Source organism: Dysgonomonas mossii DSM 22836 (genome assembly GCF_000213575.1).
Lineage (GTDB): Bacteria > Bacteroidota > Bacteroidia > Bacteroidales > Dysgonomonadaceae > Dysgonomonas > Dysgonomonas mossii.
The window spans coordinates 1-82,202 of sequence record NZ_GL892006.1; the positions used below are offsets into that span (position 1 = coordinate 1).

Consider the following 82,202-nt stretch of genomic DNA (forward strand, 5'->3'; position numbering starts at 1 on the left):
GTGCGCCGGTCGCCATCAAAGTATTGCTACTCTATGCTGCCCCTCGACTTGCATGTGTTAGGCCTATCGCTAGCGTTCATCCTGAGCCAGGATCAAACTCTTCTTTGTATATTCTTTTTTTCTAAGTCTTTCGTGATCCTGTCCTGCTCTTTTTACTTATTAAGTAAATTGACGGTATAATATTTCTTAGCACCAAAGTGCTATTGTACTACACTCATATGTTGTCATTATTTCAAAGATCGTTTTCTAATCGCTTAGCGAAAATCTCCGGACTTAAACAAGTGGCCGAAACCCTCTTTTTATGCGCCGTGTTCTCTATCAAAGCGGGTGCAAAGATATGCATTTTATTTATACATCTCCAAATATTTTAATGCCTTTTTTTAAAAATATTTTAACCGAAATATACAAACACCTTAAACAAAATAACTTAATCAATTATTGTTTATTGGTGAAGTATTTACAAAATGGCGTTAATCCACATTCTTCACATTTTGGCTTGCGAGCCAAGCATACATATCTGCCATGTAATATTAGCCAATGATGTGCTTTCGATAAATATCGAGAAGGGATATATTTTATCAATTCCCTTTCTGTTTGAGCCGGTTTTTTTGAGTTATCTGTTAATCCTATCCTATTAGACACTCTGAACACATGCGTATCAACAGGCATAGCCGGCTTATTAAAGGCTACTATAAGCATTACATTTGCTGTTTTACGCCCAACTCCGGGTATAGACTCCAATTCCTCCAAAGTATCGGGGATTTGCCCGTTAAAATCAGCCATAACCTTCTTTGCCATCCCAACAAGATTCTTCGCCTTGTTATTGGGGTATGAAATGCTTTTGATATATTCATAAACATCATCAGGGGAAGACACAGCCAAAACCTCGGGGGTTGGAAATGCTTCAAAAAGCGCAGGAGTAACCATATTAACCCTCTTGTCGGTGCATTGAGCAGACAGAATTACCGCAATCAAAAGATGAAATGGGCTATCATAGTGGAGTTCGGTATCCACAACCGGCATATTTTTATCAAACCAGTCTATCACGCGTTCGTATCGTTCTTTCTTTGTCATATAATAATTAGATAAAAACACAAAATCCCCTATAGTCATAACTATAAGGGATTTTTTATAATTTAAGTTTTAATAATTACCAGAATGCAACCCTGTTGTCTTTTACATTCATTTTTTCTTTCAGAACCAACATTGCCTGAGACATCAATTGATACATGTTGCTTTGACGTATCATTTGTTTTGACTGTGCCGGGTCGAATGTAGCTGCATTTTCAGTCTTGCTTGTTACATCTATCACGTATACTCCCGATTTACCTTTCTTAGGAGCTTCCAGCTTGTTTACTTGTCCATGTTTTGCATATACGTTCAACAGCGGTTCGTAACCAACACCTGAGATATTATTCGTTTGGAAAGTAACAAAGTTTACAGTATCAACTCTACCAGCTATAGCCTGAGCATATCCATCTAGTGAAGTCAAGTTTTTAGCTTTTAGATCAGCAATTATTTTTTCTGCCTTTTTATCATTAATCAATTCAGCTTTCAACATTGCTGATACTTCAGATACCGGCATATAATCACCGCTAATTTCATTCTTAACTACAGCGATTATTCTTTTGTTGGTAAGATTATCAAATTTCTTCACAGACCCAACTTTATTGTTGAAAGCCCAAGATATAACCTGACGTGAACCTGCAACCTGCCCCAATAACATATCAGACGGAGAAACAACTGCATTTGATATAATATTATATCCCTTAGTCAATGCAGCATTATCGAAATTCTGAACATTTCCGTTTTCAGCAACAAATTGATTCAACTCGTTATCTACCGAGTTTTGAGTCTTATCACTAACAATCACCGGCATTTGGATAAGTGCAATCTTAACTTTTGCCACAGGATTTGTTTTATCTTCAACACGTACAATTTGTGTCTGACCATTTATAGATACATTGAAAACATCACCTTTAGCTGCTCCAAAGCACTTCTTGATCAAATCTCCACCGGCACCGGCCAAAGCCATTTCTGTAGCCCAACCGATATTACCGCCATTTGATCCCGGCATCAACTCATTTGCTAAAGCAGAAAAATCTTTGCCTCCTTTAATTACATTCAGCAAACTGTCAGAGATATGAGTTGCAGTAGCCTGATCCAAACCCTGAGGTAATGGAATCATCTGTAGTTTTACAGAGTCGGCAGCAGAAGTTCTGTCAACCAGCTTATACATTATATATGATTGCTCGTTGCGTTCAGGCCCGTTTACTTGACCAATAGTTGCTGCTTGAGCAAATTCTTTCATATCTGCAGGTAAAGTATTTACCGAGATAAATGCATCTACATACTGATTGTTTGAATATTCATTAACAAGTAATCCCGGATTATCTGTTGCTACAAATTTATCATGAATAGCATTGATTTCTTTTTCTACAGCAGCATAATCTTCATCACTCGGAACAACATCTTTTACAAAGTAAGAGATCTTACGTAATTCAGATTCAAGCTTAAAGTTGTTCTTACGTTGATCGTATAACGCTTTAATATCTTTATCTGTTACTTCTTTAGCAACTAGAGAGTCTGCGATAGAAGCATATTTTTGTACAACATACGATATGCTGGCTTGTGTTTTAGAGTCATCAAAAGCCGATTTAGCTTCTGTATCTGTAGGAATCACAATACCGGCAACTATAGCTGAATATTTTTCTTCGAGACGTTGATATTTCATCATATTCTGGATAAATGTCCAGATTTCTCTCCTAGCCTGTATTTCAGCTCTTTGATTCTCAGGCAAATTAGTATCATCCTGAGAGATAGTTTGTATAAACTGATTCAACGCCGCTCTTTCGAATTGACCTGTTTGAGGATTAACGAAGAATGGTATCTGATGTAGTATTGGAGCTACGTTAGGCCCTGTAACCATATCGTTCAATTCTTCTTTGGTCACATTTAAGCCAAGTTGAGCAGCCTGCTTGTCGAGAATAATCTCTTTCACCATCTGTTGGTAAACCATTTCGCGAATTTGCAATGTAGCATTTTCGTCCAATGAGTTTTGTCCAGACATTATTTTCTGAAAATGTTCCCACTGCGCAATTCTATCCTGATACTGCCTGGTTGTTACTACTTCACCATCTACAGTGAATGCTTTATCCTTACTTTTGTTTATAAAAGAAGATATTTCGCTCCAAGGGAGGACGAATGCCAATAGTCCGAGAGCGATAACTCCGATCAAGAGACTCGATTTGCTTCTAATTTTCTGTAAAGCAGCCATTTAAATAAATTATTATTTTATATTATTAGTTATTTTATTTACAATTTATAACTTTTTGCGCACGAAGATAATAAATTGAGATTGAATTTCATTCATAATTGAATAACTATTCTTTCTTTTCCTCATTGTTTTGATCATCTGCATTCGCTTCTTGATCTTCATTGTATGTTATTGGCGAGTCTTTCACATTCCAAAATCGATATTCTGTCATTTGTTGATTTGCCTCAAACCCTCCCATACCACGCAAAGTCATCTTGTCCGGTCTGAAAACTTCTACATATTTCTTTGAATACACTTTTTGCTGACGTTGATCCCAAAACAACTCTTCGCTGGAAAAGGTTTCTCCTAACTTATTGCGTATCACAACATGTCCTCTAAGTTGCCATAGCTTTTTACTTGTAAAGTTCCAAGCTGTATCAGCCTTTACAGTGGCAACTATGCTAAAGATAGTATCGAACTGCTCGACATAGAGACCGTCCGGGAAAAACCAGTGAGGATCTTTCGCCCTGTCGAATATTTCCCATGTTTTAGCAATCACTTTATACCGTATGAGCCCCGAATCGGATATTAGCATGGTTACACTATCCGTATTCAAAGAAGGAACCTTATCAGCATCATAATGGAGGTCGACAGTACTCTTTACTTCTTCTTTACAGGATATAAAAAAGAAAGCCATAACAGATAAAAGGACTGTTACAACCGATAGATTCTGTCGTGTCTTTAACTGTTGCATTTTAAAAACAAGTAGCCCCAATATATTATTGAGGCTGAATATAGAGTTATATTTTGTTAGTCAATTTTCTTACGGAAGAACCAGAACTCATTGATATTCACATTTAGAGAAACTCCAAAATATTCTTCGGCAATCATAGTTTTAATCTGCGGCTTAATCTTCTTATATTCGAAGTTTAAATTAATATAAGAAACCCTTCCTCCCAGATTATCTTTTATCGGGAACCCAAATCCAAGAGTCGCACCATATTCTTTATATCCTTCTACTTTTTTCGTAGAGGCTTCAGTTACATTCAAATAAGAATTACTATAGTTAAGTCCTCCTCTGAATTTTATTTTTTTGAAGAAACTTCTATCATACGGATCAATCATATACTCGGCACCTACATTGTACCTCCATCTATTATTGAAACGTTCACTGTCGGATAGTTCATCTCCCATAAGTGAAGAGTATTTCACTCCATCCCATTTCTGATATGTAATATCAGCTCCTACAACTAGCCTTTCGTTACGTTTCCATGTAAATCCGGCTCCATACGTTTCTGGAAGACCTGCATTGATTCCATTATGAGTAATGGTATCACCGCTGGCAATACCTCCGGCAACATTTAGTTCGTAATGATAATTTGTATAATCTGCTTTGGAATTTATCTTAGGAGAATATACAGCACCTACAGTCAATACATCTTTCTTCGAAACAGGAAATTCATATTGAACACCAATATCAAATTTTGCAGCCTTTATTGAGAGTTCGGTATAATCGGTAGATGTATAACTATTTGTACCACTAGAGCCTACCGCAGGAAGACTTCTTGTATGATTCATCGTACCAAAAAGAAAAGATGCATTTGCTCCTACAGAAAATCCTTTCAATGGAGTAGCATAACCAAGTCCACCATAAACCTGGCTTAGTCCGCCCGATCCGGTGAACGATTTTGTATAAGTTACAGTACTACCGCTAGCAGTTTCTGTTGATCCAAATTTATATCCTACAGATGAAAAAGGAATTACTCCAAAACTCATACCAAGTCCCTTTTTGAGTGGTACTAAGATTGTGATATAATCTAATCCTCCGCTGTAATGAGAATCTGAATTTGTGCCGTCACTTAACTTACCCTTATTAAATGACACTCCCATATCAAATAAAAATGTAAGAGAGTCTACTCTCGAATACGAAGCCGGATTGAGAGGGTTTGCACTTTGACTATTACGCAAACCATATCCGATGCCTCCCATCGCTTTAGATGCACCTACCGACTGATCTCTCAGAACTCCATAACCATACCTACTGTAAGGGGAATTTGTTTGTGCCTCTATTGAGCATACCATAATAGCCGAAACGGCAAATAAAAGAAGTACTTTTCTCTTCAACATTATAAAATATAATATACAATTTATCTTTACTCTATCGGGGGTATTATATCCCGATGAAAATTACATCTGTTCTTGTTAAACTATAATTCACCTTTCTATAACAAAAAAACGAACACTTTATTATTTATAGAGGATAAATTATCTTGGATTTTTTATGGTTCGAAAGAAAATATATTATGAAAGTTAAAACATAAATATAGTATATGCCATAATTCTATAATCCAGTCACAAAGTCTCTTCAGATCTTAATCAAATTTGTGCAAAGTAAATTAAAAAAACTTAGTTAATCGAGTTTTTAAATAAAATGTCATATTTTTTTTGCCTTAAAAAGGTTAATTATCCTTATTTTGATACCTTTGTGAGTGACTTGAAAAATAATGAGGATACGAGATAAAAACTTTATAAACAATAAGTATTATCAAAAACTAGAACCGTTTAGGGACATCATCTGGTTCTTGGCACTTTTCCTGATATTCGAATTCATATGGAAGCTTCTTGTCCATATAGGAGACGATGAAAAAATACTATTGGTATTGGGTAAAGATCTCACTAGATATACCGAAGGTTTTTGTTTATGGACAGCCGAAACAATCTTCTGGCTCATTCATGACGTTTTAGGCAATCATAATTTTTTCATTAATGGGACTGTACTTCAATTTGAAGACTCTATACCGATCGATATAGTTTGGGGCTGTACGGGTCTGAAACAGCTATTCATGTTTACATTTATTCTCACATTTTACTTTGGACCGATAAAGAAGAAATTGTGGTATTTGCCCATGGCATTGCTTATTCTGCTGGTTGTAAATATCCTTCGCCTTATCGTTATCTTCTATATTATAAAAGATCCATTTCCCGAGTGGTTTATATCAGTAAACGAATGGTACAATAACCGTACATGGAGTAACACGAGAGAAAATTATTACCAATTCTACAAAGACTGGTTCAATGTATTTCACCGCGATATATTCACTTGGATATATTATGATGGTGTGATATTTATCCTGTGGCTTATATGGGAAGAAAAGATAAACAAGCCCTTCTCCCGATTGAAAGCAAAAATATCAGATTAACATCTTTACGATACTACTTGAACCGTCGCCCTCTGAAGCGCATATTATACAACGGTTGAATTATATCCAGAAGTGGAAGAGAAAAATAGAATTTCCCGGAGAAAAAGTATTGAGAAGATTTGTTCAGAATAATTAGTTGAGTCGTTAATCTTAGCAAGAAAAAGAAAACTGAGAGTCCCAGCAAAGCCCAGTGGCTGAAAAATATGCTATACACCACTAAAGCAATAAACAAAAAATAAAAGGTGCTACGAGTAATTGCTTCAAGTGAAAGCAATCTTGTCACTCGCTTATTCAGATATGGACGTATAGAGCAGAACGACCTTTTTATTTGTCTCCAGAGTGATAAGCCTTCTATATCTGTTTCCATAAAGCTATCTTGCACTAGAGATACAGATGTATTTGCCTCGTTCATAACTCGACTAATAAAGAGATCTTCCCCACTCTCTATATTCAATAGTGAAGCATATCCTTTGTGATCAAAGAATAAATGCTTACGGAAAAGAAGGTTGCGATAATTGCCTATATATGGTTTATTATTGAATACTGAGCATATACAATACATATTAAATAATAAGTTATCGAATCGAGCTAAGCGATTGAAGAACTTCTTGTTCTCTTTGAAGTACGAATACCCCAACACAACATCTTTATCGGAAGACAATTCACTCACCATACAAGAAATCCAGCTCTTGGATACCGGCTTACAATACGGCTCGGTAAATAGCAAAAGATCTCCTGTTGCTGCTTTAGCGCCTATCGTCAAGGCCAATTTACGCCTATCCATCTTTTTATCATTCGAGTAAGGAAGATAAGTATGGTATAAATTAGGATAACGAAGCTCTAATGACCTTAACAACACATCACTTTCATCGGTAGACCCGTTATTAACTACAATCACCTCGTAATCAAAAAAATCTTGTTCTAATATAACAGGTAAGTTCTCTGACAAACTATCTACCTCATTCTCAGAAATAATAATGACCGAAACTTTCTGCATAAGCTGAGCTGCTTTACCTGTATCCTCAGTATCTTTTACAGCCCGTCTATATGGCTTTCTATAATACAGAAAGTAATAAAACAACTGTATTATAAATAAAACAACAAAGACAGACAACCCAACAATCTCAGTCAGATTAAATTCGAAAGATGATAGTATTTCAGTCATTCCTATAGTGTGTATTATGAGAGGCCTTTAAACGATACAAGAGTCATACCGTAGTACGACCCTTGAAACATTATATGATAACGTACATTATTAAATTTTATCAGAGAAATAAGATTTAGGGATATCTCTGCAATTGTATTGAGATGCCATTATTTCACCGTATGCTCCGGCAGAACGTAACACCAACAAATCTCCTCTTTTAGACTCGTTCAGTTCGTAGTCTTTTACAAACACATCCGATGATTCGCAAATAGGACCTACAACGTCATACTTCTGTATAGGTAAATCGGAAGATATATTTTCCACCTTATGGTACGCCTGATAAAGAGCCGGACGTATAAGGTCTGTCATACCTGCATCTACGATAACAAAAGTTTTGCTTTCGCCGTGTTTTACATAAGTAACTTTGGTCACCAACGAACCGCACTGAGCAACAATGGCTCTTCCCAATTCGAAGTGAACAACTTGGCCGTCTCTCAACTTTAGTCCTTTATGAAATAACTCAAAGTAGCGTTGAAAATCAGAAATCGGATTTGCGTCCGGATCTTCATAGTCTATACCAAAACCACCGCCTACATTTATATTTTCAAGCTTCATTCCTTTAGCTTCAAACAAGTCCTGTAGTTCGTTTATACGATCACACAAAGGATCGAATGTGTGCACATCTTCGATTTGTGAACCTATATGAAAGTGAATTCCGATAAGCTTAAGGTTCTTCAACGACTTAAGTACCTCAATAGCATTATCAAGGTGAGCCATGCTGAATCCAAACTTATTTTCATTTAGCCCTGTAGTGATATATTCGTGAGTATGCGCATCTACATTCGGATTGATACGAAGAGCTACTTGCGCTGTTTTACCTTTCTTGGCTGCCAACTCATTTAAAACAACGAGCTCAGGCATCGACTCTACATTAAAGCAGAAGATATTAAGGTCTAAAGCCAAATTTATTTCTTTATCGGTTTTCCCAACACCGGCAAAAACAATCTTCGACGCAGGAAACCCTGCTGTTATTGCTGCCTTCACTTCATTTCCGCTTACGCAATCGGCACCAAAGCCTTCTGAGGCAATCAATTCCAATATCCTGCGATTAGCGTTTGCTTTTATGGCATAGTGTTGAATAAATCCATATTTTTTAGTTTCTTCTTTTACGATTTTCAGCGTTCTTTTCAACAAGTCTGTATCGTAATAGTAAAAAGGTGTCTCTATACCTTTCAGTTTATCAACAGGAAAATTTCCTTTTGTCATTTGAAATTAGAAAAATTAATTAAACAATTTATCATTTAATATTTGAAGTGTTCTCTCTTTATCTTTTTTATATATAAGGAACGAGAAATTATATCTGCTACCCCCGTAAGACAACATTCTCACCGGAATTTCTTTCATAGCTCCCATAATATCTACTGATATCCCTGAGTCTTGCGACTCCAGATCGCCAATGACTGATACAATTACCATATCAGGGTCTACTGATACCGTTCCATATTTTTTCAGATCATCTACAATGGCCTGAAGGTTACGGTCGTCATCGATTGTCAATGATACTCCTACCTCCGAGGTTGCTAACATATCCAAAGATGTCTGATAGTTTTCGAAAACTTCTGCTATTTTACGTAAAAATCCATGGGCAAGCAACATTTTTCCCGATTTTATCTTTATCGCAGTAATATTATCTCTTGCACCTACGGCCTTTATTACATTTGCTTCTGTCTTGTTAGATATAAGCGTACCTGCCGCATCAGGATATTGAGTATTCTTTAAACGAACAGGAATATCTGCAAGCTTAGCCGGAAGAATACTTGATGGGTGGAGTATCTTAGTACCGAAGTATGCAAGTTCTGCCGCCTCATCGAAATTTAACTGACGGATAGGTGCCGTTGCCTTTACATAACGTGGATCGTTATTCTGCATGGTATCTACATCCGCCCATATTTCTATCTCTTCGGCATTTACAGCTACACCTATCAATGATGCGCTGAAATCACTTCCTCCTTTACGCAAGTCGTCTATTTCGCCATAAGCATTTTTGCAAATATAGCCTTGTGTGATATACAAGTCAGCATCTTTAGACTCTTCCAATAATGCTGATAGTTTATCTTTAATATATACAGGATCGGGAGCCGAGTTTTTATCTGTGCGCATAAACTCTAGCGCAGGAATCAACACAGCATTTACCTTCTTATCCAATAAATACAGATAGAATAGCTCGGAGCTTATCAATTCACCTTGAGCCAGTACCACACGCTCTTCGAAGAGTGTGAACAGGTCTTTGGTAAATGTACGGATATAATCAAACTTAGAAATTAAAAGCTCATGCGCCAGTTTTTTCGACTCTCCATTTTCGAAAAGAGAATCAACCAGTTCTATATATTGCTTTTCGAGCCCATTTATTATTTCTATCGCTCCTTCTTGGTTCTTTTTATATAGGTAATCGGATATTTCAGTCAAAGCTTCGGCCGTACCACGCATAGAAGATAACACAATAATATTGCCATTATCCTTCACTACAATATCAGCCACTTCTTTTATTTTGTCAACAGTAGCTATAGATGCACTTCCAAATTTTTGAACTTTCATATTAGTACCTTATTTATAAATATTAGCCGTAACCAAGATGCAAAAGTACAAAAATTTTTGAGCCTTCATTTCAGATTTATACATATATTTACAATCAAGCTCTATTTTTATCAAAAAAATACACAATAATATATTTTTATTTAAGGCGACATCTCAAAACAACAACATCCACACAGGAGCACAAACACAAAACACTAAATAACAATCGATTAACATTATAAAACATCAATTTTCATTTAATATATTTCTGTATTTAACAAAAAGGCTTTACCTTTGCAGCCGAAAATCAAAACAAGGATATGCTAAGCGTAGTATAATTTGTTTTGTATCCCAAAAATTGGGAGAGCCATATTCTATTTCTGTGAGGCATTGGGATAAGGCTTTAGTGGTAACCAAATAATTATTTTATGAAGTATGCGAAGTATTTCTTGTTTGTAGGTATTGCTCTAATCGGCTTATCATCTAATACAACAAGAACTTCTGGGCTTTCTTCGGAAGGTATTTATCCGGGAAACCTGTTCCCTGATATCAAAAATTTAGAGAACAAATCAGGGACAAAAATGAACCTGTCTGATCTGAAAGGTCAAAAAATATTGGTAAATTTCTGGGCTGCTTACGATGCCCCTTCACACAAGGACAATGTGCTTTTTGCAAATGTAATAGAGAACAAAAAGTATCCTGTGAGAATGGTGTCTGTATCTTTCGACAAGAACGAATCTGTCTTTGAAAGAACGCTGACAATGGATCGCATAGACGCGAAGTATCAGTTTATAGCAAAAAACGATGCTTATTCAAGTTTATACGATCATTACCAATTGAGGAAAGGATTTAAGAATTACTTAATCGATGAAAACGGAGTAATTATGGCAATGAATCTTTCGCCCAACGATTTAGATCAGTTATTGAAAAAGAATTAATTGATTTCATTTATTATAAAGCGTTTCATTTCCAGAAAATGAGACGCTTTATTCTTTTTATTTTTATCTTGCAGCGTAAATCACAACAAGAATGACAAAGCGACAAAATACACAAGTCAACAAAGGCATAATAGCAAAAACACTCGACTGGGCTTACTCTAAAGCCGTAAGCGGATTTACCGGAGTAGACTCGGCATACGATCTGGGCAATAGCTACCTCGCACAAAAAGGTTCACTCGAAGAACAGGTAGATTCTCTTATCAAATGGCAAGTAGCCAAAGCTGCAACAAGCGGCTTTGTCACAGGGCTGGGAGGTGTTATGATAATGCCGCTGACAGTGCCGGCCAATATAGCCAGTGTAATTTATGTTCAGATACGGATGATTGCAGCCATAGCATACATGGGAGGCCACGATATTCGCGAAGACAGGGTAAAATCGCTGATCTATATTTGTATGGTAGGCAACGGAGCCAAAGAATTATTGAAGGATATGAGCGTAAAAGCCGGAGAAAGGCTAGCAGCCAAAATTGCAGAGAAAGTGAGTACCAATATAGCAAGCAAAACAGGGCAAAAGAGTGTTACCTCCCTAGGTAAGGCCGTGCCGGTATTGGGTGGCGTGGTAGGCGGCTCATACGATGGTATAACAACAAGAGTAGTCGGAAAAGTGGCAAAAAAGATTTTTATAGACAAACAAGCTTCAGAAAAAGACTAAAGCGAAGATAAAGCATCAGCCAAAAACATATTCCGTTGATAATACGAATCTTACACCTTGATCCTTTGCTTTATCAAAAATAGCCTTGGCACTTTCATTACCCGGATTTATCCAAGACATACAATCTGTGAGAACAGTTACTTTATTTGCCAACTCATCGCATTCATCGAGGATATCATTCAAAGAGCTGGCAACACAATAATCTGCCGCCTCACCCATCAACAACACTTCGTCGAAAGTATTCAGTACCGACAGCAAGGTTCTATTCAAATGGGTTCCCACCTCATTCTCCCACTCTACCGCCGCTCTAAAAATACTATAATGTTCTGTTGATTGCGAATATCCTTTATAGAACAACTCATACGAATGGTCATTATCAATAGCCCATTGGGTCAGGCTGTCAGTCAACACCTTATTGATTGCCCATCCCTCTGTACCTAAAATACAATGCATAGGCCATATTGTGCAGACTCCCCCCTTGGCCTCCAGTTGCTCAAGATAAGGAAGAGCCTTTTCTTTGTTAAATTGAGGTATCCAAACACCTTTTCTTACATCAGAAGCCGTTATCGAAGAAAATAAAGCCGGACGGTTTCCAAGCTCCCCTTTCCAATAACATTGATGTGCAATATGAATCGGTTGATGAGAGTCTAAAGTAAGTGCGATATAAGAAATTAGCTCCTGATTCTTTAATATAAAGTCTGCCATACGCTTTACGTCGGCATCCGCACCCTTTACAAACAGTTCTCCTGTTGGCAAGGTAAAATCATTTTGGATATCAACACCCAGTATAGCTACTTTTTTCATAATCTCTTGTATTTGTTCAATGTTATATTAGCTCTTACAAAGATACGACAAAAGGTAACAAAAGTAACACATATTTCACAGTTTCTACCGTGTCACTTTGGGCAATTACATATCTGTTATACGAGCCTACTGATGATAGTAACACCTTTATCTAATTTAGATAAATATAGGCAGAAATGATAAAAAATGCCGTATCTTCAAGCAATAAAATGAGTCTTATGCAAATACATATAAACAAAGGTGTTTTCTATTCATTTAAGATAAAAGATAGAAAACGATTAGAGTCCGGCATTCTACTGGTTGAAGGAGAAGACTGGGTACTGCTGAGTAGTATTTTTTCTGATTATATTGTAGATGGTTATATGCTCATCAATAAAAAGTATATAACATCTATACACCGAACCGAAAAAGAGATATTTACCGAAAAGGTACTGAAAGCCTCTAATAAAACCGACATTGTCCCATATATAGATATACCTCACTTATCAACGGATTCTCTTTTCAAATGGATTGAAGACAAACATATTGTTTTTCAGATAGACAACAGAGATGAGCATCAATGCTGGATAGGTAAAATATTAGACTCGACCAAGAAATCCATATTTCTTACGCCGCTTACACCTAAAGGTGAATGGGACAAGTCTGTATATTACGCTTTTCGCAAGGCCAATATTCGGATCATTTCCTTCAATAGTGATTATATCAATTCACTAATGGCGTATAACAAAAAACATATTGAAGAGAATGAATAACAACCTAAAATAATAAAAGATGCAGCTTAACAAATAATACGCAGACTAAATATCTATTAAATAAAAAAATAAGATGAAATGGGGAAATTTAAGACTTTTTGTTCCCAATTTTTTTTTATATTTTTACACCGCATTTACTTAAAGAGTACCAAAAGATTGTATGGAAGAAGAAAAGATAGTACTACCCGAAATAAATTATTCTGACGATGATATAAAAACCCTCGACTGGCAGGAACATATCCGCCGTCGTCCGGGTATGTATATAGGAAAGTTAGGTGACGGCTCATCTGCCGATGATGGTATATATGTACTTCTCAAAGAGGTGCTGGATAACTCCATTGACGAATATATGATGGGGTTTGGCAAAAACATCGATGTTTCTATCACCGACGGTGTTGTCAAAGTACGCGACCACGGACGTGGCGTGCCATTGGGTAAAGTAAAAGACGTTTCTTCGAGAATGAATACCGGTGCTAAATACGATTCCAAAGCTTTTAAGAAGTCTGTGGGATTAAATGGTGTTGGTATAAAGGCGGTAAATGCATTGTCTTCTTTTTTCCTTATTCAGAGTTATCGTGAAGGTCAAACAACTTCTGTAGAATATTGCAGAGCCATTGTAGAAAAAGAAGAAGCAATACACCCTACAAATGAAGAGAATGGTACTCTGATCGAATTTATTCCCGATGCTACTATTTTCACAGGATATACCTTTAGGGATGACTACGTAGAAAGCCTTCTTAAAAATTACGTATTCCTGAACACAGGGCTAACAATCACATATAACGGAAAGAAATTCCACTCCAAAAATGGTCTTGTAGACTTGCTAAATGAGTACATGACTTCCGAACCTTTATATCCTATCATCCACATGAAGGAGGCTGACATAGAGGTCGTGATCACACACACCGATCAGTATGGTGAAGAATATTACTCATTTGTGAATGGACAGCATACAACACAAGGAGGAACACACCAATCGGCTTTTCGCGAATCATTATCTCGTGTAATAAAAGAATTCTATAACAAGAATTTCGATTACGCAGATATACGTAGCGGAATAGTTGCGGCAATCAGTGTAAAAGTAGAAGAACCTGTTTTCGAGTCGCAAACAAAGACTAAACTCGGATCTAAAGATATGGGGCCCGGAGGTCCTTCTGTTCAGAAGTTTATCGGTGACTTCTTAAAGAAAGAGCTGGATAACTATTTACATAAGCATGCGGATACTTCTGAAGCTTTATTGAAAAAAATCCTAGAATCGGAAAAAGAGCGTAAAGCTATTGCCGGTGTAACAAAACTGGCTCGCGAACGTGCCAAGAAAGCAAACCTGCACAATAAGAAGTTACGCGACTGCCGTATACATTACAATGATACCAAAGGAGACAATTTGGATGAAACAAGCATATTTATCACCGAGGGAGACTCTGCAAGCGGATCTATAACTAAAAGTCGTAATCCAAATCTACAAGCTGTATTTAGCCTGCGGGGTAAACCACTGAACAGCTTTGGACTAACAAAGAAAATCGTCTACGAAAATGAAGAGTTCAACCTTCTACAGGCAGCTTTAAATATCGAAGACGGATTGGATGGGTTACGCTACAACAAAATAATTATTGCAACCGATGCCGACACCGACGGGATGCATATACGCTTGTTGTTACTCACATTTTTCTTACAGTTCTTCCCCGATCTGATAAAGAAGAACCATGTATATATTCTTCAAACACCTCTCTTCCGTGTACGCAACAAGAAAGAGACAATCTATTGCTATACAGAAGAAGAGCGACTGAATGCCATCAAAAAACTGGGTTCGAATCCAGAGATAACACGATTTAAAGGGTTGGGGGAGATATCTCCCGATGAATTCGTTCATTTTATAGGAAAAGATATTCGCCTCGACCGTGTATCGATGAGAAAAGGAGACTCGGTAAGCAATATGCTCAATTTCTATATGGGCAAGAATACACCCGAAAGACAAGAGTTTATTATCGACAATCTTGTAATCGAAGAAGATTAACAGCATTATATGAATAACAACGCACACGCAATTATCCTTATTTCATCGCCTGATCGTCCGGGACTGGTAGCCGCAGTTACCGATTTTATCAATATAAACGGTGGAAATATCATCAATCTGGAGCAACATGTAGATAAACAAGACAATACGTTCTTCATGCGTATAGAATGGGATCTCGCAAACTTCATTATTCCAAAGGAGAAAATAAGCGATTACTTCCAAACCCTATATGTGAACAAGTATAACATGACATTCAGGTTATACTTTAACGACCATACACCGCGTATGGCCGTTTTTGTTTCCAAAATGTCGCATTGCCTTTTTGATATACTGGCACGCTACACTGCGGGTGAATGGAAAGTAGAGATACCTCTTATCATCAGCAATCACGAAGACCTACGCTGGGTGGCAGAACGGTTTGGAATTGAATATCATGTACTAAAGCTCGACAAAGACAATAAGGACGAAATAGAAGCAAAGCAATTAGTTCTCTTAGAAGAAAAGAAGATCGACTTTATAGTTTTAGCTCGTTATATGCAGATACTGACCGATAAATTTATTGAGTCATATCCAAACAGAATAATCAATATACACCATTCCTTTTTACCCGCCTTTGTAGGTGCAAGACCATATCATGCGGCTTACGAACGAGGAGTAAAAATAATAGGGGCCACAAGCCATTATGTAACAACCGAGCTTGATGCGGGACCGATTATAGAACAGGATATTACACGTATCACTCACCGTGATAGCGTTGAAAATCTAGTGAGAAAAGGTCAAGACTTAGAGAAGATAGTACTCTCTCATGCCATAGAAAGTCACCTGAAAAGGCGCATATTGGTATATAAAAATAAGACTATCTTATTTTCATAAAGTACAAATATTCTGGCGTTTTATGTTATTTAATATACTATGGCTAGAAGATTTTAAACTATGTTTGGTTATATTTGTACTGCTTAAATATAGTCCACTTAAAATCTAAAAAAATATAATAATATTAATCTTAAATACGATCGTATGTTTAAAAATCATCCTAAAGGTTTATTAGCAGCATCATTATCAAATATGGGAGAGCGTTTCGGCTTCTATATTATGATGGCTATATTAACTCTGTTCCTGATGTCGAAGTTCGGATTAAATGAAACAACCGCAACTGTAGTTTACTCTATATTCTATGGTTCTATCTATGGGCTAGCACTTGTTGGTGGTATAATTGCAGATAGAACAAAAAAATATAAAAGTACCATACAAATGGGGATCATCATTATGGCGATTGGCTATTTAATAATTGCCATACCAACTCCTACCCCTGTTTCGAATATGCCTCTATTTCTGGTTATAACGTGTTTGGGGCTCCTTGCTATTGCTTTTGGGAACGGTTTATTTAAAGGTAATTTACAAGCTCTAGTCGGTCAGATGTATGACAATCCGGAATATGGGAAAATGCGCGATTCCGGTTTTTCTCTATTTTATATGTTTATTAATGTTGGAGCCATTTTTGCTCCTGTTATAGCCGTAGGTATGAGAAACTGGTGGCTAAAAGCCCATGGATTCCTATATAATGGAGCTTTACCGGAACGTTGTCACGAATACTTAAATGGCAATATTGGATCAGATAAGATTGCAGATTTTGAAAAGCTAGTTACTAGTGCGACTGTAAATAATACTCTACCTACCGATTTAACAAGTTTTTCAAACGAGTACTTGAATGTTTTTACTACTGGATTTCACTATGCGTTTGGCGTAGCTATTTTAGCTATGTTAGTTTCTCTAACAGTATATATGATAAACAAAAAAAGATTTCCAGATCCGGCTCAGAAAAAAGAAGCTGCTAATACAGCTGAATCCATATCCGAAAAAGAAATGGATATAAAAGAAATTAAACAGCGCCTGTATGCTCTGTTCGCTGTATTTGCTGTAGTTGTTTTCTTTTGGCTTTCTTTTCATCAAAACGGAGCAACCCTCACTTACTTTGCGAAAGATTATATTAATTTAGAAAGTATCAGAATTGATCTTGGTATTTTCGTTCTTGAAGGGGCTGAATTATTTCAATCAATAAACCCTTTCTTTGTTGTATTCCTAACCCCAATTATACTTGCTGTATTTGGTTGGTTACGATCAAAAGGGAAGGAACCGTCAACCCCTAAAAAAATTGCGATAGGCATGGGTATTGCCGCTATAGCATACGCCGTTTTATTAATAGGGACTATAAGTATGCCCGAGGCCTCAGAAGTTAAAGCTATGGCTGGTGGACTACCTGCAACAATGAAAGTAACTCCATTGTTATTAATTGTTACATATCTTATTCTTACAATAGCTGAATTATTTATCAGTCCACTTGGGATATCATTCGTATCTAAAGTAGCACCTCCTAAATATCAGGGGCTTATGCAAGGATGTTGGCTGGGTGCGACAGCTCTTGCCAATTCATTCCTTTGGATTGGAGCTGTTTTATATACAAATACACCGTTATGGTCTACATGGGCTGTATTTATTGCAGCATGTTTTGTCTCAATGATTATTATGTTTGCAATGTTGAAATGGCTTGAGCGTATAACAAAATAAGAATTATTATAATTATATAAAAACAATAACCCCGATCATTTTTAGATAATCGGGGTTATTTTATAATATAGAATGTAGTTTATTCTATCTCTTTTCCATCAATCTCAGGAGTGGTCTCAATCAAGTCTTCCTTATTTTCTTTCTTACTACGAAAAACAACAACCAGATAAATTATCGACAAGATAGAAGCAGCACACAATAAATATACGCCACTACCCGCTCCCGGCAGTTTGTAGAACAAGTTCAGAGAAACAATAAAAGCAAATATGCTTGTTATTAGTAAAAGAACTCTTGCTGTTTTTTGTCTTAGCATAATCCAAAAACCGATTGTAATCACACTAAACAAAGGCACTAAATACACCACATGCGTGCTATATATCCACTCTTTATTCTTGGAAAAGATCTTAATAAAGTTGGTAGCCTTCGTTATCTTTTTTTGCAAATCGGGCACATCCCACCCTACAATTTTAACACCCCACTTATCGAGCCAGGGAAGAAAGAAAGCTATAATAAAAAGTAGAGCAAAAATAAGCTCAAACGACAAATACCTGTTTTTCTTTTCCATACGATTCTCTATAATTCAATTTCATCGGCTGAAATATAGCCATGTGTTATACAATAGAAGATAAGTCCCGAAACTGTTTTTATTCCCAGCTTAGCTGTTATATTTTTTCTGTGCGAAAGCACTGTATTCAGGCTTATATTCAATTTATCTGCCACCTCTTTATTTAAAAGCCCTAATGCTATGAGACGAAGGACATCCAGTTCCCGTTCAGACAGAGGCTGCCTCTTGTTATCACGGCTAATACGACCGCTAACAAAGAGTTCTTGCAGATCTTCAATTCCAGATTCAGACAATTCGTCAATCATTGGTTTCAGCACCTTTTCTCTTATGCGATTATGCTTCTCCAGATCCTTCTGAAAGCTGTCTATTGTAAATATAACAGCGTAACACATGTTTTCATTAAAGTTGCCTGATATATGCTTTATTATAATGCTCTTGAGATCGGTCAACAAGGCAAGGGGAGCATCTCCTTTTACCATTCCTTGCTCTATCTGAACCATTAGTTCCTCTTTAAATTCGGAGAACAGCCGACTGATGAGCTTCATTTGAGCATTGTTGGGGTCGCTCATACCGACGAAAGCTTTCAAATGCTTCTCAAAGTTGTATAACTGCCCATGAATCAGATATGTGTCTGTCTGCTTCAAATACTTAATGACAAGCTGGATATCAAATTTCTGAAGTTTCTTTTGAGGAAAATAATCTTCATTAAGAAAAGTATTCAGTATTACAAGAAAAAATTCAGTATTTACTCCAACCGAATCGCATATCTCGCCTATACTTTTATCGCCAAGCCCGAGCTTGATCCCAAAGCGATTTACAACAGGTATCAGCTGATGATTATCCTCTATTACCTCCGATAAAATGGATGATGATTCTAAAAAAAGCATAACTTTAAGTTTTCATTTTTTCCGTAAACAAAAGTACAGATTAATTCTGAAAACATATTTCTATTTTATAGCAGTAATTTTATATTAAACCTATTATTACTCAATGCTTATAGATTTTAACAATAATCTGTTAAAAACAATCGATAGCAAATCTAGAGCTCTGTAATAAACAAATACGGAGGTCAATTGTTTAAATATTATATACAACGATAAAGAACACTATATATGAAAAAGATTTTATTCACGTGTATAATGCTCTCAGGACTGATATTCAGCCCTGTAAACGCACAAAATATAAATAATAACAATCAAAAAACAAGAACTATGAAATTTGAATTACCAAAGTTGCCGTATGCAACAAATGCTCTAGAACCTGTAATTGGTCAACAAACAATTGAATTACATTATGGTAAACACCTTCAGACTTATATTACAAATCTGAACAATCTGATTCAAGGTACTAAGTTTGAAAATGCAGACCTAGAAACAATCGTAAAAGAAAGCGATGGAGCTATCTTTAACAATGCCGGCCAGACATTGAACCACAACATATATTTCCTTTCATTCAGCCCTAACGGTGGCGGAGAACCTAAAGGTAAACTTGCCGAAGCGATCAATGCTGAGTGGGGATCTTTCGAAAACTTCAAGAAAGAATTTGTTACAGCCGGTACAGGTGTATTTGGTTCTGGATGGGTATGGCTTGCAAAAGATAATGCAGGAAAACTACAAATAACAAAAGAACCAAATGCTGGAAATCCTATTACAAAAGGATTAACTCCACTATTGGGCTTTGACGTGTGGGAACATGCATATTATCTAGACTACCAAAACCGTCGTGCAGACCATCTTGCCGAGCTTTGGAAGATTATCGACTGGAATGCAGTAGAAGCTCGCTATTAATAAAAAACAGCATTTAGAGATCATAGAAAAGCTCCTTAGTAATAGGGAGCTTTTTTTATATTCCATATCTTCATGTATCAATTGATATACTTTATTTCCTTCACAAACTCAAGAGCAACACTAATTTTTTAGTGCAACCCATTTGTATTGTTCCATTTTAAGGAAAGGCTCGAAATTAAAACTTAAATCTCCGTATTCTAATAGGTAAATAGAAGAATACGGAGTCAAATTGAAAAGGTTGGAAAGTCTGACTATTATAGATATTCTTCTCAATTCCCACTTTGAATAATTAATTTTTGAATAAATTATTTTGATGAGTAAGGGTACTACTGCGATCAGTTAATACATAGTATAGAATACCTGGAATTTCATTCTCCAATTTTTTAATTATGCATAATATACACAATATCTAAGAATGAAATAGATAAATAGATTTATATCATTGTTTTGTTTTTTTACTCGTATAAGTTTCAGTTATTCTTTAAGCTCTAACAAGAAATAAAAGAACGGAAAATAATTCTCATTTTGGTATTTTTTCTTCTAGAACAAAGTTCCCGAACGAGTCATAATAAATACAAGTTTTATTTGCTGTATCTATCTCCCATTTATAAATACCTGTTTCTGCCGAATTTTCACAAAAAGTAAAGTAATTAGTCCGACCCTGTTGATGTGCTTTCAGATACTCTCTAAACTTATTAATATCAGCATCTGATATTACATGTAATTTTTCATATTCAGCCTCCGAGAAAACTGTGTGACCTTCATTGCCGATATATTCTGCATGACCATCATTCACATAAATAGAATACCTTGATATCCCCATGGCAATAAGATCGCGGATATACTGAGGAAAATCAACACCACTCTTAACTTTAGAATGAGCGTCTTCTATTTCACGGAGTGTAAACATATTCACTATTTGATTCGATATTATAAACAAAATAATCAGATCAAATGTTCATTCAACCTAATATTTACGAATAGTTATAAGTATCTGAATATTTACACATTTTAGACAAATTGAATATTTTGATAAAATATTCAATAGATTGATAGAAAATTGAAAATATAATTTCAATTTTAAGATAAATAAAATATATACAAGACTACAAATTCTCTTTTCAATAAGACTAATTCTTCAGGTTTATTAAAAATAAAATGGATGCCATTTATATAATGACATCCATTTTATCTATGTTATATCTATACAATATTAATACACGTGTCCATCGTCTTTGAAATCTTTGACATCGAATTTTTTCTTTTCTAAGGAGTTCCAAGCATAGATAATATATCCTAATACAAATGGAACAAATAAAGAAACTACACTCATCACGGTAAGAGTAAACTCACTCGATGAAGAATTTTCGATAGTCAGAGAACTCTGAAGATCGGTAGAAGATGGATAATAAGCAGTATTGTTGAACCCTGTAATAAGTAACAACATACATACTGTAAGTACTGTACCCACTCCAGTAAACCAAATACCGGAATGATATTCCTTACTTAATAATGTTTTACCAATACCAAACAATACCAGCAAAACCCCAACAAGGAATACAATTCCTACGATCGGCATTTCTAACATGTTTAAGAAGTATTTGTATTGTACAAGTTCCACTACTTTTGTCACAGGATCTACAGCATAACCTTTTGCTAAGAACGTCCATATAACAAATGCAAGGAAGAATACAACAAAAGGAATAGCATTAAGTAGTAAATATTTTCTGGAACGACTTACTAATGTCGCATCTTGAAGACGGTTGATGAAGAACAAGCACGCCAATGTGCGGGCAAGAAAAAATACTGTTAATCCAAGCAACCAACAACGAGGATCAGCAAGAGCTTCTAGTCCGTGCCATTCACTCCCCCAACGGCTGATAACAGGATTCAAAACGTCTGTCATATTTCCTTTATTGACAGTAAAGTCTGATCCTGTAAAGAATGTAGCTAATGCCGCACCTACAAGAAAAGTACCTAATAGTCCGTTGCAAAACAAGAACCATCTGTAAGTATTACGCCCAAACACATTGCCTGGTTTCGACTGAAATTCGTATGATACAGCCTGCAGTACGAAGCAAAACAAAATAGCCATCCATACCCAATATGCACCACCAAAGCTGGTAGAGTAAAACAATGGAAAGGACGCAAATAATGCACCTCCAAATGTCACAAGGGTAGTAAAGGTATATTCCCATTTACGGCCTAATGCATTTACCAATATCATGCGTTCCTTTTCGTCTTTAGCTAATGAGAAAAGCATCGACTGTCCACCCTGAACAAATAAGAGGAATGCGAATATCCCCCCGATCAGGCATATAAGGAACCACCAATAATGTTGTAAAAATGAATAATCCATAGTTATATCTTTTTTTAGTTAAAAAATCAAGTTTTAGTGTGAGTCTGCCGGTCCTTTTTTAATCTGGTTCAGCATAATACGTATCTCTGCAATAAGTAGTGCCGTAAACAATGCCAAGAACAAACAGAAGGTTATCACTACAGATTGAGTAGATACCGCAGATACTGCAGCTTGCAGAGGAAGCACATCTTGTATAGCCCAAGGCTGACGACCCACTTCGGCAACGAGCCATCCGGCCTGACTTGCGACATATACTAATGGTATAGTCCAAACGCAGATCCACAAAAGCCACTTTTTCTGATCAAGATCTTTTCTTCGATAAGCAAAGAATGTCATAACCATGAACAATAGAATGAAATATCCACCCAGGTAAACCATAATATGGAAACTCCAATACACGGTTTTAGATAAGTTAGGAACTAACTGCTCGGGGCTATTAAGATAGCCATATCCGAAATAGGCAAAGTTAGCTTTCAATGTTTCTTTATATTGTGCTGCCGAAGCATCATCTCCATCTTTCTTGGCCTTCTTATAGTCTGCCAATGCCTGTATGGCAGCTTTACCTTTAGATTGCATTTCGGCAAAAGACAAGGCTGTTGTTCCATCCGGTTTTGGATAACCTCCATCTATGATATCTTTGATACCCGGCACAAATGCTTCCGTATCATAGAATGCAATTAGAGAGAGTGCACCCGGAAGTTTAATTGGAGGGAATAAGAACGCATCTTCGCCATCATTGAATGATTTTTTAGAAGGATTCGGAATACCAAAAAGGACAAGCCCTTCGTTTGTCCCCCCTTCATAGAGTCCTTCCATTACAGCCAATTTCATCGGTTGTTTCTCTGCCACTTGTACAGCCGAACCGTGACCTGTGTAAATAGTAAGTAAAGATGCTATAAGTCCGAAAACAGTAGCAACCTTCATACTTTGTTGAGCAAATTCTGTATCTCTTTTCTTAAGCATATACCATGCAGCTATACCCATCACAAATACAGCCCCCAAAATCCAACTGGAAAGTACTGTATGGAGGAACTTGTTTATAGCTACGGGTGACAATGCCACAGCCCAAAAGTCAATCATTTCGTTACGAGTTGTATCCGGATTAAATTCCATACCAATAGGGAATTGCATCCATGCATTAGCCACTAATATCCACACAGCCGAAAGGGTTGCACCTGTAACAGTTAACCAAGTAGCTGCCAAGTGAGCTTTTTTGCTAACACGTTTCCATCCAAAAAACATGATGGAAATAAATGTTGCTTCCATAAAGAATGCAACGATCGCTTCAATTGCCAATGGTGCGCCAAAAATATCTCCTACAAACCAGCTGTAGTTTGACCAATTGGTACCAAACTGAAACTCCATGATAATTCCTGTAGCAACTCCGATTGCAAAGTTGATACCAAAAATAACCATCCAAAATTTCGCAGTTTTTTTCCACTGTTCATTGCCTGTACGTACATACATTGTCTCCATGATTGCCATAATGACCCCCAGACCCAATGTCAAAGGAACAAACAACCAGTGATACATTGCTGTCATAGCAAACTGGCCTCTAGACCAATCTATTAACGATGCATTTAGTAGTTCCATAAATAATAATTTTATATTAGTAAATATATGAGGATTTTATTTTACTCGTTCATTGTGGATATCTTACTCAACTCTCTACTTACAGAATCAGCCTTCCTTTGGTTATTATCAAATTGAGACCTCTAAAAAGTTAGGAAAATTTGAATTTAGACATCCGCTCTATCATGTCTGTTTATTTTATTAAAATTGAAACTCTTTATATTCTAGTCCGAAGTTTTGCGCAACGGCCTTATATACAACGTCTCCTTTTACAATATTCAATCCTTTGCGTAAATCTTTATGCTCGCGGCATGCTCCCTCCCAACCCATATTAGCCAGATTTAATGCATACGGCAAAGTAGCATTCGTCAAAGCTAACGTAGAAGTCATCGGAACAGCTCCCGGTATATTGGCAACACAGTAATGCACTACATCATCAATAACAAACACAGGATCTAAATGCGTTGTTGGTTTTGATGTCTCAAAACAGCCACCTTGGTCGATAGCCACATCCACCATAACGGTTCCCGGCTGCATATCTTTGAGCATTGCCCTCGATATTACCTGAGGAGCCTTATCGCCTGCAATAAGCACAGCACCCACTATAAGGTCGGCATCTTTTATCAGCTCTTTTATTGTATGCGTATCAGAATATCTTGTTGTAACGTTGGCCGGCATAATATCGCTCAAGTAGCGAAGACGCGGAAGGCTCTTATCCAAAATGGTTACTTTTGCACCTATTCCGGCAGCTATCTTAGCCGACTGAGCACCTACAATACCACCACCGATTACAATTACATGCGCAGGTTTCACACCCGGAACACCTCCAAGCAAGACTCCTTTTCCCAAATGCGGTTTTTCGAGGAAGCGAGCTCCTTCTTGAATCGCCATACGTCCGGCCACTTCACTCATTGGTATAAGTAACGGCAACGAGCGATCGGGCAACTCAACGGTTTCGTATGCTATACAGATAGCTTTGCTCTTTATCATAGCTTCTGTTAGCTCAAGACTCGATGCAAAATGGAAATACGTAAACACTATTTGATTTTCGCGAATAAGATGATACTCTTGCGGGATAGGTTCCTTAACCTTCACAATCATATCCGAAATGGCATAAATTTCTTCTGCCGTAGTTAATATTTTAGCGCCGGAAGCTGTGTAATCAGTATCATTGATTCCGCTGCCAAGTCCGGCTCCGGTTTCTATACATACTTCATGTCCACAGACAACCAACTCATGCACACCTGCCGGGGTAATGGCAACGCGATTTTCAAATGCTTTCAGCTCTTTAGGAATACCAATTTTCATTTCTCTTGCTTTTTGTATTTATTTATAAAATACCTGATTTAAGCTTCTCCAATAGGACCGTTTATCGGTGGCAAAAAACCTGCCGAATTATCAACTTGTATGGATCCATTTTGAGATTCAAATCGGTTAATGTTTTCATTCAGAGCATACAACAAGCGTTTCGCATGTTCAGGGGTAATTACTATTCTCGATTGTACTTTGGCTTTGGGCATACCGGGCAAAATACGTACAAAATCGATAACAAATTCTGATGACGAATGGGCTATAATAGCCAGATTAGAATATATGCCTTGTGCAATATCATCCGGCAGTTCTATTTGAATTTGATTGTTCTGATCGTTGTTCTCCATAATTTAATTAGATTGTTTTTTTAGTCTATAACCCTTCATATACAAAGGAAATTAAATATCATAAAATAACAAAATATAACATCAACATTTTTATAATATAAATACTCTCTTTTGTGCCCATTTAAGAGGCCTTGAGATTATTATTATCTTTTTCTTCGTTATCAAGTGTTAACAGAACCTTCTCTTTCTTTTTTTTCTTGCTTAAAACCACTATTTGAGAAACAGTACCGATAAAACCTAACCCCAACATCACGAATTGCATTGTCTGATTATTTTTAAATACAACTAATGTAGTAAGAATTATCATAGTCCACATAATACCGATGGATATAAGCAAACCTTTTGTACTAAAGCCATTATTAACACGCCTGATATATGGTCCTGTTATCTTATGATCTAGCAATTTCTGATGAAGACGAGGCGAGCTCTTAGCAAATAAGACGCCGGTAAGGAGGATAAATGGTGTGGTTGGAAGTCCCGGAGTTACTATTCCCAATAGTCCAAGGCCTAATGAGATTAAGCCTAATATTATAAATAAATATTTTTTCATTTCCTATTATTGCGTATCGGTTCAGATAATGTATCCAAGCCAAAAACAAAGAAAGGAAAAAAGTATGAATAAATAAAATATAATTACCCTTATTAGTCTAGTGGTAATCGTTTAACAGGACAGAAATACTCTGAGCCTATCAAAAATGATCAAAGATAAAATGCACTTCTTGCTGACTCTTAGTATTATCAAAAAAAAGAATAAAATTAAAATGAGAACTTCTGTATAACTTAAATTTACTACTTTTGCATTTCAAAAAAATAAGTAATGCAAAAACATGATCTTTGTTGCATTGGGCATATTACTCTAGATAAAGTAGTTACACCCAAAAGCACAGTACATATGCCCGGCGGTACGGCTTTTTATTTTTCACACGCTATTCGTCATTTTACCGATATAAATTATACATTGGTAGCATCGTTGGCTCAGTCAGAAATGTCTGTAGTGGACGATTTACGTTCAAAAGACGTAGATGTGCATGTAGTACCGAGTAAGCACTCTGTCTATTTCGAAAACATCTATGAAGAGAATCAGAACAATAGAACTCAACGAGTGTTGGCAAAAGCTGATCCTTTTTCTGTTGACGCACTAAAAGATATAGATGCCAACATATTCCTTTTAGGTGCTTTACTTGCCGATGATTTCTCATTGGAACTGGTAGAATACCTTTCTAAAAAAGGCTTGATAGCGATAGACTCTCAAGGGTATTTAAGAGAGGTCAGAGACCAAAATGTCTATCCGATAGACTGGGCTAATAAAGAAGAGATACTAAAACATGTTCATGTTCTGAAAGTGAATGATCTGGAAATGGAAGTTCTTACAGGCATGAAAGACATTAAAGAGGCATCGAAACAACTTCATGCTTGGGGAGTAAAAGAAGTTTTGGTTACTTTAGGCAGTCTGGGTTCTGTAATCTATGACGGAAACAACTTCTACAAAATACCGGCTTATAAGCCAAAAGATGTAGTGGACGCAACAGGGTGTGGCGATACTTACGTTACAGGCTACTTATATCAGAGAGCTAAAGGAGCGACAATAGAAGATGCAGGAAAGTTTGCAGCAGCTATGGCCACGATAAAAATAGAAGGATCGGGCCCTTTCAACGGCACAAAAGAAGATGTTGAAGATCGGATTAAGAATGCCGAACAGATTATACCGGAATTTTAATTATCCGGAATTTATAATAATAAAAAAGGCTTTTAGACAACAACTAAAAGCCTTTTTCTATTTATAAGATAGAATATTTATTTTCTTAAATTCTTCACGAACGATACTGCAGCTATTATCAGTAATCCGACTACACTCATAATAAGATATGCCCATTTGGGTCCGTAAGCATCGGACACAGAACCGACAAGTAATGGGGAGATAAACGGACCAACGAAACTAATACTCGACATGATAGTTAACGCCGTTCCCACCGGAGTTTTAGCCTTATCTCCTACAATACTGTAGATAGTAGGCACAACGCAAGAAATCCCTAAACCGATGAGCATAAAGCCTATAGATGTGATAATTACTTTGGTGATTAAAGCGTCGGAATACCCGATAAAAAGGGACGAAATTATAAATCCTGCAAAAATAAGTGCCCCTGCTATTTGCAACACAGTCTTTTTCTGCCAAATAGTATATGCAAAGTTAGTAAGCATACGCCCCGCAAACATCATCACCATAAATACAAGAAATCCAACCTGCAATGATTCCGGTGCCTTGATCACAGACTGAAAATATACATCGCTCCATTCAAACATTGTATTCTCAACGATAAGAGCCAATAGCCATACCAATCCAAGCTGTATGAGAAGCGACTCCGGGAGATGCAACTTGCCTGTTTTCGCTTTAGCACCTTGCGCAACAGTTAAGTTTTCATCCTTTTCAATTGCTTTAGCAGGTTCTTGCAGATATTTGTAATTAAGCATAACAATGACTATAGCAAGCAAAGTCATACCTAGAAAATGATAGAAAGTAATAACATTCAGATTGATCATCGAATAACCAATAATAGCACCTATACACGCAGATAAGCTCCAACTCGCATGAAAAGTCGCAATTATGGGCTTTCCGTAAATACGTTCAACTTCAATAGCCTGCGTATTCAACGAAATATCAGTCATATTCCAAAATATACCAAATAAGAACAATGTTATCCCTAATCCTGTAATTCCGGGTACAATACTAACCAAAAATAGCGATAGGGCATATCCGATAATACTAATTAGAACCGTTTTTTTACTACCCAAGCGAGGAAGTAGAAAACCAACTGCAGGAATAGCGATAAACTTTCCCATCGGAAGTAGAAACATTAATAAGCCGTAGTGTAGATAACTTTCGACATTAAAGTCTTTCTTTATATCCGGAAGACGGCTGGCCCAACTGGCAAAGCATAATCCTTGAGCAATAAAAATAGATAAAACAGCATATCTAATTCTTTGTTTCGAATATGCCGGTTGTATTTCTGATGTCATTTCTTAGATATTTTTTTAACGATGCAAAGATAAAAGTCTTTGATGAAGATTAAGCATTATGTTTAAACAAATATTTATTATAATTGGCATGTAGAACAAATATCTATCAATATTTCGTATTTTTGCATAATTAGTTATTCTACATTCACATATAAAAGACATATTTTATGAAAAAACATCTATTCACGGGCTTTTTGCTATGCTTTTCTCTTGCTGTTTCTTCTCAAAGTATCACCGAGAAAGAATTGCAGGAAATACAGTCTAGCTTTAAAGAAGACCCTGCCACGAGAGCCATCCAAAACGTTCTGACATCAAATGCCAATATTACTGCAAATGCCTTAAACAACAGCCTTCAAGGGAAAATAGACCATTACTTCAAGTATCGGGTAAATGTTAAAGGTATCACCGATCAAAAAAGTTCGGGACGGTGCTGGATGTTTACATCGATGAATGTATTGCGCCCTTCCATCATCGAAAAATACAATCTGAGTGAATTTGACTTCTCTCACAATTATCTATATTTCTGGGATATATTTGAAAAATCAAATTTATTTTTAGAAAATATAATCGCAACAAGCAAAGATTCTTTCGATGATCGCACCGTAGAATATCTCTTCAAGTCACCTGTAAGTGACGGTGGGGTCTGGAATCTATATTACAATCTTGGACAAAAATATGGAGTTGTACCTCAAGAAGTAATGCCGGAAACAGCACACTCGAATAACACGAGACAAATGATTAACCTTGTAAACGAAAAACTGCGTTTAGGAGGATATAATCTTCGCGAACAAGCTGCTTCAGGGAAAAAAATGCAAGAGTTAAGAAACGAAAAAGCAACTATCTTAAAAGATGTATACCGGATTCTGGTTCTTTGCCTTGGCGAGCCCCCAAAACAGTTTACATGGAGGTATAAGGATAAAAACGGAAGTGTTAGAGAACTGAACAGCTATACGCCTCAACAGTTTTATAAAGAGATTACACCGGAAGATTATTCTCCGAGCAACTATATAATGATAATGAATGATCCTACACGTGAATATTACAAGTTGTATGAGATCCAGAATTATAAAAACACAATAGAAGGTATAAACTGGATATATCTGAACTTGCCGAATGAAGACATTAAGAAAGCGGCGTTAGCCTCTATCAAAAGTAATGAGCCGATGTACGCTTCATGCGATGTTGGCAAACAGATGAATAGAGAATCAGGTATATTAGATCCCGAAATGTATGATTATGAATCATTGCTGGGTGTAAATTTGTCGATGGACAAAAAAGCACGCATCTTAACCCGCCAAAGCGGATCGACACATGCCATGACTCTTGTAGGATGTGATACGGATATGAGCGATCAGCCTATTAAATGGGAGTTTGAAAATAGTTGGGGTGCAGCATCAGGGAATAAGGGTTACTTAACCTTTACTGATAAATGGTTCAGCGAGTATATGTTTCGTATAGTGGTACATAAGAAATATTTGGATGCGAAGGCTCAAAGTTGTTTGACTCAAAAACCGATACAGTTACCAATGTGGGATTATATGAACTAGCCCTTTTGTTAAATTATTTATAATAATCTTGTTCTTAGTTATTTGAAGACAAGTATCCATGGGGAGTAGGCTATTTCAAATGTTAAAATATTAAAGAGATTGGCTTGTATGGTTAGCAAAATTTATAAAAAATATGTTTTATAATATGTTTTTTTATTTGGCGAGGACTCATAAATGTAGTTCCTTTGTAATGATAACCAAACAATCTTTATTTACCTTAAAGCCTAATACCTAATTAACTCAAACATACGAGGAGGTTTCATTCAGAAGCCTCCTCGTATGTCGTTTTAGGCCTTTTGGAATTTCACTGCAGTCCAATTGTCTTTTTGTGTATTGTGACAGAATGTCAATCCATTTTTTTTGCATTCTTCGGTTATGGCAGGGATATCATCAATATAAAATCCACTCATATACAAGCATCCACCGTTGTTTAAAACAGACGCATAAGCATGAATATCATTCAGCAGAATATTTCTATTAATATTGGCTAATATAACATCGAAAGCCATATCCACAAGTAGGTTTGCCCCTCCTATCTTAACCGTAATGTTATCTATGCCATTCAATTTTATATTCTCCATCGCATTGTCGTATGCCCACTGATCAATATCTATTGCTTCAATCGGTCCGGCTCCCCGCATTGAGGCTAAGATAGCCAGAATAGCTGTCCCGGTACCCATATCGAGTAACGCTTTTCCTGAGAAATCTTCTTTCAATATCTCCCTTATCATCAGTTCGGTGGTTTGATGATGACCGGTTCCAAATGCCATTTTAGGATCTATATATATGTTATAATCATATATCGCCGGCGCATTATGGAAGGTACTTTGTATTATACATTTATCATCGATAATCAAAGGTTGAAAATAGTTTTTTTCCCATTCTTCATTCCAATTCTTTTCTTCTATTTCCTTATAAGTATAAGTTATCTTTGCTTCATAAGGAAAATTTTCTAAAATTTCGTTCAATTGAGCCTCATCAAACAAATCGCTTTGAACGTATGCCGTAGTCCCCAGTTCGTTCTCAACAAAGCTCTCGAAGCCTGTATCAGCAATAGTCGCAGATAGAATACTGTTAACTATCTCGTCGTTGGGAGAGCACGTAAAAGTCACTTCTGTATATTTCATATTAATATTAATTTGCGTTGTTGCAAAAGTAGTGTTTTATAATGAAGTCATCTTTGCTTTTTAGATTTAGTTTTACACAGCGACAAATAATCTTTCTGTGATTTTAAAAACAATAAATGCTTGCTATTCATCTAAAATACAACGGAATACACAAATATACACATTTTGTATATTTTTCGTCATATTATCTTAACAAAACATTAATAATGTGAAGATTATATTTTCAAATCTTTTCGTTTTACTTTGTGAAAAATTATAAATTGTGAGTATGAAACGATATTTTTCTATTTTCTTTCTATTTTCTATACTTTGTAGTACCTCCTCTTATGCTCAGGATTCTTTAGCCTTTAAACCATCCGGTAAGATTATTGCAAGAAGCTTTCTCGATTTCAGTAAAGGATTTGGTGATGATGACAAGTCTGGGTTTGATATCACAAGAGCTCTCCTTGGTTATAATTATAAATTTACACGCACGCTACAGGCTCAAGTCGTTATTGATGGTGCAGCCGGAAAAACATCATCTGATGGGCTCGAAGTGTATCTACGAAATGCCTTCGTAAACTGGAGCGACAAAGGTTTTAGTGTTAATGCCGGATTAATTGGGCTAATGGGATTTAGTGTGCAAGAAACATACTGGATGCATCGTTATGTGATGAAATCGTTTCAGGACTTAAACAAAATGGGACCAAGTGTAGATATGGGAGTAACGGCAGAATATGCGTTCAATCCGTATATATCGGCAGATTTAGGGATCACTAACGGAGAAGGATATAAGAAGATAAAAAAGGATAATAGTATGAAATATGCTGCCGGGCTGAGCCTTCACCCTACAAAAAATACGATACTCCGCATATATGGAGATGTTTATAATGAAAGTGAAAATTTGAGAGATGCTTTACCCGAAGGAGTTACAGATGCAAACTTTAAAGATCAATATACAATGGCCGTGTTTGCAGGGTACAAAGACAATAAGATCTCTGCCGGTGCTGAATACAACCGCGTTTTTAATAAAGGATTTGTTGAGAAGAAAGATTATTTCGGGTATTCTGTCTATACATCAATCGCACTGGCTCCTAAATGGAGAACATTTGCTCGTTACGATCTTGTAGACTCTTCGGCTCCGAATAGTTTTAATACAGCATGGAATAGTCTTGATGGTCAGTTGATGATGATCGGAGTAGAATTTCAACCGGTAAAACAATTGAAAATTGCTCCTAACTTTCGAAATCTGAATCCTGATCATTCAAAATCACAAAGATATTTATTTGTCAGTGTAGAGTTTAATTTGTAATATCTGCTTATTCTTTTCTATATTTAATATTAACTTAGCATACATGAATTATCCATGTATGCTTTTTTATTGCCTTTTAATTACATAATTAATACGATATAATGGCAAAAATTTCGATTTGGTTTCTTGCTATAGCATTGGCATTGTATATAATCCTTTGTGGTGCTTTCTACTTTTTCCAAGAAAGGCTCTTGTTCTATCCTGATAAGTTAGGCAAGGATTATAAGTTCAATTTTAAAGAAAATTTTGAGGGGCTATATATACAAACAGATGATGGAGTCAAGCTGAATGGACTACTTTTCAGAGCAAATGAATCCAAAGGATTAGTTTTCTATCTGCATGGCAACGCTGGAGCTTTGGATTCATGGGGAAATGTTGCTTCTGTTTATACAGAGTTAGGATACGATGTGTTTTTATTGGATTATAGAGGTTTTGGCAAAAGTGAAGGCGAAATTCGTAGTCAGAGAAGATTATTCGAAGACGTACAAACGGCCTATGATAAAATGAAAGAATTGTATGATGAAAATAACATCATCATATTAGGCTATTCGATAGGCACATGCCCCGCAACTTGGCTGGCATCAGTCAACAATCCTCACTTATTAATTCTACAAGCTCCGTACTATTCTATGACTGACATGATTCAAAATATCTGCCCGGTCATCCCTCGCTTTTTGATAAAATACAAACTAGAAACATATAAATATATTACTAATTGCAGAATGCCGATTGTTATTTTTCATGGAGATGCAGACATGGTTATAAATTATAAGAATTCGATAATGCTTAGTTCCTTGTTCAAAAAAGAAGATTCGTTAGTCATATTAACAAATGAAGGACATAATGATATAACATACAATGAACAATATAAGCAATTTTTGATTGACCTCCTGTCAAAATGATTCATTATTACTCATTTTATAAATAGATAGGCGTTTTACCTCGTTTTTTTCATTAAACAAATATCTATTGTGTACATTTGACATTTTTAAGATAAAACGCCGAGTTAGATTAAACCAATTCAAGTTTTATTAGTCTTAAGGATATATTACGACCAATAACAAACACATAAAACACATGAATATGCTATAAACACATGAGACAAAACTAAGATACCTAACTATTACTACAAAAATATTTATCTGCATTTTAATAACAACTAATATGATATCGCCATGAGACGAACAGTAATTCTTTTTGCCATATTGGCCACATTACTTATACCATCAAGCTGCAATCAGCGATCTGATAATAAAGAGAATAACAAACCTGATACTGAGATAAAAGATACTATAAAAGATGTATCTATAAACAAAGGTGGTACCGTTCCGGAGCAGATTCCAAATTATTTTTCACATTCGGATCGACCAAAAAGGGAAGCTACTTCGAATCCAGAAATCAACGATGTAATGGGTGTAAATTATGTTTTAGAACCACTAAAACCGAACAACTATGTAGCAGACTCTTATTATACTAATAATCAGAATGCGACGAACAATGTATCTAACAATTATCGAGATGACAACTACAATAATTACCCGATAGAATCTGGATATAATCAGTATTATTACGACAATTATTATAATTACTATCCTTCATATACAGATAATTACTTTTATTGGCATTACGACAATAGCTACAATTGGTATTATGACTATGACATAACTCCTCCGATTTGGAATAATAAACCTAACAGACCGAATAGACCAAGACCAGAAAGGCCGAGTAGACCTCACGAATCTCATCGACCTCAATTGCCGAATCGACCGAATCCTGATCGTAATCCAGACCGCAACCCGATCAACAGACCTGAACGTCCGGAACCTTCTCGTCCGACAGAACCTCCCAGACCAGAAATCACAGAGAGACCAACAACTCCGTCTATAAGACCTCTACCTGAATCGGTTTCAGGCAAAGAGAATATAAATACTGAAAAAGAACGCAGAGAAGCAGAATCACGTCGTCAACGGGAAGCGCAAGATAGACAAGAACAAGAACGAAGAGAAACAGAGTCTCGCCGTCAACGAGAGGCTCAAGAAAGACAAGAACAAGAACGAAGAGAAACTGAGTCTCGCCGTCAACGGGAGGCGCAAGAAAGGCAAGAACAAGAACGAAGAGAAACAGAGTCTCGCCGTCAACGGGAAGCTCAAGAAAGACAAGAACAAGAAAGAAGAGAAGCTGAATCTCGCCGTCAACGGGAAGCTCAAGAAAGACAAGAACAAGAAAGAAGAGAAACAGAGTCTCGTCGTCAACGAGAGGCGCAGGAAAGGCAAGAACAAAAAAGAAGAGAAACAGAGTCTCGCCGCCAAAGGGAAGCTCAAGAAAGGCAAGAACAAGAAAGAAGCAGACGTTAAAGCATTACTTATATTTTAAATTATATTATTATGAAGAATTTATTTTTATTGTTAATCGTAGCTATTACATTTTCTTTATTCTCATCATGTGAAGGACCTGCCGGGCCAATGGGTCCTTCCGGACAAAGTGGACTGGATGGGAAGGATGGTTATGGTACAAATTGGTACGTAACATCATTTACGATAAAACCCAATGAGTGGAAATTAGTAGGAGATCCGGGTGAACTTAATTCGCATTTCTTTGTAGACAAACCACTAAAAGAATTAAGTGACTTCATTTATAAAGAGGGTGCTGTTATTGGATATATTGAAACCGCCAAAGGTGTCAAAAATGGACTTCCTTATGTTTTACATCTAGGGGGAAAAGATGATAAGGGTGAATTTTTATGGACAGAGACTGCTGATTACGACTTTTATCCGGGTGGAGTCGGATTTTATCTTACATATTCAGATTTCAAGACCGAATATCGTCCTGATAAAGACAAAACTTTTTACATTGTATTGATGTGGTAAATATTTAAATATTTGATAATTATGGGCTTAATATGTTTAAGCCCATAATTATATAATAGGGTTAACTATTTAACGATTAATTCACTAAATTGAATCTTTTTATTATCTACCGGGACTATAAAGCATTAAATATAGGATTTAATTACTAAATTTGTATCTTATAAAATGAAAATTATTAAGGATAACTTTCTCTGAAAAAGACAAGTAAAATGAGAGTAAATAAAGTCTACCTCTGTTTTATTATATGTTTGTTTATATTTTCTACATCTGTAAATGCACAGAATGCAGGTCTTGTACGGCAACAGAAAGATAGTATTTTGAAAGATATAACAAATATAGACAGACAACTCAAGAAGATTTCGAATCGAGATACAACTAAAGGGTTTTCGGCTCCATTAAGAATCGACTCTGCTTATGCACAAGGATTAAATGCAAGCAACCTGCAACCTCTAAGAGATGAAAAAGGACTGCTTATTCTAAAAAAGGACTGGATGCCATTTGATGATCATGTATCATTTAGAGATACAGTGATTTTTGATCCGGTATTCTTACCTATTGTTTTTGATGGAAAGATATTACCGTCAGACATGGACTTCTTATCAAAAAAATCAGAAAGTGATACTAAAAGCGAGTTTCATTTGATATCTCCGGATAGTACTTTTGCCCCACAACTTGCTAGGGTAAAAGAAATAGAGGCTGAAAGAAGACAATACTACATGAATAACCCTCAAAGGGTTAAATTGAATGCGTTTCATTTTAAAGACATTCCTCTATTAAAGGAGACTATAGTCGAGAAAAAGAGTATATTCCAAGATTTACTTACAACTGATGACCCAATAGGTATCAATAAGCCGGAAGTAGAGAAAATACGAATTAAACCGGTGTATTGGATCAGAACAGGGGAACATTCATTGCAGATAAATCAGAATGAGCTTTCTGATAATTGGCAAAATGGAGGGAATAGCAACTTTAGCATAATTAATTATCATAAGCTAAATGTAAAGTATAAGAAAAACAAGACTAATTTCGAGAATACCTTCGAATGGCGTTTAAATGTTCAGCGAACACCAGCAGACAAGTTTCACAAAATAAGCATTATTGAAGATTATGTTAGGAATAGTAGCCTCTTTGGAATAACAGCATTTAAAAAATGGTCGTACAATATCAACTTAAAGATAGAAACACCAATATTCCAAGGTTATCCGGTAAACAGTGAATCAAGAGTAAGGTCTTTATTCTCTCCTTTAATAGTCAATTCGGGTATTGGTATGCGATACACTACAGAAAACATATCACCTAAAGATAAATACAAGCGATTAAACTTATCGTTAGAACTATCTCCTGCCTCTATAAACTACACTTTAGTTTCTGATAGCATGGTAGATGAAACCAGGTATGGAGTAGATAAAGGAAAGAAAAGCAAACTAGATTTAGGGTCTACTGTGAAGGCTGATATATCATACTCATTTAACCGATATAATAAATTCACAAGTCGAATTATGTATTTTACAAACTATGAGAAAATACTATTTGAATGTGAAAACAAATATACAATGAACCTAAATAGATTTTTATCAACTTCTATTTATTTCTACTTGCGCTATGACGATGGTGTACCTCCGACTAAAAAAGGAGATTGGGGATATTTTCAATATAACGAGATGGTAGGTTTTGGACTTACTTATACGTGGTAAAATATTTCCTTTTTTAACATCCTTGTAATCAATAAGTAACTCACAAGTATAGAAATAATTTATTTATTTACGCGTTTTTATTTGGAATGTTATGATTATTTCTATACTTTTGCACTCACAAGATCGCGGGGTGGAGCAGTGGTAGCTCGCCAGGCTCATAACCTGGAGGTCATCGGTTCGAATCCGGTCTCCGCAACTAAAAGAAAAGCAATCTCATTTGAGGTTGCTTTTTTGTTTTATATATTGATTTTGGAATATTTTACAATGCTTGCAAATGTATAATCAGAGAAACCAAGCATTGAAGAATGCAAGAAACATCCAGTCATCATTCGATAGAAATCTAATACTTTGAAATTTTTGTTTTTCTTCTCAATAAATTATACAACTTCTCTGTTGAAAGTGATATTGTAGTCCAATTGCCAACGGAATTATATTTACATAGTTGAGTTGCACTCCCTGTACTAAATCCAATAGAAATATTACCTACATAGCAGGTCGCGAATTGTTCTGTATAAACAGGATTTGTTACAATATCGTAGATATAATAAAACACTGAATCTTTCTCTTGTTCTGTTATGTCAAAATATTCTTGTCCTCTATTTATAGGCTCATATTCGATGACAGATTCATTGATTCTTACCTCTTTAAGGTCACATGTATCTCGAACTCCATAATTCTCATATTTATCAATAACTATTACCTGATTTTGAGATTCAATTCTAAGAGTTTTCCAACATATAGATTTTTTTTCTCTATTCCCTATCATTGATTGATCTTGATTTTTTTTACAAGATATTAGTATAAAAATAAGCATAAAGATAGATGGCAACAATACAGTTCTCATATCATATTATTTATATCATATAGAGTCTCAATCTGGAATAATTCCATAACAATCACCCTCAATTCCCAAACAAATCACTTTTATAGTCTAACAAAGCATTCAATAAGAAACAGAAAGGACTAAGACTTTTCATAATAACTGGCATAAAAACAAAAAAGGAAGCTAAAAAGCTTCCTTTATATTTTGTTATCCTGATAATTCTAATTAAGCAGGATGAATTGCTTCAGTTGGACAAGCATCAGCACAAGTACCACAGTCAGTACATGCATCTGGATCAATTTTGTAGATGTCTCCCTCTGATATTGCATTTACCGGACATTCATCGATGCAAGTACCGCAAGCAATACAATCTTCATTAATAACGTAAGCCATGATTTTTGTTTTTTAATATTATTACTAACTTTGATTTGGCAAATATAATGAGTTTTTTCTGTATCTAAAATAGATAGGATTAGATATTATTAATATTTATATTGTTTATATCTATTTATCAAAGACTCGATCAATATTATTTACCTGGCAATAAACTCATTATGAATAGTTTTTGTTTTGCATCAATAAAATCAAGAACTTGTTATTTTTACGCTTTCTAGATTAAATCATGCTATTTGCAATAACTAACAGCAAATTACGTTATTAGAAATAAATACTGAATTTTGAAACAACATAAATTAATACTATTATACTTATCTCTTATTGTCCTGTTTGGTATTAATATACAGGCACAGACTCGTAAACCGCAAAACCTGCCTTTTGCAGATCAAAAGATGTATCATTTGGGTTTCATGGTTGGATTCCAAGCACAAGACCTAATTATATCACATTCGGGCTATGTGGGAGATAATGGTGAAGCTTGGTTTACGGAAATACCGTCCTATTCGGTAGGGTTTAGTGTAGGTATGATAGCCGACAGATATTTGAATCAATATTTCAATCTGCGGGCCACACCTTCTCTACATTTCGGGGAAAGGCGTTTTGTTTTTAAAGAGCAAACCTCCGGCATAGAATACGAATCAGCCTTGAGGAGTAATTATTTAACGTTACCTCTTTATCTCAAGTTTAGCCCCGATCGTACAGGGAATTTCAGACCTTACCTGCTTGCTGGAGCATACGCAGCTTTAAATATCGGACAAAAGAAGAATGATATCCTTCGCTTTAAGTCTATGGACTATGGTTTGGAGTTTGGCGTTGGGTGCAATTTGTACCTACCGTTATTCAAACTATGCCCTGAACTAAAATTTTCGTTCGGACTGGCTGATGTCGTTAATAAAGACAGGTCAGATTTGTCTGATAAAGATTTAATTAAATATACCCAAGCGATTTCATCGGGAAAAACACGAATGATATCACTTGTATTTAACTTTGAATAATAGAGCGATCTTTTTTGATCATAATCGCTATACCTATCTTCTATATAGAAGATTCTTTGGAAATGAACACTACTGAAAAAAAGACCATCGGAAAGATGATTTACTTGTACTGTAAAGATAAACACGGTACAAGCCATGCCTTATGCTCGTCTTGCGCCGAACTGAATAATTACGCACAAAGAAAGTTAACGAAATGCATATTTGGTGAGGATAAACCTACATGCCAAAACTGTAAAGTTCATTGCTATAGTTCGGAAATGAGAGAAAGAATAAAAGAAATCATGAAGTACTCGGGTCCACGAATGCTACTTCGCAATCCTATTTTAGCAACTAAGCATTTGATCAAAGGATTGAGATCTCCTAAGAAAGCTTATCCAAAAAAACACGATTCGTACAGCTCAAAAGATAATAATCTAAAATAGTCATCGCCGCCATAGCCTCAACAATTGGTACTGCACGAGGTAGAACACAAGCGTCGTGACGTCCACGAGCCTTAAGGTCTGTACTATCTCCATCTTTATTTACAGTCTCCTGATGCATCAAAATTGTTGCCACAGGTTTGAAAGCTACACGAAAATAAATATCTTGTCCGTTTGATATTCCACCTTGTATACCGCCCGAATGGTTTGTCTTGGTTCCTATCTTACCATTATCGTTATAGAATACATCATTGACCTCCGATCCTCTGTGATTGACATCAAATCCATCGCCGTATTCAAACCCTTTCACCGCATTTATGCCAAGCATAGCATTCCCTAAAGCGGCATGTAACTTATTAAATACAGGCTCTCCTAATCCTACAGGAGCACCCTTTATAACGCACGAAATAACGCCGCCAATAGTATCTCCTTTCGACTTAACCTCTTCGATAAGTTCTATCATCAACTGCGCTTTCTCCGGATCGGGACAACGTACAGGTGTAGATTCTATAAGTGACAGATCATAATCCTTGTATAGTTTTTCGAGCTTTATATGTCCTACTTGCGAAGTATAAGCCAATATTTCCACTCCTAATTGTTTCAACGCAAGCTTAGCTAATGCCCCGCCTACACAACGAGCAATAGTTTCGCGGGCCGACGACCTGCCTCCTCCACGGTGATCACGTATACCATACTTCTGAGAATATGTATAGTCTGCATGAGAAGGACGATAAATATCTTTCAGGTTGTCGTAATCTGACGAATGCTGGTTATTATTTCGAATAAGAAATCCTATCGGTACTCCGGTTGTTTTACCATCATATATACCCGACAAGAACTCTACTTCATCTGCTTCTTTGCGAGGAGTCGTTATCTTAGATTGTCCCGGGCGACGGCGATTTAGTTCATTTTGTATAAACTCCATATCTACGGTTATCCCTGCCGGGCAACCATCAATAACTCCACCGATACCAGCACCATGAGACTCTCCATAAGAAGTAAGTCTGAATATATTTCCAAAAGTATTCATCGATAATCTTAAATATGATAATAATACAAAATTACATGAAATAATTTAATAATCGAGCAGATATATTAAAAGAGGGCAATTTCCCTTTTCTAAAATGAAAGAAGAAACACCCTCTTATTTTCTATATATTGAAGATAGTTTTCTTAGTTTTCTTTATTCTCATCCATCCTCAACACCTTTTTGTCTTCGTTCAGATAACAATTGACTGTATCATTGATATTATATATCCTATAACTGTTGTCATAAGACCATGTACCCTGAATGTATACCCGCAATAAGTAAGCCTCATCAGGTTTCTGACGTTTTTCTTTGGCTATTTTTTCGTACGATATCGGCTTAAAGTATTCCACTTTGGTTATAGTCCCATTATCTGCATCCCTGTACCTCATATGCTGCCTTACAGCATCACCCATTTTCTCCAGATTGTTTTGATAACTCAAATTACAAGAAGTCAATCCGATAGACAATAATAAAAAGAATATGTACTTTTTCATATTTTTCAGATTTTGTTATTCAAAATTACAGAAACCGAATATCAGAAACAAATAAAAAGCAAAAGTTATTTGCCAAAAAGAAGCAGGAACTGTCTTTTTATCATTTTTTTGTTACTAAATTAGCGATTCAAATGTATTCCAATTTAAGGGTTGCCTGAAATGAGCAAAAAAGGTTCGGAGAAATTTTCGCTAAAAAAGCGTTCTAAATCGGCTTTATATGCACTAAACGGTTTGAGAGTATTATTTTTGGAAGAGCATAATTCCCGTATACATATAGCTATTGTAATAGTTGTAGTTACGGCTGGATTTCTTTTGAAAATATCAAATACAGAATGGCTTGTTATATGTATTCTGATAGCGTTAGTTTTTAGCCTAGAGATAATAAATTCTGCCATCGAGAATATATGTGATTATATATCACCTCAGTGGAGCGAAGTTATAAAAAAAGTAAAAGACCTTGCCGCAGCTGCAGTTTTTGTATCGTCTGTAATATCTGTCATCTGCGGAGCTATTATTTTCTTACCCAAATTGTATAATTTATTTACATAAATTTCAAATACCAATAAATAGTTTCATTCAGTTAACGTTCTTAAAATGAAAAAATTAATTTACTTATTACTACCCTCTCTACTTTTCATATCATCCTGTAAAACAAAACCTTTAGAGCTGAATGTTATGACATTCAATATTCGTTTGGATGTTCCCAGCGACAGTCTTAACAGCTGGCAATACAGAAAAGACAATGCCGCTGAAATGGTTCGGATGAATGATGTTGATATACTCGGCATGCAAGAAGTTTTATTGAACCAGATGAACGACCTAAAAGAACGCCTGCCGCAATACACAGCAATAGGTGTAGGACGTGAAGATGGTGCAGACAAAGGAGAATTCAGCCCTATTTTCTATAAAAAAGATAGATTCTCGGCTATAGAGTCCGGCACATTCTGGGTAAGCGAAACTCCAGAATTAGCAGGTTCTAAGGGTTGGGATGCATCATACATACGTGTGGCAACATGGGCCATCCTAAAAGAAAAAGCTACGGGTAAAGAAATATTTGCTATTAATACACACCTTGATAACGATGGGTCGATTGCCCGCAAAGAAGGCGGGAACTTACTATTAAAGAAAGCTGAAGAGCTGGGAAAAGGTCTGCCGATAGTACTTACAGGAGACTTTAATGATACTCCGCAATCGGAAGCGATTAAAAATATTACAGATGCATCAAAGACCAATCACTTGTTAGACAGTAAAACGATTGCTCTAAAAACATCAGGTACAGACTGGACATTCCATAACTTTGGCAGACTAGCTGAAAGCGAACGTCCTCTAATTGATTATATATTTGTAAGTAAACAAATAAAGGTACAAGATTATGCAGTCTTGCCCGACACCTTAAACGGAACTTTCGTCTCCGATCATAAGGCGGTACTTTCTAAACTAATTATAGAATAACACTTTAAACATTAATAATATGAGGAAGTCTTTTATTTTTATCGCTTTACTAGCCATAGCCGGACTTGTCAAAGCACAAACAATGGAAAAACTACCTATCGATCCGCAGGTTAGATATGGGAAGTTAGAAAACGGACTTACATACTATATCCGTCATAACGCCTACCCTGAGAAACGAGCTAACTTTTATATCGCTCAGAAGGTAGGTTCTATGCAGGAAGAAGACAATCAGGCAGGATTAGCCCACTTTCTTGAACACATGGCTTTCAACGGGTCAAAAAACTTTCCGGGGAAAAAGACTATGTTAAACTATCTGGAGTCAATCGGAGTTAAATTTGGGGCAAATGTAAATGCATACACCTCATTTGACGAAACTGTATACAATCTGGATGATGTTCCCGTAGTACGTGATGCCATCATTGATTCATGCTTGATGGTATTGCACGACTGGTCTGGATTTATCGCTCTGAAAGATGAGCAAATTGATGAAGAAAGACTTGTTATAAAAGAAGAATGGCGTACCCGTAGCGGCGCTCAATACCGTATATGGGATAAGCAGCTACCTGTTATTTTCGAAGGAAGTAAATATGCCGACCGTATGCCGATTGGTAAAATGGAAATTGTAGAAAATTTCCCTTATCAGACATTACGCGATTACTACCACAAATGGTATCGTCCCGATTTGCAGGGTATTGTTATCGTTGGAGACATCAATGTAGATGAAGTAGAGGCTAAGATAAAAGCCATGTGGTCTGATATTCCTAAACCGGTAAATCCGGCAGAAAGAGTTTACTTCCCTGTTCCGGATAATGATAAACCAATTGTATCTGTTATTACCGACCCCGAGGCTGTAAGAACTCAAGTTACTCTGTATATTAAGCACGATGTAATACCTGCTGAGACAAAACAAACTCAGGAAGGTCTGATTATTAGCTTCATAAAAAGCCTTGCTTCGAATATGCTATCAGATCGCTTAGAGGAAATATCTCAAAAAGGAGATGCTCCCTTTGCAGCATCCTACGCATACGATGGAGAGTTCTTTGTATCAAAAACAAAAGATGCATGGACCACTATTGCGCTAAGTAAGGAAGGAAAAGTTGATGAGACTTTAGCGAGTCTTATAAGAGAAAACGAACGTATCAAAAGGTTCGGATATACCGATGCCGAAGTAGAAAGAGCAAAGGCTACCTTATTGGAACAATACGAAAATATGTATAACAACAGAAATAAAGAGCTTAACAACAGATACGTTCAAGAATATGTAAGAAGCTTTACTAGCGATGAGGGCATACCGGGTATAGAATACGAATATGATTTCGTTAAGAAGTTTGCTCCATTTATAAATGCTCAGGCAATAAACGCTGTTGTAAAACAATTGATTGCAGATAAGAATATTGTGATTACCGTAACAGGCCCTGAAAAAGAAGGACTTGTATATCCTACAACAGAAGAATTGTTGAATGTATTTAAGAAAGTAGAAGCCGAAAATATTACAGCATACCAAGAAGCCGTATCCAACGAACCTCTTGTAAGCCAATTACCAAAACCGGGATCTATCGTCAAGACTGAAGCTGACAACACCCTAGGGACTACCATATGGACACTATCGAACGGCATGAAAGTAGTTATTAAAAAAACGGACTTTAAAGATGACGAGATACTAATGTCTGCTCATGCTTATGGAGGAACTTCTATAATTCCTGACGCTGATATCTATAATGCAAATATGGCTTCAATGGTTCCATCGGTAGGCGGTATTGGCAATTTCAGCTCTACAGATCTAAAGAAAGTATTGGCAGGTAAATCTGCCAATGTAAACAATAGTATATCGGCTTATACACAAGGGTTCAATGGATCTTCAAACATGAAGGATTTGGAAACAATGCTTCAGTTGACTTATCTATATTTTACCGCTCCACGTAAAGACGAAGGCGCATACTCCAACATTATGGATTTGATCAAAAATCAGCTGAAGAACTTAACTTCCGAACCTTCGTTCATCTTGAATATCAACAAAACAAAAGCAATGTATGGAGACAACCCTCGCATGCAAGTTATGTTGTTAGAAGATGCAGAAAAGTTGAACTACGATCGTATTATTGAGATATACAAAGAAATATATGCAAATCCGGGTTCATTTGTTTTCAACTTTGTGGGTACAGTAGACGAAGCTATTCTGAAACCTTTGGTAGAGCAATACCTTGCTTCACTACCATCAGGAAACAAAGATGCTAAATATAAAAATGTAGATTCAAATATACGTAAAGGACAGGTTGAAAATGTTTTCGAACAAGAAATGAAAACACCAAAAACATCTGCATTCGAAATGTATAGTGGAACACTGAACTATGAGCAAAAAAATCAAATTGCACTATCTGCACTTAAACAAATATTGGATATTGTATATGTACGTACAGTAAGAGAAGAAGCCGGCGGCACGTATGGCGTTGGGGTACGCTCTTGGATCTCTCGCATTCCGGTAGGTCAGAGTGTATTGCAGATGTCTTTTGATACTGATCCCGAAAGAGTAGCATCAATAACTCCTATTATCAGCCGCGAAATAAATAAGATAGCAGAAAATGGTCCGGAAGATGCTGACTTCCTAAAAGTAAAAGAATATATGGTAAAGAAATTCCAAGAGGATGAAAAACAAAACGGCTATTGGGTTGGCATATTAGGTTCCAAATATTTCTACGGAGAAGATAATCATTCAAATTATCTAACTCTTGTGAACTCCCTTTCCAAAAATGATATCAAAGCTTTAACTAAACAATTGGTATCTCAAGGGAATCATATAGAGGTAATCATGAATCCCAAAAAATAAAAGCTGACTTTTAAAATTCACTTCAAAATAAAGAAAGCCGCCTGAAAATATCAGGCGGCTTTCTTATTTATATCTTCAATATCTAAATTACTGTCAATATCTGTAATTCATTATTGCACTCTATGAAAATCAGAATTTATTTCAATAGATTTTCAATTTTGTCTACTAAAACAGATTTCTGTGCTGCACCAACTTGTTTATCAACCACTTCACCATTTTTAATAAAAAGTATAGTAGGGATATTACGAATACCATACTTAGAGGTAATCTCGTCATTGTTATCCACATCTACCTTACCAATGGTTACTTTACCGGCATATTCACCGGCCAATTCTTCAACAATTGGGCCAACCATACGACATGGGCCACACCACTCTGCCCAAAAATCAATAACGACAGGCTTGTCCGATTTTAGAACATCCTCAAAACTTGCATCTGTAATTTCTAAAGCCATAATTTTTATCTATTTGTTTATGTATTTTATATATTAAGTCTATTTTATTTTTTCCTGTGCAAAGGTAAATAATCTATTTTAGATATAAAAATTTCAATTTACCTTAAAGACAAAACTTTCATTTTCTATCAGATAATCAATAAGTTCCTGTTTTACATTTATTTTATAGCTTCGTGAGAACAAGTCTACTTTCATATTTCGCTCTCCGTCTACTACTTCAAAATATAACAATGAATTACCCGGATTGTTTTTAGTTAAAGTTGATAATTCTTCTACCATCTGGGTATTCATGTCATGCAGGGGCAATGTAATGGTTATCTTTTCCACCAAAGTATCTTTTATGTCCGGCAACAAATGAATTGAGTTAATCTTAAGCTCCATCTGATTTGCATCATACTTACGCCCTTGCACACGCCCCCTTACAAATACATATAAACCGGGACGGCCATATTTACTAAAATTGATATAATCATCGCCAAAAAGAGGTATCTCTCCACTACCTGTAAAATCCTCTATACGCAATATCATATAGGGCTTCCCATTTTTAGTGATACCCTCACGCATACCACTGACCATCCCCCCAAAAGTAACTTCTTTGTTTTTTAACGCATCTTTATCCTCTATTTCAGACATACCTACATTACATACATAATTTAGGATAATCTTGTATTCATCAAGGGGATGGGCTGATAAGTAGATACCGATCAGCTCCCGCTCTTTATTCAAACGTTCCAGATCTGACCATTTCTCAACCTTAGGAATTTCGGGACGTGCAATATCAAACGAAGCATCGTCTCCAAACAGGGAGTTTGCAGCTTGATTTTTATCTATCTGAAACTTATTCCCGTAACGAATAAGCATATCTATAAATGTCTCGCCTTTACCATTCATTCCAAAGAATTGTTCTCGCGTCATTCCCTGAAAGTTATCAAAAGCTCCGGCCAAAGCTAAAGATTCTATATTCTTCTTATTACATGCACTAAGATTCACACGCTCTACAAAATCAAAAATATCTTTGAACGGACCATTATTTCTTCTTTCTTCTATGATATTCATTACAGCCCCCTCTCCTACACCTTTAACGGCTGCTAGACCAAAGCGAATATCTCCTTCTTTGTTCACCGAAAACTTAAGATAAGACTCATTCACATCAGGTCCAAAAACATTCAAGTTCATGGCTTTGCATTCGTCCATAAACTTGGTTATTTCCGTAATATTGGATAAGTTCCGAGAGAGAACCGCAGCCATATATTCGGATGGATAGTTTGCTTTCAACCAAGCCGTTTGATATGCAACCCAAGAATAACATGTCGCATGAGACTTATTAAATGCATACGAAGCAAATTTCTCCCAGTCGGCCCATATCTTTTCCAGTGTCTTCTTTTGATGCCCGTTCTTTGTTCCTCCGGCAATGAACTTCTCCTTTAGGGCATTCATCTTATCTATAAGCTTTTTACCCATGGCTTTACGTAGCTCATCGGATTGTCCACGTGTAAAATCTGCCAATAGACGAGAAAGTAACATGACCTGTTCCTGATATACTGTAATACCATACGTATCATTCAGATAACGCTCCATTATCGGAATATCATAACTGATTTCTTCCTTTCCATGCTTTCGGGCAATAAATGATGGGATGTAATCCATCGGCCCCGGTCGATAAAGAGCATTCATCGCAATCAGGTCTTCAAACTTAGATGGCTGTAACTCTTTCAGGTATTTCTGCATGCCGGCAGACTCGAACTGGAATGTACCTGTTGTTTTTCCCTGACTGTAGAGTTCATATGTTACAGGATCTTCCAACGATATACTGTCTATATCGATATCTTTACCTGTTGTATGTTTGATATTTTCAATTGCTTCTTTTATAATCGAAAGAGTTTTTAACCCCAAGAAGTCCATTTTGATAAGTCCTGTTTCTTCAATAACAGTACCTTCATACTGAGTAACCAAGATATTTTCGCCGGTCTCCTTATCCTCGGCCGTACTAACGGGTACAATATCTGAGATAGCCTGCTGTCCGATGATGATACCACAGGCATGCACACCTGTATTGCGAACATTACCCTCAAGCATCTGCGCATATTTTATAGTATCACGCATTATCGGATCATAGCTATTTGCAGCTTCTTTTAGCTCGGGAACATATTCAATCGCATCACGCAGTGTGACTTTTTTCTTATCGGGAATACGATCAGGAACAAACTTTGCAAGACGATTAGATTCAGACAAAGGCAGTTTTTGTACTCGAGCAACGTCTTTGATAGCCGACTTAGTCGCCATAGTTCCATACGTGATAATATGCGCCACACGTTCTTGTCCATATTTATCTGTTACCCACTTCAATACTTTGCCTCGCCCATCATCATCGAAGTCGATATCTATATCGGGCATTGATATACGGTCGGGATTCAAGAAACGCTCAAACAGGAGATCATATTTAATAGGGTCTATATCCGTTATGCCTAAACAATAAGCTACCGCCGAACCCGCAGCCGATCCACGTCCGGGGCCTACAGCAACTCCCATACTACGTGCTGCTGTAATAAAGTCCTGAACAATGAGGAAGTATCCGGGGAATCCCATGGTTTTCATCGTATTCAATTCAAAATCGAGCCGTTCTACAATCTCCTGATTGCGATCTTTTCCGTATCGTTTATCTGCTCCTATGATTGTAAGGTGTCGCAGATAGTCTGACTCCAATTTTATACGAATAACCTTATCATACCCTCCCAAACGGTGATATGCTTTTTCTCCAAATTCGAGAATAAGGTCTTCTTCGGAATACATTATTTTATACCCTTCTTCAGTTCCAAAGGAAGCATCGATCGTAAAGAAAGGCATCAATGCATCAGAGTCTATGGAATAGAATTCAACTTTATCCGCAATTTCAAGTGTATTGGTCAATACTTCAGGATGATCTGCAAAGATTTGATTCATCTCTGCTGTTGTTTTCAACCATTCCTGTTTTGTATATCTCATCCGTTTAGGATCGTCAAAATCTTTCCCGGTACTCAAACAGATTAGTCGATCGTGCGCATCGGCATCTTCCTCATCGACAAAGTGAACATCATTTGTTGCGATCACCTTAACCCCATACTTTTCACCGATACGAAGCAGTTCTTTATTTACCTTTTCCTGTAAAGGATATGCTTCAGCATTTGCGTCGGGACGGTTTGTTTTATGTCTCTGCAACTCGAGATAATAATCTTCACCAAAGAGATTTTTAAACCACTGAACGGTTTTTTCAGCCTCTTCTATATCATCAGCCATAATCTTTTTAGATACTTCACCTCCAAGACATGCTGTAGAGATAATAAGTCCTTCATGATATTTCTCGAGCAATTCTTTATCAATACGAGGACGCATATAATAGCCTTCTGTCCATCCGTACGAAATCATTTTGATAAGATTTTTATACCCGGTCAGATTTTTGGCAAGAACCACCAAGTGCCAACCACTCATATCCGGTTTACCTTCCTTCAGATGTCTGCTTCGACGTGCAACATAACATTCGCAACCTATAATAGGTTTAAACTTTTTAGCCTCTTGTTCCTTTATTTTGGTTTTTAAATCTCCTATCTGAATCGAGTTGTCTGATTCTTTATCTGCCTCTAATTTCTTTATCTCAGTTTTTAATTCCTTAATAGCAGCATCATATTTCGAATTTTTCTTTTTTACGTAATTGAAAAACTCTTTTATCCCAAACATTGCGCCATGATCAGTCAATGCAATGGCTTTCATTCCATCACCAACCGCTTTATCCACTAGCTTTTGAATACTAGCCTGACCATCAAGCAGTGAATATTGGGAGTGAACATGTAAGTGTACAAAATTATTCATATCTCAATCTTTGCTTTTTCACAATTTGTAAAGTTACTATAAATAGCCTGCCTTTACCACAAAAATACGCATCAGTTTTCAACAAATAATATCCGTTAGGTTTTATGCCCTTGTAGTCACCGAGATATAGACATGCAGGTTGTCAGTTATAAAACCAGAGCATTCACAAAACGCCATAAACAACTAATAATAAATATTTTAAAACACACAATACAATAATTAAAAACATCATACGGAAAACATGTGGTCAGAAATTATAAATACTGACAGTTTATTAGATCTATTGATATATTTTTGTAGCAGAAGCTAAATCAAACTAACAGCTTCCTAACCTTAACTTAGAACATTCTCATTGAATTAACAAACTTTACAAAACTTGAAAATGGTAAGATCCTCCGGATTTTACCATTTTCTACATCTAACATTATATATTAGGACTTCTAGGTTCGATTTATAATAACGCAGAAAATCAAATTCACACCAATGTAGTTTTATAATCACCAATATATTGGTACACAGAAAATATATAGCTAAATTTGTTTGCACAAAACTGACCGTATGATCAAGAAAAACATATTATTACTTCTCATATTTATATCTTCTCTTGCTTATTCACAGCAAATAAAAATCACAGGAAAAGTTACCAACCAGCAAAAACAGGTTTTGGAGCAGGTTTCTGTTTCTGAGATCAATAGCCGCAACGGAGTAACAACAAATGGCAGAGGCGAGTATGTATTATCTATACAACCTAAAGATTCGATTAAGATCATATTCTCTTTGATAGGCTATCAGCGTCATCAATATATAATATCTAAACCTACAAGTGATCTGGTACTGAACATCACATTAAAAGAAGACAATAATACTTTAGGAACCGTTACGATAGAAGGGCAACAAACCGTTACCACTGTTATTGAGCGAGTCGACTACTTGGCCACCAAACGTGCTTCAAACCCTTGGGGAAGTATAGAATCTCTCCTCGCAACTATGGGGGGAGTAAGCTCTACAAACGAACTGAGTTCGCAATACTCTGTACGTGGAGGGAACTTTGATGAAAACATCGTATACGTTAATGGAAATGAGATTTATCGCCCTCTCTTAGTGCGTTCAGCTCAGCAGGAAGGGTTAAGTTTTATAAATCCTGACATGGTGCAAACCGTCGGTTTTTCTGCCGGAGGATATAGTGCAGAGTATGGAGACAAGATGTCATCAGTTCTTGATATTACATATAAAAAACCTAAAGAGTTTGAAGCGTCTGCCTCTGCCGGACTTCTAGGGGGAAGTGTTCATATCGGTAATTCGACAGGAAAATTCTCGCAGATTACAGGAATTCGTTACAAAACGACTCAGTCCTTACTGAGCACTTCCGATACTAAAGCAGAATACGACCCTTCGTTTATTGATGCTCAAACATATATAACGTACGACTTGTCGCCCAAATGGGAAGTTAGTATGTTGGGAAACTATTCGCACAATACTTATGAATATACGCCCAAGACACGCAGTACTAGTTTTGGGACACTTACCATCCCTCGAAACTTTACCGTATACTTTGATGGATGGGAAAAGGACAGGTTTATTACTTACCAAGCAGCATTGACGCTGAAAGGTAGCATAAATGAAAACTTAAATATAGGTATCACCGGCTCTACATTCTCTTCTGACGAAAGAGAACGTTATGATATAGAAGGCAATTATATATTGAAAGAGCAGAACATAGTAGAGGGAAATGAAACCTTTGATGAGACGTCCCTGTTGGGGATAGGACGCTATATTGAACATGCACGCAATCAGGTGAAATCGGAAGTATATACAATCAGTCATTTCGGAGACTTTAAGATAGGAAATAACCTCTTGAAATGGGGGCTCACTTATCAACAAGAAAATGTAAGAGATAAGATCAAAGAGTGGGAAATGAGAGATTCTGCGGGTTACTCTCTACCAAATACAGGAATAGATGTCAATTTATATTCGAACCTGAAAGCAGATAATAAAATCAAGCCTTCTCGTTTCTCCGGATATATACAAGACACTTATAAACTTAATACAGACAATGGCTTGTTTATCATAAATGCCGGATTGAGAGCCAGCTATTGGACTTTCAATGAAGAACTGATAGTAAGCCCACGTGGAGCTATAGCTTTTGTGCCCAACGGAATGGAAAATTTCTCGATACGACTAGCGGGAGGCATTTATTATCAGGCTCCTTTTTACAAAGAATTCCAGAAAACAGTTAATCTAGATGGTAATAATGTTATCGAGCTAAATAAGGATATTAAATCACAAAAATCGATTCATATCGTACTCGGCACTGACTATTATTTTGGAGGCGGGGGAGAACATAACTCTCCACCGCTGAAGTTATCAGGAGAGATCTACTATAAAAAACTATCTGATCTGATTCCATATACTGTAAACAATGTAAAAATACGCTATTCTGGCGAAAATAGTTCCAAAGGGTTTGCTCTAGGGATGGACATGAAGCTATACGGAGAGTTTATTCCGGGTGTAGATAGTTGGATTAGTCTGGGTATAATGAAAACGCAACAGGAAATAGACGGGATAAAAGTTCCTCTGCCTACAGATCAACGTTTCAACTTTGCATTATTCTATCAGGACTATATGCCGGGATATGAACGCCTAAAAATGAGCCTTAGAGGTCTGTGGTCGCAAGGCTTACCCGTATCTGCACCATACAAAGGGTATGAAAACGGATATTTCCGCACACCGGCATATAAGCGTGTTGACATCAGTTTTTTGTGGCAAATACTAGGCGAAGATTTTGCTATACGCAACACAAACTCGCTATGTAAAGCACTAAAAAACATCTGGCTAGGAATAGATATCTTTAATATATTCGACATGCAAAATACAAATACGTATTACTGGATTACAGATATTTACAATCATCAATATGCCGTACCAAATTATCTGACAGGACGCCAAGTAAACGCAAAACTATTAATCGAATTTTAACTTATTTAATAAATTGAATTCAATTATATAAGGTTAAATAATATAACTTTACTATCAATCAAAAACGAACAGATTATGGAAAATTTTTCATTAGCAAATCCCGTAAAGATCATATTCGGGGAAGGAATGATCAAAGAGATTACAAACGAAATACCTCAGGGCAGTAAAGTATTGATGACTTACGGAGGAGGCAGTATAAAGAAAAACGGAGTCTACGATCAGGCAGTAAAAGCTCTTAGCGGTTACGAGTGGCATGAGTTTGGTGGAATAGAACCAAACCCACACTATGAAACCTGCATGAAGGCTGTAGCTGTAATAAAAGAAAAGGGTATCGATTTTATATTATCCGTAGGCGGTGGATCGGTACTTGACGCTACAAAGTTCATTTCTGCCGCAGTCTATTTCGAAGAGGGTGATCCTTGGCAGATACTGTCTAAAGGCAGCAAAGTAAAGAAAGCTATGCCTTTTGGAGACATTATTACATTGCCTGCTACAGGATCAGAAATGAATAGCGGAGCTGTAATAACCCGTGCCGAAACTCAAGAAAAACTTGCATTTGGTTCTCCCCTCACCTACCCTAAGTTTTCTGTACTTGATCCGACTGTAACATATTCATTACCTGCCCGCCAAACAGGGAACGGTGTTGTAGATGCTTTTGTACATGTTATGGAGCAATACCTGACATATAACGAAGGTAATTCTTTGCTGCAAGACAATATGGCTGAAGCTATTGTAAAAACATTGGTAGAAGAAGGACCTAAAGCACTGAAAGAACCAAATAGCTATGATGTTCGTGCTAATCTGATGTGGGCCTCAACATGGGCACTGAATGGCTGGATTGCCTGCGGTGTACCCGAAGACTGGGCTACTCACATGATCGGACATGAACTTACAGCTTTCTATGGACTTGATCATGCCCAAACCCTTGCTATTGTATTGCCGGGAGTAATGACAGTACTAAAAGATCAGAAAGGAAAAAAGATCACACGTCTAGGAAAAGAGGTATTTGGCATCCAAGGAAACGATGCTATAGATAGAACGATTAAAGCAGTGGAAGACTTCTTCGAATCGGTGGGTGTAAAAACTCATCTGTCAGACTACGGATTGGGCGATGAGGCTATAGATAAAGTAGCGGAGCGATTAGGAAACCGTGGATGGAAACTCGGTGAATGTCACAACATTACTGCTGATGTAATCAAAGACATTTTGACTTTAAGAAAATAAGCCGGAAATATAGAAAGTAAGCCGATAATTATATCGGCTTATTTTATAATCTGATCTTCGGAAACCTCGCTTAAATTATTTATTATTAATTCTTTTAGCTTTTCTTCCGGCAATATTACATTAAAGTTACCCCAAAAATTTCTGTCATACTGATACTTAGTATCTGAGAATATGTTTTGAGTAGGTATTCTTTCCTTTCGGGCAAAGGCATTTACATCCGTTGTATCTACCATACAGTTTACCATTTCGAACCACAGATATAATGGTGTGCTAAAAAGCTTTCGCTTTCTTTTCATCTTAAATTCCAGGTCCCCGCGAATATGGTTCACATAATAAATACCATCGTTGGATAATTTATACGAGACATTGTACCGAGCCTGTTGTAATGTTAGCCGAATATCCTTATTTTTTTTTCGAACATAAAGATCTGTAGCCTGTTGCACAAACTTGGGATTGATCTCGAAATGAGCTTCTATCAATGCATAATTCTCTGCGTCAATAAACAATTGTCCTTTAAACAAAGGTTCATCGATATATTCTTTCTGACAGAATGAAATAATATTCACCCTTCTGCCATCTACAACTGTAATATCTGTATGCCCATACTCATATTTATTTTGCTCTTCAGGCTTCAAAAAATCAGGTAAGTTCTTCACCAAATCCAATATCAGACAAGAATTAATACCGGATTTCATTTTTGTAAAGATTGTATCATTTTCCTGAATATTCTTAATACGGCGCATCTTTATAAGTTTTACCTGATCAAGATTTGCATTTACATCATAACCGGTCTTATAGATTTTAAGCACGGCCTCAGTAACATCTATATTGTTTTTTTTATGGTCTATACCTTCTCTGTAGAAGGTTGTAAGATAAACAGGCGAGGTTGAGTAGTTATTCTTACGATTCTCGAGCATACGGTTAACCTCTTCTTGAGGCTCAACTGCTCTAATTACCACCTCTTGCAATGGTATTATTCTAGGCTCAAGGACAAAACGAATATGCTGTCCGGCCAATAGTCCCACTTCCACTTCCTGACTTTCGTAACCTACATGTGTAAACTTTACCTTCGAATGACGAAGAGAATCAGGCAATATTAATTTGAATTCTCCATCCTGATTAGAAATCGTTCCTATTGTTGAGTTGCTGATTCCTACTGCGCTATAAGCTAATGGTTCTTCCGTAATCTGGTCGTATATTGCACCACTAAATGTAAAGAACTTTTTCTCTACACTATCTACCTTTTCTATGGAGATTACGGCATGTGTCTTTATCCGATCTGTAACTTGTAATAAAATATGATTTCCTACAACAGAAATCTTTAGTTGATTATTCCCGGTGATCGCATATATGGCTTCCCGCAATGTATATTCGCCTTTTGCAATCTTAACCTTCTTATCATTGTCTATTATCTGGCTATCATAGATAAATAAATAACCCGACTTGTCGGATACTTGCCTCAGCAGTTTATATACACTCTCTTTACTTTTTGGTAATTGTATCTTCCGATTTAGCACTGCGCCATCATCTGCCTGTAAAATCACTGCTACCATCATTAGCAATAACGATACAAGAATACGATGAAAGGTATTTTCAGCCGTATATTTCATGGCGGTTAATATATTATTTCTGTGATATAGATATCACATTATCTTGCTGTTTAAACTGCAAATTAAGAGCCATACAGATGAGTTGGGCCATTGTGGATGGAGTATCACCCGAAAAGGTAACTGTCAGTATACGATCTTGCAGTTCGGGTGACACTGTTAGCTGCTCTGCATCGGAGTTCATATTTATAACCCTCACAATATCCGACAATCGCTGATCTTTAAAATGAACCCTTTTGAGGTACGATTCAAACTGTGAAACATCTGTGGTTTTAACCTTATGTAGATTATCAGATTCCAAAAGAGCTGTTTCTCCAGCCCTTACATTTACTTTCTGCCCGTTCAATTTTGAAGTGACTCTTACTTCTCCACGCCGTACTGATAACGAAAATGAATTTTTATTTTCACTCTTCACATTAAATGAAGTGCCCAATACCTCAATAATCGTTTGCTGAGTTTCAATGACAAATGGCTTACTTGGATTTCGACTGATATCAAAAAATGCATTTCCCTCCAAAACAACCTCTCGTTTATCATCCGAAAAACGATTCGGATACTGCAAAGATGCTTGATCTGAGAGATATACTACCGATCCATCTTCTAAAGTAGAGATCAGAGTTGGAGCATCCTTTTCGTTATTTATTGTCAACATTTCATTGTGACTAGTCTTTTGTCCCCATATAACGAATACAGAAATGGCACAAATACATAAAATTGCAGCCACAGCCCCCCATCTTACCAAAGATGTACGTATGCTTGCTTTTTTCACTACTTTATTCTCCGGCAGCAATCCGTCACGATCGAGCCGCATATAAAGGCGATCCCAAGCCTGATCTGTAATCTTATTATTTGTTTCTTTCAAATTCATGATGCGTGTGTATATTTTTCTATTTCCTGTCTTAATATCTGATATGCTTTTGTCATTTCTGCCTCTACCGTTTTTATTGACACAGAAAGCAATTGTGCAATTTCTTTATATTTACGACCTTCCATCCGGTGCATTCTAAAAATGCGTAGTCGTCGCTCCGGTAACTGTTCCAGCGTACGATTTATAATATTCTGCAGTTCTTTATATTCAATCTGTTCTTGCGCTGTCGTTTCCGATGCTTCAAGCTTCCTGCTTAATACATTTTCGCGGTGACGTTCTTTTACGTACTGATGTTCGAAATATTGAAGCGACTGGTTACGTACTGCTCCATATAAATAACTCTTCATCGAACGGACAATATTCAAAGATTCTCGGTCGCGCCACAATACATAAAATAATTCCTGAACAATCTCTTCGGCTGCATCTTTACGACCAATTATGCCAAACGAGTACATGTATAAAGGCAGATAGTACTGGCGAAAAACCTGTTCGAAGGTTTCTATATCACCACACTTTATCTTCTTGAATATAAGCACATCGTTCAGCATAATAAGTACAATCACAAGTAAGACCAAATATAATAAATCATAACGAATTTATCAGTTACTTTGTTGTTTCTTTAATTTATTTACTGCCGATTCAAGCGACTCTGTAGGTTCTATAATGTTATAGCCCTCCCAGAAGTTGGCATCATAGAAGTTACTCACTTTGTCTGATAACGAATATCTGTCGCTAAATGCTTCTCTAGCCGGAATTTTAGCTATATTATTTTCTTGTCTGTCGGTAACAACCATCTCTGATATAATTGTATAGTTGGTAGAGAACAGCCTACGCTTATAGTCACATTTGAAACGGACTTCGTTGCGAACATAATTCAGATAGCTTTTCCCATTCTGCTGCTTATAAGTAACCAAATAGGCTACCTCTTCAGGTTTGAAATGCAATCTGAATGGTTTTTTACGAAGAATGGCCTGTGTAACCTTATTACGGTCGTCCATACTCAAGTTAAACTCTGCCCGTGAAAAAGCTAATGTTTCCTGATCAATGTACAAGTTACCATAAAACAGGGCGTAAGGCATAATAACCTGAGGCTCGAAACTTATCACATAATGAAGACGTTCGTTTATCATTACACTATTTTCCATCTTGTACTTATAGTAATGAAGAGACGCTTTATCTAACATTATATCTCTATTCTTTACAATATCCAAGTAAGTAGACAAGTTGGGACCTCCTATAAATTTAACAAGCAAAGTATCGCCGGGTTTTGGACTGAGTAGTTTCCTTCCTTTTAATACTTGTACTCTGTCTCCTGCATCCGATTCAGTATATGGGGTCTTGTAGATATCTATAACAGCCTCGGAGATGTTTATATAGCTTCGTCTTTTCTGTATAGTTTCACGATAGAACCCGGTTAAAAGGTTTGTCATCAAACTATTGTTATCGCCTATCTTATCTATGGCTTTTTCTACCAACTGCAACGGATCAGTAGATTCCACAACGACTTCTTTCAATCTGTTCTCATTACGTGTAAGGAAGATCGTAATATTACTCATATCCTGATCCGACAAAGGTACTCGCTGGTTGAAGTAACCTATGTGGGAAACTTCTATTGTTTTAAGATTCAGGGAATCTCTGACCTTGATGGTAAATCCTCCATCAGCATTCGATATCGTACCGATGCCGGTTCCGGGAACAGATATACTCACATATTCAAGAGTCTTCTTTGACTTTATATCCTTCACTACTCCGGTTATTGTAATATACCCTGGATCTTTGGCCGAATAAGTTGGAAGTGCTACACTCCAAATTATAAGGACTGTAAATACAGTTTGTATGAATTTTAAACATTTAGTTCTCATGGCTATATTGTTTTTAATGATGATTAATAAAACCGGTTGTACTATTATGATCGTTCAAAAAATGAAAACCCTATCTTTTATCAGATATTTAACATTTAATGAATGAAAGTTTAGTCCTAAAGAGATCTGAATATCAATAAAACGACACAAAACAAACAGCAAACAACTAACAATCTGCTATTTACACAACAAAAGCTTGTGATAATAAAATCACAAGCCTTTGTTTTCCTTATATTCTTATATTTTTATTTTGACACTTTCAGCTCGTTGATAAGACGAGGACAGTTCATTACCTTATCTATTATATAAAGTACATAACGTATGTCTACACTGATTGTACGTTGCAACTCTGGTTCGAACAAGATGTCACCACTCAGCGATTCCCAGTTACCATCAAAAGCAAGTCCGATTAGTTCTGCGTTTCCATTAAATACAGGGCTACCTGAGTTCCCTCCTGTGATATCGTTGTTCGACAAGAAGTTAACATACATTTTTCCATCCGCTTTGTTTGCATATTGTCCAAAGTCCTTACTTGCCAAATCGTCCAATATATATTGTTGCACACCGAATTCAGGATCGTTAGGGACTTGTTTATTCAATACACCTTGAGATGTTGAATAATAGTCGTAAGTAACCGCATCGGCAGGCTTGTATCCTCCCACAGAGCCATAGCTCAAACGTTGAGTGAAGTTAGCATCTGAATAAAATGCTTTATTCGGCTCCATCTCCATTAATCCCGCCATAAACAGACGACTGCCTTTATCTATCTGAGGATAATAAGGTGCAGAAGACTGACGTAACATGTTTAAGCATGGTTCTAAAGATTGAGCGAATGCAATTGCAGGGTCATTATTGATTGCCTCCTGATCTTCACTGCTTATTAGAGCTGTAGCAGCTTCCAAATTGGTAAATTTAGTATTGTTATAAAACCACTCTGCAAATTTATCATAGTCTCCACCAAATTCATCTGCAATCTTTGTATATACCGAAGGCAAGTATTCAGCAGGAACTCTTTCCGCATATATCTTTAGTAATGCAGGCATTACTTTACGATCGAGAGCCGGCTCATAATCTTTATAAAGCGGAGCTAAACGTTTAGTGAATTCTTCACCTTTATTTTTGTCAGGATCCATTCTATTTACAAGGAGTGCCGTATTTGCATAGCGGATAATTTCAATCCCATTAAAGAATGTTTCGTACAGATATGTCTGAATTTTAGATGTTTCCATTGTTTCAGTATACCCTTCTTTCACTAGCGTAAGAGCATCCCCGTATTTTGCTTGCAATGCCGGTTTTGAAGCAGCCCATTGTGCAAATTTTGCCTCAAGCTGTTCTTTATCTTTTATAACGTCAAGTTTAGCAATAGCTTCGTTCATCCCCATAGCATTCTTCCAGTAGTTGGAGCTTCCTGCATATTTAGAAGCATATTTGATACGAATAGCATCGCTTGCGTTCATATCTTTTCTCCAGATATCCTGTTTTGCTCCACGCACTTCAATACGAGGTTTGTGTTCCGATTCTACCATTTGGCTGATACCCCACGATGTCATATAGCGTTCGGTACTTCCCGGATATCCAATCGTCATGGCATAGTCGTTCTCTTTGTAACCCTTTAGAGAAACAGGAACTGAATATTTAGGTTTGTAAGGCACATTATCTGCACTATATTCTGCTGCACCATTGTCTTTGTTAGCATACACACGGAATACAGAGAAGTCGCCCGTATGGCGAGGCCACATCCAGTTGTCTGTTTCACCACCAAATTTCCCTACAGAAGATGGCGGAGTGAATACAAGCCTTACGTCTCTGAATACTTCGTATACAACAACATAGTATTTGTTGTGTGTATAGAAAGGAATTACTTGCGCTCTAAGAAACTTATTGTCTTTATACTTTTCAAGATATACTTGCGACAAAGAATCTATTTTCTCTTCACGTACATTCTCGCTATCTGTAGGTAATAATGTAGACGTTACAAAATCTGTAATGTCTTCGGTCTTCTGTAGAAAAGCAACAGTCAAACCTTCTGCTGGTAATTCTTCTTGAAATGACTGGCTTACAAAACCGTCTTTCAGATAATCATGGTCTACAGAACTTAGCTTTTGTATTGCATCGTATCCGCAGTGATGATTGGTGAATATCAGCCCTTGACGAGATACCGATACTCCGGTACAGCCTCTACCGAAAATAACTACAGCATCTTTCAGCGAAGGGTTAGTCTCGCTGTATATGCTATCAATAGGGAACTTAAATCCCAGCTCTTTCATGCGGGCAGCACTCTGCCTGTTGAGTTCTTTTAATAGCCACATTCCTTCGTCAGCCTTTACTCCGGCAACAGTAAGGAAAATTGCTAATATTAAAAATAGTTTTCTCATCGTTTTTAGTTATTATTAATTAATGATATATTTTATAATTAAATAGCCTTTAACCCACATTTACATAATCAACTATCTAAATGAAAGATACATCAAAAAAAGTAACAAAAGTAACAGTTTTTATCTACTTTTTTTAGTGTAACCTTTTATTCCTTATATAGCACACATCCCGCTTATATACAGATAATTATATTTAATTTTCACAACACGATGAAATAAGAAAGTGTCACTTATTTTTTTTATTGTTGTTGATATATTTACCAATGATAGGAATCTCTTTTAATGGTAAATCTTTCTTTATTATAACCGCTGTAAATATAACAAGGAATACGGTACGATATGCCAGTCGTAAGATTTCGTTATCTATCTGTGGATACATGGCAGCAATGTAAAATACGACAGCCAAAGCAAAGTATAAGAAAATGCGCTTCAGGTCATATTTTATCGGATAATATTTTTGTCCTATAAAATAAGATATACTCATTATAATCAGGTTACAAATCAGCGTAGCCCATGCACTGGCAATATAACCATAAATAGGAACAAAGATTATATTGATCGCAACCTGAAGGATACACCCGAATACAGAAAAATAGGCTCCGTATTTTGTTTTATCGGTTAGCTTATACCATACCGAAAGATTGAAGTACATCCCAAAAAATATTTCACCCATCATCGCAATAGGAACAATGACAGTTCCTACTGTATAGTTTTTGCTGACTATATATTTCAATATATCAAGATAGAACATAACAGCCAGAAAAACGAGCAATGCAAATATTACAAAATACTTCATTGCATCGGCGTAAGGTTTTGTACTGCTGTTTTCTTTATCTTTACTAAAGAAGAACGGTTCGTAAGCATACCTGAATGCCTGAGTAAACATCGTTATAATAACCGTTATCTTAAGGCAAGCATTGTATATACCTAATTGGCTGAAAGCTTCATCGGGATTATCAAATAAAAAAGGATAAGTCAATTGCGCTACAGTCTGATTTATAACTCCTGCCAGCCCCAATATTAAAAGAGGGAATGAGTATATCAGCATACGTCTGATCAGAGCATTATCAAACTGGAGCTTCACATTCTTCATTGTTGTCGGTATCAATAGTATCAATACCACCAAGCTAGAAAGCAAGTTTGCTAAAAAGATGTATCCAATACCGATCTCGGGATGAAAGAATTTATTAATAGCCAGGTCCGGATAATTTTTGTATAGCCAAGGACATAGAACCAAAAACAAAAGATTGAAAAATATATTAAACCCTATAAACGTAAGCTTCAATGTAGCAAACCGAATCGGTCTTTTCTGATAACGCAAATAGGCAAAAGGAATTGTCATAAAAGCATCCAGTGCCACTCCAATAGCCATCATCCAGATATGTTCCTTGTGTTCGGTATATTCCATCCATGACGAAATAGGATTGATGAAGGAAAAGCAAAATAGAATAAACAGCAGAGATGTTGTAGCTAATGAGATTAAAGATGTAGCATATACTTTATCCGGATTCTCTTCTTTCTTGTTCATAAAGCGGAAAAATCCGGTTTCCATGCCGTAAGTCAGCAAAACCATGAACAACGCAGTGTAGCCGTATATATAGCTTACCTTACCATACTCGATAGTATCAGTAAAAATATAAGTGTGTAAAGGAACAAGCAACCAATTAAATATGCGGCCAACAATACTACTCAATCCATAGATTGCAGTATCTTTTGCTAAGCTCTTCATTCCACTCCCTGCCATATAGATATATTTAGTTGGCTACAAAAGTAGTAAAAATAAATCATGAGTTGTATTTTATCACCTGCGAGTTAATTGCAGATTTTTACCCCTCAAGACACATCACTTAACCCCTTGATTGCGGCCACAATAGATGCCTAGGCAACTATAAAAAGTGAAATTAAATAATAATTTCTTAATATTATAAATTACCTTTGTGATAATAACAAATAAAAAAGGAAGTCCAAATGAATTATTATCATCTGTCTATATTGGTACATCGTCAGGCTATCAGGTATGGTAAGAGAACAGCTCTGAAATATAGAAACCCGTACGAAAAAAAATGGAAGAATATTTCATGGAATAAGTTTTCCGACAATGTAATGAAAACAGCCTGGGCTATGGCTGAAATGGGTGTAGAAGAAGGCTCAAGGATCGCTGTGTATTCTCAGAATATGCCGCAATATCTTTTTGCGGATTTCGGTACTTTTGCCAACCGCTGTATTTCAGTACCTATCTATGCAACATCATCACCGTCGCAAGTAGAATATATAGTAAAGGATGCCAGTATACAATTACTGTTCGCCGGAGAGCAGTTCCAATATAATAATGCATTTAAAGTGCAACAAAATTCGCCTGCATTAAAGAAAATTGTTGTATTCGATAATAATGTGAAATTCCATCCCGATGATAAGACTTCTGTCTATTTTGATGATTTTATTGCCACCGGTGAAAATTCACACACAGAGGTTATCGTGCGAGTACGCCTTAAATCGAGGAGAGAAGATGATATAGCTTGTATTATATATACTTCGGGTACAACCGGCGAACCGAAAGGAGTAGTATTACCACATTCCTGTTTCTCTCAGGTCTTCCGTATTCACGACATGCGTCTGCCTATGACTTCGAATAAAGACTTGTCGATGAATTTCCTTCCGTTAGCACATATTTTTGAACGGGCATGGACGTATTATACTATCCATAAGGGAATGACCATTGCTATTAATCAAGACGCAAAGGAAATACAAAAATCAATAAAGCAGGTTCATCCCACTATCATGTGTAGTGTTCCCCGATTCTGGGAAAAAGTGTATGCAGGTGTTCACGAAAAAATATCGAGCTCCAAAGGTCTGATGAAATGGCTATATACCGATGCCATCAAGACAGGTAAAAGATATAATCTGGACTTTAAAAATAAAAATCTACGAGCACCACTTGGTACTCGTATAAAGTTTGCTTTATATAACAATACTATATTTTTTGTCCTTAAGCTGGTTATCGGTATTGAGAAGGGAAACATATTCCCATGTGCAGGAGCTCCATTGTCTGACTCGATAATTGAGTTTTTACACTCGGTAAATATTCCAATAATTGTAGGTTACGGTCTCACAGAAACAACGGCTACCGTAAGCTTCTATCCTGACAAAGAATTTGTTATTGGGTCTATTGGCAGCGTAATGCCTGAAGTTGAGGTGAAGATTGATGAAACGAACAACGAGATTCTTGTAAAAGGAAAAACGGTGATGCGTGAATACTACAACAAACCAGAGGAAACAGCTAAAGTTTTCACCGAAGACGGCTTCTTCCGTACAGGAGATGCTGGGAAAATGGAAAATGGAGTGTTGTACATTACCGAACGCATCAAAGACCTGTTTAAGACAGCTAACGGAAAATATATCGCACCTCAGGCTATAGAGACACGGGTAGCCGAAGACAAGTTTATCGATATGATTGCGGTTATAGCCGACGAGCGTAAATTTGTGAGTGCACTTATTGTTCCAGACTATAAAGCACTGGAAGAGTATGCAAATGAGCACCAAATAAAATATGACAAAGTAGAGGACTTGTTTTCTAATGTAGACATCCTCCGTATGCTAGACGGACGAATAGAACTCTTACAAGCTCATTTTGCTCCATACGAAAAGATAAAAAAATACAGGCTACTGGCCGAGCCATTTACGATGGAAGGTGGTGAATTGACCAATACGCTAAAAATAAAACGTAAATTTGTAGCAGAAAAGTATAAGGATATTATCGACAAAATGTATAAAGAATAATATTAGCTAATAACTAATCAATCCTTTCGAATAGCTTAAAATTACGTAATGGCCGGAATTTATATTCATGTTCCTTTTTGTAAGACAAGGTGCATATATTGTGACTTCTACACACGCACAGATATGTCTCCGAAGTATGACTATGTTTCGGCTCTTTGTGAAGAGATAAAGCTACGTAAAAACTACATTGGAGACGAAGATGTAAAGACCGTATATTTTGGAGGAGGTACTCCATCTCAGTTATCTGAGAGTGACTTCCTCCGCATATTTGAAACTTTACACCATGAATTCAGGATAGCTCCCGATGCTGAGATAACAATGGAAGCTAATCCTGATGATCTCTCAGCTCATTATTTAGCAACCCTCAAAGAAAAATTACCGTTCAATCGCCTGAGCATAGGAATTCAAAGTTTTGACGATGAAGAGCTCAAATTCTTGAAGCGCAGGCATTCTGCCGATAAAGCAAAAGAAGCTGTCAGGATGTGCCAATCGCTAGGCTATAACAATATCAGCATAGACCTAATGTATGGTTTACCCAACCAGACAATGCAGATATGGGAAAGAAACCTCGAAGAAGCAATAGCTCTCGATGTACAGCATATTTCATCTTATCATTTGATCTATGAACAGGGCACAAGACTCTATCGTCTATTCAAAATGGGAGATGTAAATCCTGTTGACGAAGATCTGAGTGTAGATATGTTTTCACGAATGATAGAAAAACTTACCGCTGCGGGGTTTGATCATTATGAGATCTCTAATTTTGCCCGCCACGGATTATACTCAAAGCATAACAGCTCCTATTGGCTTGGGAAAAAGTATCTGGGACTAGGTCCTGCTGCACACTCTTATGATGGGCAAAACCGCTCGTGGAACGTTGCCTCTATATCAAAGTATATAGAAGGGATAAGGACTGAAAATCCAAATCTGGAAATTGAGGCATTAGATGAAAACACAAAATACAACGATTTTATTTTAACAGGTATGCGTACCAAATGGGGAGTAAACCTGTCTGAACTCGAATCCCTTTTTGGCACTAAAATGAAAGCATTCTGCTTGAAAAACGCACGAAAATATCTCGATCAAGGTTTCTTAACCGAAAAGGATAATATCTTAAAATTAACCCGACAAGGAATCTTTATATCTGATGGTATAATGAGTGACCTGATGTGGGTATAATTCAGAGTTTCTACAAAGGTTTTATCTAGCGGTAACATTTAAGAAGATTAAATCAACCCTCTTGATTTGAATTCAAGATATTTATTTATAGAATTGATAGTAAGGTTTTCTGGTTTTGAGAGAATCGTATGAATTCCATATCTATTGAGTTCTTTTACAATCAGGTATTTGTCATTCCATAGCTTTTCCGCCATTCCTTTCCTGAATATATCTTCCAATCCCGCAGGAGAAGACTCCAACACCTCGTTGAATTCAGAATTCAAGAAAAATGCAACCAGCACCAAATGATCTTTGGCCATGTGGCTGAGATATTTCAACTGGCGACGCATTCCATTTACAGTCTCAAAGTTTGTAAACAAAACAATCAGACTGCGTTGCGACAATTTACGGCGGACAGTAGCGTACAATCGCTCATAATCAGACTCTTTAAAATCTGTTTTCTGCGCATACAACGTTTCCAAAATCTTTACTCGTTGACGGCGTTGCCTATCTGCCGGAAGTATTTCATCTACATTCTTCGAGAAGGTTATCAGTCCGGCTTTATCACCCTTATTCAGTGCTGTGGTACTTACCATCAATGTGGTATTGATCGCATAATCCAACAGCGTCAACCCGTTGAATGGCATTTTCATCGTACGCCCTTTGTCGATCAAGCAATATACAGGTTGTGATTTCTCTTCCTGATAGGTATTTACCATCAGCTGGCTCATACGAGCAGTTGCCTTATAATTAATTGTACGAGGGTCGTCACCCAATACATAATGTTTGATATGATCAAATTCGGTAGCATGCCCTATGCGTCGTATTTTCTTAATACCATAGTCTGTAAGGCGATGCGATGCTGCCAATAATTCATACTTGTGCATCTCGAGGAAAGACGGATATACGGCAACATCTTTATTTTCGTCAAATATATAACGTCGTGTAACAAGCCCCAAGAGTCCCGCCACATAAACGTTTATTGCTCCGAATTGATACACTCCCCTTTCGGTGGGACGAAGATCGTAGTACAAAACTTCCGATTTGCGTACACCTATCGAAGTACTAAAGGTCAGATCTCTTTTTTGAAACTGAAAAGGTACTTCTTCTATAATTTTGATTGCAACCCTGAATGGGTATTTATTGGATACGGAAAGTGAGATTGTATTTACATCACCGTTCGATAACCTTTCGGGACAATTACGGAAAGCGTCTATCCCTCTTTTCTGTCGATAAAGAGAAAATGTATCCAACAATAAGAATACAGCCAATACGCTTATCACCACAGTCATGATGAAAAGTGAGGCCTCGAAAATATAAGATACGAAGTATCCCAACACACACAAAGCCAGTGTGAAGAAAAAACGGTTTGAGAGATAGAAACTCTTAAAAAGCCATTTTATCGGGGAACTTCCACTTTGTCTATCAGTTGACATATAATTGTATCGGTAGATGTACCGTCCATTTCTTTTTCGGGTGTTAATAAAATCCTGTGTCTAAGTACAGGCACAGCAACTTCCTTGATATCGTCAGGCGTAATAAAATCGCGTCCTCGAATTGCTGCCAAAGCTTTTGAAGCGTTCAGTATTGCAAGCGATGCACGAGGCGAAGCCCCAAGCGTTATCCATGGGCTCTGACGTGTAGCAGATACAATCTGAGCGATATATTCTAATAGTTGATGTTCAACCAGCACTTTATCTACTGCTGAGCGCAAAGACTTCAGTTTCTCTGCTGTTAAGACCGGACGAATACCTATTTCAGGAGATAGTTCACCTCGGTTTTGCCTGTCCAAGATATTTATCTCATCTACAATATTCGGATAATCGACTACGATTTTGAACAAAAAGCGGTCTAATTGAGCTTCGGGCAAACGATATGTCCCCTCCTGCTCTATCGGGTTTTGAGTGGCCATTACAAGAAATGGATAGTTCATTTTATATGTTGTTCCATCATTTGTAACCTGACGTTCTTCCATCACCTCGAAGAGTGCAGCCTGAGTCTTTGCCGGAGATCGGTTTATTTCATCAATCAGCACAATATTAGAAAAGATAGGCCCTTTCTTAAACTCAAACTTGGCAGACCCCGGCAAAAAGATGCTTGTCCCCAATACGTCCGAAGGCATAAGATCCGGCGTGAACTGTATACGGCTGAAAGCAACATCGATAGTCTTTGCCAGAAGTTTTGCAGATAAAGTTTTAGCAACACCGGGAACCCCTTCTACCAATACATGACCATTTGCCAAGATAGCAATTATCATTTGCTCTATCAACTGATGCTGTCCAACAACAACACGTCCAATTTCGTTTTTTATCTCCTGAACACTTTGGCTCAATTCGGAAAAATCTATCCTTGATTGAAATTCTAAATCCGACATATATTTTATTTTATTTGTTTTTTACCTTTCTATAAAATTCTTCCAACAGACTATTATATTGCAAGAATATATCGTTTGACGCATGAGGCAATATAATTATATCGTTATATAAATTAAATAGATTACTCAATTTGTCTCTCTCAACACCTGATTTCGCACTCAGCACATCCAAAAAGTCATCATTAATTTTCTCTGTCGACATGTAGTAATTCTTCCTTATATAGTCAAGGAAGTATGCATGTCGCTTTTCGGCAATGGTTTTAAAGTCTTTTTTGCGATAATACAAGTTGCTGATTGTACCTAGAAACTCTAACGAAGAGTTTATATGCGGTCTGATGACAGGTATAATCCGTTGAGTACGTTTCGCCCTAAAGATAACAAAGAGCAGCAAACCGCCGAGTATAAGATATAGTGCAATACGTAACAAAGGATTAGACAACATCGCTTTGAATATACTACTATTCGCATCAGTACCACCTTGCTTTTGATATTCGTCCCAAATAACTTTACTATTCTGTGGTAAAAAAGATAAACATCTGAAAGCAAAATCATATTTGTTTAGTTGTAGTAGATTGACATTAACAAAAGCAGAAGGAATTGTATGCAAATAGAAATGCCCTTTTCCATATTGTACTTCTATGAACACTGTATCTTTTTTGTTATTAAAGGCCAATGGACGTGACACCAATTTGCAACTATCTGTGTTAAGCCTTGTTTCACCAGTTATACCTGCAAAGTTATATTTCTGATGCGGAGAATCTATTAAATAATAAGCTGTATCTGCTTCAAAATATCTATGTTTTGTCTTTATACCTAAAGTATCCATCAGGCTCGAAGAAAAGCTTTCTGCCGAGATGAACACATTATTTCCCAAACCAACAAAATCGAGTAAATATTGCATATCTACTTTATCGAGTGTAAACTTGGTATTGATAAATATATATGCTGTAGTATCTATTTCTGCATCAAGACTTTTATACCATTCAGTAGGGTCAAAGTTCAGTTCCTCAAATCCTTGCTCAAGTACTGTATCGACTACCAGGTCGGTATTTACTTGAGTTGTATCAGACTCTTCAGTATAGTCATATTCATCGTCAGAGTCTTCATAATAACCTGAACCATACGAATCATAAGATTTGTCGTAGGAGAAGTATTCTTCCATGCTTTCTTTCAGGTTATTATATATTGGTGTGCGTGTAGATCGTATATTCTTTTTGTGAAAAATATCCCCAAGTAGCTCGTATGCAATGTATGTTCCGTATGGAGATGTCTTGGTATTTATAAATGTAGGTCTCCAATCTACAGGCTTAGGAGCTTTGGTTCGGGCATACGACAAACCAATCAATAAAAGGATAATCACCCCGATCAGAATTATTAGTTTCTTATCTTTCATGGTTTATCATTTTATTTAGGTCGCCCATACGAGAATCTACTTCAGTGAATTTACTCTCATCCAACTCGAATTCACCATACCATACATAATCAAAGATTAATGTAGTTTCAAGAAATTTGGAGCGCAACAAGGGATCCTGTATCTCGTACTGATAACTATAGTTGGTCTTATGGCTACTCCATTCTATAATGTCCTTATCAGACATTTGTTTCAGATTTTTCAGATATAAAAAACGGACAGCCAGGCGGTAATTTTTGTTTTTCAATGCATTAGATATTAATGCATCAAAATTCATTTCATGTACATTTTCTGTATAGATATCGATATCCGACTTATCTAGTTCTTTCTTACCCAATAATGTTCTGTAATCTACTCCGATAAGTTTTAAGACAATCAAGCATATTACAACCACTATAATAAGTAACACTACAATGCTCAGCATTCCTGATTTAGCGACCGCACCAAATAAATTATTGATAAAGTTATTGATTGCCAGCAATATCCGATCCCACCACGATAGACCCCTTTCTTCTTTTTTATACTGAAATCGCGCATCTTTTTTATATTCCTCTATCTTACTTTTATCGGGTATGCGGATGTTTACTTTTTCTTGAATGTGTACAGGCCTTGTTGTTGCAATAGAATCTGACTGACCAAAAAGATTTATGCACATACAAACCAAGAGCATTAATAAAATGCTCTTGAATATGTATATATTTTTATTTGTATTTACCACCCTAAGGGATATGTTGAAATATTAGTATTAATATTGAATCGGTTGGTCTTCTTCTTTATTTACACCAATCATATCTATTTCGTCTGTAACACCAATACCATCCAATTGGCTTCTATAACTAAAGTACATAACACCCAATACTATTATTAGTATAGGGCTCAACAACATGCGAGCTGTGTAACTCAAAGAGTATGTAAGGTATATATATATTTCGCTGGTAAGAAAATCTATTCCTAATAGATTACCGATCATCGTGCCATATACCGGAAGTGTAAACACAAAACCAATAACACTGGCTATAATAGAAAAAATGGTTATTAATCCGGAAGATATCCACCAATGATGACGAACAAGCTCAATACTACGCTGAAAAGTTTCTACCAGCCCCTTCCTTTCTATGATATATGTATAAAAATACAGTGAAAGGTATACCGAAATAATCAACCCGGGAATCAAACACAATATCCAACCTGCAGAAATCAGAATACCATAAATGATAGAATAACCGAACAAAGGAAGTGCTACTTGCTTCACTTTTGTCCAAACATCCTTACTATCTACCGTGCCATCTTTCGATTCGGCATATAATGCCATATAACACACAGGATAAAGGGACATTAAATATCCTGCTACCATCATAATAAATATACCAAGAAAAAATCGCCAATCAAATATAGATCGAAAAATTGCAAATGGATCGTCTTCATATTCTCCAATAGAAGTCATGCCCATATTCGAAAAAGAGAATAAATTCATAAGAAGATATGTAGCAATAAGTGTAATAGGTATAAATACCAATATACCCTTTAAGATTGCTCCATAATTTTGCTTAATGAATGCAATTGAAGTATCAAAAATACCGCTAAAGTCACGGCTTTGATATAACCTGATCTTTTGTTGTTGTTTCATTTGTTTTTTTATTGATGTAATAAGGATAATAGATAAAATACCATATAATAAATAAGGCTGACAAGCCAATTATTGTCAGATTAAAGTAAACCGGCATTTCGGTCAAACGAGTCAGATAACTCTCGATAAAAGCCGCTACAATAAAAACGGGGATCAGTGCAACAACTATTTTCACAGCATCTTTTGCACCTCTCTGTAATGACACTATGCGTTTGTATGTACCGGGAAATAAAATACTATTACCCAATATAAGCCCCGCACCTCCGGCTATTACGATTGCTGATATTTCTAATGTCCCATGCAACCAAATGGATATAACCGAAGTAAACAACAAACCTTTCTTAAAGAAAAAGTATTGAAAAACACCGAGCATTACACCATTGGAGAATAAGATATAGACTGTACCCATAGAAAATAAAACACCACCGATGAATGCATAAAACGCTACTCTAATATTATTGGTTGCTATACCGAAAAACATGGGAGCCTCATCCGAGCTTTTATATATAGCCATCGGATCGCCGCTTTCTATATTCTCGAGAGTTTGATTTACATATCCGGGAGTTAATATCTGACTGGCAAAAGCAGATTCCTGTTCTAAAGAAAATATTCCAAGTAAAACACCGGCAAACATAGTCAGAAAAGAATAAAGCATATGTCTGCGATATTTGTACATGATCAAAGGTATTTCTTCTTTCCAAAAACGGAAAAAGCGTCCTTTCTCTTTTTTCTTATACTGATATATATTGATAAAATAGCGTCCTGTAAGTTGATTTAGATATTTTACTGTTTGCGACCGCGGGTAAAACGTACGCGCATAAGATAAATCATCCGTGAGTTCAATGAAATTATCCGCTAATATTTCAGCCGGAATATCTTTTTCCTTGGTCTGGATATCTATTTCTTGCCACTTATCTCTATTTTGCTTGACAAATGCGGCCTCTCTCATCAAAAACTACAAGTTTGCATTTATAATATATTGTTTCAGCACAAATATAGCTCTTTGGTTAAAAAGAATGAAAAATTTGTACCATATAATCATACAAAAAACATAAATTTGTTCTTTATTTTTTAGTGTTTATGATAATAGAAGTACAAACAACCCAAAACGTAACAATAGACTACGAAACAGCCGGTGTCGGATACAGACTTTTAGCTTATATTCTCGACTGGGTTGTAATTTTAATTTGGTATTTAGGTTGGATTGGAATTATATCTCTTTTCTCCCAGGCCGGATTATGGAGTGCGTTTGATGGAAACACTGCCATGATATTTATAATTATAATAATGGCTTCCCCTGTACTTTTCTATGACCTCTTATTCGAAACATTAAATAAAGGACAAAGCATTGGCAAAATGATCGTAAAAATACGAGTTGTGAATGTCGATGGGACTGTTCCATCCGGAAGTTCTTATCTGTTAAGGTGGTTATTCCGGTTAGTTGATTTTACGTTTACAGAGGGTTTTCTGGCTATCATAATGATTGCTGTTACAAAAAAGTCGCAACGATTGGGTGATTATTTGGCAGGAACAACAGTCATAGACCTCAGATTGAATGCACGAAACAAAGAGTTAAAGCTTTCTGATCTTGATTTTCATGAAGACTATAAAGTTACCTATAAAGATGTTCTTGACAAGTTATCCGACAGAGACATTCAAACGATTACTTCTATCATAGATGACCAGCGCATGCAATACAACGAATACTTTAACCAGCGTTTGGCAGACAGAATAAAATCGATTACAGGCTATGACTATGATGGCCCTGACAGAATTTTTCTTCGAAAAGTAGTGACCGACTACAATTATTTAGCGGTACAAGAAGTATAAGTAATTATCAGGTAATATTAAGTTCAAGAGTCTCCCCTTCTTTTATACGCTTTAGGTGACAAAACAACAATTCACCATTTTCATCCCGTAAGTGCATACCGTTTCCTTCGCAATAACGAAAATATTTACAGTCTTTACATTCGCCCTGCCTCATCCATTTACGGTCTCGAAATGGCTGGTAACGATTCGACCATATATCCCAAAAGCTGTCTTTATATATATTTCCCTGAGTAAAATTTGACCGCAGATTAGGACATGCCGAGATAGAACCATCTACAAGTACCGATGCAATGTTGATCCCTGCATGACAAAAATAAAAATGATCTCGGATCTCAGTTTCATAATTGCCCACGAATCCTTCGCAACCATAACTGAGGTTTATAAGACCTTCTTTACGAGTGTGTTTTATAAATTCAAATAATTGCTTAAACTGAACCGGGGATAATTGTAGTTCCTTATGATCGGCAGCTCTTCCGATAGGAAACACTGTAAAAATACGCCATGATTTAACGCCGGTATCGATGAGAAGCTTTTTCAAGTCATTGAGCTGAGAAAATGTATCAGCCGTAACACAAGTAACAACATCAAATACAATATCTTTAGTTTGCGTCAGCATCGAAATAGCATTAAATGCCATACGAAAGCTATTCTTATTTCCACGCATTATATTATGCCTATCCTCAAGCCCATCGAGACTTATTGTCACCGAACGTAAACCGGCATCAAGAAGGCTTGTCAATCTTTTTTCGGATAAAAATAGCCCATTGGACACCATTCCCCACGGATATTCCCTTTTGTATAATTCCTGCCCACAGACTTCAAGATCATTACGCATCAATGGCTCACCACCTGTTATAACAATCATTGTATCATGCGGATTCACATGAGGGGTAACTTCATCTACCACACGTAGGAAGTCTTCCAAAGGCATATCTTTTTGCTTCATGTCTTTGTGACAATCACTGCCACAATGCTTACATGCCAAATTGCATCGCAAGGTACATTCCCAAATCAGATAGTTTAATTTATGTAGAGAGGTCTGATTCTTTTTATGCTGGCGAAACAGTTCTAAACCTAAACGCTTTCGGAAGGAAATGTCGTCTACACTCATTATTTTTCAGGATTAGATGAGTTAAGCTTTACAGTACCCAAATCCTTTGTCGTTTCGCCGGCATACCAACCACCGCTACCATTGGTAAAACTCGGATTATCAAACCTTACAGTATCTATCACTGTTTCCAATAATCCGTTTTTATCCCCATCAATATCTTCATATTTTATAACAAACTTCTGACTAGTCGGAAAGTCTTTAATCAATACTCTAAATAAACCTCTCGCATCGGTATTCACACTGTCTACATAGTATGCTTTTTTACTGTTAGAGCTATAATAATTAACTACTCCTAAAGCAACTTTCAGTCCCGAAACTTCTTTATCGCCGTTTTCTACCTTCCCTTTCACAATGAACTTAGCAGATGGAGTTCCATACTCATCTTTAGGATCAACTGTTGAGCATGATTGAAAACCTAGAAAAACAAGGACAAATGATAAAATCCTTGAGTATACAGAAAGAAGCTTAATTTTCATAAGTATATGTTTTAATAAGTATAGATTAAGTTATCTATAATTATGATGCATATAATACACAGAAAGTTGCATGAATAATTATTTCTTTGCAGATGGCTTAGCTTTTACCTTCGCACTTACCTTCGGTTTTGCTACAGGCCTCGCACTCTCAACTTTAGGCTCAGCCTTTGATTTAGTTGCTACACTCTTAGGTTTCTCTGTTGCCTTGGGTTTTATCGTTGTAGCTTTTGGTTTAGGCTTTAACTGAGTTTCCAGCTTTTCAATTTTGTCTTCCAGCTCTTCTATTTCATTTGCCTGATTGTGAATGGTAGTAAGCAATGCATTAAGCTCCTCATTATCAATAGAACTAGGAAATTCGGCTTCTACCCTTTCCTTGAAGTCGCTCAATACATTCATATAAGTATTAAATGCTTCGTATGGAGATGAATAAGGACTAAATGGCAACGCATTCTTTGTTCCCATATAATAAAAATGATCACTCGATTGCAAGTATATCCAGTCTTGTAATATCCGTCTCGATTGACTTAGGCGAACACGTTCCGCTATTTCATATAACTTATTGAATGCCTCTTCTTGCAATGTATTACCCAACCATGCCGAAACATCTTTTTCTTCACCTACCCATGATATAGGATGCATAGACGAAATAGAATCAACAGGCTTCATCGTCTTAAATATTTCTGATGGCGTAGCAAATCCAATGTTATTCTCAGCAGCGAAACGAGGCAAAACTCTCATAAATTCGAATATACCCGAGCTTTTCTTTTGAAAATTGCCCAATGCTTCATAATTCATAAACAGATTGATAACCTGCTCTTCTTTTGGTGTATTAGCAACCCAGGAAATAAACTTATCGGCAGTAAGCGGATACTCATTCCAGCTATAGTTCGAAAAACGAGTTGCAATATCGTCACTGAATTTTGAATTACGTAGCAGCAACTTCAGTTTTGGCTCTTCTGCTGCTTGATAAAGATAATTAGGACTTTTCCATCCGAGTGTTCGCTTAGCACCTTCAGTCAATATTCCTGTATAGCCCATTTCATAGACTAAGTGTCCAATTTCGTCAGAATATATTAACTCTGTGTTGCGAAATACCTTTGGACGTTGCCCGAACAAGCTTTCTATCTTATTGCTATGCTCATTTACTTGCTTCTTGAACTCTTCAGGGTCTACCAAAGAAGCAAGAGAATGTCCTTGTGTTTCGGTCAAAAACTCAACACAACCTGTATCTGCCAACTCTTTAAACCCGTCAATAACCTCAGGAGCATATATTTCCATCTGATCTAAAGCCACGCCCGAAATAGAGAATGCAACCTTAAATTTGCCTTCGTATTCTTTTATCATTTCAAGCACCAACCTGTTGGCAGGTATAAAAGAAACCTCAGCCACCTGTTGCATAAAATCCTCATTGGCAAAGTCATCATAATAGTAATGATCACCGCCAATGTTGAAAAATCGATAGCGCTTTAGCCTGTGAGGCTGATGTATTTGGAAATAGAAACATATATTTTTCATAATGTATTTTGTTTTTTTATTATCGACATAGATTGTTATAAATATCCCTTACCTTTTGTCCGGCATATTCCCATTTTATACTATCCACCTCTTCTTTGCCTTCTCTGCTCAGGAATTCAGACATGGCATCGTATGTACAAATAGAATATATAGCATCAGCCATAGCCTCAACATCCCAATAGTCAATCTTCACTGCTTTATCTAAGATTTCGGCACAGCCGGATTGTTTTGATATAATAGTAGGAATACTGCACTGCATAGCTTCTAGTGGCGAAATACCAAATGGTTCCGAAACCGAAGGCATTACATATACATCGCTCCGCTTGAGCATTTCATATACTTGTTTTCCTTTTAGGAATCCTGTAAAATGAAATTTATCCGATATCCCTCTTTCGGCTACAAGATAGATCATACGCTCCATCATATCGCCGCTTCCAGCCATTACGAAACGTATATGCTTAGCCTTTTCTAGTACACGAGCGGCAGCTTCCACAAAATACTCAGGGCCTTTCTGCATCGTGATACGCCCCAAGAAAGTTACAACTTTATCTTTCCCTTTTTGAGGCTCTATAGCGACAATCTCGGCACTTAATGGTTCTACTGCATTGTGCACAGTAGTCACCTTTGCAGGGTCTTGATGATATTTTTCAATTACTGTTCGCCGGGTCAGTTCACTCACACAGATAATATGGTCTGCGTAGTCCATCCCGTTTTTTTCCATTTGATAAACCTGCGGATTTACCTTGCCTCGGCTACGATCAAAGTCTGTAGCATGCACATGTATAACCAAAGGTTTTCCCAAAACATTTTTGGCATGTATTCCTGCGGGATAAGTCAACCAATCATGTGAGTGTATTATATCATAATTATGAGTGCGAGCAATCACTCCTGCCACAATAGAATAATTATTTATCTCCTCGAGCAAATTGTCGGGATAACGTCCCGAGAACTCGATACAACCCAAATCATTTGTATGCAGATAATTAAAATCGCCATAAATATGGTCGCGCAGATTATAATATTCCTGAGGATCCATATATTTCGACAGACGCTCACTCACGTAGTCCCAGTAAACCTCACGCCAGGCTACAGGGGTATTGCATGCTCCTATTATTTTCAGAAAACTCTGGTCTTCATCTCCCCAGGGTTTAGGTATAACAAATGTGATTTCCATATCAGGCTGCAAAGACATCCCTTTTGTCAATCCATAACTGGCTGTTCCAAGCCCGCCTAATATGTGGGGAGGAAACTCCCATCCAAACATTAATGCTTTCATATATTTTAGTTCGAAACTATTCTGTAAATTTAAAAATCTAAATCATATTGCATAAAGAGCTATTCTTTATCATTCAATATTCATCTCCAAACATTTTCTGTACATTGAGAGCAGTTATTATTCCGGCAACATTTATGGCATAAGAGATTTGTCCATGTCCGAAATAAGGGATACTGCCATCATATACAGAAGATAAAGAACCTATGCCATCGTTAGACATTTCGTCCTCAACACCAATCAAAAGACGGTCGAGAAAAGACAATCCACTCTGCTGAAATATTTTAAGGTAAGCTTCCTGATATGCCCGCAGCAGCCACGGCCATGCCGCACCATTAAAAGCACTGTAGAGGCGGTCATACAATGAGCCTTCGCATCTTGGACGAAAACCAATACTCTTCGGACTCAAGGAACGAATGCCTTTAGGTGTAAGCAATTCTTTAGTTACTATATCAATTATACTTTTACTTTGTCGCTTATCTAGCAATGGGTAATCGACAGCGATAGCCAATAACATATTGGGTCTGACACTCCAATCGACGAAATTACCCACAACATAATCGTACAAATAGCCTCCATCGTTAAGAAAGACTTCCAAAAACGATGTTTTTGTAATCTCAGCTAATAGAGCCATCTTTCTTTCCAGCTTCGGATTATCTTGATTGCGTGCTATTTCTTCATTAAACTTGAGTGCATTATACCAGAATGCATTAACCTCAACCAAACAACCTGTACGAGGAGTTAAATAATGTCCATCCGAAATCTTATTATGCATCCAACTCGGATAACCAACTTTATTGTCTACAGTAAGCAACCCATTCGTTAATGGTTTCAAGTTCGGGTGATTGCCTTCTTGTATAAAGCTTACGATCTGACTAACCAGACTAGCATATTTCAAATAAAAACGCTCAGAATCGCACATCTGAAACTTTTTAAGAGCACGTATCACCCATAAAAGAACATCTGCATCGCCTATATCCTTCAGGAATCCGGTAATAGGTTTTCCCTCCATAAATTGCTGAATTGTAGGAATAGCAGTATCAACAATCTCTTCAAAAGCATCTTTCTTGCCAACCCCTAGTGTAAGTCCTTCCAAAGCCATAAATTGCTCTCGGGTCTTAACCTCACCCCAAGGATAACCATTCAGTAAATATAGTTCATCTTTGGTGGGACGATAATAAAACTGATGTGCTGAATTTTTCAGACAGTTATAGAAAGAAGAGCGAGGGGTACGCTCTTTTATACCTTTTTCAAACGAAGAAACCAGTTTATTCGTATCTACGTGAATATCACTAGCCGAGAATATAACTGACTCACCTTTCTGTATAGGTAATTCAAAATATCCGGGCACATACAAATCTTCTTTGTATGGTAATCCGTGATTCATATCCTGCATATATTCCACACCTTTATACCAGTTTGGCTCGAAGACGAAATTTACAGGCTTATTAAACTGCATAAACAAATCGGGATAGCCGGTATACATACACATACTTATGCCATTTTCCACTTCCTTATATCCAAGATCTGCTATCGAATTCTCTTCCGTCAATTCGTTCACATCCCTAAATGCTAAGAATGGCTTGAAACGCATTGTTGTAGGCGAATGAGCATCTATCAGCGTATATCTGATAAAGATGGAATTATCCTCTAAAGAAAACATCTTCTCTTTAGATAAAATCACCCCCCCTACTCTATATATAGTTCGCGGCAACGAGTCGCAATCAAATTCTCGTATATATTTATGCCCCATCGGGCTATAATTATTTCCATCATATTTGTGTATCCCCAGATTGAAATCCGCACCATGCTGTATTACGGTTTCATCTAAGGATGATAGTAATACATGATTTGTATCACCCAAGCGGGGTACAGGAAGAACGAGTAGTCCGTGTTGCTTTCGTGTGTTACACTCTACTAATGTTGTACAGTGATATGCTCCCCTCCGGTTTGTTCTCAAAATCTCACGATAAAGCGAGTATTCGAGGTTAACCATCCGCGATTTATCAAATTTGAGGTAAGCATTGGTCTTTTTATAATTGTAATCCATAATGTTACTGATAGATTTTCGGTATTAATATGTCAACAAACAAGCTATATAAATTGAAACTCCTTTATACAACAAACTTTTTTGTTCTTAAAGATATGAAAAATGTTAACAAAAAGCGAAGCTTTAGGATATTTTATTAACATTACCTTATATACACTAATATTCAAATCAATAGACGTCTCTCTATTTAGAATAATTATATATAATAAACTCTTCCTTCTAAAACACACAAATAATTATCAATAAATACTTTATACGCAAATATTAACAAAGAGCACTTTAACTTATCTCAATAAAGTATATCTATTGATAAGTATTTTATATATTTGTACTCCGAAAAAAGGTAAAGTAAAAATTTTGAAATAAAAACAAGTATATGCTTTCATTTATTACCTGGGATGTAAACCCTGATGCTTTTGCTATATTGGGACGAGAAATACGATGGTATGGAATACTTTGGGCTACCGGAGTACTGCTAACAACTATTGTTGTGCAAAAAATGTACAAATCGGAAAAGCTGCCTGAGAAGTGGTTCGATTCGTTATTCATCTATGTTCTCACGGGCCTCATTATCGGAGCACGATTGGGGCATTGTTTATTTTACGACCCGGTATATTACCTAAGCAATCCGTTAAAGATGCTTATGGTATGGGAAGGAGGTTTATCGAGCCACGGGGGAGCGATAGGCATGACGGTTGGTATATGGCTATTTTCGCTCAGAGTTACCAAAAAAAGTATGATATGGGCTCTCGACCGGCTGATAGTAGGTGTTGCCATTGGCGCAACATGTATCCGACTTGGTAATTTAATGAATTCTGAAATATACGGAGGAATTACAACTCTTCCTTGGGGTTTCAATTTTGTACGCGACCCGCATTGGCATTTCCCAATAGCTGAAGGTGGCTCGAACGAACTGCCATGCCATCCGACACAAATTTATGAAGCATTGATTTACTTCGCTATATTCTGTGTGGGATTATATCTATTCTATAAAACAAATGCAAAAAACAAACAAGGTCTGATATTAGGAGTCTCTCTTATAGGGATCTTCCTTTCTAGATTTTGTATCGAATACATAAAAAATATACAGGAGCCATTTGAAGTTAATATGATAGCTACTTTCGGTATTAATATGGGACAATTGCTAAGTATCCCATTCGTACTATGGGGTATATGGCTAGTGTGGAATGCAACAAGAAAAAAAGCAACAATAGAAAGCAAAACAATAAAGAAGTAGAAGTAATTTCGTATGTTAAAACCAATTCCAATAGAAGATGACCTTTACTATATCGGAGTAAATGATCGCACTAAGAATCTTTTTGAAAACTTATGGCCACTCCCTAAAGGCGTATCTTATAATTCATACCTTCTTGTAGATGAAAAGACAGCTCTTTTTGATACAGTAGACGTATGTTATTCTGATATCTTTTTCCATAAACTGGAAATAGCCTTAAACGGAAAGTCTCTTGACTATGTAATCATCAATCACATGGAACCCGATCACTCTGGTTCTTTGGGATTGCTTAGAAACAGGTTCCCTAATGTACAGATCGTGGGCAACAAGCGTACGGCTGAGATGGTACAAGGATTTTATGGAATCACAGATGGAGTAAAAGTTATAGAAGACGGTGAAGAACTATCTTTGGGTAATAAACATAAGCTTATTTTCAATCTGACACCAATGGTACATTGGCCTGAAACAATGATGACATATGATACTTATCATAAAATCATATTCTCGGGTGATGCTTTTGGTACATTCGGAACTCTTGATGGTGGTATTACCGATGCACAACTACATCCTGAACGCTACTACGATGAGATGGTGCGTTATTATTCTAACGTTGTAGGCAAGTTTGGCTCTCCTGTACAAAAAGCACTTGAAAAGCTTAATACTCTCGAAATAAAATATATCTGTTCTACACATGGTCCGATATGGACTCTCGATGAGCAGATAAAAAAAGTAATCAGCATATACGACAAACTAAGCCGTTATGAAGGAGATGAAGGCGTTGTGATTGCTTATGGCAGTATGTATGGCAACACTGAGCAAATGGCTGAAACAGTAGCTTACGAACTGGCTCAACAAGGGATAAAAGAGGTTATATTACACAATGTATCGAAACGTTCACATTCATACATTATACGTGATATATTCAAATATAAAGGTTTGATCATCGGATCTCCTACATACAACAACAAACTCTTTCCTGAGGTAGAATATCTAATCTCGAAAATTGAGGGTCGTGATATGAAGAACCGTTATTTCGGATATTTCGGATCATTTACCTGGGCGGGAGCGGCAGTTAAGCGTTTGGCTCAATTTGCAAGCGACAGTAAATTTGAAGTCATAGGCTCGCCGGTAGAAATGAAGCAAGCTATGAACCTAAATACTTATGAAGACTGTGTTTCTCTGGGAAAGGCTATGGCCGACAGACTTAAACAAGACAGATAAGCTATTTGCCATTAAGTAGATATTATATAAAACAAAAGCCGTTCTTTGAAGAACGGCTT

General features: G+C 36.7%; 68 protein-coding genes, 1 tRNA gene and 1 rRNA gene. 28 read left to right on the forward strand and 42 right to left on the reverse strand.

From position 1 onward, the window contains the following. The 5 genes from HMPREF9456_RS06905 to bamG all read right to left on the reverse strand — a co-directional run. Positions 1 to 108 (reverse strand): 16S ribosomal RNA (locus tag HMPREF9456_RS06905); the annotation flags it as partial. 327 nt (positions 109 to 435) lie between these two features. Further along, positions 436 to 1,074 carry an endonuclease III gene (gene nth, locus HMPREF9456_RS06910; RefSeq protein WP_018074833.1) on the reverse strand — a complete coding sequence of 213 codons (639 nt, stop codon included), beginning with the start codon at positions 1,072 to 1,074 and terminating at the stop codon, positions 436 to 438. A 76-nt stretch (positions 1,075 to 1,150) separates the two neighbouring features. Next, positions 1,151 to 3,277, reverse strand: coding sequence for a peptidylprolyl isomerase (locus tag HMPREF9456_RS06915; RefSeq protein WP_006842779.1), 2,127 nt, complete (start codon positions 3,275 to 3,277; stop codon positions 1,151 to 1,153). A gap of 106 nt (positions 3,278 to 3,383) precedes the next feature. Next, positions 3,384 to 4,010, reverse strand: a complete 627-nt coding sequence (gene lptC, locus HMPREF9456_RS06920; protein WP_026177050.1) for an LPS export ABC transporter periplasmic protein LptC — start codon at positions 4,008 to 4,010, stop codon at positions 3,384 to 3,386. A 56-nt stretch (positions 4,011 to 4,066) separates the two neighbouring features. Next, positions 4,067 to 5,383 (reverse strand): BamG family beta-barrel-assembly machinery protein, encoded by a 1,317-nt coding sequence (gene bamG, locus HMPREF9456_RS06925; protein WP_006842781.1) that lies wholly within the window; start codon positions 5,381 to 5,383, stop codon positions 4,067 to 4,069. 377 nt (positions 5,384 to 5,760) lie between these two features. Here bamG and HMPREF9456_RS06930 point away from each other — a divergent pair, with 377 nt between their 5' ends. Then, a complete protein-coding gene (locus HMPREF9456_RS06930; RefSeq protein WP_006842782.1) occupies positions 5,761 to 6,456 on the forward strand; it encodes an archaeosortase/exosortase family protein in 696 nt (231 codons plus the stop codon). Between the two features lie 13 nt (positions 6,457 to 6,469). On the opposite strand, the gene HMPREF9456_RS06935 is transcribed toward HMPREF9456_RS06930, so the two are convergent. The 3 genes from HMPREF9456_RS06935 to HMPREF9456_RS06945 all read right to left on the reverse strand — a co-directional run bounded on the left by HMPREF9456_RS06935 (position 6,470) and on the right by HMPREF9456_RS06945 (position 10,198). Beyond that, positions 6,470 to 7,621: a glycosyltransferase family 2 protein gene (locus HMPREF9456_RS06935; protein WP_006842783.1), complete on the reverse strand. Its 1,152-nt coding sequence runs from the start codon at positions 7,619 to 7,621 to the stop codon at positions 6,470 to 6,472. Positions 7,622 to 7,711: 90 nt separating this feature from the next. Further along, positions 7,712 to 8,869, reverse strand: coding sequence for a diaminopimelate decarboxylase (lysA, locus tag HMPREF9456_RS06940; RefSeq protein WP_006842784.1), 1,158 nt, complete (start codon positions 8,867 to 8,869; stop codon positions 7,712 to 7,714). A gap of 15 nt (positions 8,870 to 8,884) precedes the next feature. Beyond that, the gene (locus HMPREF9456_RS06945) at positions 8,885 to 10,198 is read right to left on the reverse strand and encodes an aspartate kinase (RefSeq protein WP_006842785.1); all 1,314 of its coding nucleotides are present in this window, start codon (positions 10,196 to 10,198) and stop codon (positions 8,885 to 8,887) included. A 407-nt stretch (positions 10,199 to 10,605) separates the two neighbouring features. Between HMPREF9456_RS06945 and HMPREF9456_RS06950 the strand changes: the two genes are divergently transcribed. Further along, a complete protein-coding gene (locus HMPREF9456_RS06950; protein WP_006842786.1) occupies positions 10,606 to 11,115 on the forward strand; it encodes a peroxiredoxin family protein in 510 nt (169 codons plus the stop codon). A 91-nt stretch (positions 11,116 to 11,206) separates the two neighbouring features. Further along, positions 11,207 to 11,827, forward strand: coding sequence for an EcsC family protein (locus HMPREF9456_RS06955; protein ID WP_006842787.1), 621 nt, complete (start codon positions 11,207 to 11,209; stop codon positions 11,825 to 11,827). Between the two features lie 15 nt (positions 11,828 to 11,842). Here the strand turns inward: HMPREF9456_RS06955 and HMPREF9456_RS06960 are convergent, their stop codons facing one another. Then, positions 11,843 to 12,631: a cysteine hydrolase family protein gene (locus HMPREF9456_RS06960; protein WP_006842788.1), complete on the reverse strand. Its 789-nt coding sequence runs from the start codon at positions 12,629 to 12,631 to the stop codon at positions 11,843 to 11,845. Positions 12,632 to 12,849: 218 nt separating this feature from the next. Between HMPREF9456_RS06960 and HMPREF9456_RS06965 the strand changes: the two genes are divergently transcribed. The 4 genes from HMPREF9456_RS06965 (at position 12,850) to HMPREF9456_RS06980 (ending at position 17,962) form a co-directional block, all read left to right on the forward strand. Then, positions 12,850 to 13,383, forward strand: coding sequence for a hypothetical protein (locus HMPREF9456_RS06965; protein WP_245531005.1), 534 nt, complete (start codon positions 12,850 to 12,852; stop codon positions 13,381 to 13,383). Between the two features lie 160 nt (positions 13,384 to 13,543). Continuing rightward, entirely contained in the window at positions 13,544 to 15,397 is a 1,854-nt protein-coding gene (locus HMPREF9456_RS06970) for a DNA topoisomerase IV subunit B (RefSeq protein ID WP_006842790.1), read from the forward strand. A 9-nt stretch (positions 15,398 to 15,406) separates the two neighbouring features. Further along, entirely contained in the window at positions 15,407 to 16,270 is an 864-nt protein-coding gene (gene purU / locus HMPREF9456_RS06975; RefSeq protein ID WP_006842791.1) for a formyltetrahydrofolate deformylase, read from the forward strand. Between the two features lie 144 nt (positions 16,271 to 16,414). Then, a complete protein-coding gene (locus HMPREF9456_RS06980) occupies positions 16,415 to 17,962 on the forward strand; it encodes a peptide MFS transporter (protein ID WP_006842792.1) in 1,548 nt (515 codons plus the stop codon). Positions 17,963 to 18,041: 79 nt separating this feature from the next. Here HMPREF9456_RS06980 and HMPREF9456_RS06985 read toward each other — a convergent pair whose 3' ends face one another. Together HMPREF9456_RS06985 and HMPREF9456_RS06990 are read right to left on the reverse strand one after the other, a co-directional pair. Further along, on the reverse strand, positions 18,042 to 18,527 hold the full coding sequence (locus tag HMPREF9456_RS06985) for a hypothetical protein (protein ID WP_006842793.1): 486 nt from the start codon (positions 18,525 to 18,527) through the stop codon (positions 18,042 to 18,044). Between the two features lie 8 nt (positions 18,528 to 18,535). Continuing rightward, positions 18,536 to 19,414, reverse strand: coding sequence for a helix-turn-helix transcriptional regulator (locus tag HMPREF9456_RS06990; protein WP_006842794.1), 879 nt, complete (start codon positions 19,412 to 19,414; stop codon positions 18,536 to 18,538). Between the two features lie 324 nt (positions 19,415 to 19,738). Here HMPREF9456_RS06990 and HMPREF9456_RS06995 point away from each other — a divergent pair, with 324 nt between their 5' ends. Next, positions 19,739 to 20,314, forward strand: a complete 576-nt coding sequence (locus HMPREF9456_RS06995; RefSeq protein ID WP_185091201.1) for a superoxide dismutase — start codon at positions 19,739 to 19,741, stop codon at positions 20,312 to 20,314. A 520-nt stretch (positions 20,315 to 20,834) separates the two neighbouring features. Here HMPREF9456_RS06995 and HMPREF9456_RS07000 read toward each other — a convergent pair. The 6 genes from HMPREF9456_RS07000 to HMPREF9456_RS07025 form a co-directional block, all read right to left on the reverse strand. Continuing rightward, the gene (locus HMPREF9456_RS07000; protein WP_006842796.1) at positions 20,835 to 21,224 is read right to left on the reverse strand and encodes a DUF1398 domain-containing protein; all 390 of its coding nucleotides are present in this window, start codon (positions 21,222 to 21,224) and stop codon (positions 20,835 to 20,837) included. 303 nt (positions 21,225 to 21,527) lie between these two features. Beyond that, entirely contained in the window at positions 21,528 to 22,673 is a 1,146-nt protein-coding gene (gene cydB / locus HMPREF9456_RS07005) for a cytochrome d ubiquinol oxidase subunit II (RefSeq protein WP_006842797.1), read from the reverse strand. Between the two features lie 33 nt (positions 22,674 to 22,706). After that, a complete protein-coding gene (locus HMPREF9456_RS07010; protein ID WP_006842798.1) occupies positions 22,707 to 24,266 on the reverse strand; it encodes a cytochrome ubiquinol oxidase subunit I in 1,560 nt (519 codons plus the stop codon). A gap of 180 nt (positions 24,267 to 24,446) precedes the next feature. Continuing rightward, positions 24,447 to 25,553 carry an alanine dehydrogenase gene (gene ald / locus HMPREF9456_RS07015; protein WP_006842799.1) on the reverse strand — a complete coding sequence of 369 codons (1,107 nt, stop codon included), beginning with the start codon at positions 25,551 to 25,553 and terminating at the stop codon, positions 24,447 to 24,449. 38 nt (positions 25,554 to 25,591) lie between these two features. After that, entirely contained in the window at positions 25,592 to 25,903 is a 312-nt protein-coding gene (locus HMPREF9456_RS07020; protein ID WP_006842800.1) for a DUF3467 domain-containing protein, read from the reverse strand. Between the two features lie 121 nt (positions 25,904 to 26,024). Continuing rightward, positions 26,025 to 26,453, reverse strand: coding sequence for a YbaN family protein (locus HMPREF9456_RS07025; protein WP_006842801.1), 429 nt, complete (start codon positions 26,451 to 26,453; stop codon positions 26,025 to 26,027). 267 nt (positions 26,454 to 26,720) lie between these two features. Between HMPREF9456_RS07025 and HMPREF9456_RS07030 the strand changes: the two genes are divergently transcribed. Further along, complete coding sequence (locus HMPREF9456_RS07030) at positions 26,721 to 27,620, forward strand: PfkB family carbohydrate kinase (RefSeq protein WP_006842802.1); 900 nt, start codon at positions 26,721 to 26,723, stop codon at positions 27,618 to 27,620. Positions 27,621 to 27,697: 77 nt separating this feature from the next. Here HMPREF9456_RS07030 and HMPREF9456_RS07035 read toward each other — a convergent pair whose 3' ends face one another. Beyond that, complete coding sequence (locus HMPREF9456_RS07035; RefSeq protein ID WP_006842803.1) at positions 27,698 to 28,918, reverse strand: MFS transporter; 1,221 nt, start codon at positions 28,916 to 28,918, stop codon at positions 27,698 to 27,700. Between the two features lie 167 nt (positions 28,919 to 29,085). On the opposite strand from HMPREF9456_RS07035, the gene HMPREF9456_RS07040 reads away from it, so the two are divergent. After that, positions 29,086 to 30,465, forward strand: coding sequence for a C1 family peptidase (locus tag HMPREF9456_RS07040; RefSeq protein WP_006842804.1), 1,380 nt, complete (start codon positions 29,086 to 29,088; stop codon positions 30,463 to 30,465). A 287-nt stretch (positions 30,466 to 30,752) separates the two neighbouring features. Here the strand turns inward: HMPREF9456_RS07040 and prmA are convergent, their stop codons facing one another. Continuing rightward, positions 30,753 to 31,592, reverse strand: coding sequence for a 50S ribosomal protein L11 methyltransferase (prmA, locus tag HMPREF9456_RS07045; RefSeq protein WP_006842805.1), 840 nt, complete (start codon positions 31,590 to 31,592; stop codon positions 30,753 to 30,755). Positions 31,593 to 31,860: 268 nt separating this feature from the next. Between prmA and HMPREF9456_RS07050 the strand changes: the two genes are divergently transcribed. The 6 genes from HMPREF9456_RS07050 to HMPREF9456_RS07075 all read left to right on the forward strand — a co-directional run bounded on the left by HMPREF9456_RS07050 (position 31,861) and on the right by HMPREF9456_RS07075 (position 37,640). After that, entirely contained in the window at positions 31,861 to 32,883 is a 1,023-nt protein-coding gene (locus HMPREF9456_RS07050) for a hypothetical protein (RefSeq protein ID WP_006842806.1), read from the forward strand. 101 nt (positions 32,884 to 32,984) lie between these two features. Then, positions 32,985 to 33,785, forward strand: a complete 801-nt coding sequence (locus HMPREF9456_RS07055) for an alpha/beta hydrolase (RefSeq protein ID WP_006842807.1) — start codon at positions 32,985 to 32,987, stop codon at positions 33,783 to 33,785. A gap of 273 nt (positions 33,786 to 34,058) precedes the next feature. Beyond that, positions 34,059 to 35,237, forward strand: a complete 1,179-nt coding sequence (locus tag HMPREF9456_RS07060; protein ID WP_006842808.1) for a hypothetical protein — start codon at positions 34,059 to 34,061, stop codon at positions 35,235 to 35,237. A 30-nt stretch (positions 35,238 to 35,267) separates the two neighbouring features. Beyond that, positions 35,268 to 35,750, forward strand: coding sequence for a hypothetical protein (locus tag HMPREF9456_RS07065; RefSeq protein WP_006842809.1), 483 nt, complete (start codon positions 35,268 to 35,270; stop codon positions 35,748 to 35,750). Positions 35,751 to 35,959: 209 nt separating this feature from the next. Then, on the forward strand, positions 35,960 to 37,444 hold the full coding sequence (locus tag HMPREF9456_RS07070) for a DUF3078 domain-containing protein (protein ID WP_006842810.1): 1,485 nt from the start codon (positions 35,960 to 35,962) through the stop codon (positions 37,442 to 37,444). A gap of 124 nt (positions 37,445 to 37,568) precedes the next feature. Beyond that, positions 37,569 to 37,640, forward strand: a tRNA-Met gene (locus tag HMPREF9456_RS07075). 144 nt (positions 37,641 to 37,784) lie between these two features. Here the strand turns inward: HMPREF9456_RS07075 and HMPREF9456_RS07080 are convergent. Both HMPREF9456_RS07080 and HMPREF9456_RS07085 read right to left on the reverse strand, forming a co-directional pair. Next, positions 37,785 to 38,288, reverse strand: coding sequence for a hypothetical protein (locus HMPREF9456_RS07080; RefSeq protein WP_006842811.1), 504 nt, complete (start codon positions 38,286 to 38,288; stop codon positions 37,785 to 37,787). Positions 38,289 to 38,492: 204 nt separating this feature from the next. Further along, positions 38,493 to 38,660 (reverse strand): DUF362 domain-containing protein, encoded by a 168-nt coding sequence (locus HMPREF9456_RS07085; protein WP_006842812.1) that lies wholly within the window; start codon positions 38,658 to 38,660, stop codon positions 38,493 to 38,495. Between the two features lie 284 nt (positions 38,661 to 38,944). On the opposite strand from HMPREF9456_RS07085, the gene porT reads away from it, so the two are divergent. Next, positions 38,945 to 39,658: a type IX secretion/gliding motility protein PorT/SprT gene (gene porT / locus HMPREF9456_RS07090; RefSeq protein WP_006842813.1), complete on the forward strand. Its 714-nt coding sequence runs from the start codon at positions 38,945 to 38,947 to the stop codon at positions 39,656 to 39,658. Positions 39,659 to 39,720: 62 nt separating this feature from the next. After that, the gene (locus HMPREF9456_RS17050) at positions 39,721 to 40,080 is read left to right on the forward strand and encodes a nitrous oxide-stimulated promoter family protein (protein WP_081462089.1); all 360 of its coding nucleotides are present in this window, start codon (positions 39,721 to 39,723) and stop codon (positions 40,078 to 40,080) included. Here HMPREF9456_RS17050 and aroC read toward each other — a convergent pair. Next, a complete protein-coding gene (aroC, locus tag HMPREF9456_RS07095) occupies positions 40,019 to 41,107 on the reverse strand; it encodes a chorismate synthase (RefSeq protein WP_006842815.1) in 1,089 nt (362 codons plus the stop codon). The two genes, HMPREF9456_RS17050 and aroC, sit on opposite strands and share 62 nt — an antisense overlap. 143 nt (positions 41,108 to 41,250) lie before the next feature. Then, positions 41,251 to 41,601: a hypothetical protein gene (locus HMPREF9456_RS07100; protein ID WP_006842816.1), complete on the reverse strand. Its 351-nt coding sequence runs from the start codon at positions 41,599 to 41,601 to the stop codon at positions 41,251 to 41,253. Between the two features lie 159 nt (positions 41,602 to 41,760). On the opposite strand from HMPREF9456_RS07100, the gene HMPREF9456_RS07105 reads away from it, so the two are divergent. Genes HMPREF9456_RS07105 through HMPREF9456_RS07115 form a run of 3 tightly spaced genes read left to right on the forward strand, consistent with a single transcriptional unit; the run spans position 41,761 to position 45,877 of the window. Then, a complete protein-coding gene (locus tag HMPREF9456_RS07105) occupies positions 41,761 to 42,150 on the forward strand; it encodes a diacylglycerol kinase family protein (RefSeq protein WP_006842817.1) in 390 nt (129 codons plus the stop codon). A 45-nt stretch (positions 42,151 to 42,195) separates the two neighbouring features. Further along, complete coding sequence (locus tag HMPREF9456_RS07110) at positions 42,196 to 43,053, forward strand: endonuclease/exonuclease/phosphatase family protein (protein WP_006842818.1); 858 nt, start codon at positions 42,196 to 42,198, stop codon at positions 43,051 to 43,053. A 19-nt stretch (positions 43,054 to 43,072) separates the two neighbouring features. Beyond that, positions 43,073 to 45,877, forward strand: a complete 2,805-nt coding sequence (locus tag HMPREF9456_RS07115) for a M16 family metallopeptidase (RefSeq protein ID WP_006842819.1) — start codon at positions 43,073 to 43,075, stop codon at positions 45,875 to 45,877. A 136-nt stretch (positions 45,878 to 46,013) separates the two neighbouring features. Here the strand turns inward: HMPREF9456_RS07115 and trxA are convergent, their stop codons facing one another. Both trxA and dnaE read right to left on the reverse strand, forming a co-directional pair. Beyond that, on the reverse strand, positions 46,014 to 46,331 hold the full coding sequence (gene trxA / locus HMPREF9456_RS07120; protein ID WP_006842820.1) for a thioredoxin: 318 nt from the start codon (positions 46,329 to 46,331) through the stop codon (positions 46,014 to 46,016). Positions 46,332 to 46,424: 93 nt separating this feature from the next. Continuing rightward, positions 46,425 to 50,174 (reverse strand): DNA polymerase III subunit alpha, encoded by a 3,750-nt coding sequence (dnaE, locus tag HMPREF9456_RS07125; protein WP_006842821.1) that lies wholly within the window; start codon positions 50,172 to 50,174, stop codon positions 46,425 to 46,427. Between the two features lie 558 nt (positions 50,175 to 50,732). Between dnaE and HMPREF9456_RS07130 the strand changes: the two genes are divergently transcribed. Both HMPREF9456_RS07130 and HMPREF9456_RS07135 read left to right on the forward strand, forming a co-directional pair. Continuing rightward, a complete protein-coding gene (locus HMPREF9456_RS07130; RefSeq protein WP_018074841.1) occupies positions 50,733 to 53,150 on the forward strand; it encodes a TonB-dependent receptor in 2,418 nt (805 codons plus the stop codon). Between the two features lie 75 nt (positions 53,151 to 53,225). Beyond that, complete coding sequence (locus HMPREF9456_RS07135) at positions 53,226 to 54,374, forward strand: iron-containing alcohol dehydrogenase (protein ID WP_006842823.1); 1,149 nt, start codon at positions 53,226 to 53,228, stop codon at positions 54,372 to 54,374. 38 nt (positions 54,375 to 54,412) lie between these two features. On the opposite strand, the gene HMPREF9456_RS07140 is transcribed toward HMPREF9456_RS07135, so the two are convergent. From HMPREF9456_RS07140 to HMPREF9456_RS07165, 6 genes are all read right to left on the reverse strand, one after another. Further along, positions 54,413 to 55,984, reverse strand: a complete 1,572-nt coding sequence (locus HMPREF9456_RS07140) for a carboxypeptidase-like regulatory domain-containing protein (protein ID WP_006842824.1) — start codon at positions 55,982 to 55,984, stop codon at positions 54,413 to 54,415. A 13-nt stretch (positions 55,985 to 55,997) separates the two neighbouring features. Next, complete coding sequence (locus HMPREF9456_RS07145; protein WP_006842825.1) at positions 55,998 to 56,849, reverse strand: FecR family protein; 852 nt, start codon at positions 56,847 to 56,849, stop codon at positions 55,998 to 56,000. After that, positions 56,846 to 57,397 carry an RNA polymerase sigma-70 factor gene (locus tag HMPREF9456_RS07150; protein ID WP_006842826.1) on the reverse strand — a complete coding sequence of 184 codons (552 nt, stop codon included), beginning with the start codon at positions 57,395 to 57,397 and terminating at the stop codon, positions 56,846 to 56,848. The genes HMPREF9456_RS07145 and HMPREF9456_RS07150 overlap by 4 nt, the downstream gene beginning before the upstream one ends. Before the next feature lie 51 nt (positions 57,398 to 57,448). Then, entirely contained in the window at positions 57,449 to 58,711 is a 1,263-nt protein-coding gene (locus tag HMPREF9456_RS07155; RefSeq protein WP_006842827.1) for a carboxypeptidase-like regulatory domain-containing protein, read from the reverse strand. 245 nt (positions 58,712 to 58,956) lie between these two features. Then, positions 58,957 to 61,086, reverse strand: a complete 2,130-nt coding sequence (locus HMPREF9456_RS07160) for a S46 family peptidase (protein ID WP_006842828.1) — start codon at positions 61,084 to 61,086, stop codon at positions 58,957 to 58,959. Between the two features lie 226 nt (positions 61,087 to 61,312). Beyond that, on the reverse strand, positions 61,313 to 62,830 hold the full coding sequence (locus HMPREF9456_RS07165) for an oligosaccharide flippase family protein (RefSeq protein ID WP_006842829.1): 1,518 nt from the start codon (positions 62,828 to 62,830) through the stop codon (positions 61,313 to 61,315). 224 nt (positions 62,831 to 63,054) lie between these two features. Here HMPREF9456_RS07165 and HMPREF9456_RS07170 point away from each other — a divergent pair, with 224 nt between their 5' ends. Next, complete coding sequence (locus HMPREF9456_RS07170) at positions 63,055 to 64,863, forward strand: AMP-dependent synthetase/ligase (protein WP_006842830.1); 1,809 nt, start codon at positions 63,055 to 63,057, stop codon at positions 64,861 to 64,863. 48 nt (positions 64,864 to 64,911) lie between these two features. After that, a complete protein-coding gene (gene hemW / locus HMPREF9456_RS07175) occupies positions 64,912 to 66,042 on the forward strand; it encodes a radical SAM family heme chaperone HemW (RefSeq protein ID WP_006842831.1) in 1,131 nt (376 codons plus the stop codon). Between the two features lie 47 nt (positions 66,043 to 66,089). Here the strand turns inward: hemW and HMPREF9456_RS07180 are convergent, their stop codons facing one another. The 6 genes from HMPREF9456_RS07180 to HMPREF9456_RS07205 form a co-directional block, all read right to left on the reverse strand. Then, positions 66,090 to 67,457 (reverse strand): DUF58 domain-containing protein, encoded by a 1,368-nt coding sequence (locus tag HMPREF9456_RS07180; RefSeq protein ID WP_006842832.1) that lies wholly within the window; start codon positions 67,455 to 67,457, stop codon positions 66,090 to 66,092. Further along, complete coding sequence (locus tag HMPREF9456_RS07185) at positions 67,421 to 68,395, reverse strand: AAA family ATPase (RefSeq protein WP_006842833.1); 975 nt, start codon at positions 68,393 to 68,395, stop codon at positions 67,421 to 67,423. The genes HMPREF9456_RS07180 and HMPREF9456_RS07185 overlap by 37 nt, the downstream gene beginning before the upstream one ends. A 10-nt stretch (positions 68,396 to 68,405) precedes the next feature. Further along, entirely contained in the window at positions 68,406 to 69,788 is a 1,383-nt protein-coding gene (locus HMPREF9456_RS07190; RefSeq protein WP_006842834.1) for a DUF4350 domain-containing protein, read from the reverse strand. Next, positions 69,778 to 70,461: a hypothetical protein gene (locus HMPREF9456_RS07195; RefSeq protein ID WP_006842835.1), complete on the reverse strand. Its 684-nt coding sequence runs from the start codon at positions 70,459 to 70,461 to the stop codon at positions 69,778 to 69,780. Before HMPREF9456_RS07195 ends, HMPREF9456_RS07190 begins: the two co-directional genes overlap by 11 nt. A gap of 90 nt (positions 70,462 to 70,551) precedes the next feature. Beyond that, entirely contained in the window at positions 70,552 to 71,433 is an 882-nt protein-coding gene (locus tag HMPREF9456_RS07200; RefSeq protein WP_006842836.1) for a hypothetical protein, read from the reverse strand. After that, complete coding sequence (locus HMPREF9456_RS07205) at positions 71,393 to 72,382, reverse strand: stage II sporulation protein M (RefSeq protein WP_006842837.1); 990 nt, start codon at positions 72,380 to 72,382, stop codon at positions 71,393 to 71,395. The genes HMPREF9456_RS07200 and HMPREF9456_RS07205 overlap by 41 nt, the downstream gene beginning before the upstream one ends. Positions 72,383 to 72,513: 131 nt before the next feature. Here HMPREF9456_RS07205 and HMPREF9456_RS07210 point away from each other — a divergent pair, with 131 nt between their 5' ends. Next, positions 72,514 to 73,263, forward strand: a complete 750-nt coding sequence (locus HMPREF9456_RS07210; RefSeq protein ID WP_006842838.1) for an RDD family protein — start codon at positions 72,514 to 72,516, stop codon at positions 73,261 to 73,263. A 7-nt stretch (positions 73,264 to 73,270) separates the two neighbouring features. Here HMPREF9456_RS07210 and HMPREF9456_RS07215 read toward each other — a convergent pair whose 3' ends face one another. The 5 genes from HMPREF9456_RS07215 to HMPREF9456_RS07235 all read right to left on the reverse strand — a co-directional run bounded on the left by HMPREF9456_RS07215 (position 73,271) and on the right by HMPREF9456_RS07235 (position 79,688). Beyond that, the gene (locus tag HMPREF9456_RS07215) at positions 73,271 to 74,374 is read right to left on the reverse strand and encodes a TIGR04133 family radical SAM/SPASM protein (protein ID WP_006842839.1); all 1,104 of its coding nucleotides are present in this window, start codon (positions 74,372 to 74,374) and stop codon (positions 73,271 to 73,273) included. Further along, the gene (locus HMPREF9456_RS07220; protein WP_006842840.1) at positions 74,374 to 74,850 is read right to left on the reverse strand and encodes a radical SAM-associated putative lipoprotein; all 477 of its coding nucleotides are present in this window, start codon (positions 74,848 to 74,850) and stop codon (positions 74,374 to 74,376) included. Before HMPREF9456_RS07220 ends, HMPREF9456_RS07215 begins: the two co-directional genes overlap by 1 nt. Before the next feature lie 78 nt (positions 74,851 to 74,928). Beyond that, positions 74,929 to 76,365 (reverse strand): glycoside hydrolase family 57 protein, encoded by a 1,437-nt coding sequence (locus HMPREF9456_RS07225; protein ID WP_006842841.1) that lies wholly within the window; start codon positions 76,363 to 76,365, stop codon positions 74,929 to 74,931. Between the two features lie 19 nt (positions 76,366 to 76,384). After that, entirely contained in the window at positions 76,385 to 77,641 is a 1,257-nt protein-coding gene (locus HMPREF9456_RS07230; protein ID WP_018074846.1) for a glycosyltransferase, read from the reverse strand. 73 nt (positions 77,642 to 77,714) lie between these two features. Next, positions 77,715 to 79,688, reverse strand: a complete 1,974-nt coding sequence (locus HMPREF9456_RS07235) for a glycogen debranching enzyme N-terminal domain-containing protein (RefSeq protein WP_006842843.1) — start codon at positions 79,686 to 79,688, stop codon at positions 77,715 to 77,717. A gap of 376 nt (positions 79,689 to 80,064) precedes the next feature. Here HMPREF9456_RS07235 and lgt point away from each other — a divergent pair, with 376 nt between their 5' ends. Both lgt and HMPREF9456_RS07245 read left to right on the forward strand, forming a co-directional pair. Beyond that, positions 80,065 to 80,925 (forward strand): prolipoprotein diacylglyceryl transferase, encoded by an 861-nt coding sequence (gene lgt / locus HMPREF9456_RS07240; protein ID WP_006842844.1) that lies wholly within the window; start codon positions 80,065 to 80,067, stop codon positions 80,923 to 80,925. Between the two features lie 12 nt (positions 80,926 to 80,937). Beyond that, positions 80,938 to 82,143 (forward strand): FprA family A-type flavoprotein, encoded by a 1,206-nt coding sequence (locus tag HMPREF9456_RS07245; RefSeq protein ID WP_006842845.1) that lies wholly within the window; start codon positions 80,938 to 80,940, stop codon positions 82,141 to 82,143. The last annotated feature ends 59 nt before the right edge of the window (positions 82,144 to 82,202 follow it).

What these genes read in the sequence shown, in the direction of transcription:
- HMPREF9456_RS07065 (WP_006842809.1), top strand. Translation starts at nt 35,268, where the DNA reads ATGAAGAATTTATTTTTATTGTTAATCGTAGCTATTACATTTTCTTTA.
- HMPREF9456_RS07245 (WP_006842845.1), top strand. Translation starts at nt 80,938, where the DNA reads ATGTTAAAACCAATTCCAATAGAAGATGACCTTTACTATATCGGAGTA.
- HMPREF9456_RS07035 (WP_006842803.1), bottom strand. Translation starts at nt 28,918, where the DNA reads ATGACATCAGAAATACAACCGGCATATTCGAAACAAAGAATTAGATAT.
- prmA (WP_006842805.1), bottom strand. Translation starts at nt 31,592, where the DNA reads ATGAAATATACAGAAGTGACTTTTACGTGCTCTCCCAACGACGAGATA.
- HMPREF9456_RS07085 (WP_006842812.1), bottom strand. Translation starts at nt 38,660, where the DNA reads ATGGCTTACGTTATTAATGAAGATTGTATTGCTTGCGGTACTTGCATC.
- HMPREF9456_RS07135 (WP_006842823.1), top strand. Translation starts at nt 53,226, where the DNA reads ATGGAAAATTTTTCATTAGCAAATCCCGTAAAGATCATATTCGGGGAA.
- nth (WP_018074833.1), bottom strand. Translation starts at nt 1,074, where the DNA reads ATGACAAAGAAAGAACGATACGAACGCGTGATAGACTGGTTTGATAAA.
- hemW (WP_006842831.1), top strand. Translation starts at nt 64,912, where the DNA reads ATGGCCGGAATTTATATTCATGTTCCTTTTTGTAAGACAAGGTGCATA.
- HMPREF9456_RS07235 (WP_006842843.1), bottom strand. Translation starts at nt 79,688, where the DNA reads ATGGATTACAATTATAAAAAGACCAATGCTTACCTCAAATTTGATAAA.
- HMPREF9456_RS07130 (WP_018074841.1), top strand. Translation starts at nt 50,733, where the DNA reads ATGATCAAGAAAAACATATTATTACTTCTCATATTTATATCTTCTCTT.
- HMPREF9456_RS06960 (WP_006842788.1), bottom strand. Translation starts at nt 12,631, where the DNA reads ATGAAAAAAGTAGCTATACTGGGTGTTGATATCCAAAATGATTTTACC.
- HMPREF9456_RS07115 (WP_006842819.1), top strand. Translation starts at nt 43,073, where the DNA reads ATGAGGAAGTCTTTTATTTTTATCGCTTTACTAGCCATAGCCGGACTT.
- HMPREF9456_RS07215 (WP_006842839.1), bottom strand. Translation starts at nt 74,374, where the DNA reads ATGAGTGTAGACGACATTTCCTTCCGAAAGCGTTTAGGTTTAGAACTG.
- HMPREF9456_RS06950 (WP_006842786.1), top strand. Translation starts at nt 10,606, where the DNA reads ATGAAGTATGCGAAGTATTTCTTGTTTGTAGGTATTGCTCTAATCGGC.
- HMPREF9456_RS07230 (WP_018074846.1), bottom strand. Translation starts at nt 77,641, where the DNA reads ATGAAAGCATTAATGTTTGGATGGGAGTTTCCTCCCCACATATTAGGC.
- HMPREF9456_RS06965 (WP_245531005.1), top strand. Translation starts at nt 12,850, where the DNA reads ATGCAAATACATATAAACAAAGGTGTTTTCTATTCATTTAAGATAAAA.
- HMPREF9456_RS06995 (WP_185091201.1), top strand. Translation starts at nt 19,739, where the DNA reads ATGAAATTTGAATTACCAAAGTTGCCGTATGCAACAAATGCTCTAGAA.
- bamG (WP_006842781.1), bottom strand. Translation starts at nt 5,383, where the DNA reads ATGTTGAAGAGAAAAGTACTTCTTTTATTTGCCGTTTCGGCTATTATG.
- HMPREF9456_RS07055 (WP_006842807.1), top strand. Translation starts at nt 32,985, where the DNA reads ATGGCAAAAATTTCGATTTGGTTTCTTGCTATAGCATTGGCATTGTAT.
- aroC (WP_006842815.1), bottom strand. Translation starts at nt 41,107, where the DNA reads ATGAATACTTTTGGAAATATATTCAGACTTACTTCTTATGGAGAGTCT.
- HMPREF9456_RS07080 (WP_006842811.1), bottom strand. Translation starts at nt 38,288, where the DNA reads ATGAGAACTGTATTGTTGCCATCTATCTTTATGCTTATTTTTATACTA.
- HMPREF9456_RS07025 (WP_006842801.1), bottom strand. Translation starts at nt 26,453, where the DNA reads ATGAAAAAATATTTATTTATAATATTAGGCTTAATCTCATTAGGCCTT.
- HMPREF9456_RS06955 (WP_006842787.1), top strand. Translation starts at nt 11,207, where the DNA reads ATGACAAAGCGACAAAATACACAAGTCAACAAAGGCATAATAGCAAAA.
- HMPREF9456_RS07225 (WP_006842841.1), bottom strand. Translation starts at nt 76,365, where the DNA reads ATGAAAAATATATGTTTCTATTTCCAAATACATCAGCCTCACAGGCTA.
- HMPREF9456_RS06915 (WP_006842779.1), bottom strand. Translation starts at nt 3,277, where the DNA reads ATGGCTGCTTTACAGAAAATTAGAAGCAAATCGAGTCTCTTGATCGGA.
- HMPREF9456_RS07150 (WP_006842826.1), bottom strand. Translation starts at nt 57,397, where the DNA reads ATGCTGAACGATGTGCTTATATTCAAGAAGATAAAGTGTGGTGATATA.
- HMPREF9456_RS07210 (WP_006842838.1), top strand. Translation starts at nt 72,514, where the DNA reads ATGATAATAGAAGTACAAACAACCCAAAACGTAACAATAGACTACGAA.
- HMPREF9456_RS07000 (WP_006842796.1), bottom strand. Translation starts at nt 21,224, where the DNA reads ATGTTTACACTCCGTGAAATAGAAGACGCTCATTCTAAAGTTAAGAGT.
- HMPREF9456_RS06980 (WP_006842792.1), top strand. Translation starts at nt 16,415, where the DNA reads ATGTTTAAAAATCATCCTAAAGGTTTATTAGCAGCATCATTATCAAAT.
- HMPREF9456_RS07165 (WP_006842829.1), bottom strand. Translation starts at nt 62,830, where the DNA reads ATGGCAGGGAGTGGAATGAAGAGCTTAGCAAAAGATACTGCAATCTAT.
- HMPREF9456_RS07110 (WP_006842818.1), top strand. Translation starts at nt 42,196, where the DNA reads ATGAAAAAATTAATTTACTTATTACTACCCTCTCTACTTTTCATATCA.
- HMPREF9456_RS07170 (WP_006842830.1), top strand. Translation starts at nt 63,055, where the DNA reads ATGAATTATTATCATCTGTCTATATTGGTACATCGTCAGGCTATCAGG.
- ald (WP_006842799.1), bottom strand. Translation starts at nt 25,553, where the DNA reads ATGAAAATTGGTATTCCTAAAGAGCTGAAAGCATTTGAAAATCGCGTT.
- HMPREF9456_RS06945 (WP_006842785.1), bottom strand. Translation starts at nt 10,198, where the DNA reads ATGAAAGTTCAAAAATTTGGAAGTGCATCTATAGCTACTGTTGACAAA.
- HMPREF9456_RS07195 (WP_006842835.1), bottom strand. Translation starts at nt 70,461, where the DNA reads ATGTGCATAAATCTTTTTGGTCAGTCAGATTCTATTGCAACAACAAGG.
- HMPREF9456_RS07100 (WP_006842816.1), bottom strand. Translation starts at nt 41,601, where the DNA reads ATGAAAAAGTACATATTCTTTTTATTATTGTCTATCGGATTGACTTCT.
- lptC (WP_026177050.1), bottom strand. Translation starts at nt 4,010, where the DNA reads ATGCAACAGTTAAAGACACGACAGAATCTATCGGTTGTAACAGTCCTT.
- HMPREF9456_RS06970 (WP_006842790.1), top strand. Translation starts at nt 13,544, where the DNA reads ATGGAAGAAGAAAAGATAGTACTACCCGAAATAAATTATTCTGACGAT.
- lgt (WP_006842844.1), top strand. Translation starts at nt 80,065, where the DNA reads ATGCTTTCATTTATTACCTGGGATGTAAACCCTGATGCTTTTGCTATA.
- HMPREF9456_RS06930 (WP_006842782.1), top strand. Translation starts at nt 5,761, where the DNA reads ATGAGGATACGAGATAAAAACTTTATAAACAATAAGTATTATCAAAAA.
- HMPREF9456_RS07185 (WP_006842833.1), bottom strand. Translation starts at nt 68,395, where the DNA reads ATGTCGGATTTAGAATTTCAATCAAGGATAGATTTTTCCGAATTGAGC.
- HMPREF9456_RS07200 (WP_006842836.1), bottom strand. Translation starts at nt 71,433, where the DNA reads ATGAAACAACAACAAAAGATCAGGTTATATCAAAGCCGTGACTTTAGC.
- HMPREF9456_RS06990 (WP_006842794.1), bottom strand. Translation starts at nt 19,414, where the DNA reads ATGCTTTTTTTAGAATCATCATCCATTTTATCGGAGGTAATAGAGGAT.
- HMPREF9456_RS07010 (WP_006842798.1), bottom strand. Translation starts at nt 24,266, where the DNA reads ATGGAACTACTAAATGCATCGTTAATAGATTGGTCTAGAGGCCAGTTT.
- HMPREF9456_RS07030 (WP_006842802.1), top strand. Translation starts at nt 26,721, where the DNA reads ATGCAAAAACATGATCTTTGTTGCATTGGGCATATTACTCTAGATAAA.
- HMPREF9456_RS17050 (WP_081462089.1), top strand. Translation starts at nt 39,721, where the DNA reads ATGAACACTACTGAAAAAAAGACCATCGGAAAGATGATTTACTTGTAC.
- HMPREF9456_RS06985 (WP_006842793.1), bottom strand. Translation starts at nt 18,527, where the DNA reads ATGGAAAAGAAAAACAGGTATTTGTCGTTTGAGCTTATTTTTGCTCTA.
- HMPREF9456_RS07180 (WP_006842832.1), bottom strand. Translation starts at nt 67,457, where the DNA reads ATGTCAACTGATAGACAAAGTGGAAGTTCCCCGATAAAATGGCTTTTT.
- HMPREF9456_RS07040 (WP_006842804.1), top strand. Translation starts at nt 29,086, where the DNA reads ATGAAAAAACATCTATTCACGGGCTTTTTGCTATGCTTTTCTCTTGCT.
- HMPREF9456_RS07060 (WP_006842808.1), top strand. Translation starts at nt 34,059, where the DNA reads ATGAGACGAACAGTAATTCTTTTTGCCATATTGGCCACATTACTTATA.
- HMPREF9456_RS06935 (WP_006842783.1), bottom strand. Translation starts at nt 7,621, where the DNA reads ATGACTGAAATACTATCATCTTTCGAATTTAATCTGACTGAGATTGTT.
- cydB (WP_006842797.1), bottom strand. Translation starts at nt 22,673, where the DNA reads ATGGATTATTCATTTTTACAACATTATTGGTGGTTCCTTATATGCCTG.
- trxA (WP_006842820.1), bottom strand. Translation starts at nt 46,331, where the DNA reads ATGGCTTTAGAAATTACAGATGCAAGTTTTGAGGATGTTCTAAAATCG.
- HMPREF9456_RS07190 (WP_006842834.1), bottom strand. Translation starts at nt 69,788, where the DNA reads ATGAAAGATAAGAAACTAATAATTCTGATCGGGGTGATTATCCTTTTA.
- HMPREF9456_RS07140 (WP_006842824.1), bottom strand. Translation starts at nt 55,984, where the DNA reads ATGAAATATACGGCTGAAAATACCTTTCATCGTATTCTTGTATCGTTA.
- HMPREF9456_RS07020 (WP_006842800.1), bottom strand. Translation starts at nt 25,903, where the DNA reads ATGGAGAACAACGATCAGAACAATCAAATTCAAATAGAACTGCCGGAT.
- HMPREF9456_RS07155 (WP_006842827.1), bottom strand. Translation starts at nt 58,711, where the DNA reads ATGAGAACTAAATGTTTAAAATTCATACAAACTGTATTTACAGTCCTT.
- HMPREF9456_RS07105 (WP_006842817.1), top strand. Translation starts at nt 41,761, where the DNA reads ATGAGCAAAAAAGGTTCGGAGAAATTTTCGCTAAAAAAGCGTTCTAAA.
- HMPREF9456_RS07160 (WP_006842828.1), bottom strand. Translation starts at nt 61,086, where the DNA reads ATGAGAAAACTATTTTTAATATTAGCAATTTTCCTTACTGTTGCCGGA.
- HMPREF9456_RS07050 (WP_006842806.1), top strand. Translation starts at nt 31,861, where the DNA reads ATGAAACGATATTTTTCTATTTTCTTTCTATTTTCTATACTTTGTAGT.
- HMPREF9456_RS07145 (WP_006842825.1), bottom strand. Translation starts at nt 56,849, where the DNA reads ATGAATTTGAAAGAAACAAATAATAAGATTACAGATCAGGCTTGGGAT.
- HMPREF9456_RS07205 (WP_006842837.1), bottom strand. Translation starts at nt 72,382, where the DNA reads ATGAGAGAGGCCGCATTTGTCAAGCAAAATAGAGATAAGTGGCAAGAA.
- purU (WP_006842791.1), top strand. Translation starts at nt 15,407, where the DNA reads ATGAATAACAACGCACACGCAATTATCCTTATTTCATCGCCTGATCGT.
- HMPREF9456_RS07220 (WP_006842840.1), bottom strand. Translation starts at nt 74,850, where the DNA reads ATGAAAATTAAGCTTCTTTCTGTATACTCAAGGATTTTATCATTTGTC.
- HMPREF9456_RS07070 (WP_006842810.1), top strand. Translation starts at nt 35,960, where the DNA reads ATGAGAGTAAATAAAGTCTACCTCTGTTTTATTATATGTTTGTTTATA.
- dnaE (WP_006842821.1), bottom strand. Translation starts at nt 50,174, where the DNA reads ATGAATAATTTTGTACACTTACATGTTCACTCCCAATATTCACTGCTT.
- lysA (WP_006842784.1), bottom strand. Translation starts at nt 8,869, where the DNA reads ATGACAAAAGGAAATTTTCCTGTTGATAAACTGAAAGGTATAGAGACA.